Origin of the sequence: Streptomyces sp. NPDC091289, assembly GCF_044757365.1 — a bacterium.
Lineage (GTDB): Bacteria > Actinomycetota > Actinomycetes > Streptomycetales > Streptomycetaceae > Streptomyces.
Window position 1 is genome coordinate 139,334 of sequence record NZ_JBIVUT010000009.1, and the last position, 113,659, is coordinate 252,992.

At 71.0% G+C, this 113,659-nt stretch carries 100 protein-coding genes, 3 tRNA genes and 1 riboswitch (1 of these 104 only partly in view); of the genes, 53 read left to right on the forward strand and 50 right to left on the reverse strand.

Features of this window, described 5'->3' with window-relative positions; all coding sequences use genetic code 11:
• Both ACIQPT_RS14025 and ACIQPT_RS14030 read right to left on the reverse strand, forming a co-directional pair.
• On the reverse strand, positions 1–281 hold the beginning of the coding sequence (locus tag ACIQPT_RS14025) for a DUF2797 domain-containing protein (RefSeq protein WP_401155763.1). It extends 631 nt beyond the left edge of the window; 281 of the gene's 912 nt are visible here — the first part of the coding sequence; its start codon is at positions 279–281; its stop codon lies off the left edge, out of view.
• Positions 282–338: 57 nt separating this feature from the next.
• The gene (locus ACIQPT_RS14030; protein WP_401155765.1) at positions 339–983 is read right to left on the reverse strand and encodes a signal protein; all 645 of its coding nucleotides are present in this window, start codon (positions 981–983) and stop codon (positions 339–341) included.
• Positions 984–1,161: 178 nt separating this feature from the next.
• Here ACIQPT_RS14030 and sigJ point away from each other — a divergent pair, with 178 nt between their 5' ends.
• Entirely contained in the window at positions 1,162–2,106 is a 945-nt protein-coding gene (gene sigJ / locus ACIQPT_RS14035) for an RNA polymerase sigma factor SigJ (protein ID WP_401155767.1), read from the forward strand.
• Between the two features lie 93 nt (positions 2,107–2,199).
• Positions 2,200–3,420 (forward strand): NAD(P)/FAD-dependent oxidoreductase, encoded by a 1,221-nt coding sequence (locus ACIQPT_RS14040; protein WP_401155768.1) that lies wholly within the window; start codon positions 2,200–2,202, stop codon positions 3,418–3,420.
• A 155-nt stretch (positions 3,421–3,575) separates the two neighbouring features.
• On the opposite strand, the gene ACIQPT_RS14045 is transcribed toward ACIQPT_RS14040, so the two are convergent.
• Positions 3,576–4,310 carry a hypothetical protein gene (locus tag ACIQPT_RS14045; RefSeq protein WP_401155770.1) on the reverse strand — a complete coding sequence of 245 codons (735 nt, stop codon included), beginning with the start codon at positions 4,308–4,310 and terminating at the stop codon, positions 3,576–3,578.
• 77 nt (positions 4,311–4,387) lie between these two features.
• Here ACIQPT_RS14045 and ACIQPT_RS14050 point away from each other — a divergent pair, with 77 nt between their 5' ends.
• Positions 4,388–4,960, forward strand: a complete 573-nt coding sequence (locus ACIQPT_RS14050) for an ArsR/SmtB family transcription factor (protein WP_401155772.1) — start codon at positions 4,388–4,390, stop codon at positions 4,958–4,960.
• A gap of 95 nt (positions 4,961–5,055) precedes the next feature.
• On the opposite strand, the gene ACIQPT_RS14055 is transcribed toward ACIQPT_RS14050, so the two are convergent.
• Together ACIQPT_RS14055 and ACIQPT_RS14060 are read right to left on the reverse strand one after the other, a co-directional pair.
• Positions 5,056–5,128: transfer RNA gene (locus ACIQPT_RS14055), tRNA-Arg, on the reverse strand.
• 258 nt (positions 5,129–5,386) lie between these two features.
• Positions 5,387–5,477 (reverse strand) — tRNA-Ser (locus ACIQPT_RS14060).
• Positions 5,478–5,768: 291 nt separating this feature from the next.
• Here ACIQPT_RS14060 and ACIQPT_RS14065 point away from each other — a divergent pair.
• On the forward strand, positions 5,769–6,344 hold the full coding sequence (locus tag ACIQPT_RS14065; RefSeq protein ID WP_401155774.1) for an SSI family serine proteinase inhibitor: 576 nt from the start codon (positions 5,769–5,771) through the stop codon (positions 6,342–6,344).
• Between the two features lie 293 nt (positions 6,345–6,637).
• Positions 6,638–10,822 carry a PAS domain-containing protein gene (locus ACIQPT_RS14070; protein ID WP_401155775.1) on the forward strand — a complete coding sequence of 1,395 codons (4,185 nt, stop codon included), beginning with the start codon at positions 6,638–6,640 and terminating at the stop codon, positions 10,820–10,822.
• A 93-nt stretch (positions 10,823–10,915) separates the two neighbouring features.
• Here the strand turns inward: ACIQPT_RS14070 and ACIQPT_RS14075 are convergent, their stop codons facing one another.
• The 8 genes from ACIQPT_RS14075 to ACIQPT_RS14110 all read right to left on the reverse strand — a co-directional run bounded on the left by ACIQPT_RS14075 (position 10,916) and on the right by ACIQPT_RS14110 (position 18,906).
• On the reverse strand, positions 10,916–12,568 hold the full coding sequence (locus ACIQPT_RS14075) for a long-chain fatty acid--CoA ligase (protein WP_401155776.1): 1,653 nt from the start codon (positions 12,566–12,568) through the stop codon (positions 10,916–10,918).
• Between the two features lie 180 nt (positions 12,569–12,748).
• Entirely contained in the window at positions 12,749–13,312 is a 564-nt protein-coding gene (locus ACIQPT_RS14080; RefSeq protein ID WP_401155778.1) for a SigE family RNA polymerase sigma factor, read from the reverse strand.
• A gap of 180 nt (positions 13,313–13,492) precedes the next feature.
• Positions 13,493–14,659, reverse strand: coding sequence for a lipid-transfer protein (locus ACIQPT_RS14085; protein WP_401155779.1), 1,167 nt, complete (start codon positions 14,657–14,659; stop codon positions 13,493–13,495).
• Entirely contained in the window at positions 14,656–15,105 is a 450-nt protein-coding gene (locus tag ACIQPT_RS14090; RefSeq protein WP_401155781.1) for a MaoC family dehydratase, read from the reverse strand. The genes ACIQPT_RS14085 and ACIQPT_RS14090 overlap by 4 nt, the downstream gene beginning before the upstream one ends.
• Entirely contained in the window at positions 15,102–16,172 is a 1,071-nt protein-coding gene (locus ACIQPT_RS14095; RefSeq protein ID WP_401155782.1) for an acyl-CoA dehydrogenase family protein, read from the reverse strand. Before ACIQPT_RS14095 ends, ACIQPT_RS14090 begins: the two co-directional genes overlap by 4 nt.
• 1 nt (position 16,173) lies before the next feature.
• Positions 16,174–17,163: a bifunctional MaoC family dehydratase N-terminal/OB-fold nucleic acid binding domain-containing protein gene (locus ACIQPT_RS14100; protein WP_401155784.1), complete on the reverse strand. Its 990-nt coding sequence runs from the start codon at positions 17,161–17,163 to the stop codon at positions 16,174–16,176.
• On the reverse strand, positions 17,160–18,323 hold the full coding sequence (locus tag ACIQPT_RS14105; protein ID WP_401155786.1) for an acyl-CoA dehydrogenase family protein: 1,164 nt from the start codon (positions 18,321–18,323) through the stop codon (positions 17,160–17,162). Before ACIQPT_RS14105 ends, ACIQPT_RS14100 begins: the two co-directional genes overlap by 4 nt.
• A gap of 268 nt (positions 18,324–18,591) precedes the next feature.
• Positions 18,592–18,906 (reverse strand): hypothetical protein, encoded by a 315-nt coding sequence (locus ACIQPT_RS14110; protein WP_401155787.1) that lies wholly within the window; start codon positions 18,904–18,906, stop codon positions 18,592–18,594.
• A 335-nt stretch (positions 18,907–19,241) separates the two neighbouring features.
• Here ACIQPT_RS14110 and ACIQPT_RS14115 point away from each other — a divergent pair, with 335 nt between their 5' ends.
• Both ACIQPT_RS14115 and ACIQPT_RS14120 read left to right on the forward strand, forming a co-directional pair.
• A complete protein-coding gene (locus ACIQPT_RS14115) occupies positions 19,242–20,150 on the forward strand; it encodes a bifunctional DNA primase/polymerase (RefSeq protein WP_401155789.1) in 909 nt (302 codons plus the stop codon).
• A 126-nt stretch (positions 20,151–20,276) separates the two neighbouring features.
• Positions 20,277–21,356, forward strand: coding sequence for a hypothetical protein (locus ACIQPT_RS14120; RefSeq protein ID WP_401155791.1), 1,080 nt, complete (start codon positions 20,277–20,279; stop codon positions 21,354–21,356).
• Between the two features lie 228 nt (positions 21,357–21,584).
• Here ACIQPT_RS14120 and ACIQPT_RS14125 read toward each other — a convergent pair.
• Both ACIQPT_RS14125 and ACIQPT_RS14130 read right to left on the reverse strand, forming a co-directional pair.
• A tRNA-Ser gene (locus tag ACIQPT_RS14125) sits at positions 21,585–21,674 on the reverse strand.
• An 86-nt stretch (positions 21,675–21,760) separates the two neighbouring features.
• Positions 21,761–23,485 (reverse strand): trypsin-like peptidase domain-containing protein, encoded by a 1,725-nt coding sequence (locus ACIQPT_RS14130; RefSeq protein ID WP_401155793.1) that lies wholly within the window; start codon positions 23,483–23,485, stop codon positions 21,761–21,763.
• Positions 23,486–23,686: 201 nt separating this feature from the next.
• Here ACIQPT_RS14130 and ACIQPT_RS14135 point away from each other — a divergent pair, with 201 nt between their 5' ends.
• From ACIQPT_RS14135 to ACIQPT_RS14145, 3 genes are all read left to right on the forward strand, one after another.
• Complete coding sequence (locus tag ACIQPT_RS14135) at positions 23,687–24,523, forward strand: glycerophosphodiester phosphodiesterase (RefSeq protein ID WP_401155953.1); 837 nt, start codon at positions 23,687–23,689, stop codon at positions 24,521–24,523.
• 84 nt (positions 24,524–24,607) lie between these two features.
• On the forward strand, positions 24,608–25,273 hold the full coding sequence (locus ACIQPT_RS14140) for an ATP-binding protein (protein ID WP_401155795.1): 666 nt from the start codon (positions 24,608–24,610) through the stop codon (positions 25,271–25,273).
• 127 nt (positions 25,274–25,400) lie between these two features.
• Entirely contained in the window at positions 25,401–26,366 is a 966-nt protein-coding gene (locus ACIQPT_RS14145; protein WP_401155796.1) for a DUF5926 family protein, read from the forward strand.
• Between the two features lie 278 nt (positions 26,367–26,644).
• On the opposite strand, the gene ACIQPT_RS14150 is transcribed toward ACIQPT_RS14145, so the two are convergent.
• Together ACIQPT_RS14150 and ACIQPT_RS14155 are read right to left on the reverse strand one after the other, a co-directional pair.
• Positions 26,645–27,043 carry a hypothetical protein gene (locus ACIQPT_RS14150; RefSeq protein WP_401155798.1) on the reverse strand — a complete coding sequence of 133 codons (399 nt, stop codon included), beginning with the start codon at positions 27,041–27,043 and terminating at the stop codon, positions 26,645–26,647.
• A 419-nt stretch (positions 27,044–27,462) separates the two neighbouring features.
• Positions 27,463–28,272, reverse strand: a complete 810-nt coding sequence (locus ACIQPT_RS14155; RefSeq protein WP_401155800.1) for a bifunctional DNA primase/polymerase — start codon at positions 28,270–28,272, stop codon at positions 27,463–27,465.
• Positions 28,273–28,890: 618 nt separating this feature from the next.
• Between ACIQPT_RS14155 and ACIQPT_RS14160 the strand changes: the two genes are divergently transcribed.
• On the forward strand, positions 28,891–30,402 hold the full coding sequence (locus ACIQPT_RS14160) for a PP2C family protein-serine/threonine phosphatase (protein WP_401155802.1): 1,512 nt from the start codon (positions 28,891–28,893) through the stop codon (positions 30,400–30,402).
• Between the two features lie 120 nt (positions 30,403–30,522).
• Positions 30,523–32,004 (forward strand): aminopeptidase P family protein, encoded by a 1,482-nt coding sequence (locus ACIQPT_RS14165; RefSeq protein WP_401155804.1) that lies wholly within the window; start codon positions 30,523–30,525, stop codon positions 32,002–32,004.
• A 31-nt stretch (positions 32,005–32,035) separates the two neighbouring features.
• Here ACIQPT_RS14165 and ACIQPT_RS14170 read toward each other — a convergent pair whose 3' ends face one another.
• The gene (locus ACIQPT_RS14170; protein ID WP_401155805.1) at positions 32,036–32,536 is read right to left on the reverse strand and encodes an ATP-binding protein; all 501 of its coding nucleotides are present in this window, start codon (positions 32,534–32,536) and stop codon (positions 32,036–32,038) included.
• Between the two features lie 293 nt (positions 32,537–32,829).
• Between ACIQPT_RS14170 and ACIQPT_RS14175 the strand changes: the two genes are divergently transcribed.
• The 9 genes from ACIQPT_RS14175 (at position 32,830) to ACIQPT_RS14215 (ending at position 42,764) form a co-directional block, all read left to right on the forward strand.
• Positions 32,830–33,696 carry a hypothetical protein gene (locus tag ACIQPT_RS14175; RefSeq protein ID WP_401155807.1) on the forward strand — a complete coding sequence of 289 codons (867 nt, stop codon included), beginning with the start codon at positions 32,830–32,832 and terminating at the stop codon, positions 33,694–33,696.
• A gap of 151 nt (positions 33,697–33,847) precedes the next feature.
• Positions 33,848–34,594: a YcnI family protein gene (locus ACIQPT_RS14180; RefSeq protein ID WP_401155809.1), complete on the forward strand. Its 747-nt coding sequence runs from the start codon at positions 33,848–33,850 to the stop codon at positions 34,592–34,594.
• Positions 34,595–34,638: 44 nt separating this feature from the next.
• Positions 34,639–35,298 carry an SCO family protein gene (locus ACIQPT_RS14185; protein ID WP_401155811.1) on the forward strand — a complete coding sequence of 220 codons (660 nt, stop codon included), beginning with the start codon at positions 34,639–34,641 and terminating at the stop codon, positions 35,296–35,298.
• A complete protein-coding gene (locus ACIQPT_RS14190; RefSeq protein WP_401155812.1) occupies positions 35,295–35,741 on the forward strand; it encodes a copper chaperone PCu(A)C in 447 nt (148 codons plus the stop codon). Before ACIQPT_RS14185 ends, ACIQPT_RS14190 begins: the two co-directional genes overlap by 4 nt.
• Before the next feature lie 11 nt (positions 35,742–35,752).
• Complete coding sequence (locus ACIQPT_RS14195; protein WP_401155814.1) at positions 35,753–37,714, forward strand: copper resistance CopC/CopD family protein; 1,962 nt, start codon at positions 35,753–35,755, stop codon at positions 37,712–37,714.
• 5 nt (positions 37,715–37,719) lie between these two features.
• Positions 37,720–39,030 (forward strand): iron uptake transporter deferrochelatase/peroxidase subunit, encoded by a 1,311-nt coding sequence (gene efeB, locus ACIQPT_RS14200; protein ID WP_401155816.1) that lies wholly within the window; start codon positions 37,720–37,722, stop codon positions 39,028–39,030.
• A 73-nt stretch (positions 39,031–39,103) separates the two neighbouring features.
• On the forward strand, positions 39,104–40,039 hold the full coding sequence (pheA, locus tag ACIQPT_RS14205) for a prephenate dehydratase (protein WP_401155818.1): 936 nt from the start codon (positions 39,104–39,106) through the stop codon (positions 40,037–40,039).
• 635 nt (positions 40,040–40,674) lie between these two features.
• Positions 40,675–41,952 carry a serine--tRNA ligase gene (gene serS / locus ACIQPT_RS14210; RefSeq protein WP_401155820.1) on the forward strand — a complete coding sequence of 426 codons (1,278 nt, stop codon included), beginning with the start codon at positions 40,675–40,677 and terminating at the stop codon, positions 41,950–41,952.
• Positions 41,949–42,764: an HAD family hydrolase gene (locus ACIQPT_RS14215; RefSeq protein WP_401155822.1), complete on the forward strand. Its 816-nt coding sequence runs from the start codon at positions 41,949–41,951 to the stop codon at positions 42,762–42,764. The genes serS and ACIQPT_RS14215 overlap by 4 nt, the downstream gene beginning before the upstream one ends.
• Before the next feature lie 65 nt (positions 42,765–42,829).
• On the opposite strand, the gene ACIQPT_RS14220 is transcribed toward ACIQPT_RS14215, so the two are convergent.
• From ACIQPT_RS14220 to ACIQPT_RS14240, 5 genes are all read right to left on the reverse strand, one after another.
• The gene (locus ACIQPT_RS14220) at positions 42,830–43,534 is read right to left on the reverse strand and encodes a hypothetical protein (protein ID WP_401155824.1); all 705 of its coding nucleotides are present in this window, start codon (positions 43,532–43,534) and stop codon (positions 42,830–42,832) included.
• 318 nt (positions 43,535–43,852) lie between these two features.
• Positions 43,853–44,572, reverse strand: coding sequence for an ABC transporter permease (locus ACIQPT_RS14225; protein ID WP_401155826.1), 720 nt, complete (start codon positions 44,570–44,572; stop codon positions 43,853–43,855).
• A 30-nt stretch (positions 44,573–44,602) separates the two neighbouring features.
• Positions 44,603–45,514 carry an ABC transporter ATP-binding protein gene (locus ACIQPT_RS14230; protein ID WP_401155827.1) on the reverse strand — a complete coding sequence of 304 codons (912 nt, stop codon included), beginning with the start codon at positions 45,512–45,514 and terminating at the stop codon, positions 44,603–44,605.
• Entirely contained in the window at positions 45,511–46,419 is a 909-nt protein-coding gene (locus ACIQPT_RS14235) for an ABC transporter permease (RefSeq protein ID WP_401155829.1), read from the reverse strand. Before ACIQPT_RS14235 ends, ACIQPT_RS14230 begins: the two co-directional genes overlap by 4 nt.
• Positions 46,409–47,452, reverse strand: coding sequence for an ABC transporter ATP-binding protein (locus ACIQPT_RS14240; protein ID WP_401155954.1), 1,044 nt, complete (start codon positions 47,450–47,452; stop codon positions 46,409–46,411). Before ACIQPT_RS14240 ends, ACIQPT_RS14235 begins: the two co-directional genes overlap by 11 nt.
• Positions 47,453–47,744: 292 nt before the next feature.
• Between ACIQPT_RS14240 and ACIQPT_RS14245 the strand changes: the two genes are divergently transcribed.
• The 4 genes from ACIQPT_RS14245 to ACIQPT_RS14260 all read left to right on the forward strand — a co-directional run bounded on the left by ACIQPT_RS14245 (position 47,745) and on the right by ACIQPT_RS14260 (position 52,085).
• Positions 47,745–48,614, forward strand: coding sequence for a M24 family metallopeptidase (locus tag ACIQPT_RS14245; protein WP_401155956.1), 870 nt, complete (start codon positions 47,745–47,747; stop codon positions 48,612–48,614).
• A complete protein-coding gene (locus tag ACIQPT_RS14250) occupies positions 48,611–50,383 on the forward strand; it encodes an SDR family oxidoreductase (RefSeq protein WP_401155830.1) in 1,773 nt (590 codons plus the stop codon). Before ACIQPT_RS14245 ends, ACIQPT_RS14250 begins: the two co-directional genes overlap by 4 nt.
• Positions 50,380–51,327, forward strand: a complete 948-nt coding sequence (locus tag ACIQPT_RS14255) for a MerR family transcriptional regulator (protein WP_401155832.1) — start codon at positions 50,380–50,382, stop codon at positions 51,325–51,327. Before ACIQPT_RS14250 ends, ACIQPT_RS14255 begins: the two co-directional genes overlap by 4 nt.
• 191 nt (positions 51,328–51,518) lie before the next feature.
• Positions 51,519–52,085, forward strand: coding sequence for an RNA 2'-phosphotransferase (locus ACIQPT_RS14260; protein WP_401155834.1), 567 nt, complete (start codon positions 51,519–51,521; stop codon positions 52,083–52,085).
• Positions 52,086–52,125: 40 nt separating this feature from the next.
• Here the strand turns inward: ACIQPT_RS14260 and ACIQPT_RS14265 are convergent, their stop codons facing one another.
• Positions 52,126–53,019 (reverse strand): LLM class flavin-dependent oxidoreductase, encoded by an 894-nt coding sequence (locus ACIQPT_RS14265; protein WP_401155836.1) that lies wholly within the window; start codon positions 53,017–53,019, stop codon positions 52,126–52,128.
• Between the two features lie 132 nt (positions 53,020–53,151).
• Here ACIQPT_RS14265 and ACIQPT_RS14270 point away from each other — a divergent pair, with 132 nt between their 5' ends.
• The 3 genes from ACIQPT_RS14270 (at position 53,152) to ACIQPT_RS14280 (ending at position 56,483) form a co-directional block, all read left to right on the forward strand.
• On the forward strand, positions 53,152–54,345 hold the full coding sequence (locus ACIQPT_RS14270; RefSeq protein WP_401155837.1) for a hypothetical protein: 1,194 nt from the start codon (positions 53,152–53,154) through the stop codon (positions 54,343–54,345).
• On the forward strand, positions 54,345–55,505 hold the full coding sequence (locus tag ACIQPT_RS14275) for a hypothetical protein (protein WP_401155839.1): 1,161 nt from the start codon (positions 54,345–54,347) through the stop codon (positions 55,503–55,505). Before ACIQPT_RS14270 ends, ACIQPT_RS14275 begins: the two co-directional genes overlap by 1 nt.
• Positions 55,506–55,625: 120 nt before the next feature.
• Positions 55,626–56,483, forward strand: coding sequence for an HAD hydrolase family protein (locus tag ACIQPT_RS14280; protein WP_401155841.1), 858 nt, complete (start codon positions 55,626–55,628; stop codon positions 56,481–56,483).
• Positions 56,484–56,552: 69 nt separating this feature from the next.
• On the opposite strand, the gene ACIQPT_RS14285 is transcribed toward ACIQPT_RS14280, so the two are convergent.
• From ACIQPT_RS14285 to hisC, 5 genes are all read right to left on the reverse strand, one after another.
• Positions 56,553–58,259 (reverse strand): GAF domain-containing sensor histidine kinase, encoded by a 1,707-nt coding sequence (locus tag ACIQPT_RS14285; RefSeq protein ID WP_401155843.1) that lies wholly within the window; start codon positions 58,257–58,259, stop codon positions 56,553–56,555.
• Between the two features lie 107 nt (positions 58,260–58,366).
• Complete coding sequence (gene cydD, locus ACIQPT_RS14290) at positions 58,367–61,882, reverse strand: thiol reductant ABC exporter subunit CydD (RefSeq protein ID WP_401155845.1); 3,516 nt, start codon at positions 61,880–61,882, stop codon at positions 58,367–58,369.
• Between the two features lie 86 nt (positions 61,883–61,968).
• Positions 61,969–62,970: a cytochrome d ubiquinol oxidase subunit II gene (gene cydB, locus ACIQPT_RS14295; RefSeq protein WP_401155847.1), complete on the reverse strand. Its 1,002-nt coding sequence runs from the start codon at positions 62,968–62,970 to the stop codon at positions 61,969–61,971.
• A 16-nt stretch (positions 62,971–62,986) separates the two neighbouring features.
• A complete protein-coding gene (locus tag ACIQPT_RS14300; RefSeq protein ID WP_401155848.1) occupies positions 62,987–64,498 on the reverse strand; it encodes a cytochrome ubiquinol oxidase subunit I in 1,512 nt (503 codons plus the stop codon).
• A gap of 278 nt (positions 64,499–64,776) precedes the next feature.
• Positions 64,777–65,856 (reverse strand): histidinol-phosphate transaminase, encoded by a 1,080-nt coding sequence (hisC, locus tag ACIQPT_RS14305; RefSeq protein WP_401155850.1) that lies wholly within the window; start codon positions 65,854–65,856, stop codon positions 64,777–64,779.
• A gap of 405 nt (positions 65,857–66,261) precedes the next feature.
• Here hisC and ACIQPT_RS14310 point away from each other — a divergent pair, with 405 nt between their 5' ends.
• The 3 genes from ACIQPT_RS14310 to ACIQPT_RS14320 all read left to right on the forward strand — a co-directional run bounded on the left by ACIQPT_RS14310 (position 66,262) and on the right by ACIQPT_RS14320 (position 69,770).
• Positions 66,262–67,374 (forward strand): LacI family DNA-binding transcriptional regulator, encoded by a 1,113-nt coding sequence (locus ACIQPT_RS14310; RefSeq protein WP_006126041.1) that lies wholly within the window; start codon positions 66,262–66,264, stop codon positions 67,372–67,374.
• Positions 67,375–67,533: 159 nt separating this feature from the next.
• Positions 67,534–68,733, forward strand: coding sequence for a metallophosphoesterase (locus ACIQPT_RS14315; RefSeq protein WP_401155957.1), 1,200 nt, complete (start codon positions 67,534–67,536; stop codon positions 68,731–68,733).
• Positions 68,734–68,936: 203 nt separating this feature from the next.
• A complete protein-coding gene (locus tag ACIQPT_RS14320; RefSeq protein WP_401155852.1) occupies positions 68,937–69,770 on the forward strand; it encodes a hypothetical protein in 834 nt (277 codons plus the stop codon).
• Positions 69,771–69,884: 114 nt separating this feature from the next.
• On the opposite strand, the gene ACIQPT_RS14325 is transcribed toward ACIQPT_RS14320, so the two are convergent.
• Positions 69,885–70,241, reverse strand: coding sequence for a DUF805 domain-containing protein (locus ACIQPT_RS14325; protein WP_401155853.1), 357 nt, complete (start codon positions 70,239–70,241; stop codon positions 69,885–69,887).
• 263 nt (positions 70,242–70,504) lie between these two features.
• Entirely contained in the window at positions 70,505–70,951 is a 447-nt protein-coding gene (locus ACIQPT_RS14330; RefSeq protein ID WP_401155855.1) for a winged helix-turn-helix transcriptional regulator, read from the reverse strand.
• Here ACIQPT_RS14330 and ACIQPT_RS14335 point away from each other — a divergent pair.
• Positions 70,943–71,437, forward strand: a complete 495-nt coding sequence (locus ACIQPT_RS14335; protein ID WP_401155856.1) for a YybH family protein — start codon at positions 70,943–70,945, stop codon at positions 71,435–71,437. The two genes, ACIQPT_RS14330 and ACIQPT_RS14335, sit on opposite strands and share 9 nt — an antisense overlap.
• Here ACIQPT_RS14335 and thiC read toward each other — a convergent pair.
• Positions 71,416–73,221 (reverse strand): phosphomethylpyrimidine synthase ThiC, encoded by a 1,806-nt coding sequence (gene thiC, locus ACIQPT_RS14340; RefSeq protein WP_401155858.1) that lies wholly within the window; start codon positions 73,219–73,221, stop codon positions 71,416–71,418. The two genes, ACIQPT_RS14335 and thiC, sit on opposite strands and share 22 nt — an antisense overlap.
• A riboswitch (TPP riboswitch) is annotated at positions 73,214–73,347 on the reverse strand. It overlaps the preceding gene by 8 nt.
• 70 nt (positions 73,348–73,417) lie before the next feature.
• On the opposite strand from thiC, the gene ACIQPT_RS14345 reads away from it, so the two are divergent.
• Positions 73,418–74,767: a YibE/F family protein gene (locus tag ACIQPT_RS14345; RefSeq protein ID WP_401155860.1), complete on the forward strand. Its 1,350-nt coding sequence runs from the start codon at positions 73,418–73,420 to the stop codon at positions 74,765–74,767.
• Between the two features lie 27 nt (positions 74,768–74,794).
• Here the strand turns inward: ACIQPT_RS14345 and ACIQPT_RS14350 are convergent, their stop codons facing one another.
• The 4 genes from ACIQPT_RS14350 to ACIQPT_RS14365 all read right to left on the reverse strand — a co-directional run bounded on the left by ACIQPT_RS14350 (position 74,795) and on the right by ACIQPT_RS14365 (position 77,178).
• Positions 74,795–75,232, reverse strand: coding sequence for an SsgA family sporulation/cell division regulator (locus ACIQPT_RS14350; RefSeq protein ID WP_401155862.1), 438 nt, complete (start codon positions 75,230–75,232; stop codon positions 74,795–74,797).
• A 101-nt stretch (positions 75,233–75,333) separates the two neighbouring features.
• Positions 75,334–76,110, reverse strand: a complete 777-nt coding sequence (locus ACIQPT_RS14355) for an IclR family transcriptional regulator (protein ID WP_401155863.1) — start codon at positions 76,108–76,110, stop codon at positions 75,334–75,336.
• 384 nt (positions 76,111–76,494) lie between these two features.
• Positions 76,495–76,707 (reverse strand): DUF5326 family protein, encoded by a 213-nt coding sequence (locus tag ACIQPT_RS14360; protein WP_401155959.1) that lies wholly within the window; start codon positions 76,705–76,707, stop codon positions 76,495–76,497.
• A 153-nt stretch (positions 76,708–76,860) separates the two neighbouring features.
• The gene (locus ACIQPT_RS14365) at positions 76,861–77,178 is read right to left on the reverse strand and encodes a cupin domain-containing protein (RefSeq protein ID WP_401155864.1); all 318 of its coding nucleotides are present in this window, start codon (positions 77,176–77,178) and stop codon (positions 76,861–76,863) included.
• Positions 77,179–77,265: 87 nt separating this feature from the next.
• Here ACIQPT_RS14365 and ACIQPT_RS14370 point away from each other — a divergent pair, with 87 nt between their 5' ends.
• From ACIQPT_RS14370 to ACIQPT_RS14390, 5 genes are all read left to right on the forward strand, one after another.
• Positions 77,266–77,643, forward strand: a complete 378-nt coding sequence (locus tag ACIQPT_RS14370) for a phage holin family protein (protein WP_401155865.1) — start codon at positions 77,266–77,268, stop codon at positions 77,641–77,643.
• Between the two features lie 102 nt (positions 77,644–77,745).
• Entirely contained in the window at positions 77,746–78,870 is a 1,125-nt protein-coding gene (locus ACIQPT_RS14375; RefSeq protein ID WP_401155867.1) for a cystathionine gamma-lyase, read from the forward strand.
• Between the two features lie 44 nt (positions 78,871–78,914).
• On the forward strand, positions 78,915–79,394 hold the full coding sequence (locus ACIQPT_RS14380; protein ID WP_401155868.1) for an NUDIX domain-containing protein: 480 nt from the start codon (positions 78,915–78,917) through the stop codon (positions 79,392–79,394).
• A 118-nt stretch (positions 79,395–79,512) separates the two neighbouring features.
• Complete coding sequence (locus tag ACIQPT_RS14385) at positions 79,513–80,040, forward strand: DUF2269 domain-containing protein (protein ID WP_401155870.1); 528 nt, start codon at positions 79,513–79,515, stop codon at positions 80,038–80,040.
• 4 nt (positions 80,041–80,044) lie between these two features.
• The gene (locus ACIQPT_RS14390; protein WP_401155872.1) at positions 80,045–80,944 is read left to right on the forward strand and encodes a GNAT family N-acetyltransferase; all 900 of its coding nucleotides are present in this window, start codon (positions 80,045–80,047) and stop codon (positions 80,942–80,944) included.
• A gap of 45 nt (positions 80,945–80,989) precedes the next feature.
• On the opposite strand, the gene ACIQPT_RS14395 is transcribed toward ACIQPT_RS14390, so the two are convergent.
• On the reverse strand, positions 80,990–82,201 hold the full coding sequence (locus ACIQPT_RS14395) for an MFS transporter (protein ID WP_401155873.1): 1,212 nt from the start codon (positions 82,199–82,201) through the stop codon (positions 80,990–80,992).
• Positions 82,202–82,341: 140 nt separating this feature from the next.
• Here ACIQPT_RS14395 and ACIQPT_RS14400 point away from each other — a divergent pair, with 140 nt between their 5' ends.
• Together ACIQPT_RS14400 and ACIQPT_RS14405 are read left to right on the forward strand one after the other, a co-directional pair.
• Positions 82,342–82,800 (forward strand): MarR family winged helix-turn-helix transcriptional regulator, encoded by a 459-nt coding sequence (locus ACIQPT_RS14400; RefSeq protein ID WP_401155875.1) that lies wholly within the window; start codon positions 82,342–82,344, stop codon positions 82,798–82,800.
• Positions 82,801–82,852: 52 nt separating this feature from the next.
• Positions 82,853–83,305 (forward strand): GNAT family N-acetyltransferase, encoded by a 453-nt coding sequence (locus tag ACIQPT_RS14405; protein ID WP_401155876.1) that lies wholly within the window; start codon positions 82,853–82,855, stop codon positions 83,303–83,305.
• Positions 83,306–83,399: 94 nt separating this feature from the next.
• Here the strand turns inward: ACIQPT_RS14405 and ACIQPT_RS14410 are convergent, their stop codons facing one another.
• A complete protein-coding gene (locus tag ACIQPT_RS14410; protein ID WP_401155878.1) occupies positions 83,400–84,776 on the reverse strand; it encodes a serine hydrolase domain-containing protein in 1,377 nt (458 codons plus the stop codon).
• Between the two features lie 97 nt (positions 84,777–84,873).
• The gene (locus ACIQPT_RS14415) at positions 84,874–85,458 is read right to left on the reverse strand and encodes a dihydrofolate reductase family protein (RefSeq protein ID WP_401155880.1); all 585 of its coding nucleotides are present in this window, start codon (positions 85,456–85,458) and stop codon (positions 84,874–84,876) included.
• Between the two features lie 159 nt (positions 85,459–85,617).
• On the opposite strand from ACIQPT_RS14415, the gene ACIQPT_RS14420 reads away from it, so the two are divergent.
• On the forward strand, positions 85,618–86,193 hold the full coding sequence (locus ACIQPT_RS14420; RefSeq protein WP_401155882.1) for a TetR/AcrR family transcriptional regulator: 576 nt from the start codon (positions 85,618–85,620) through the stop codon (positions 86,191–86,193).
• Between the two features lie 34 nt (positions 86,194–86,227).
• Here ACIQPT_RS14420 and argG read toward each other — a convergent pair whose 3' ends face one another.
• Both argG and ACIQPT_RS14430 read right to left on the reverse strand, forming a co-directional pair.
• Entirely contained in the window at positions 86,228–87,676 is a 1,449-nt protein-coding gene (argG, locus tag ACIQPT_RS14425) for an argininosuccinate synthase (protein ID WP_401155884.1), read from the reverse strand.
• A gap of 120 nt (positions 87,677–87,796) precedes the next feature.
• A complete protein-coding gene (locus tag ACIQPT_RS14430) occupies positions 87,797–88,582 on the reverse strand; it encodes an alpha/beta fold hydrolase (protein WP_401155886.1) in 786 nt (261 codons plus the stop codon).
• A 55-nt stretch (positions 88,583–88,637) separates the two neighbouring features.
• Here ACIQPT_RS14430 and ACIQPT_RS14435 point away from each other — a divergent pair, with 55 nt between their 5' ends.
• Positions 88,638–88,793 carry a hypothetical protein gene (locus ACIQPT_RS14435; RefSeq protein WP_401155888.1) on the forward strand — a complete coding sequence of 52 codons (156 nt, stop codon included), beginning with the start codon at positions 88,638–88,640 and terminating at the stop codon, positions 88,791–88,793.
• A gap of 59 nt (positions 88,794–88,852) precedes the next feature.
• Entirely contained in the window at positions 88,853–89,587 is a 735-nt protein-coding gene (locus tag ACIQPT_RS14440; protein ID WP_401155960.1) for a dienelactone hydrolase family protein, read from the forward strand.
• A gap of 42 nt (positions 89,588–89,629) precedes the next feature.
• Here the strand turns inward: ACIQPT_RS14440 and ACIQPT_RS14445 are convergent, their stop codons facing one another.
• Positions 89,630–90,217 (reverse strand): winged helix-turn-helix transcriptional regulator, encoded by a 588-nt coding sequence (locus ACIQPT_RS14445; RefSeq protein ID WP_401155889.1) that lies wholly within the window; start codon positions 90,215–90,217, stop codon positions 89,630–89,632.
• A 111-nt stretch (positions 90,218–90,328) separates the two neighbouring features.
• Here ACIQPT_RS14445 and def point away from each other — a divergent pair, with 111 nt between their 5' ends.
• Entirely contained in the window at positions 90,329–91,027 is a 699-nt protein-coding gene (def, locus tag ACIQPT_RS14450; protein WP_401155891.1) for a peptide deformylase, read from the forward strand.
• A gap of 41 nt (positions 91,028–91,068) precedes the next feature.
• Here def and dnaB read toward each other — a convergent pair whose 3' ends face one another.
• Positions 91,069–92,544 (reverse strand): replicative DNA helicase, encoded by a 1,476-nt coding sequence (gene dnaB, locus ACIQPT_RS14455; RefSeq protein WP_026290418.1) that lies wholly within the window; start codon positions 92,542–92,544, stop codon positions 91,069–91,071.
• 458 nt (positions 92,545–93,002) lie between these two features.
• Between dnaB and ACIQPT_RS14460 the strand changes: the two genes are divergently transcribed.
• The gene (locus tag ACIQPT_RS14460; protein ID WP_401155894.1) at positions 93,003–94,340 is read left to right on the forward strand and encodes an MATE family efflux transporter; all 1,338 of its coding nucleotides are present in this window, start codon (positions 93,003–93,005) and stop codon (positions 94,338–94,340) included.
• Between the two features lie 117 nt (positions 94,341–94,457).
• Here ACIQPT_RS14460 and rplI read toward each other — a convergent pair whose 3' ends face one another.
• The 4 genes from rplI to rpsF all read right to left on the reverse strand — a co-directional run bounded on the left by rplI (position 94,458) and on the right by rpsF (position 96,194).
• Positions 94,458–94,904, reverse strand: a complete 447-nt coding sequence (gene rplI / locus ACIQPT_RS14465) for a 50S ribosomal protein L9 (RefSeq protein ID WP_018513854.1) — start codon at positions 94,902–94,904, stop codon at positions 94,458–94,460.
• A gap of 18 nt (positions 94,905–94,922) precedes the next feature.
• The gene (gene rpsR / locus ACIQPT_RS14470; RefSeq protein ID WP_003967857.1) at positions 94,923–95,159 is read right to left on the reverse strand and encodes a 30S ribosomal protein S18; all 237 of its coding nucleotides are present in this window, start codon (positions 95,157–95,159) and stop codon (positions 94,923–94,925) included.
• A 43-nt stretch (positions 95,160–95,202) separates the two neighbouring features.
• Positions 95,203–95,829, reverse strand: coding sequence for a single-stranded DNA-binding protein (locus ACIQPT_RS14475; protein ID WP_018957346.1), 627 nt, complete (start codon positions 95,827–95,829; stop codon positions 95,203–95,205).
• A 74-nt stretch (positions 95,830–95,903) separates the two neighbouring features.
• A complete protein-coding gene (gene rpsF / locus ACIQPT_RS14480) occupies positions 95,904–96,194 on the reverse strand; it encodes a 30S ribosomal protein S6 (RefSeq protein ID WP_018957345.1) in 291 nt (96 codons plus the stop codon).
• A 349-nt stretch (positions 96,195–96,543) separates the two neighbouring features.
• Here rpsF and ACIQPT_RS14485 point away from each other — a divergent pair, with 349 nt between their 5' ends.
• From ACIQPT_RS14485 to ACIQPT_RS14495, 3 genes are all read left to right on the forward strand, one after another.
• The gene (locus tag ACIQPT_RS14485; RefSeq protein ID WP_401155895.1) at positions 96,544–96,855 is read left to right on the forward strand and encodes a hypothetical protein; all 312 of its coding nucleotides are present in this window, start codon (positions 96,544–96,546) and stop codon (positions 96,853–96,855) included.
• A 184-nt stretch (positions 96,856–97,039) separates the two neighbouring features.
• Positions 97,040–98,158, forward strand: a complete 1,119-nt coding sequence (locus ACIQPT_RS14490) for a peptidoglycan bridge formation glycyltransferase FemA/FemB family protein (RefSeq protein ID WP_030077277.1) — start codon at positions 97,040–97,042, stop codon at positions 98,156–98,158.
• A gap of 90 nt (positions 98,159–98,248) precedes the next feature.
• Positions 98,249–99,280, forward strand: coding sequence for an alanine racemase (locus tag ACIQPT_RS14495; RefSeq protein ID WP_401155897.1), 1,032 nt, complete (start codon positions 98,249–98,251; stop codon positions 99,278–99,280).
• Between the two features lie 42 nt (positions 99,281–99,322).
• Here the strand turns inward: ACIQPT_RS14495 and ACIQPT_RS14500 are convergent, their stop codons facing one another.
• Positions 99,323–100,840 (reverse strand): glycosyltransferase family 87 protein, encoded by a 1,518-nt coding sequence (locus tag ACIQPT_RS14500; protein WP_401155898.1) that lies wholly within the window; start codon positions 100,838–100,840, stop codon positions 99,323–99,325.
• Positions 100,841–101,011: 171 nt separating this feature from the next.
• Complete coding sequence (locus ACIQPT_RS14505) at positions 101,012–103,786, reverse strand: transglycosylase domain-containing protein (RefSeq protein ID WP_401155900.1); 2,775 nt, start codon at positions 103,784–103,786, stop codon at positions 101,012–101,014.
• Between the two features lie 400 nt (positions 103,787–104,186).
• Between ACIQPT_RS14505 and ACIQPT_RS14510 the strand changes: the two genes are divergently transcribed.
• The 3 genes from ACIQPT_RS14510 to ACIQPT_RS14520 all read left to right on the forward strand — a co-directional run bounded on the left by ACIQPT_RS14510 (position 104,187) and on the right by ACIQPT_RS14520 (position 107,430).
• Positions 104,187–104,894, forward strand: a complete 708-nt coding sequence (locus tag ACIQPT_RS14510) for a PadR family transcriptional regulator (protein WP_401155902.1) — start codon at positions 104,187–104,189, stop codon at positions 104,892–104,894.
• Positions 104,895–104,953: 59 nt separating this feature from the next.
• Positions 104,954–106,036: an inositol-3-phosphate synthase gene (locus ACIQPT_RS14515; protein ID WP_026290415.1), complete on the forward strand. Its 1,083-nt coding sequence runs from the start codon at positions 104,954–104,956 to the stop codon at positions 106,034–106,036.
• Positions 106,037–106,161: 125 nt separating this feature from the next.
• Positions 106,162–107,430: an MFS transporter gene (locus ACIQPT_RS14520; RefSeq protein ID WP_401155904.1), complete on the forward strand. Its 1,269-nt coding sequence runs from the start codon at positions 106,162–106,164 to the stop codon at positions 107,428–107,430.
• Positions 107,431–107,528: 98 nt separating this feature from the next.
• Here ACIQPT_RS14520 and ACIQPT_RS14525 read toward each other — a convergent pair whose 3' ends face one another.
• Positions 107,529–108,971 carry a CCA tRNA nucleotidyltransferase gene (locus ACIQPT_RS14525; protein ID WP_401155906.1) on the reverse strand — a complete coding sequence of 481 codons (1,443 nt, stop codon included), beginning with the start codon at positions 108,969–108,971 and terminating at the stop codon, positions 107,529–107,531.
• Between the two features lie 180 nt (positions 108,972–109,151).
• On the opposite strand from ACIQPT_RS14525, the gene ACIQPT_RS14530 reads away from it, so the two are divergent.
• Positions 109,152–111,446 carry a DUF6049 family protein gene (locus ACIQPT_RS14530; protein ID WP_401155908.1) on the forward strand — a complete coding sequence of 765 codons (2,295 nt, stop codon included), beginning with the start codon at positions 109,152–109,154 and terminating at the stop codon, positions 111,444–111,446.
• A 50-nt stretch (positions 111,447–111,496) separates the two neighbouring features.
• On the forward strand, positions 111,497–113,659 hold the full coding sequence (gene murJ, locus ACIQPT_RS14535; RefSeq protein ID WP_401155909.1) for a murein biosynthesis integral membrane protein MurJ: 2,163 nt from the start codon (positions 111,497–111,499) through the stop codon (positions 113,657–113,659).

Below are 113,659 nucleotides of genomic sequence, written 5' to 3' on the forward strand. Positions count from 1 at the left end.
CGGGGGTCGTCCATCATCGTGTCGGCGGCCACCGAATGCACCCGGTCCAGCCGCGCGCACTCGGCGCACCGCCCGCCGGTCGAACGCCCCGGCACCAGGGCCCCCAGCGGGCACACGTTCCCCCGGGCCCCCACGCAGTGCCGCTCCCCGACGACCCGGAACCCGAGGCCGGCCCCGTACGCGAGCACACTCACCCGCCGGTCACGGCCCCGGACCCACCCCAGCTCGGGCACGTCCCCGGGCCACCGCACCCCGGCGCACCACCACTCACCACCGGCCACCCGGACTCCGTTCCCTCTCCGTCACGCTCTCCGCCGCGCTCTGCGTCACGCTCTCCGTCAGGCCCCGCGGCCCGTCGGCTCCTCTGTCGGCTCCTCGATGGTCAGCGTGTACTGCACGCCGACCGCGAAGTCGCCCGACCGGCCACTGATCTTCAGAATGTGCTGCCCCGGCCCCGGTGCGGGCAGCTGGACCCACAGGCCGCATCCGGTGGTGGTGAAGCGCTCCGCCTCTCCCGTGACCGCGTTTCCCTCCCGCCCCCGCACGGTGATCGATTCGCCTGTGTACACCTCCGGTTCGACCGGCCGGCCGTCCAGGAGAGCGGTCCCCTCCGCGTCGCGCATGAAGGCCGCGCAGTCCTGCCCCTCCCCGAAGGTGTTCACGAGCGGGAAGGCGATCGGACGCCCTTCCGGGACCGTGCACCTCCGCTCGACCTCGCCGCCGAAGGTGCCCGCCAGGAACCAGACGTCCTCCGGCTGATTCCGGTCGCACGCGCTTCCGTCGTCGTCGGCGACGGGGTTGGTCGCCACGGGCTCGGACGCGGCCCATGTCCACCACGCGCCCTGCAACGCGGCGGAAGCGGAAGGGGACGCGGACGCCGGTTCCGCCGCCGTCGACCGGCCCTGGTCCGGGCCGCAGCCCACCACCGAGACCGACACCAGCGCGAGGGCGGCAAGCCCGACGGTTCCCCACCTGAATCTCATACGTCCCCCTGGTCACCGCACGATTACCGGAGCTCCCCGGCCCGGCGCGACATCGAGCGCACACCCTACCCACGCGGCTCCCGGCCCCTCCCGGCCCTTCCGGCCCCTCCCGGCCCTTCCGGCCCCTCCCGGTGGCGGTTCATTCACCGCGCGCGCCCCGCCAGCTAGGATCCGGCCCATGGCGCTGACCGGGAACCAGACGGACGTGTTCGAGGCCTCCATGCCCCGGCTGAAGGCCATCGCCTACCGCCTCCTCGGCTCCGCGAGCGATGCCGAGGACGCCGTGCAGGACACGTACCTGCGCTGGCAGGCCGCCGACATCGACCGCATCGAGGTCCCCGAGGCCTGGCTGACGAAGGTCCTCACCAACCTCTGCCTCAACCAGCTCACCTCGGCGCGCGCCCGGCGCGAGACCTATGTGGGCCAGTGGCTGCCCGAGCCGCTGCTCGCCGGGGACCCGATGCTCGGCCCCGCCGAGACCGTCGAGCAGCGCGAATCCGTCTCGTTCGCGGTCCTCGCCCTCATGGAGCGCCTGTCCCCCAACGAGCGGGTGGTGTACGTGCTGCGGGAGGCCTTCGGCTATCCGCACCGGAGGATCGCGGAGATCCTCGACATCACCGAGGCCGCCGGCCAGCAGATCTTCCACCGCGCCAAGAAGCACATCGCCGAGGGCCGGGCCCGTACCGAGATCGACGAGGCCGCCACCCGGCGGATCGTCGAGGAGTTCCTCACGGCCGCCACCAGCGGCCGAACCGAACCGCTCGTCGAGCTGCTCACCGCGGACGCCGTCGCGATCGGCGACGGCGGCGGAAAGGTCCCGGCCCGTGCGAAGGCGTTCGAGGGGGCCGTGGCCGTCGCGAAGTTCATGCGGAGCCTGTTCACCCCCAACCAGGCCGCCCGCAACCTCCTCGGTGGCACCGCGGAGATCCACGTCTCGTACGCCAACGGGCTGCCCGCGCTCGTGGTCACCGTCGACGGCCGGGTCATCGGCATCATGTGCCTGGAGATCACGGCGGACGGCATCGCCGCCTTCCGCAACCAGGCCAACCCCGACAAGCTCGAACGCGCGACGCGTCAGTGGGCGGCGACGGACCACGGAGAACCAGCCCTCCGCATCAACTAACACTCTGTGACGCACGTCACATTCTCCACCTGTCAGGAATCGACGGGCTGCCCGGTTCAAGGGGCGTAACCGCGCGAGACAGGGAGCCAGGACATGCAGCAGCACCGCATCATCGTCATCGGAGCCGGATACACCGGAGCGAGTGCCGCCGGACGCCTCGCCAGGCGGCTGCGCGGCGAGGACGTCTCCATCACCCTCGTCAACGCCGAACCGGACTTCGTCGAGCGCGTCCGGATGCACCAGCTGGCGGTGGGCCAGGACCTCCGCCCCCGCCCCTTCCGCGAGATGTTCGCCGGCACAGGCGTCCAGCTGAAGCTCGCGAAGGTCTCGGGCATCGACGTCGACCACCGGACGGTGTCCGTCACCGCCCCGGACGGAACCGGCGAGCCGGAGACCTTGTCGTACGACACCCTCGTCTACGCCCTCGGCAGCGCCTGGAACACCCAGGGCGTCCCCGGCACCGCCGAGCACGCCCACGAGATCGCCGGCCGCCCCGGGGCCCAGCGCCTGCGCGACCGCCTGGCCGCGCTCGCCCCCGGCGAACCCGTGGTCGTCGTCGGCGGCGGCCTCACCGGCGTCGAGGCCGCGACGGAGATCGCCGAGACCCGCCCGGACCTGGCCGTGGCCCTGGTCGCCCGGGGCGGACTGGGCGACTGGCTCTCCCCCAAGGGCGCCCGCCACCTGCGGAAGGTCTTCACCAACCTCCGGATCACCGCCCACGAGAACACCGCCGTCACCGCCGTGGAGGCCGACCGCGTCACGACCGCCGAGGGCAACATCCCGGCCGCGGTCACGGTCTGGACGACGGGCTTCGCCGTCCACCCCGTCGCCCGGGCCACGACGCTGGAGACCGGCGACAACGGCCAGATCGTGGTCGACGCCACCATGCGCTCGGCCTCGCACCCGGACGTGTACGCCATCGGCGACGCGGCCCTGGTGGCAGGCCCCGGCGACAAGCCGCTGCGCATGTCGTGCGCCTCGGGCGTCCCCACCGCCTGGCAGGCCGCCGACGCCATCGCGGCCCGCCTCACCGACGGCAAGCTCCCGACCATTTCGGCCCGCTACTTCAACCAATGCATCTCCCTCGGCCGCAAGGAGGGCCTGATCCAGTACGTCACCGCCGACGACCGGGCCATCGGCGCAGCCCTCACCGGCCGCCTGGCCGCCTTCTACAAGGAACTGGTCTGCAAGGGCGCGGCCTGGGGCGTGGCCAACCCGACGATGGGCCTGCCGACCCGCCGCCGCCGGACCACGGGGCAGCCGGCCCGGAGCGCGGGCGTGCCCGCCGACGCCGCTGCCGCTGAAGCGGCTTGAGGTTCCGGTCCAGGATCCCCTGAGGCACTCCACGTCCTCAGGGGCCTGGGCGCGCCTCCTCGGCAGTTCGGGAGAAGCCGACCACAGGCGTCGCGAGCCCGCCCCCGGGCCTGCTGGTCCGCCGCCAGGTACTGACGATTGCTCAGCGAGCAGGTCTACGGGTACGACCGGATGGCCACCGTGACATCCATGTCGAAGACGTTCGCCCCCGCCACGGACGGCAGGCCCAGGGCCCGGTCGAGCACACGGCCCAGAGGGCCGCAGCCACTGGTGCGCGGCGCGGCGAACTCCGCGTCCCGGGCACCGAAGGCGACGACCAGCGGGTCGTCGGATATCACCCGGGTGGGAGCGGTGTCCTTGAGCACCAGGTGAACCGCCTCCTCATCGCTGCCCACCGAGCATCCCGACAACGGCCGGCCCACCAGCCCGTGCGCCGAGCCCAGGGCGAACGTGAGGTCGAACTCGCCGCGCCGGGTGTCGTCGGACAGGAAGTCCGCGTACCCGCCGTACTGCGGAGTCAGGGTCAGCGGGGTGCCGCCCACCCGGATCGGCGCGGCGGCCATCTCACCGAAGACCTGGCGGAACTCACCGTCCACACGGCCTTCCGCGAAGGTGATCTTCATGGGTTCGGCGAGCGGCTCGTCGACGGCGCCCATGCGCAGATGCCCCGTGGCGTGCATGACCTCGCAGCGCCAGGTCCCGGGGTCCGCCCCTGCGGGCAGTTCATCGGCGGTCGGGCAGGCGGAAAAGTCGAACGCGGGCAGATCCGCGGCCCGTTCAGCTCCGTGTGCCGGTACGGCACCCAGGGCGAGTCCGGCAATCAGGACTCCCGCGGCAGCACGTGCGAAGCGGCGGACAGCCCGGTTCAAGGTCACTCGGTTCGGCGTCATGCACACCAGTATTGCAGAGCTTTCTCTGCAGAGGAAGCTCTGCAGAGAATTAGCTGCTATCTGGCTAGACTGCCGCCATGACGAAAGAGCGGAGACCGGAAGCCGTGGAGCGACACACGGTCGAGAGCCCCGAGGTACTCAAGGCCCTCTCGCACCCCCTGCGCCTGCGCATCCTGCGCCACCTCGGCACAGCGGGCCCTGCCACCTCGACCACGCTGGCCGCCGCCCTCGGCGAGAACACCGGGACGCTCAGCTACCACCTGCGCATGCTGGAGCGCAGCGGCCTCATCGAGGACATCCCCGAACGCTCCACCGGGCGGGAGCGCTGGTGGCGCGGAGTGCGGGGGCTCGACATCCGCAGACCACCACAGGGGGAACTGACGGAGGCCGAGCGCGCCATGTCGGCCGAGCTGGACCGGATGCGGATGGAGGAGGACGTCGAGCTCGCCCGACAGTTCACCGCCGGACAGGCGAAGTCGGAAGGCTGGATGCGGGGTTCCCGCAGCCTCGCCCACCTCACCAAGGATGAGCTGGACGCGTTCCACGACGACTATCTGACCCTGCTCGCGCGCTACGCCCGTGGCCCCGAAGACGCCCCCGCCGGCGCACGACCCGTACTCCTCCGCTGGTTCGGCCTCCCCGCCGACTGACCGGCAGCCGCTCCGCACACGAGCGGCACGGGCGGCACGAGCACAGGCAACGCGAAAGGCCCCCAGGATTTCTCCTGGGGGCCTTTCGACTGCTGTGCACTCGGCAGGATTCGAACCTGCAACCTTCTGATCCGTAGTCAGATGCTCTATCCGTTAAGCTACGAGTGCTTGGCGTTCCGGGCTTTTTCTCCCCGGTCGGCGTTGCGAGAACAACATTACATGACCTGCGCCGTGACGCGAAATCCATTAGCCGCACCGGTGCCGACCTGCGGAAACAGCTTCCTGAGACGCTTCTCGGCCACCCTCCCGAACCCGCACCGAAGCCCCGCCGAACCGGCTCCTGTGCGCCCTCCACACCCCCGACACCCGCGCGCGCCCCGGAACGACCGAAGCCCCGTGCCAGGGGCACGGGGCTTCGGGATGGAGCGGAGGCGGAGGGATTTGAACCCTCGATGGGCTTTAAGACCCAAACCGCATTAGCAGTGCGGCGCCATAGACCGGACTAGGCGACGCCTCCTCCACACTCCTCGCGCGGACGCGAGTGGTGCGTGCAGATGATGACACAGTCGAGCGTCGTGCCACCAATCGCCGTTCACGTTACTAGGCCTCCGGGGGCCAGGGCAAAGCAGTTCGGCGTGGTGGCGCAACGTCCGGGCGCGGCACGCGTTAGAGAGGGGTGGGGGCCCCGGGTCTCCGTCAGTCGTCGTCGCCCGTCAGCCGTCCGTCAGCCGTGGTGCCGGGGCGGGTCCGTGATCGTGCGTGACCGCCGCCCGTGGCCGACCGTGCTGCAGAGATCCTGGAGCTCCGCATGCTGCGCCGTCTCGCCCTCACCGCCGTCGTCTCGCTCGCCGCGCTCGCCACCGCCGTGCCGGCGTCCACCGCCACCGCCTCCGGGCCCGCGTCCTCCGGTCCGGTGCCCTCCGCCGTGCCCACCACCGGCCCGTTCGCCGCCGCCCGGCCCGCCCTCGGGCCGCTGCCCATGCCCCTCCCGCTGCCCGGGTTCCTGGACGGCGGGGAGGGGACAGGGGTCGGTGAGGCCGACAACGTACGTACACGGCTCACCGTGAGCGTCGAGAACACCGGGGTCGCCGGGGCCGACGGCACCTTCGAGCTGGAGTGCGGGCCCACCGGGGGCAGCCACCCGCGGGGGCAGGCCGCCTGTGACCGGCTGGCGGAGGCCGGCGCCACCCGGGCGGGGCGGCAGGAGCTGTTCCGGCCGACCCCCGAGGGCACGATGTGCACGATGATCCACGGCGGCGACGCCACCGCGCGCATCGTGGGCACCTGGGAGGGCCGGGCCGTGGACACCACCGCCAGCCGCCGCGACGGCTGCGAGATCGCCCGCTGGAACAGCCTCGTGCCGGTGCTCCCGGATGTTCGATAGTCCCTCGGTCAGGACGTAAAGGCGTTCGCTCCGGCGAAGGGCCACGGGGCTTTTCCGGTGGCCGGGGCGGAGCGTCGCGCCGCGCGTCCGCGCACGTCACGGAGTGCGCGGACGCTCACGCCATCGGCTCGCGGCGTACACCGCACGCACAGAACCTTGGTGAGAGCTCCCCCTCATCCGCCGCCCCCGGGGCCTCCCCTGCCCTTAGACTCCTCCAGTGACAGTCTGCGGCCCGAGGGGCAAGATGGGGCCCGCTGTCGGCAAGGTGCGGTAATCAGGGAGGAAGCGTCGTCGTGAGCAGCAGGCCATCCCGAGGCACTGCTCGCCTCGCAGCCATACTCGATGCCCTTCCTGACGGGCTTCTGCTCGTCAATTGCAATGGCACGGTCGTCAACGCCAACGCCATCGCCCTCGAAATGTTCGAGACCCCGGGCACCGCGCTCGTCGGTCGCGGACTGCTCGATCTGCTGCCGGAGTTCGACTCCAAGCTGATCCCGGGTTCGATGCGCCGGCCCGAGGCTGCGGACGAGCAGGGCAGGACCAAGCCGACGCGGATGACCGCGCGGCGCACCGACGGGCACGAGTACCCCGTCGAGGTCACCAGCGCGAGCCTCGACAGCGGGCAGGCCGCGTACAACGACATCCACTCCAGCTACACCGGCGACGAGCTGCTCATGCTCGTCGTGCGGGACCTCTCCGGCACCGTCGACACCGAGGCCGAGCTGGCCCGTTCGCAGCGCCAGACCGAGATGATCCTGCGCGCCGCATCCGAGGGCGTCGTCGGCACGGACACCGACGGGCGCGTCGTCCTCGTCAACCCCGCCGCCGCACAGATCCTCGGCTTCCGGGCCAGCGACCTCGGCGGCCAGGAGCTGCACCCGCTGATCCTGCACTCGCGGGCGGAGGGCGAGCCGTTCCCGTACGAGGACTCCCCGCTCGCCGACACCCTCAAGTCGGGGCGCAAGCACCGGGTGCGCGGGCAGGTGCTGTGGTCCAAGAGCGGCGCTCAGGTGCCGGTGGACCTGACGACCGCGCCGGTACGGGACGGGGACCAGCTCGTCGGCGCGGTGATGACGTTCACCGACCGTCGCCCGTACGAGGAGCTGTCGGCGCAGCACAAGAGCGTCGTCGCCGAGCTGACCTCGAGCCACTCCGCCGAGGTCACCGCCCTCAAGGAGGCGCACGCCGCCGAACTGGAGGCGCTGAACGAGGCCCACGCCACCGAGACCGCCGACCGGACCGAGCGGTACGCCGCCGAGGTCGAGGGACAGGCCGAGCTGCTCGCCTCCCTGGGCGCCCAGCACTCCCAGCTCACCGCCGTCCTCGGCGGTTCGCTGCGCGGGCCCCTGGAGGAGCTGCGCGGCGAGCTGTCCACCCTCGCCGCCGACCCGGCCGGTCAGCTGTGGCCGGAGGCCAACCAGATCCTGCACCACCTCGCCGCCGGGTACGCCAGGATGACCACCCTCGTCGACAACGTGCTGGGCTACCAGCGCCTCGACACGGGTACGGAAGGGCTGCTCAAGGCCCCCGCCATGATCGAGGGGATCGTGACCGGCGGGATCGACGGGGCGGTCGAGCTGATCGGCCCCGGGCGCGCGCAGTTCGCCGTGCACGCCCCGCCGATCGAGGCCGAGGTCGACGCGCGTCGGCTGGCGACCGCCATCGCCCATCTCGTCGCCGACGTCTGCGGTGTCGACTCGACCGGCAAGACCCGGGCCGTGCCCGGGGGCGGCTATGTCGACTCCACCGTGGTCGTGGCCGCCGCCCAGCGCGGTGACGTCGTACGGATCGAGGTGCGCGGGCCGTTCGCCGGGGGCGACCCGGTGCACGAGCCGATCGTGCGCGGCATCGTCCGGGCGCACGGCGGGGTCCTCCAGACGCACGAGATGCCGGGGATGAGCGGCAGCGCGTACGTCCTCGACCTGCCCATCGGCGCCGCGGCCGGCACGATCGCGCCCCCCGAGGCGGACACCAACGCCCTGCTGCCGGAGCCCGCACCCGCCGCGTCCTCCTCGTCGCCCGAGGGGCTCGGAGCGCCGGGCGTCACCAGCGGCGGTCGGCGCCGGGCGCGCAGGTCCTCCACCGACGCGTTCCTCGACAGCCCCGGCGGCAGCCCCGGCGGCAGTCCCGGCAGTGCACCCGGTACGCCGGAGAGCACGGGCGGCGGCGAGGCCGGTGCCGTGGCTGCCGCTGCCGCTACCGCTGTCGATCCCGCTCCCGCTGTCGCTCCTGACGGCCGTCCGGCTGTCGAGCCGACCGGGCGGCGGCGGGCGCGCCGGGGAGCGGCCGCGCCCGAGGAGCAGCAGGCCCCCGAGCTGATCCCCGCCCAGCAGGGCGAGGGGTCCGGGCGTCGGCGTGGCCGTCCCAGCCCGGCCGAGACGGCCCCGGCCCCGGACGCGGTTCCGGAGGACGCCGGGACCGCCGTACAGGAGCAGCAGCAGCCTCAGCCACCGCAGCGGCAGGCACTGGCCCTGACCTCCGCCCCGTCCTCGGCTCCCGCCGCGCCTTCCGAGGGGTCGGTCGTCACCGCGGCCGAGAACGCCCAGGGCGGCGGTCGTCCGCAGCTCGGGCAGACCGTGCCGCCCCAGGGCGTCCCGGTGGACCCGCAGCAGCCCGTTCCGCCCACCGGACGGCGGGCCCGGCGGGAGGGCGAGAATCTGGCCCTCCCCGCCCTTGCCTCCGGAAACGGCGCAGGCGGCGGAAACGGCGGTCCCTCGGGCGCGGAGCCGTCCCAGGAGCCCGGAAGCCGGCAGAGCGGAAGCCAGCAGCCCGGGGGGCGGCGGGCCCGGCGCGCGCTGGCCGCCGCCCAGGAGCGCACCGCCGCCGAGGCCGGTCCGCGGACCGCCTTCGCGCTGCCGCCGGCCGACGCGGACCGGGCGCCGATCGCCCCCGACGCGCCTGCGGGGCCCGGCGACGAGGCGAGCGGGCACCACACGCGTACCGCACCGGAGGCCGGTCACACGCCTCCGCAGGCGCACCCCGTCGCCCCGCCGCACCCCGGCCCGCAGCCCGACGGAACCTCCGGGCAGGGCTTCCCGGCCGCGCCCGGCGCATACGACGGTGGCCTCCCGCAGGCTCCGGGTCCGGCGCCGGAGAGCGCCTCCTGGGGCGACACCGGGCAGACCGCCCACACCACCGGCGTCGCCGCCGTCGCGCACCCGGCCGACGGTGACGCGGGCGTCCCGGCCCCGGACGCGCGGCGGCAGCCGCTGCCCGCCGAGGAGCCGATGCCGGACGGCAGCAACCCCGACTCGACGCAGGGCAGGGCGTTCAGCGTGCGGACGCTGGGCCAGGGCGTGCCGTTCGCCCAGCACCTCGCGCACCAGCAGAACCAGCCGCACCAGAGCCTCGGCGGTGCGGGCCGGCGCCGCAAGCTCGCCGCCCCGCCGGAGGCCGACCGCGCCCCGGCCCGGACCGCCGACGGCCGGCAGGCCCCGCCCCCGCAGGACCGGCCGGGCACTCCCGGTACTCCCGCGCCCGCACCCGCGCCTGTTCCCGTGCCCGGGTCTCCGCAGAACCCGGCCCCGCCCCAGGGCCCGGTACAGGAGACCGGACACCCCGGTCAGCCGGCGCAGGGCGGGCCCGGCGCCTCCTACGGCGAGGGTCAGCTGCTCGCGCCGCCCGTCGCGGAGGGGCGCGCGTACGCCATAGGGGCGCCCGACGAGGGCGCCGAGGGGCCCGAGCCGCTGGACGGACCCGGGGGCGCGGTCGAGGTCGCCAACCGGCCGCACCCGCACCCGGTCGACGACGAGCTGCCGCCCGAGCCGCTGGACAACCCGCGCCGGCTGCTGGTCTGGCCCGCTCCCGACGTCCCGACCCAGCAGGCGCTCAGCGACCGGGGCTACCGTCCGGTGATCGTGAACTCCCGCGAGGAGGTCGACGCCCAGATCGCCGCGTTCCCCGCCGCGCTCTTCGTCGACCCGCTGACCGGGCCCATCACCCGTACCGCGTTGCAGTCGCTGCGCCAGGCGGCCGTCGCGGCCGAGGTCCCGGTGCTGGTCACCGCCGGTCTGGGGCAGGCGACCCGGGAAGCGGCGTACGGAGCCGACCCGGCCGTCCTGCTCAAGGCGCTGGCCCCGCGCGACAGCGAGCAGCATCCCTCGCGGGTGCTCCTGATCGAGGAGCACGAGGAGATCGCGGTGGCGCTGACGCAGACCCTGGAGCGGCGCGGCATGCAGGTGGCGCGCGCCGCGACGGACAGCGAGGCCGTCGACCTGGCGGGCCGGATGCGGCCGAACCTCGTGGTGATGGATCTGATGCAGGTACGTCGCCGACGCGCCGGGATCATCGACTGGCTGCGGGCCAACGGACAGCTGAACCGCACCCCGCTGGTCGTCTACACCTCGGCCGGGATGGATCATGCGGAGCTGCCGCGGCTCGCATCGGGCGAAACCGTTCTCTTCCTGGCAGAACGGTCGACCAGCGACGAGGTCCAGTCGCGGATCGTCGACCTGCTGGCGAAGATCGGCACCAATTAGCCGCACGCAAAGCCAAAGCAGAACAGGGCGGGGGCGGTACGGGATTCCCGTACCGCCCCCGCCCTGTTTCACGTGAAACCAGCGGACCGGATCTCAGAGCTGGGTGACGTCCAGCTCGCCCTCCGCGTACTGCTTGCGGATCACCTTCTTGTCGAACTTGCCGACGCTCGTCTTCGGCACGGCGTCGATCACCGACCAGCGCTCCGGCAGCTGCCACTTGGCGATGCCCGACTCGGCGAGGAACGCCTTCAGCGCCTCGTAGTCGGTTCCCGTGGCGCCCTCCTTGAGCACGACGGTCGCGAGCGGCCGCTCGCCCCACTTCTCGTCCGGCACGGCGACGACGGCCGCCTCCGCGACGTCCGGGTGGGCCATCAGCGCGTTCTCCAGCTCCACGCTGGAGATCCACTCGCCGCCCGACTTGATGACGTCCTTGGCCCGGTCGGTGAGGGTGAGGAAGCCGTCGGTGCTGATCACACCGACGTCGCCGGTCTTCAGCCAGCCGTCCTCGCTGAACTTGTCCTCGGGGCGCAGGTGCTCGCCGTCGGCGCCTCCGTAGTAGGCGGCGGCGATCCAGGGACCCCGGACCTCCAGCTCACCGGCCGACTCGCCGTCCCACGGCAGGTGCTCGCCCGCCGGGCCGACCAGCCGCGCCTCGACCCCGGCGGGGAAGCGGCCCTGGGTGACCCGGTAGGGCCACTGCTCCTCGGCGCTCAGCCCGGCGGGCGGGTGGGCCATGGTGCCCAGCGGCGAGGTCTCCGTCATGCCCCAGGCGTGGCAGAGCCGGACGCCGAGCTTGTCGTACGCCTCCATCAGCGAGGGCGGACAGGCCGCGCCGCCGATGGTCACGTTGGCCATGGAGGTGAGGTCGCGCGGGTTGGCGGTGACCTCGGCGAGCAGGCCCTGCCAGATGGTGGGGACCGCGGCCGCGTGCGTCGGGCGCTCGCGCTCGATCATGTCGGCGAGCGGGGCGGGCTGCAGGAAGCGGTCCGGCATGAGCATGTTGACGCCGCTCATGAACGTGGCGTGCGGCAGGCCCCAGGCGTTCACATGGAACTGGGGCACGACGACGAGGGTGGTGTCCTTGTCGGTCAGCCCCATCGACTCGGTCATGTTGACCTGCATCGAGTGCAGGTAGATCGAGCGGTGCGAGTAGACGACGCCCTTGGGGTCGCCCGTGGTGCCGGAGGTGTAGCACATCGCCGCGGCCTGGCGTTCGTCCAGCTCCGGCCAGTCGTACGTGGTGGGGCGGTCCGCGATCAGTTCCTCGTACTCGTGCACGCGCGGCGCGACCCCGGCGAGACCCGAACGGTCCCCCGGCCCGGACACGACGATGTGCTCGATGCTCGGCAGGTGGGGCAGCAGCGGCACGAGGAGCGGCAGCAGCGAGCCGTTGACGATCACCACCTTGTCGTCCGCGTGGTTGACGATCCAGGCGAGCTGTTCGGGCGGCAACCGGAGGTTGAGGGTGTGGAGCACGGCCCCCATGGAGGGAATGGCGAGGTAGGCCTCGACATGGGCCGCGTTGTTCCACATGAGCGTGGCGACCCGCTGGTCGCCGTCGACGCCCAGCTCGTCGCGCAGCGCGTTGGCCAGCCGGGTGGCGCGTGCGCCGATCTCGGCGAAAGTGACACGGTGCGGCTCGGGTTCGCCGGTCCAGGTCGTGACCTGCGACTTCCCATGGATCGTCATCCCGTGGTGCAGGATGCGGGTGACAGTCAGCGGTACGTCCTGCATGGTGCTCAGCACGGCGTCCTCCCGGTAGGCGCTACGCGGCAGTAAGGTTCCGCTGATTCTGCGCACATACCACGCGGTATGTCACTACTCACGGGAGAAAATTCCTGTCCGGGACCCCTGTGGCGGAGCGTGCCCGATGATCCTGATCAGCGGACCGAGCCGTCTCCGATCAGCGGACCGGGCCGTCTCCGATCAGCGGACCGGCGTCAGTTCCGGGTCCTCGCGGAGCTTGCCGAGGGCGCGGGAGACGGCGCTCTTGACCGTGCCGATCGATACGCCGAGCACCTCGGCCGTCTGGGCCTCGCTCAGGTCCTCGTAGTAGCGCAGCACGACCATCGCGCGCTGGCGGTCCGGGAGCTTGAGCACCGCACGCCACATCGCGTCGTGCAGCGACTGCTGCTCGGCCGGGTCCGGCGCCGGGAAGGTCTCCCGCTCGGGCAGCTCCTCGCAGGCGAACTCGTCGACCTTGCGCTTGCGCCACTGCGAGGTGCGGGTGTTCAGCAGGGCCCGGCGCACATAGCCGTCCAGCGCCCGATGGTCCTCGATCCGCTCCCACGCGACGTACGTCTTGGCGAGCGCGGTCTGCAGCAGATCCTCCGCGTCGCACGGGTTCGCGGTGAGCGAGCGCGCGGTACGCAGCAGGACCGGTCCCCGGGCCCGTACGTACGAGGAGAACGACGCGTAGGGCGTGTGGGGGTGGCCGGCGGCGGTGGCAGAGGCCGCCCTGGAGGCGCCCGTGCAGACTGGCGTGGTCATGTACTCAACGCTAGGAGCGAGCGTCGCCGAGGGGATCGCCCCCAAGTCCCGAAGCGCCGTCCGCCTCAGGTTGTAGGGGGCGTACACCCTGCACCTCCTGAAGGTGGACGGACCTCGGCGCGACCGTCAGGGTCCAGCCCCGAGAGCCCCCGGACGCCCCCGGGTACCGGGCACCGCCGTTCAGCCGTCCGCACCGAGCACCAGGCCGGACGTCGGGACGCCCGTACCGGCCGTGACCAGCGACCTCGCCGCCCCCGCCACCTGGTTCACCGAGGTGCCCCGGATCTGCCGGACGGCCTCCGCGATGCCGTTCATCCCATGGAGGTACGCCTCCCCCAGCTGACCCCCATGGGTGTTCAGGGGCAGGGCGTCCGCCGCGACGAAGTCACCCGCCTCCCCCGGGCCGCAGAAGCCGAACTCCTCCAGCTGCATCAGGACGAACGGGGTGAAGTGGTCGTAGAGGATGCCCACGTCGATGTCGGCCGGGGTCAGCCCGGAACTGCGCCAGAGCTGCCGGGCGACCACGGCGGTCTCCGGCAGGCCCGTCAGCCCGTCCCGGTAGAAGCTCGTCATCTGCTCCTGCGACCGGCCCGCGCCCTGCGCCGCCGCGACGACGACGGCGGGCGGCCGGGGCAGGTCGCGGGCGCGTTCCACGCTGGTGACGACGAGGGCCTGACCGCCGTCCGTCTCCTGGCAGCAGTCGAGCAGCCGCAGCGGCTCCACGATCCAGCGGGATGCGGCGTGGTCGGCGAGTGTGATCGGCTTCCCGTGGAAGTACGCCGCCGGGTTCCGCGCCGCGTGGCGCCGGTCGACCACGGCCACGTGCCCGAAGACCTCCGGGCCGAGGCCGTACGCGTGCAGGTAGCGCTGGGCCGCCATCGCCACCCAGGAGGCCGGGGTGAGCAGCCCGTACGGCAGATTCCAGCCGAGCGCCGTGCCCTCCGCGGTGGGTTCGCGCCGCTGGACGCCGGAGCCGAAGCGGCGGCCGGAGCGTTCGTTGAAGGCCCGGTAGCAGACGACGACGTCCGCGATCCCGCTCGCCACCGCGAGGGCGGCCTGCTGCACGGTGGCGCAGGCCGCGCCGCCGCCGTAGTGGATCCGGGAGAAGAACGACAGCTCGCCGATGCCGGCCGCCTGCGCGACGGTGATCTCGGGGCTGGTGTCCATGGTGAAGGTGACGAGCCCGTCGACGTCGGCGGGGGTGAGACCGGCGTCATCGAGGGCGGCGCGGACGGCCTCGACGGCCAGCTTCAGTTCGCTGCGGCCGGAGTCCTTGGAGAACTCGGTGGCCCCGATGCCGACGATCGCCGCCTTCCCGCCGAGCGAGTCGGCTCTGCGGATGCTCATGTTCCACTACCGCTCTTCCGGGGGAGGGCCACGGTGACCGTGCCAGTGACGTGGCGGCCGATGCCGTTGTCGCCGATGACCTGGACGGTCGCTACGGCGGGTTCTCCAGCTGCTGCGTCGGTTACGTCGATTACTTCGGTTACTTCGGTGATGCGTCCGGTCAACCGCATGACGTCACCCGGGTAGTTGGGGGCTCCGAGGCGGATCGCGACCTTGCGGAGGACGGCGGTGGGGCCGAAGTGGTCGGTGATGTAGCGGCCGACGAGCCCGTTGGTGGTGAGGATGTTCATGAAGATGTCGGGGGAGCCCTTCTCCCGGGCCAGGTCCGCGTCGTGGTGCACGTCCTGGTAGTCGCGGGAGGCGATGGCCCCGGCGACGATGAGGGTCCGGGTCAGCGGGATGTCCAGGGGCGGCAGCTCGTCGCCGACACGATGGGTGTGCGTCATGACGCGTCCTCCTGACGGCCGTCACGGCCGTCCGCGAGCAACAGGCCCAGCTCCTCCAGGACTTCGCCTCCGCAGCCGAGGTACGCGTCGAGCTGGCGGCCCCAGAGGAAGTGCCGGTGGACCGGGTGGTCGAGGTCGGCGCCGGTGCCGCCGTGCAGGTGCTGGCCCGCGTGGACGACCCGCTTGCCCGCCTCCGATGCCCACCAGGCGGCGGTCAACGCCTGTGCCTCGCACGCCTGTTGTTCGTCGTGCCGCCAGGCCGCCTCGTACACGGTGACCCGGATCGCCTCGGTGTCCATGTGGGCGTCGGCGGCGCGGAGCAGGACGCCCTGGTTGGTGGAGAGCGGACGCCCGAACTGCTCACGGGTGACGGTGTGGTGGACCGCGCGGGCGAGCGAGCCGGCGCACACCCCGGCCTGGAGCCCCGCGAAAGCGGTACGGGCGGTGGCGAGGACCGCCGCGTACGCCCCCTCCGCCCCCTCCGCCCCTTGCCCGTCGCCGAGCCGCTCCCCGCGTACGCCGTCGAGAACGAGGCGCCCCGCCGCCCAGGGCGCGGTCGTCTCCACCGGCACCACGGCGACGCCCGGATCGCCGGTCCGGATCATCCATAGACCGCGCTCGGCGTCCGCCACCAGCACCTGGGTGGCGTCGCGCAGCCAGGGCACCCAGGGCACGGCCCCGCGCAGCGCACCGTCCGCGAGGTGTACGCCGCCCCGCGCCGGAAAGGCGCCCGTCGCCACCTCCGTACCGTCGCGCAGACCGGGCAGCAGACGCTCGCGCTGCTCCGCCGTACCGTGCTCGGCGACGGCGAGCAGCCCGTACACACAGGTCGCGGCGAACGGGACCTGGGCGGTGGTCCGGCCCTGTTCCTCCAGGAGCAGGACGAGGCCGAGCAGCCCGACGTCCTCGACCGCACCGGGCAGCCCCGCCGCGCACAGCTCCTTCCACAGCTCCGCGTCCGTGCCCGTACCGGCTGCCACCAGCCGCTCGTGCGTGGACAGGTCGCCGAAGATCCGCGCGGCAAGACCCTGTGCGGCGGACTGCTCCTCGCTCGGGGTGAAGTCCATCTCAACCGCCTTCGCTCGCCCGGAACACCGGCAGTTCCAGTTCGGGGTCCGTGACGAGGAACTCCAGCTGTACGGGCATGCCGACGCGGACCTTGTCGTACGGCACACCGATCACGTTGCTGACGATGCGGACGCCCTCGGCCAGTTCGACCAGCGCGACGGCGTACGGTCCGCCCTCGCCAGAGGGGCTGAAGGCGGGGAACGGCGGGTGGTGCATCACGACATGGCTGAAGACCGTGCCTTCGCCGGATGCCTCGACCGTGTCCCACTCCGCGCCTCCGCAGGCGTTGCAGCCGGGCAGCCAGGGCAGGCGCAGGGTCGCGCAGTCGGTGCAGCGCTGGATGAGGAGCCGGTGTTCGGCGACGCCGGCCCAGAAGCCGGCGTTGTCGCGGTTGATCACGGGGCGTGGGCGGAGAGGCGGGTCCTTCTTCCGCCGCGCGGGCCGGTACTTGAGGATCCGGAAGCGGTGCGTCCCGGCGGGTTCGCCGTCGGCGCGAACGTCCGTGCGGGTCGTGACGAAGTAGCCGGTGCCGAGTTTGGTCGTCTTGCGCGGGGAGACGGACTCGATGACGGTGTCGAAGGTGATCCGGTCGCCGGGACGCAGCGGCCGCAGATACTCCTGCTCGCAGTCGGTGGCGACGACGGAGGTGTAGCCGGCGCCGTCGAGCAGGTCGAACATCTCGTCGTACGCGGCCGAGCGGCCCGTGCCCTCCGTGTGCCCGGACAGCCCGCCCATCGTCCACGCCTGGAGCATGGTCGGCGGAGCGACGGCGTCCGGGCCCCGGTAGGCGGCCGAGGTGTCGCCCATCGCCTCGCACCAGTGCCGGATCATCGGCGCGTTGACCGGGTCCCTGCCCCGCCCCGCGGTGGCGGCGGCGCGGCCGGCGAAGGCGCTGAGCCGCTCGTACAGCTCGTCGTTCTCCTGCCCCTGCCCCTGCCCCTGCCCCGGTCCCGGACCCGGCCCCAGTCCCTCGTCCTCCCGCCCGCTCATCGCTTGCCCCGGGTCATCCCGAGCCGGGCGGTCGCGACGATCTCGCGCTGCACCTCGCCGACGCCACCCCCGAAGGTGTTGATCTGCGCGGCGCGGTTCATCCGCTCCAGCTCACCGCCGGGCCCGAAGCAGCCGGGAGAACCGGCCCGGAGCAGAGCAGCGTCCCCGACGGCCTCCTGGCACATCCGGTAGACCTCGACCGCGCTCTCGGTGCCCGCGAACTTCACCCCGCTGGCCTCTCCGGGGGCCGGTGCACCGGCGCCGACGGCGTCGACCAGCCGCCAGTTCAGCAGGCGCGTCGCCGCGAGCCGGGCGTACGCCTCCGCGAGCCGGGCGCGCACCCATGGTTCGTCGATCCGGCGGCGCCCGGTCAGGGGATCGGGGGTACGGGCATGGGCGAGGGCCTCCTCGTAGAAGTCCTCGGCCTGCATGCCGATGGCGGCCAGGGCGACGCGTTCGTGATTGAGCTGGCTGGTGATGAGCTTCCAGCCCTCGTTCTCGGTGCCGACGAGGTTGGTGGCGGGGACGCGTACGCCGTCGTAGTAGGTGGCCGTCGTGGTCAGCCCGCCCACGGTCCCGATCGGCGTCCAGGAGAAGCCGGGGTCGTCGGTGGGCACCAGGATGATCGAGATGCCCCGGTGCTTGGGGGCCTCGGAGTCCGTACGGCAGGCGAGCCAGATCCAGTCCGCCTGCTGGGCGTTGCTGGTGAAGATCTTCTGGCCGTCGATGACCCAGTCGTCGCCGTCCCGCACGGCACGGGTCCGCAGCGCCGCCAGGTCCGTACCGGCCTCGGGCTCGCTGTAGCCGATCGCGAAGACGAGGTCGCCGCCGAGGATGCGGGGCAGGAAGTACGCCTTCTGCTCCTCGGTCCCGTACGCCATCAGGGTCGGGCCGACGGTGTTGAGCGTGACCATGGAGACGGGGGCGCCGGCCCGGTACGCCTCGTCGAAGAAGACGAACTGCTCGTCGGGGCCCCGGCCCTGGCCGCCGTACTCCTCGGGCCAGCCGAGACCGAGCAGTCCGTCGGCGCCGATGCGGCGGAGCAGCCGCCGCTGCTCGCCGTCCTTCCGGCGGTCCGCCGCTTCGGACATCAGCGCACGGAAATACGAACGGAGTTCGGCCCGGAGCCGCTGCTGGCGTTCGGTCGGAGCGAGATGCACGGGAGGGGCCTCCAGAGCTGTGGACGCAGAGCGCCGAAGCGCTCCGGCCTGCGTTCCGGCGACCGACGACGACCCACGCTCCGACGTTTCTGACTGTCCGTCAGATGTGGGGCCCCTGTCAAGACGGCGGCAGCCCGCGCGAGGACACCGAAGTGCCGTCACGCGGGCTGCCGTTCAGTCCGCCGGAACCCACCCCCCGGGAGGTCCCGACGACCGTGTCACCTGGGGTGCATCACCAGGGCCACCACCAGGGGCATCACCAGAGGCATCACCAGAAGAAGGGCGTGAAGTTCACCGCGACACTGTGGTCCGACTGGTCGATCGGCACGAAGGCCGAGTTGCTCACCTGGGCGGACGTGTTCTGGTTCGAGGCGCCGGTGCCGACGGCCTGCTGCTGGGTCGTGGCCGAGTTGCCGGAGTTGTTGCCGCCGACACCGCTGCCGCCGACCGTCGCCACCGCCGCGTTCGATCCGTCGTTCGCGAAGGAACCGTTGTCCGCCATGGCGACCCCGCCGCAGAGCGCGATGGTCAGGGGCAGAGCGGCGACAGCGGCGAGGGCACGAGCGGTACGGATGCTTGCCATGTCATTTCCTCCAGGAAACGGAATTGCGGCTTCATATTCGGCTGGTTCCGGGGGAGTTGGCCGACCACCCCGGTGCTGTTCACAACGTCGCGAGACCAGAATTGCCCAGCACATCCCCGACGAACCCCTCATCACCTCCCGATTCCCTCTCACGCATGACGAAGAGCGGATAAACCTCCTATGCCACACGAAAGTCCAGGTCAGCGAGGCGGACCCGACGACCCCTTGGGGCGCCCGGGGAGAAGCGTTACGCCACCCGGCACTTCCCGGGCACCTCAGCCCGGCCCCACCTCGCCCCTCTTCCTTTCCTCGAACACTTGTACGAAAATGGCTGCATGGCCACCACCGACCGGCAGACCCCCGCCCTGGCCCTCGCCCACGCCCTGGCCGCCGCCGAGCGCGGCCTCCCCGTCATCCCTCTCTCCGCCACCAAGCTCCCCGCACTGCGCTCGCCGCACCGGGGCGACCGGCCGCCCGCGCACTGCCGGGGCGAATGCGGGCTGCCGGGACACGGGGTGCACGACGCCACCACCGACCCCGCGGCCGTCCGCGCCCTCTTCGCCGCCGCACCCCGGGCCACCGGCTACGGCATCGCCTGCGGACGCGCCCCGCACCACCTGATCGGCATCGACCTGGACGTGGACCCCGCGTACGGCAGCGATGCGGCGGGGGCGCTCCGGCAGCTGGCCCTCCAGCACCTGTTCACCATCCCGCCGACGGTCACGGTGCTCACCCCGAGCGGCGGCCGCCACCTCTGGCTGACCGGCCCCGCCGACGCGACGGTCCCCAACTCCGCCGGCCGCCTCGCCCCGGGCATCGACATCCGCGGCAGCGGCGGCTACCTGGTCGGCCCCGGCTCGGTCACCGCCCACGGCCGCTACCGCCTGGCCCCCGGCACCGCCCACCTCACCCCGGCCCCGTGCCCCCGCGCCCTGCTCCGCCTCCTGGCCCAGCCGCGCCGCGCGCCCGCGCCCGCGACCGCCGGGGGCGCGGGCACCACCCCGGCCCGCCGGGGCGAGGGCCTGATCCAGTTCGTGCTCGCCGCCCACGAGGGCCAGCGCAACACCCGCCTGTTCTGGGCGGCCTGCCGCGCCTACGAACACGGCTTCGGCGACGCGTTGGCGGACGCGCTCACCGCCGCCGCCGTCCGCACCGGACTGCCGGAACCCGAGGCCCGCGCCGCGATCGCCTCGGCGGCACGACTGACGTCGGGGCGGGGCGGGGAAAGGGACGGCGCGGCCTGACGGAACCGGTCCTCCGGCCGTCGCCGTCCTGCGGCTCCTTGCTGCCGCTTCCCGGCAACAGGAAGGGGCTGGTCATGCAGGAATCGCCCATGTCGTTTCCGCTCCCACAGCGGCAGAATGCGCAAAGTGACCCCGAGACCGAGCAACAACCCCAGCGCGAGGCGCCGTTCGGGAGTGCGGCCCGGCCTGATCCTGGGCACCGCATTCGCGCTGGTGGCGGCCTGGCTGCTCCTCGTCACCACGCCGGGCTCCCGCGACAGGGAGCGCGCCTTCACCGCGGCGGCCGACTGCCCCGCCCCGGTCCGCGGCGACGCCGACTGCCTGCGCACGGTCACGGCGGTGATCGACCGCACCGAGAGGGTGACGAGGAGCAAGTCACCGTCGTACTGGCTGTACATCACCGAGGCCGACGGAACGTCCACCCGCACCCGGATCGACGGCAGCCCGAGGCAGTACCCGGTCGCCCGGCCGGGAGAGGGGGTCGAGGTCACCTACTGGCAGGGGCAGATCCGGTACGTCGACTTCGCGTCCGAGCGCCGCCCCACGAACGCGGACCCGCGCGGCGCCTACCGGATACCCCTCACCCTCGGTCTGGGCCTGGGCATCTACGGGTCGGCGTTCCTGGCGGGCGCGGCCGCGATGGCCTGGACCATGCGGCGCTCGGTCAGGGCCTACTCCTGGCAGGTCGGCCTCACGATCACCGGCGGCACGTTCCTCGCCGCGTTCGGCGCGCTGGCTCCCTGGCTGACCGACGGCATCGGCGAGGCGCTGCAACTCACCGGCCTGGCCGCCGTGGTGGTGCTGGCGGTCTGCGCCCTGGCCGTACCGTTCCTGCGCCGGCGCAACCGCGGCGACGACACGATCGCGCTGAAGCCGTCCGTGCTGACCGGGGAGGTGTGCTTCCCCGGCGTGATCATGGGCGAGGTCCCGTACGCGGGCAGCGCCGGCTACCTGGCCGCGGCCCCCGGCGTCCTGGCCACGACCCCCGACCCCACCGGCGTCTTCCACCGCAAGGCCGCCCCGCGCACCCTGACCCCGCTCCGCGTCCGCCCGCCCTACCTGACGGACCCCCCGGGCCGCCCCGACTACGACGGCCGGGCGGTGGTCCTGGAATGCGAGGACAACGGCGTACCGGTCCTCGTCGTCACGCGGAGGAAGGACGCCCCCGCCGTCCTGGGCGCACTCGGGCCGGTCCCGGCGGAGTAGCCCGGAGGGCCACACCCTCCCGAACAGCCCGGCTCCCCGGCTCCACCCGGCTCCACCCGCCGAGCCTCGCCGGTGGCCCACGCTACGGCCGAGAGCCCAGGGGAAACCACGCCGGTCAGCCCCTGTCCGCCGGGCGCCACGGCGGCCTCGACGGCAGCGCCCCTCCCCGGCGGACGACGCACACGCGGACGGCCCCCGACCGAATCTCCCGGTCGGGGGCCGCACACCTGGCGGTGGGTGTGGGATTTGAACCCACGGTGACATCGCTGCCACGACGGTTTTCAAGACCGTTCCCTTAGGCCGCTCGGGCAACCCACCCCGCGTCGGCGGCCCCGTCGCTGTGCAAGCCGATGGGCCGTCAGGCCCGCGTGGGGCCCGTTCGACGCGTGGGACAGCCTAGCCGGTCAGCTGTCGCCCTCGCGCTGGCCCAGGGTGACTTCGGCCGTGGCCGTCTTGCCGTCGCGCTCGTACGTCAGGGTCACCTTCTCGCCCGGCTTGCGGGTCCAGATCTCGCCGATCAGGGTCGGGCCGCTGTCGATCACGGTGTCGTTGAACTTCGTGATCACATCGCCCGCCTTCAGGCCCGCCTTGGCCGCCGGGCCGTTCGGGGTGACGGCGGGGGTGCCGCCCGCGCCCTCGGCGGAGATGGCCGCGCCGCCCGTCTTCTCCTCCATCGTCACCGTCGCGCCGATCACCGGGTAGACCGGCTCGCCGGTCTTGATCAGCTGCTCGGCGACGTTCTTGGCCTGGTTGATCGGGATCGCGAAGCCGAGACCGATGGAGCCGGCCTGAGACTGGCCGAGGCCGCCGCCGGTCGACTGGATCGCGGAGTTGATGCCGATGACCGCGCCCGTCGCGTCCAGCAGCGGGCCGCCGGAGTTGCCCGGGTTGATCGAGGCGTCGGTCTGCAGGGCGCTCATGTAGGAGTTCTTGTTGCTCTGGCCGTCCCCGGACGCCACCGGGCGGTTCTTCGCGCTGATGATGCCCGTGGTGACCGTGTTGGACAGGCCGAAGGGCGCGCCGATCGCGATCGTCGAGTCGCCGACCGCCACGCTCTCCGAGTTGCCGAGCGGGAGGGGCGTCAGGCCCGCGGGCGGGTTCTTCAGCTTCAGTACGGCCACGTCGTAGCCCTGGGCCCGGCCGACCACCTCGGCGGCGTACTTCTTGCCGTCGGAGAAGGTCGCCGACAGCTCGCCGGACTCCGCGGCGGAGGCCACCACGTGGTTGTTGGTGAGGATGTGGCCTTCCTTGTCGTACACGAAGCCGGTGCCCGTGCCGCCCTCGCCGTCGCCGCCCTGCGCGTCGATGGTGACCACGCTGGGGAGCGCCTTCGCCGCGACTCCGGCCACCGTGCCCGCCGGGCGCTTCAGGTCCCTCGGGGTGTCCGACGCCGAGATGGTCGTCGAGCCGCCGGAGTTCCCGTTGTCATTGCGGTCCGCCGCCCAGTAGCCGAGGGCTCCGCCGATGCCGCCCGCGACGAGCGCCGCTACGGCCACGGCCGCCACCAGACCGCTGCCCCGGCCCCTGCCGCTCTTCTTGCCCGGGGACTCGGAGCCGGGCGGGACCGGAGCGCCCCAGACCGGGCCGTGACCGCTGCCGCCGCCGATACCGCCGGACGCGTGACCGGACCCGTGACCGGCGTCCCCGCCGGCGTACGACGGGACGGCGGGCGGGGGCGGCGGCCAGGAGACCGCGCCCGGGGGAAGCCCGGGCTCCGCTCCGTAACCGGGCGTCGCACCGTACGGGGAGTGCTGGGGCTGCTGCGGCGGCTGCGACGGCGTCGGGTGCGCGCCCTGGGCGTACGCGGGCGTGGCCGGAGCTCCCGGCGAGGCCGGGGAGGCCGGCGAGCCCTGGTGCGTCGGGTCGTGGCGCGGCGCATCGGCGTGCGCCGGGGCGCCCGGTGCGGTCTCCGGCGCGCCGGTGTCGTGCAGGGGAAGGCGCGCGGTGTCCTGCGCGGGGTCGTGCGTCGCCTCCTGCGCGGTGTCCCCGGCCGGGGCCGCCGCCGCCGGCGGAGTCGGGGCCTCGCCGGTCGCCGGTTCAGGAGTGTCGGCCGGCACGGGAGGTGCGGACGGAACGGACGGCACGGCCGGTACCGCGTGGTCCTCGTTGCCCTCGTTCTCGGTGCTCACAGCTCTTTACTCCTCGGTTCCACTCGGCATCCAGTCGGCGTTCGGCAAGAAATCCGCTGTGCACGTGTCTACGGTCAGCTTTTCCCACAACACGTCGGGCCACTGTAAGCAGGACCTGTGCATCCGCACACCAATCTTTACATCCGACAAAACAGACCTCCAGGGTGACATGTGCTCAGCCACCCCCGCGGCGGTGACACCATGGCCCGGGTGACCCACGCACGGCAGCGCAGCGCGCACACCTCCATCCAGGTCGTCGCCCATCGCGGGGCATCCGACGATGCCCCCGAGCACACCCTGGCCGCCTATCGCAAGGCGATCGAGGACGGTGCCGACGCCTTGGAATGCGATGTCCGGCTCACCGCCGACGGCCAGCTCGTCTGCGTCCACGACCGGCGGGTGAACCGTACGTCCAACGGGCGCGGCGCCGTGTCGGCGCTGGAGCTCGCCGACCTCGCCGCCCTCGACTTCGGCTCCTGGAAGGACCGCGAGGAGTCGCCCGACTGGGATCCGGTGCCGGGCGAGCTCACCTCCGTACTCACCCTGGAACGGCTCCTGGAGCTCTTCACCGAGGTACGGGCCACCGGGCGGCCGCTGCAGCTGGCCATCGAGACGAAGCACCCCACCCGCTGGGCCGGGCAGGTCGAGGAGCGGCTCCTGCATCTGCTGAAGCGCTTCGGGCTGGCCGATCCGCCCGCCGAAGGGCCCTCGCCCATCCGCGTCATGAGCTTCTCCGCCCGCTCCCTCCACCGCGTCCAAGCGGCCGCTCCCACGCTGCCCACGGTCTACCTGATGCAGTTCGTCTCGCCCCGGATGCGTGACGGGCGGCTGCCCGCCGGGTCCCGGATCGCCGGACCCGGCATGCGGATCGTGCGCAGCCACCCCGGATACATCGAACGGCTGCACCGTGCGGGGCACCGGGTGCACGTGTGGACCGTGAACGAACCGGCCGACGTCGAACTCTGCGCCGAACTCGGCGTCGAGGCGATCATCACCAACCGTCCGAAGCAGGTTCTGTCCCAACTGGGCCGCATTTAGTACGGATAAGGCCCCGTCAGGCCTCCGACCTCGGTCGTTACGGGGTGTGCACCGGCGCATTCGCTGCGCGTTCGATCGTTACGAGTGCGTCACCGGCAGTGCATCGGCCGGTTTCCGGTCCAGCTCAGTGGGGCATCCAACCCGTGGCGTGGGGCAAAGGAGGTCTCGGGGGTGGCGTTGGTGGTGGCACAAGAAGTGCCCGCGTCGTCGAGCATGGCCATTCCTCATGGCCCTGCCGGCGTGGGGCAGGCTCGACACCGGATGCGTGAGCAGTTGCGCGGCAACGGGGTGTCGGACGCGGTCGTCGACGACGCCGTTCTGATCCTTTCCGAACTTCTCAGCAACGCCTGCCGACACGGCAGGCCCCTGGGACGGCACACCGACGTCGGCGACGGGGACATCCGCGCCGCCTGGCGGGTGGACACCGGCGGCGCGCTCACCGTGGAGGTCACGGACGGCGGCGGCCCGACCCGCCCGGTTCCGGCCACCCCTTCGGTGACGGCACGCGGCGGCCGGGGCCTCAACATCATCAGCGCCCTGGCCCAGGAGTGGGGTGTACGGGACGACTCGTCCGGCGAGGTCACCGTCTGGGCCCTGGTCTCCTCGAAGAAGCCGCCCGGCGTCGGCGGCAACGGCAGTCGTGGCAGCAACGGCTCCCACAGCTCCAACGGCTCCGATGCGAACGGAGTCGGTGGGCTCACCGGGTTCGAGGGCCTGGACTTCTCCGAGGCCTTCGACGACGTCGGCTGAGCGCACGCACCACGTCGACTGAGCGCGCGGACGGCACGGGCCGGGCGCGCACGTGGGACGGGCGAGGCTCCCCGGGCGGCTAGGCTCGCGCCGAGTCCGCACTGTCGCAATCGGGAGAATGCCCACCATGGCCAAGAAGCGCCCTCAGTCCAAGGCCGGGAAGCAGCAGCTCAAGGACGGTGAGATCCCGGTCGTCGGGGCCCGTGAGCCCTGCCCGTGCGGATCGGGCCGCCGTTACAAGGCGTGTCACGGACGCGCCGCCGCCCATGCCGTGACCGAGCTCGTGCACCGCCCCTTCGAGGGACTCGCGGGCGAGTGCGACTGGGTCGCGCTGCGCGAGCTGGTGCCCGCCGCCACCGTCGAACTGACCCTCAAGGACGGGCTGCCCGAGGGAGTTCCGTCGGTGACGCTCGCCACGGTCCTGCCGATGGCCTGGCCGGCGCTGCGCCGCGACGACGGTTCCGTCCTGCTCGCCCTGCAGAACGACACCTCCTCCGGCGACCTCAGCCGCGACCTCGCGGACACCCTCCAGCGCGCCCTGGAGGCCGAGCCCGGCTCCCCGGTCACCGCCCGCCGCGTACCGGCCGACGGTCCGCGCCTCCAGGACCTCCTCGCCCCGGACGCCGTCTTCGAGCCGGACGTGCACTCCGGGTTCGAGTTCTGGGTGCCGGACGCGGAGAACGCCACACCGGAGGTGTCCGCATCGCTGGAGCGCGCGAACGCCGCCGCGATCCCGACGACGCTGCTGTCCGGCGTCGACGCCGCGTACTGGTGCGAGACCCCGGAGAAGAACCACCTGCGCTGGGTCATGCCGCACCCCGAGGAGAAGCTCCTCGACGCGCTCGCCCGGCTGCACGCCGCGGGCACCTCCTCGCTGGGCGACGACACCCGCCTGGTCGGCTCGTTCCGGGCGCACGGGCTCGTGGTCCCCGTCTGGGACCTGCCGAGCTCGATGGGCGCCGAGGCGTGCGAGAAGCCCGCCGTCGCGTTCGCCGAGCGACTGGCGACGGCGCTCGCGTCCGACGCCCCGCTCACCGCCGAGGAACGCCGCGCCCGGGGTGGTCTCACCAACCGCCAGGTGACCCTCAGCTGACGGTGACGACCGGGCGCCACAGGCGGTGACCCGCGTCACAACTCGCCGTACTCGCAAGTAAATCGGCGTCCCTACAGGCGAGATCGAATTTGCGAACGGCAGATCTCTTGTTACGGTTCTAGAAGCCCGGTCGCTGGTGCATCCCCCGTCGCCAGCGACCGGGCGTCCTCGTTTCCGGCTGCGGCCCGCCCTGTGACACCCCCGGGCGCGGCGACCGTACGCCCCCCTCGCCCCCCCTTTCTTTGGCTCTCCGGCCTTGGCCCTTCGGCCCGCCTCGGTCAGTCCTCGGCTCCCGGCGCCCGTTCGGATCCGGCGCGGAGCAGCAGCGGCGCCTCGTCCACCGGCCCCGCGCCCACGAACTCCGCCACCGCCGTGGCGGACCGTGGCCCACCCGAGGAGGGGACGCGCGGCGTCTCGCAGGTGCCCGGCTCGTCGTGCGCGGCCGGCGCGCAGTGCAGCTCCACGGTCCGCCCGCCCGGCCCCAGCAGCGTGAGTACGGGCCGGAGTTCCTCACCCGTCGCGTTCCGGTAATAGGTGCGCGCCCAGGTCTCGTCGCCCTCGGTCATGACGCAGGTCTGCGCCTCGACGCCCTCCGGTGCGACCAGCTCGGGGCCGCACCGCGCCGCCGCCACGTCCGTACGATCAGACTCGGGCAGGGAACCTGCCTCTTCGCTCATTCTCGATGGCGATTTCGGCACGGCCGAAGAAAAGACGTCGGCATCGGCGTCATCATCTTCGGATAGACCCTCAGAAATCTTTGGGCTACTGCTTTCTGGCGATCCGCCAGAAGATTTCCCGTCGGCGGGATCACCCGATACGGCATCCGGAGCAACGGCGGGATCCGCGGAAGCGACCAGGGGAACGAGACACCCGAACACCACGGCTGCCGTGAGACCGATCATGCGGAGATTCATGGTGGCCCCACCTGGCGACTTCGCGGAATTCCTGAGGACGGGGCGACGATATCGGCGGAATGCGCGCCGCCGGGCCGCCCGGCACCCGTTTACCGCGGATCGGGTCCGGCTCACACCCGTTCGAGTGAGCCGGACGTCCGGCTTGCCTGCCCCGAGGCGTCAGTACGTGCCTGCCCCGGGCGTCAGTAGGCGAGCCGGCTACCGCCGCCCGGAGCGCCGGTGCTCGCCTCGACCAGGGCGTCCAGGACCGCTTCGATGTCCGGGAGCCAGGGCGCCGCGACCGCGGGAGGCCCGGACGCGACAGCCCCGCCCTTCGTCCGCCCCCGGGACACGGGAGCGGAGGGGGAGGTGGCGGAGGGGGAGGTGGCGGAGGGGGAGGTGGCGGAGGGGGAGGCGGGGGTCCCGAGCGGCGCGGGGGGGCGCTCCCAGCGGACCTGGCCCGCGCCGGTCCGGGACGGTGGCAGGACGAGATAGCCGCCCTCACCGTGGAACCGGAGCGAGCTGGGCACCCAGTCCTTCGCGTACAGCAGTTCGCCGAGCCGTTCCAGGGTGTACGGGGCCACCAGCAGCGACCACCGGGTGGGCGTCGCCACGACCGGGCCGAGCCGCATGCCGAGGACGTCGAGCGCGCTCAGCGCTCTGGCGCCGGCCACGGCGGGCAGGCTCACCGCGCAGGGCGCGCGGCCGCCGGTCGCCAGCATCACGGGGGCCGTGGGGCGGCCGGCCCACCACCAGCGCACCATGCGCTCGTCCGTGGTGGCCGCCAGCAGGCCGGGTTCGAAGGGGTGTGCGCCCGGTACGGCGCAGTCGGGTTCGGGGCAGGCGCAGCCGAGGCCGCCGCTCTCGCCGTCCGGGGTGGCCCGCGCCGTCCCCACTCCGGGGACCACGGGCCATTGCCATACGGTGGCGCAGGTCAGGGCCGCGTCGAGCCGGGCGGTCCCCTCCTTGCGCCGGAGCCGGAGCCTGCGTCGCCTTCCGAGGATCTCGCGCATGAGCGCTCGTTCCTTTCCGTTGAACGCCGAGTCCACATGACAGCACGCGTGGGTGACACCACGTGCGTATCTCTTCGCTGTGCGTTCGCGCTCATCACTTCTGCGGTACGGGCGTGCCGCCGATACCGAGCGTGAGCCGAGCCGAGCCGAGTGGAACCGATCCGAATAGAACCGATCAAGTACCGATCTGGGGTGGAACAGAGCCGAACCGAGCAGAGTCGAGCGGAGTCGAACTGACCGAGCGGGTCGTGCTGCCCTGGCGGAGTCGTGCGGGTCGAACCGAGCGGGTCGAGCCGGGCCGGCGATCACTGGGCGAGGGTGGCATGCGCCTCGCCTGCCGTCCCTGGTGCGAACCCCGCCGTCCGGGGCGGGGGCGTCGCCTTCACGGGTAAGGACGCCCGAACCCGCTGCCGGGTTCCTGGGCTATCACCACCGCACCCGCGCATCACCGTTTACGTACCCAGCATGCACGGAATGACGCTCCTCCGGCGACCTGACCCCGGAGGTACCTCTGTCGAGCGGCCCCCAGTCGACCGCAAATAGCGTCCATAGGGTGCATTTTTTGGCCAAGTTAACCGACACTGGGAGAGCACGAATCGCCCGGACCCCGAAGGGACAATGCTGGACATCGGGTTACTTGTGCGTGTACATGTGGATGCATTGATAGTGGCGCAGAATCACATGGGGGTTTGCGATGCTATTCGACGAATCGCACCGGTCGGAAAGCTGGCTGCCATGAGCGCCCCACACCTGCCGAAAGTGGCTGGAATCGATCCCGAGGTTCCGGTTTCAACTCACACTTCCGCTCCCCTGACGGAGGTCCCGGGACCGCCCGGAGCCTTCATCCAGGACCGGCTGGCGGGCTGGGTCTCGGACCTCACCACCCTGCACGAACTCACCGAGCGGCTGGCCGGGACGAGCACCCTCGACGACGCCCTCAACGAGCTGCTGCGCGCCGGAGCCGCTCTCGTCGGCGCCCGCCGCGGACTACTCGTACTGGAGCCGGCGCACGAACAGGCGCACGAACCGGCGCGCGGCGAAGGCCCCTCCGCCACCCTCGGCCTCGGACTCTCCCACGCCGAGCTGGGACTCCTGGAGACCGTGCCCCGCGCGGCCACCGCCCTCGGCCGCGTCCTCGACGGGCTCCCGGGCACCGCCGACGGGGTCGCCAGCCCCGATCTGCTCGGCGAGCAGGACCTCGACCCCCGGCACCGTGAGGCCGCCACCCGGCTCGGCTACGCCGCGAGCTACGCCCTCCCGCTCGCCTCCGAGGCGGCCGGCCGCCTCGGCGCGGCGCTCTGGCTCTACGACGAACCGGCCGAGCCCGCACAGAAACAGCGCCACCTCGCCGGCCTCTACGCCCGCTACGCCACCGAGCACCTGGCCCGCCTGATCGAGCTGGAGCGCGCCCGCGCGGACGTCGCCGCCGTCGCCGAGGAGCTGCTGCCCAGCCGACTGCCCCGGATCTCCGGCGTCCAGCTCGCCGCCCGGCACCGCACCGGCCCCCGGGGCGGCGGCGACTGGTACGACGCGCTGCCGCTGCCCGACCGCACGCTCGGCCTCGCCGTCGGCTCCGTGGGCGGGTCCGGACCTAGCGCCATGGCCGCCATGGGCCGGCTGCGCGCCAGCCTGCGGGCGTACGCCGTGATGGAGGGCGAGGACCCCGTCGCCGTACTCTCCGACCTCGAACTGCTGCTGCGGCTCACCGAACCGGCACGGACCGCGACCGCCCTGTTCGCCTACTGCGAGCCCGCCGCCCGCAAGGTCGTGCTGGCCGGGGCCGGGCACACCCCGCCGCTGGTGCTCGGCGAGCGGCGCTGCGAGTTCGTCGAGACCACGCTCTCCGCGCCGCTGGGGATGCTCGCCTGCTGGGAGGCGCCGAGCGTCGAGTTCAGCCCCGCGCCCGGCGAAACGGTGCTGCTCTACACGGACGGGCTGCTGCGCCGCACCGGGGACCCGATGGACCGCGCCTTCGCCCGGCTGCACTCCGCCGCCGCTTCCGTACCGAAGGCGGGCCGGCACGATCCGGCGGCCGTCGCCGACCACGTCCTGCGCACGATGCTTCCCGACGGCCTCGACCGGAGCGATTCCGCCGAGGACGTCGTGATCCTCGCCGCCCACTTCGACTGACCGCCCGCGTCGACCGACGCCGACGGCTCTCTCCGGTAACAGGTCCTTCGACCCTGGGCCCCCTTCCGTACGCCCGTACGATGGGTGATGGTCCAGTGTCGTATCAAGGAGAGACAAATCGTGTCTGAGGAGCTCATTCCGGAGACCCCGGAGCAGGAGACCGAAGAGAACGAAGCGGCGGAACCGGTCAAGCAGCGGAAGAACGGCCTGTACCCGGCCGTCTCCGACGAGCTCGCCGACAACATGAAGTCGGGCTGGGCCGACACGGAACTGCACGACCTCTCGCCGATCGCCCAGGCCGAGCACACCGCCGCCCGGCGCGCCGCGCTCTCCGCCCGCTTCCCCGGCGAGCGCCTGGTCATTCCCGCGGGCAACCTGAAGACCCGCTCCAACGACACCGAGTACGCCTTCCGCGCCTCCACCGAGTACGCGTACCTCACCGGTGACCAGACCCAGGACGGCGTGCTCGTCCTGGAGCCGACCGGCGACAGCGGCCACGAGGCCACCATCTACCTGCTGCCGCGCTCCGACCGGGAGAACGGCGAGTTCTGGCTCGACGGCCAGGGCGAGCTGTGGGTCGGCCGCCGGCACTCCCTCACCGAGGCCGAGCAGCTGCTGGGCATCCCCGCGAAGGACGTCCGCGAGCTGGCCGCCGCGCTGACCGAGGCCACCGGCCCGGTCCGCAATGTGCGCGGCCACGACGCGTCCATCGAGGCCGCCCTCACGGACAAGGTCACCGCGGAGCGCGACGAGGAGCTGCGCGTCCACCTCTCCGAGGCCCGCCTGGTGAAGGACGCCTTCGAGATCGCCGAGCTGCAGAAGGCGTGCGACGCCACCGCGCGCGGCTTCGAGGACGTCGTGAAGAGCCTGGACAAGGCCGAGGCGACCAGCGAGCGCTTCATCGAGGGCACGTTCTTCCTGCGCGCCCGCATCGAGGGCAACGACATCGGCTACGGCTCGATCTGCGCCGCCGGTCCGCACGCCACCACCCTGCACTGGGTCCGCAACGACGGCGCCGTCCGCGCCGGCGAGCTGCTGCTCCTGGACGCCGGGGTCGAGACCAACGACCTCTACACCGCCGATGTGACGCGCACGCTTCCCATCAACGGCACCTTCAACCCGCTCCAGCGCAAGATCTACGACGCGGTGTACGAGGCCCAGGAGGCGGGCATCGCCGCCGTGAAGCCCGGCGCCGACTACCGCGACTTCCACGACGCCGCGCAGCGCGTGCTCGCCGAGAAGCTCGTCGAGTGGGGCCTGCTCGGCGACCTGTCCGTGGACAAGGTCCTGGAGCTGGGCCTCCAGCGCCGCTGGACCCTCCACGGCACGGGCCACATGCTCGGCATGGACGTCCACGACTGCGCCGCCGCGCGCACCGAGGCGTACGTCAACGGCACGCTGGAGCCGGGCGTCTGCCTGACGGTCGAGCCCGGCCTCTACTTCCAGGCCGACGACCTGACCGTGCCCGAGGAGTACCGGGGCATCGGCGTCCGGATCGAGGACGACATCCTCGTCACCGAGGACGGCAACCGGAACCTCTCCGACAAGCTGCCCCGCCGGTCGGACGAGGTCGAGGCCTGGATGGCGCGGCTGAAGGGCTGACCGGACGGTCCCTGCGGGGGCGCGCCGCTCACTACACCGTGAGCAGCGCGCCCTCGCGCCATTTCAGGACCTTGTCGAAGCGGACCACCGCGCCGTGGCCCGGCCGGTTGCCGAACTGGACGTGGTCGGAGAGCTGCTGGATGAGGTCGAGACCCCGGCCGCTCTCGGCTTCGGGCCGGGGGGAATGCGCGGCTGGGCGAAGCGCGCGCCGGGCGGGAAAGCCCGGCCCCGAGTCGCTGACCTCGATACGGCATTTCTCGCCGTCCAGATAGGCCGTGACCCGGTACTGCCCGGAGTCCGCGGCAGGGCGTCCGTATCCGGATACGGATCCGGAATCCCCGGGCCCCTCGAGAGCCGTCCGGTCGCCGCCGTGTTCGACGGCGTTCGCACAGGCCTCGCTGAGCGCGACCGACAGGTCGAAGGAGATGTCCGGATCCACCCCTGCGGTTTCCATGGTGCCGAGCAGAAAACGACGGGCGAGCGGCACGCTCGCGGCTTCGCGCCGCAAATGGAGAGACCACCAGATGCTCATCTTTCAGCCTCCTGGCTGCGGCTCGACGTATCGATACGTATTGCCGCCCTCGGCACTTCGTAAGCACGGATCGGGTGGGAGAGCCCTCATTCGGCGGATGTGGATATTCGGCCGCCCGGTGTATGGGTCCGCCCGACGGCAGGTCACCGGGGGTCCGTCCGGCGGCCCGGTGGGTGCGCCCCCGGTCCGTACATCCCCCGCGAACAGGCGCAACAAGCGCGGTTGGGGACGGAGCCTGATCTTCCGGACCTGCCGTACGGCACAGGGGGGTGCAGTGCGATGATGTCCCGGCCATGTCCACGCCTCTCGCACGCGCCGGAGCCGGTCTGCGGCTCATGAGGGCCGCGGTGTTCACCGCGGTCTGCGTCGTGCTGTCCGCGGCCGGACACGCGTTCGCCGCCGGAACGGCCGTACCCGCGTGGACGCTGGTCGCCGGATTCCTCGGCGTCCTCGCCGTCGCCACCGTTCTCGCCGGACGGGAACGCTCTCTTCCGGGAATCGTGGGCGCGCTGGCCGGCGGACAGATCCTCCTGCACGTGCTCTTCGCGTACGGCGGCCACGGCAGCGCCCCGGCCGCCGCCGCGTCCACGGGCGGCGACAACCCGCTCATCCGGTTCGCCGCCGGACTCGTGTGCGGCGAAGCGTCGGCGGGGCTGAACGCGGCCGACGCCCACCGCATCGTCTCCTCCGCCGGCATCGACCCGTCGACGCTCGCGGCGAACCACGACCATCTCGCGGCGGGCGGCGGTGCCGGAGCGGCCCAGGCCGCCGCGTCGGCGGGGCCGGACGGCGCCTCCGGCATCGCGCAGGTCTGCGCCGCGGTGTCCGCGATGCTGCCGAGCCTGCCGATGTTCCTGGCCCACGTCCTCGTCGCGCTCGCCACCGGCTGGCTGCTGCGGCGCGGCGAGATCGCCCTCTTCGCGCTGGCCCGGCTCTCCGCCCACAGCGCCCAGGCACTGGCGGCCGGGGCCCGGCTGCGGTCGCTGCGGGCCGCGCTCGCACTCGTCCGCGCGCTGCGGGCCGGGGCACGCGAGCAGGTCGTGGCCGGGCCGCGCGTTCCGCGCTACTCCGACGACGTACCGGTACCGGCCGTCGGGGACCCTCTGCAGCACCTGGTGATCAGGCGCGGGCCGCCGGCCCCGTACGCCCTCGCAGCCTGACGCGACGCCTCCCACCGGGCCTTGCGGGCCGTCCGTGTACGTCCCTGTGCACGCACTCCCCCGCGCGGAACCGCACCACGAGGTGTCGTGATGCCGCCGCGCATCCGCGCGCCGGACCACCGTGTTCCGTTTCCCTGTGGAGATTCCTGCCATGAAGCTTTCCCGTATCGCCCTCGCCGGCGGCGTCGCCGCGTCCACCGTTCTGCTGATCGCCGGCCCGGCCGCCGCCCACGTCAGCGTCCAGCCGGTGGGCGAGGCCGCCAAGGGCGGATACGCCACGCTCAACTTCAAGGTGCCCAACGAGCGCGACCAGGCCTCGACGGTGAAGCTCGAAGTCAACTTCCCGGCCGACCACCCGCTCTCCTCCGTCACCCCGCAGGCCGTGCCCGGCTGGAAGATCGAGATCGACAAGAGCAAGCTCGACAAGCCGCTCGAGGTGCACGGCAAGAAGATCACCGAGGCCGTCTCCAAGGTGACCTGGACCGCCGACGGCAGCGAGATCGCCCCCGGCTACTTCCAGCAGTTCCCGGTCTCCGTCGGCGCCCTTCCCGAGGACGCCGACCAGCTCGTCTTCAAGGCGATCCAGACGTACGACAACAAGGAAGTCGTCCGCTGGATCGAGGAGCCCACGGCGGGCGGCGACGAGCCCGACAGCCCGGCCCCGGTCCTGAAGCTGGCCGCCGCCTCCGACGACCACCACGGCGGCGCGGCCGACGACGCCAAGGAGGCCGACGACCACAAGGCCGCCGACGCCGAGGCGTCGTCCAAGGAGACCAGCACCGCCGCGTCCTCCTCCTCCAGCGACACCACCGCCCGCACGCTGGGCATCATCGGCATCGTCATCGGCATCGGGGGCATCGCGTTCGGTGTGCTCGCCGGACGTCGCCGCTCGGCCTGACCGGCCGGTTCCCTCACCCGCACCACGTTCAGGACACCTCTTTCATGCGCAACAGAAAAGCAGTGACGGCCGCGGCGTTCGCCGCCGCGGCCGCACTGGCCCTCTCCGCCTGCGGCACCGGTGACGACAAGGCGGACTCCTCGTCCGTCGCCGACGTCAGCACCGTGCCGAAGGACAAGGCCGCGACCGTCCTCGACCAGCCGTTCACCAAGCCGAACCTCGTCCTCACCGACACCCGCGGCAAGGAGTACGACCTCCGCGAGGCGACCCAGGGCAAGCCGACGCTCATCTACTTCGGCTACACCCACTGCCCCGACGTCTGCCCGCTGACCATGAGCAACATCTCCCTCGCCAAGCGGGAGCTGCCCAAGGCCGACCAGGACAAGCTCCAGGTCGTCTTCGTCACCACCGACCCCGAGCGCGACACCCCCGCCTCGCTCGGCAAGTGGCTCTCCGCCCAGGACCCCACCTTCACCGGTCTCACCGGCGACTTCCCGACCATCCAGGCCGGGGCGCGACAGATCGGCATCGGCATCGACGCGCCGAAGGAGGACAAGAACGGGAACGTCGTCTCGATGCACGGCGCCCAGGTCATCGCCTTCTCCCCGAAGACGGACAAGGGGTATGTGCTCTACGGCGAGGACACCACCGCCGACGAGTACGCGAAGGACCTCCCCAAGCTGATCAAGGGAGAGGCCCCGTGAACCGCCGGGCAGCCCTCGCCGGTGTCCTCGCCCTCACCACGGGGCTGACGCTGGCCGGGTGCTCGACGGACAGCGCGCCCGAACTGAAGGTCGTCGACGCCTTCATGCCGCAGCCCGTGAGCGACATGGCCGCCGGGTTCCTCGTCGTACAGAACAGCGGCGGCACCGACGACCGGCTCACCTCGGTGACCAGTCCGCTCTCCGACGACGTCACGATCCACGAGACGAAGAACCAGAAGATGCGCGAGGTCTCCTCCTTCGAGGTGCCCGCGGGCGGCGAGCTCGATCTCGAACGCGGTGGCAACCACATCATGTTCATGAAGCTCAAGCAGAAGCCCAAGCAGGGCGAGAAGGTCTCCGTCGAGCTGCACTTCGAGAAGGCCGACCCCATCACGGTCGACCTGCCGGTGAAGGAAACCACCCACAACCCGAAGAAGCAGTGAGGGACTGACCGATGTCTGCCACCGCCCCGTACGCCGGACCGTCCCCGATACGACGGCCCGTCGCCGCCGCCGCACTCCTCGCCGCGCTGGTCAGCCTGGTGTTCGGGCTGCTGCTGGCCGGCGCGGGCCCGGCGTCCGCGCACGCCGCCCTCACCGGGAGCGACCCGCAGGACGGGGCGGTGGTGGACACCGCGCCCAAGGAGGTCACCCTCAGCTTCTCCGAGGCCATCGCCGTGGGCGACGACTCCATCCGGGTCCTCGACCCCAGCGGCAAGCGCGCCGACACCGACGCCGAGCCGCGCGATCTCTCCGAGGGCGGCACCGTCCGGTACGGCGTCGCGCTCCACTCCGGTCTGCCGGACGGCACCTATACGGTGGCCTGGCAGGCGATCTCCGCCGACAGCCATCCGATCTCCGGCGCCTTCACGTTCTCCATCGGCGCCCCGTCCGAGACCACGGTGGCCCTGCCCAGCCAGGAAGCGGGCGGCGGCCCGGTCGGCGTCGTCTACGACATCGCGCGCTACGCCGCGTACGGCGGCTTCGTCCTGCTCGTCGGCGGCAGCGCGTTCGTCCTGATCTGCTGGCAGCGCGGCGCGGCCGCCCTGCCGATGCAGCGGCTCGTGGTCCGCGGCTGGCTCACGCTGACCGCGGCGACCCTGGCCATGCTGCTGCTGCGTTACCCGTACACCGGCAGCGGGAAGTTCGCCGACGCCTTCGACCTCGCCGGACTCCAGTCCGTCCTGGACACCAAGCCCGGCGCCGCCCTCGTCTCCCGGCTGCTGCTGCTCGGGGCCGCCGCGCTGTTCATCGCCGTGCTGTTCGGCACGTACGCCCGGCGCGAGGACGAGCGGGAGAAGAAGGACCTCACCTTCGGCCTCGCCGTCGGGGGCGGGGTGGTCGCGGCGGGCATCGCCGCCACCTGGGCGATGTCCGAGCACGCCTCGACCGGCATCCAGACGTCCATCGCCATGCCGGTGGACGTCCTGCACCTGCTGGCCGTCGCCGCGTGGCTCGGCGGGCTCGCCTCGCTGCTGGTGGCGCTGTACCGGACGCCGGACATCACCAGTACGGCGGTACGGCGCTTCTCCGCGGTCGCGTTCAGCAGTGTCGTGGTCCTGGCGGCGACCGGGATCTACCAGTCCTGGCGGCAGGTCGGCTCCTGGTCGGCGCTGACCGGGACGCGCTACGGGCAACTGCTGATCCTCAAGGTGGCGCTGATCGGCGTCCTGCTCGCGGTCGCCTGGTTCTCGCGGCGGTGGACGGGGCGGCTGACGGACACCGCTGCCGCCTCCGCGTCGGCCTCGGCCTCGGCCTCCGGAGCCGAGGCCGAGGAAGCGGACCCGGTGACGGAGGTGACCGAGGGCACCGAGTCGGAGGACGCCCCTGCCGACGTCGACCCCGAGCGCGCCGCGCAACTGGCCCGTCAGCGGGCCGTCCTGACCGCGACGAAGAAGAAGCGGATACGGGACGCCGACCCGGAGCGCTCCGGGCTGCGCCGCTCGGTCCTGGCCGAGGCCGCCGTCGCCGTCGTCCTGCTGGCCGTCACCACCATGCTGACGTCCACCGAACCGGGCCGTACGGAGGAGGAGGCCGCGGGCGGCGCCACCTCGGCCTCCGCTCCCGCCGCCGGGGGGCCGGTCAACCTGAGCATGCCGTTCGACACCGGCGGCCGGAACGGCAAGGGCACCGTCCGCATCGACATCGACCCCGGCCGCACCGGCTCCAACGACCTGCATGTGTGGATCGACGGCAGCGACGGCAAGCCGATGGACGTCCCCGAGCTGAAGCTGGCCCTGACCCTGGAGTCGAAGGACATCGGCCCGCTGCCGGTCGTCCCGGACCGGCTGGCCGAGGGGCACTGGTCGGCGAGCGGTGTGCAGATCCCGATGGCCGGGGACTGGAAGGTCGACGTGACGGTACGGACGTCGGACATCGACCAGGTCACCATCGACGAGAACGCGAAGATCGGCTGAGCACGGTGAGCAAGACCGAGAAGCAGACCCCGGACGGGGCCATCATCGACTCCCCGAGCGGTGGCAGCACCGGCGTATCGCGGCGTCGGCTGCTGAGCACGGCGGGCGCGGCGGGCGCCACGGGGCTGGTGCTGGGGGCCGGGGGCGGGGCCGCCGGGTACGCCGCCACCCGCCCCGAGGAGCCGGCCGCGCTGACGACCGTCGGGGCGACCGAGGCGATGTTTCACGGGAAACATCAACCGGGGATCACCACTCCGCTTCAGGCCCGGGGCCATCTCGTCGCCTTCGACCTGGCGGCGGGCGCGGGGCGCAAGGAGGCGGCGGCGCTGCTGCGGCGCTGGTCCACCGTGGCGAAGGAGCTGATGGCGGGCCGCCCCGCGGCGGGCGGGCCGGACGGCCCCGGGCACGACACCGGGATCGCCCTGGACGCGGGGCCGTCCTCCCTGACCGTCACCTTCGGCTTCGGCCGTACGTTCTTCGCGCGCACGGGTCTGGCCGACCGGCTGCCCGCCGCGCTCGACCCGCTGCCCGCGTTCTCCGCCGACGCCCTCGACGCCGAGCGGTCCAACGGCGACCTGTGGGTGCAGATCGGCGCGGACGACGCACTGGTCGCCTTCCACGCGTTGCGGGCCCTCCAGAAGGAGGCCGCGGGCACGGCACGGGTGCGGTGGCAGATGAACGGCTTCAACCGCACCCCCGGCGCGACCGCCCGGCCGATGACCGCCCGCAACCTGATGGGCCAGATCGACGGGACCGGCAACCCGAAGCCGGCCGACGAGGACTTCGACCGGCGTGTGTTCGTCCCCGCCTCCCCCGGGAAGCCGCAGGAGTGGATGGAGGGCGGTTCGTACGCCGTCGTCCGCCGGATCAGGATGCTGCTGGACGACTGGGAGAAGCTTCCGGTGGAGCGCCAGGAGCGGGTCATCGGGCGGCGCAAGGCGGATGGAGCACCGCTGAGCGGGGGCACCGAGACCACGGAGATGGACCTCGACAAGGCGGGCCCGGACGGCCGGCTCGTGATCCCCGACAACGCGCACGCCCGGATCTCCTCGCCCGAGAAGAACGGCGGGGCCGCCATGCTGCGCCGCCCGTTCTCGTACCACGACGGCATCGCGGAGGACGGTACTCCGGACGCCGGGCTCCTTTTCGTCTGCTGGCAGGCGGACCCGTTCCGGGGCTTCGTGCCGGTGCAGCGCAAGCTCGACCGGGGGGACGCGCTGTCGCCGTTCCTCCGGCACGAGGCGAGCGGTGTGTTCGCGGTCCCGGGCGGGGCGGCGGAGGGCGAGTACGTCGGACAGCGGCTGCTGGAGTCGTAGGGCACTCCGGGAGGTGCGGGCCCGCATTCTGAGACAGCGCGGCGGGCCTCGCGGGGCGCACTAGGGTGACCGTATGTCAGCCACGCGCTACGCCTATCTCGGCCCCGAAGGCACCTTCACCGAGGTCGCCCTCCGTACGCTCCCGGAAGCCGCCACCCGGGAACTCGTCCCGATGGTCTCCGTGCCGACCGCCCTGGACGCCGTACGCAACGGCGAGGCGGCGGCGGCGCTCGTGCCGATCGAGAACTCCGTCGAGGGCGGCATCACCGCGACGCTGGACGAGCTGGCCGGCGGGGAACCGCTGATGATCTACCGCGAGGTGCTGCTCTCCATCACCTTCGCGCTGCTGGTACGGCCCGGGACCAAGCTGTCGGACGTCAAGACGGTCACCGCGCACCCGGCCGCCCAGCCGCAGGTGCGCAACTGGATGGCGGCCCATCTCCCGGGAGCCCTGTGGGAGTCGGCGGCGTCCAACGCGGACGGGGCCCGGCTGGTCCAGGAGGGACGGTACGACGCCGCGTTCGCCGGGGAGTTCGCCGCCGCCACCTACGGCCTGGAGCCGCTGGTGACCGAGATCCACGACGCGGAGAACGCCCAGACCCGCTTCGTCCTGGTGGGCCGTCCCGCCCGGCCCTCCGCCCCGACCGGCGCGGACAAGACCTCCGTGGTGATCCGGCTCGGCGACGACCACCCCGGCGCGCTGCTGGAGCTGCTCCAGGAGTTCGCGGTGCGCGGCGTCAACCTGATGCTGATCCAGTCCCGCCCGACCGGCGAGGGCATCGGCAACTACTGCTTCGCCGTGGACGCGGAGGGACACATCGCGGACCGGCGGGTCGGGGAGGCCCTGATGGGGCTGAAGCGGATCAGCCCGAACGTGCGGTTCCTCGGCTCGTACCCGCGGGCGGGCGTCTCCCCGGACGAAGTGCGGCCGCTGCGGGCGGGCACGTCGGACGCGGCGTTCACGGAAGCCTCCGACTGGCTGGCGCGCAGCCAGGACGGCCGGATCTGACGGAAGCCCTCCGGGAGCCGGGCTCCGGGGCGGCCTTCTTGCGCGCTCCGCAGCGGTGCGATCTACGGATAGTCACGCACTCCGGAGAGTTATCCACAGGGAGGGTGTCCACCCTGGGGACAAGTCGACACCGCAATGCGACATCGTCGACAAATCAATCCAGTCACCCCAGAGCCGTCCACAGAACCGCGAGACGGCGCGAGTCGTCGCGTGTCACCTCAATTACCTTGATCAACTCTTTGAAGTGGCGAATTCCCACCCGAACGAGCACACGGAACGGGTTTGAGCGGAGATTCCGTGGGCCTTCGTCCGGCTTCCGGAACAATGCCCTCCGGCATCCACAGAACTTCCACACAGCCTGTGGATAACTATTCCGGCACCGAACTCCCTGTGGACAACAGCGGCCGACACGCCCCCAACTCCCGCTCCACCCAAGGCCGGTACGTCAAGGCGGACCGCACCTTCTGCCCCGTTCAGGGGAGTTAACCGCCATTATTGACATCCCCTCGCCCCCTCCGACGCCGCCGCCGTTCGCGATTCCCCCTCAGAAATATCAATTCCGGCAATTCGGTCATAGTGACACGCTCGGCAATATCGGTTCGAGTGCGAGAAGCGCGCACCGGTAGCCTGGAGGGGTGATTGACCTTCGCCTGCTCCGTGAGGACCCCGACCGTGTTCGCGCCTCCCAGCGCGCCCGTGGAGAGGACGTCGACCTCGTCGACGCCCTGCTCTCCGCCGACGAGCTGCGCAGGTCGTCCGGCGTCCGCTTCGACGAACTCCGCGCCGAGCAGAAGTCGCTCGGCAAGCTGATCCCCAAGGCCACCCCCGAGGAGCGCACCGAGCTCCTCAAGAAGGCCGAACAGCTCAAGGCCGACGTCAGGGCGGCCGACGCCGCCCAGGACGAGGCCGACGCGGACGCCAAGCGGCTGCTGCTCCAGCTCGGCAACATCGTCCACGAGGACGTACCGGTCGGCGGCGAGGAGGACTTCGTCGTCCTGGAGACGCACGGCACCATCCGCGACTTCGGCGCCGAGGGCTTCGAGCCCAAGGACCACCTGGAGCTCGGCGAGTCGCTCGGCGCCATCGACATGGAGCGCGGGGCCAAGGTCTCCGGCTCGCGGTTCTACTACCTCACGGGCGTCGGCGCGCTCCTGGAGCTCGCCCTCGTCAACGCGGCGATCGCCCAGGCCACCGAGGCCGGCTTCATCCCGATGCTGACCCCCGCGCTGGTCCGCCCGCGCGCCATGGAGGGCACCGGCTTCCTCGGCCAGGCCTCGGAGAACGTGTACCACCTGGAGAAGGACGACTACTACCTGGTCGGCACCTCCGAGGTACCCCTCGCCGCGTACCACATGGACGAGATCATCGACGCCGACAAGCTGCCCCTGCGGTACGCCGGGTTCTCCCCGTGCTTCCGCCGCGAGGCCGGCACGTACGGCAAGGACACCCGCGGCATCTTCCGCGTCCACCAGTTCGACAAGGTCGAGATGTTCTCGTACGTCGACCCGGCGGACGCCGAGGCCGAGCACCGCAGGCTCCTGGAGTGGGAGAAGCAGTGGCTCACCGCCCTCGAACTGCCCTTCCAGGTGATCGACGTCGCCACCGGTGACCTCGGCGCATCCGCCTCGCGGAAGTTCGACTGCGAGGCATGGATCCCGACCCAGGGCAAGTACCGCGAGCTGACCTCCGCGTCGAACTGCAACGGCTTCCAGGCCCGCCGCCTGTCCGTCCGGATGCGCGAGGGCAAGAAGGTCCAGCCGCTGGCCACGCTGAACGGCACGCTCTGCGCCGTACCGCGCACGATCGTGGCGATCCTGGAGAACCACCAGCTCCCCGACGGTTCGGTCCGGGTTCCCGAGATGCTCCGTCCGTACCTGGGCGGGCGCGAGGTCCTGGAACCGGTCGCCAAGTGACCTTCCCCTACAAGCTCGTCGCGACCGACCTCGACGGCACGCTGCTGCGCGGGGACGACACGGTCTCCGAGCGCACCCGCGAGGCACTGGCCGCCGCCACGGCGGCCGGCGCCGCGCACATCATCGTCACCGGACGCGCGGTCCCCTGGACCCGGCACATCCTGGACGACCTCGGTTACGAGGGGCTCGCGGTCTGCGGCCAGGGCGCGCAGGTCTACCACGCGGGCGAGCACAAGCTGCTGACCTCGCTGACCCTGGACCGGCAGCTCGCCGGCCTCGCACTGTCCAAGATCGAGGCGGAGGTCGGCCCGCTGCACCTGGCGGCCAGCCGCGACGGGCTGGACGGCGAGGTGCTGGTGGGGCCCGGCTACCGGGTGCAGGAGGGGCCGCTGCCGTACCTCTTCGTGGACGATGCCTCCGAGATGTGGACCGCCCCGCTCAACAAGGTCTACATACAGCATCCGGAGCTGGACGACGACGCGCTGGCCTTCGCCGCGCGGGCGGCCGTCGGCAGCCTGGTCGACGTGGTCATGGCCGGGCCCGGCGTGGTCGAGATCCTGCCGCTGGGCCTGAGCAAGGCGACCGGCCTCTCGCTGGCCGCCCGCCGACTCGGGGTGAAGGCGGCCGACACGATCGCCTTCGGCGACATGCCGAACGACATCCCGATGTTCGGCTGGGCCCACCACGGCGTGGCCATGGCCAACGCCCACGACGACCTGAAGGCCGTCGCCCACGAGATCACAGCGTCCAACGACAACGACGGCATCGCGGTGGTGCTGGAGGAGCTGCTCCGCACGGCGCCCGTGCGGTAGGACCCACAGCACCCGACAGCACGACAGCGGCCCGGCACCGTACCCACGGTGCCGGGCCGCTTCTCTCAGCTCTGCCCGCGCTGCCCGCTACGGCGGCGCAGATCCTTCAACTGCCCGGCGAAGGAGTCCATCCGCCCGTCCAGCCGCACGACGCCCTGCTGCACATCCGTCAGCCGCAGACTCATCGCGCCGACCACCTGATGCGTCATCTCCACCTTCCGGTCGAGGCTGTCGAGCCGCTCCGACATCCGCATCAGCACCGGCCCGAGCTCCTGCAGCGCACTGCCGACGCCGGTGAGGCAGCTCTCGATGCGCGTGACGCGGTGGTCGAGGGAGGCGTACTGCGTACGGAGCGACTCCTCGGCGTCGAGGAGGTACGTGCGCACGCAGCGGGCGATGTCGCTGTCGCGAAGAAGCATGGCGACGTTGAGGACGGTTCGGCGGGTGTAGAGGGTCAGCTGCGTGGCAGCCTGTGGATAACTTTCCCCCACCTCCCCCTCCCATAGGGACAACATGTCCCTATGGAAGATTCGCAGCTCAGAGCCGCGCAGAACGGTGAGGCCGTTCTCCTCAACCTCCGCGCGGTGCCGCTGGATCACCTTTTTCACGGTCTCTGTGGATACTTCGAAGTAACGAGCCACGTCCTCTGTGCGAACGTGAATTCCGTCGGGGAGCATGACAAGGCTCTTCACCTTGTCGAGGACATCGACGCGCCCCATCTGCTCCCCGCGCAGCGCGCGCGATTCGAGCAGGGCGACTTCCGTGGGCATGGGTATGCCTTTCGTACGAGGGAATGACGAGGACGGCCCATACCCCGGGCTTCAGGGGTGGAGGACGCTCACGGTTGCCACTCACTCGATGACCGGTCCGGTGGGCTGAGCCTCACCCGGTGCCGGCACTCCCCAATTTCACGATCGCTACGACGCCACGGATTCCAGTTGCCTCCACGCACCCTGCCCAACGACCCGATAAACGTACGGTCACGCGCACGTCTGTCCGCCTGTCCACCTGTCCGGTCATACGACGACCCCCACCCTTCGGAAGGGCGGGGGTCGTCGAGGCGCACGGGGGCGCTCAGGCCGGAAGCCTCACTCCTCGCCCGCCAGCTTCAGCGCCCGCAGCTTCTGCCCCGCGTACCAGGTGGCGACGACCGTGACCGCGACCAGCAGCACCGTGGCGAGCGGCAGGCCGACCTCCGAGGTCACCGCGCCCTCGCCCGCGACCTTCTGGGCGACCGCGAGCGACCACTGCTGGACGCTGAGCGTCCGCGCACCGGCCACCAGGCTGCCGAAGAGGGCCTCCCAGACCAGGGCGTAGACCAGGCCGAGGACGACCGCGTGCCGGCTGACCGTGCCGAGCAGCAGGAACAGGGCGCTGTACGCGATCGAGGCGACCAGGGCCGCGATCGTGTAGGCGACGGCGATCTGCTGGCCGTTGCCGTTGAGGATCAGGCCCGCGAGCAGCGTCGGCAGGGCGGAGAACACCATGGTCACCGCGATGGCCACGATCAGCTTGGTGAAGATGATCGTGGGCCGCTTCACCGGCTTGGCGAGCAGGTAGACGATCGAGCCGTCGTCGATCTCGGGGCCGATCGCGCCGGTCCCGGCGATCACGCCGATCAGCGGGACCATCGTGGCGATGGCGAACCCTCCGAGGACATTGGCCGCGACCTGGTCATCGGCCCCGGCGAACATGCGCACGGCCGCGGCGATGACCAGCAGCAGCGCGGGCAGGACGAACAGGATGGCGGCCCGGCGCCGGCCGAGCAGGGCCCGGTAGGTGAGCCGGGCGACTGTGGGGTCGTACATGACGGTGCACAGCTCCTTTCAGGCCACTACTCAGGCCGCTACGAGGTAGGAAAAAACCGATTCGAGGGACTCGTCGGACGGTGAGACGGTGAGCAGCCGAATGCCCTGCTCACGGGCCACCTTCGGCAGCAGTTCGGTGAACCGCCCGAAGTCGACGGCCTGGATGCGCAGCGCCTTCTCGGTCAGGTCGACCTCGATGCCGGCCGTGGACGGGTCGGCGATGAGCGCGGCCGCCAGGGCCCGGTCGTCGCTGGAGCGCACCAGATAGCGGTGCGGCCGGTCCGTCATCAGCCGGCGGATCTTCCGGAAGTCGCCGGAGGCCGCGTGCCGGCCCGCCACGATCACCTCGATGTGCGAGGCCAGCTGCTCGACCTCTTCGAGGATGTGCGAGGAGAACAGGACCGTGCGTCCCTCGTCCCCCATGCGCCGCAGCAGTTCCATCAGCTGCATCCGCTGGCGCGGGTCCATCCCGTTGAACGGTTCGTCCAGGAGCAGCACCGAGGGCTCGTGGACCAGCGCGGACGCCATCTTCACGCGCTGGCGCATGCCCTTGCTGTACGTGGAGATCTTGCGGTCCTGCGCGTACTCCATCTGCACCGTGGCGAGCGCCTTCTGCGCCTCGGCCCCGCCCAGACCCTGGAGTTCGGCGTTGGCGACGACGAATTCCTTGCCGGTGAGGAAGTCGTACATCCCCTCCCGCTCCGGGACGATGCCGATCTCCTTGTAGACGGCCTCGTTGCGCCAGATCGGCCGTCCGTCGAGCGTGACCTTCCCCGTCGAGGGGGCGAGGAATCCGCCCATCATGTTGATGAGGGTGGACTTTCCGGCACCGTTCGGGCCGAGGAGTCCGGTGACGCCGGGCCCCACGGTCATGGAGACGTCGTTGACGGCGACCACATTGCCGAACCAGCGGGAGGTGTGGTCGATCTCGATGGTGGTCACAGCCCGGCCCTCCGGTAACGGCGCATCAGGACGGCGTACGAGCCGGCGACGAGCGCGAGAACAACGAACAGGTAGACCACACCGGATCCGGCCCCCGGGCCTTCCCCTCCGGGGAAGGCGGAGGTCGCGCCGAGGAACGCGGTCTGGACGCCGTCGATCAGCGTGATCGGCGAGAACAGGCCGAGCCACTGCACGGCCCCTTCCGACCCGGTCTCCCAGGCGATGGCCTGGACCGTGGAGACGGCGCCGTAGGTGATGGTCAGGAGGGCGATTACCGCGGCGACGCCGAAGCCGCGCCGCGGGGTCAGGGCGGCCATCACGAGGCCGAGCCCGGCGAACAGCACGGACAGCAGCGCCACCGACACCAGTCCCTGGCCGAACCACATGGTCTGGTCGGCGAAGTCGAACTTCGCGAGCAGCGAGCCCACATAGAGGATGAGCAGCGGTGCGCCAGTGAGGATGAAGAGCGCGGTCGCGGTGGCGGCGAACTTCGCGAGCACGTAGTCGGCGCGTTCGATGGGCCGCGAGAAGTACAGCGGGACGGTCTTGAAGCGGAGGTCCCTGGAGACCGCCTGCGGCGCCTGGGCGGCGATGAACAGACCGATGACGGCCTGGAGGTAGATCGCGTACGAGGTGTACTTGACCACCAGCTTGCTGGCGTCCGGCGCGGCCATGGAGACCGCCACCAGGATCGCCGCGACCAGCGCCATCACGCCGAACAGCAGCATGGGCAGCACCTTGGACTTGGCGGAACGGCCCAGTCCGAAGGAGCCCCGCAGCGTCTGCGAGAACAGGGAGCGGCGGGCGTAGGCCCGGCCGAGCCGCGGTCCGTCGTAGGAGCGGTAGCCGATGTTGTGGATCCGGGAGGCGTCGCGCCCGGCCGTGGTCCCGGTCTCAGTGCTCATCGCGACCGTTTCCCTTCTGCTGGACGACCTGCTGCGGGGCCTGCTGGGCAACCTGCTGCGGGGCCTGTTGTACGGCGTCGGCGGCGGTCGGGGCGGCGGCGGTGTGCGCCCCGCCCTGTTCGGTACGGAAGACCTCGGCGATGTGGTGGCGGCGCTGTTCCATGCGGACCAGGCCGAGCCCGAGCCCGGCGACGCTGTCGCGGACCAGGTCGTACGTCTCCTCGCCGGCCGCCTCGATCAGCAGGATGTGGCCCGCGCCCGGCAGCCCCTCCGTGTCGATCCCGTCGAGGCCGATGAGGGTCACGCCGGCGTCGGTGAGGACCTTGCGCAGCGCGCCGGTGCCGTCGGGGTGGGTGTCGCTGTCGGTCACCTCGACCGCGAGGGTCGCGGTGGTCTGGGTGAAGTCGCTGGTGGAGCTGGAGCGCAGGAGCGTTCCGCCGTCGATGACGACGACGTGGTCGCAGGTGCGTTCCAGCTCGCCCAGCAGGTGCGAGGTCACCAGCACGGAGATGCCGAAGTCGGTGTGGATCCGGCGGATCAGGCCGAGCATCTCGTCCCGGCCGACCGGGTCCAGGCCGTTGGTCGGCTCGTCGAGCAGGACCAGCTGGGGGTCGTGGACGAGGGCCTGGGCCAGCTTCACCCGCTGCTTCATGCCGGTCGAATAGCCGCCGATCGGGCGGTAGCGCTCCTCGTAGAGGCCGACGTGGCGCAGGGTGTCGGCCGTGCGTTCGCGGGCCGCCGTGGGCGGCAGCCCCGACATGCGGGCCATGTGCACGACAAACTCGGTCGCCGAGACGTCGGGCGGCAGGCAGTCGTGCTCGGGCATGTATCCCACCCGTTCCCGGATGGCGGCGCCGCTGGTCGCGACGTCGAGCCCGAGCACCGCGGCCCGGCCTTCGGTGGCGGGGGAGAGACCCAGCAGGATCTTGATCAGTGTGGACTTGCCGGCTCCGTTGGAACCCACCAGACCGGTCACACCCGGTCCGATGTCCAACGTGAGCCGGTCAAGCGCGGTTACCCGGGGGAACCGCATGCTCAGGGCTTCGGTAGCGATTACGGCTGTCACGGAAACGACGTTAGTGGCGCGGACCACAGGGGTCGTCAGCCCTGACGGCTGGATCCACGTCAGACTCCAGGCGTACGCGCCCGTAGGGGGAGGCGCCGTGGACCCGCTGCGGAGACGGCGTTGTCCACAGGCCGTTGTCCACAGGCCGTGCACACCCCTTGACGCAGCCGCCGGACATTGTCACATTCATCAGTGTCACGTTACGGGCACGTACCGCACACGGCAGGGAACGGACGGTGGCATGACGGGAACGACTGGCATGGCAGGCCTGACCGGCACGACCTCGGCGGTGCGGGGCGACCTCGCCCGGGAACTGCGGGGGTTCAGAGAAGTCCAGCGGCTGGCCTACGCCTGCGCGGAGGCGGTCGCCGGTCAGCTGCGGTCGGGGGTGACCGAGCGCGAGGCGGCCCGGATGCAGCGCGTGTGGCTGCGCGAGCGCGGTGTGCGCGACTGGTTCCACCTGCCGTTCGCCTGGTTCGGGGACCGCACGGCGTTCGCCGGGTTCAAGGTGCCGCTGCAGTTCTTCCCGACCGACCGGAAGCTGGAGCCGGGGATGCCGTTCATCCTCGACATGGCCCCGGTGTACAAGGGGTTCACCGCCGATGTGGGGTATTCGGGGTGCCTCGGCCTCAATCCGCTGCACGACAAGCTGCTGGCCGACCTGGAGGCCCACCGCGGGCTGATCCTGCGGGAGGTGCGCGAGCGCCGCTCCTTGCGCGAGATCTACGAGGACGTCGAACGCCTCATGACCGCCCAGGGATACGCGAACAGGCACCGGGCCTACCCCTTCGGCGTGATCGCCCACAAGATCGACCGCGTCGCCGAACGCCGGTGGTCGCCGCAGGTGTTCGGATTCGGCACCCAGGCCCTCAAAGGGCTGCTGAGTGACGCCCTGCACGGACACCGGGACGGCTGGTCGCCGCTGTGGAGCCCCTACCGCTTCTCCGACCACCCGCCGCAGCCGGGTCTGTGGGCGGTCGAACCCCACCTCGGATTCCGGGGTACGGGCGCGAAGTTCGAGGAGATCCTGGTCGTCACCGACTCCAAGGACCCCGAGCAGAGCGCTTTCTGGCTGGACGACGATCTGCCGCATGTGCGGCGCTGGGCCGAGGAGAAGGTGGCGGCGTGAATCTGTCCCAAGCACGTGAGCGACGCGTGGACACCGGGGGCGTCGAGCTGTGCGTGGCCGAGTTGGGCGACGCCGGCCGGCCGACCGTGGTGCTGGTCCACGGCTATCCGGACAGCAAGGAGGTCTGGTCGGACGTCGCCGTGCGGCTGGCCGACCAGTGGCACGTCGTGCTGTACGACGTGCGGGGGCACGGCAGGTCCACCGCCCCGAAACCCCTGCGCGGCGGCTTCACCCTGGAGAAGCTGACCGACGACTTCCTGGCCGTGATCGACACGGTCAGCCCGGACCGGCCGGTGCACGTGGTCGGTCACGACTGGGGGTCCGTGCAGGCCTGGGAGTTCGTCACGGTCGGCCGGACCGAGGGCAGGATCGCCTCCTTCACCTCGATGTCCGGGCCGTCCCTGGACCACTTCGGGCACTGGATCAAGCGCCGGATGTCCCGCCCGACCCCGCGCAAGGTCGGCCAACTGCTCGGCCAGGGCGCCAAGTCCTGGTATGTCTACATGCTCCATACGCCGGTCCTGCCGGAGCTCGCCTGGCGCGGGCCGCTCGGCAAGCGCTGGCCCCGGATCCTGGAGCGGCTGGAGAAGGTGCCCGCGGGCGACTACCCCACCGCCTCCCTGCCGAACGACGCGGCGCACGGGGCCTGGCTCTACCGCGACAACGTCCGCGCCCGGCTGAGCAGGCCCCGCGCCGACGCCTACGCCCACGCACCGGTCCAGCTGATCACGCCGACCGGGGACTCCTTCCTCTCGGAGCGGCTCTACGACGGGCTTGAGGACTGGGTCCCCACGCTGGTACGCCGCTCGATCCCGGCCAAGCACTGGGTACCCCGCACCCGCCCGGACCAGCTGGCCTCCTGGATCGACGAGTTCGTCACCGCCAACGAGTCCGCCGGGCGGGACGGCGCACCCGTGCCGCAGTCGGCGGCCAAGAGCCCCTACGCACAGCGCTTCGGCGGTCAGCTGGTCCTGGTGACGGGCGCGGCCTCCGGGATCGGGCGGGCCACCGCGTTCGCGTTCGCCGAGGCGGGCGCCCGGGTCGTGGCCGTGGACCGCGATGCGGAGGGGGCCGCCCGGACCGCGGAGATGGCGCGGCTGATCGGGGCGCCGGCGGCCTGGGGCGAGGCCGTCGACGTCAGCGACGAGGCCGCGATGGAGAAGCTCGCCGCCCGGGTCGCCGCCGAGTACGGCATCGTCGACGTCCTGGTCAACAACGCCGGGATCGGGCTCTCCGGCTCCTTCCTGGAGACCACGAGCGAGGAGTGGAAGAAGGTCCTCGACGTCAATCTGTGGGGGGTCATCCACGGCTGCCGGATCTTCGGCAAGCAGATGGCGGACCGCGGCCAGGGCGGCCACATCGTCAACACGGCGTCGGCCGCGGCCTTCCAGCCCTCCCGGGCGCTGCCCGCGTACAGCACGTCGAAGGCGGCCGTGCTGATGCTCAGCGAGTGCCTGCGGGCCGAGCTGGCGGAGAAGTCGATCGGGGTGAGCGCGATATGCCCCGGCATCGTCAACACCAACATCACCGCCACCACACGCTTCGCCGGAGCGGACGCGGCGGAGGAGGAGCGGCTGCAGAAGCGGACGAGCCGGCTCTACGGGCGGCGCAACTACCCGCCGGAGAAGGTCGCCGACGCGATCCTGCGCGCGGTCGTGCGCAACCAGGCGGTGGTTCCGGTGACCCCTGAGGCGCGCGGCGCCCGGCTGCTGTCCCGGCTGAGCCCCGGGGCCCTGCGCTCCGTCGCCCGGCTGAAGCCTCCGCTGTGACCGGGGCAGGGGCGAAGGCCGCCGAATACCGGATCGAGGACCTGGCCCATGCCAGCGGGGCCACGGTGCGTACGATCCGCGCCTACCAGGACCGGGGGCTGCTCCCGACGCCCGAGCGGCGCGGACGGGCCAATGTGTACCGGGAGACCCATCTGGCCCGGCTGCGGCAGATCGCGGACCTGCTCGACCGGGGCTACACCCTGGCCAGCATCAAGGAGTTGCTGGAGGCATGGGACGCGGGGCGGGGGCTCGGCGGGGTGCTCGGGCTCGTCGCGGAGGTGCACGGCCCGTGGACGGACGAGGAGGCCGACCGGATCAGCCGCCGCGAGCTGGACGCCAGGTTCGGCGGCCGGCAGGACGACGAGGCCATCGCCGAGGCGGTGGAGCTCGGCGTACTGGAGCGCGTGCCCGGGCGGGACGACGAGTTCCTCGTCCCCAGTCCGCAGGAGCTCGCGGTGGCCGTCGAGTTGTACGGGGCGGGCGTCCCGCTGTCGGCGATATCGGGTCACCTGCGGGAGCTTCGCGGCCAGGTGGAGCACATAGCCTCCCGTTTCCTGGAGTTCACCACCGAGCACGTCTTCGCCCGCTATCTCGGCCACCGGCCGCCCACCGACTCCGACGCGGCCGAGGCGGCCGCCCTGGTACGCCGCCTGAGGCCCCTGGCGCAGCAGACGGTGGACGCCGAACTGGCCCGCGCGATGAGGACGTTCGCCACCCGTCACCTGCATCACCACCTCGGCGCGGAGGAGAGCGCGATCACCGAGGACGCGACCCGTGCGGTGCTGCTTCCGGCTCGGACAACACAGGCCGTCGAGGAGCTGGTTGGCGCGGAGGGAGTCGCGGCGTTCGTCGCGGCGGCGACGGAACGGGAAGTACAGGCCCGCACATTGGACCACCTCATGACAACTCACATCAAAGAGGGTGGAATTGACCAAACCACCTAAATCTCAAGCGGGTTGTCCACAGAATCGCCAAATAGCCTGTGGATAACCCGAGTTGACTGTGGATCAAACCTGTTGGAGGAGAAGAACCGAAGAATCACAGAAGAACGAAAAGCCGAAAAGCCGACGGTCCGACCAGGCGACGAGGCGAAATGCGGATGCGCCGACGAGCTCGCCACGGGCACTCTGACGCCATGGACGAACGTCGCACCGTCAAGGTGTCCAAGTACCTCTCGAAGCATCTGCGGCACCAGCCGGAGCACATCGGCCTCACCCTCGACGAGAACGGCTGGGTGGCGGTCGAGGAGCTGCTGCGCGCCGCGGCCCGGCACGGGTTCGCCTTCTCCCGCGCCGAGCTCGACCACGTCGTCGCCGCCAACGACAAGCGCCGCTTCACCGTCGAAAGCGGCGGCGCGGGAGGCGTCGGGGGCGACCGCATCCGCGCCAATCAGGGCCACACCGTCACCGTCGACCTGGACCTGCCGCCGGCCGAGCCGCCCGCGTACCTCTACCACGGCACGGTGGCCCGGGTGATGGACGCGATCCGGGCCGAGGGCCTGCGCCCCATGGCCCGCCACCATGTCCACCTGTCGCCCGACCGGGAGACGGCCACCCGGGTCGGCGCCCGCCGCGGCCGCCCCCTCGTCCTCACCGTGGACGCGGGCGCGATGCACCGCGCCGGCCATGTCTTCCGGGTCAGCGCCAACGGGGTCTGGCTCACCGACGCCGTACCCCCGCGGTTCCTGCTCCTGCGCGACTGAGCGGGACGTATCTCAGGGGCTGCCGGGGGCGCCCGAGGACTTACGCCAGTTGCGCGGGCGCCTCGGTCGCGATGCGCTCGAAGACCTTCGGGTCGACGTCGAAGACCGAGTCCGGCACGGGGGCGTGGACGACGATCTCGGTGAAGCCCAGCTCCGCGTGGCGCCCCGCGAAGTCGACGAAGGCGTCCACGGACTCCAGCGGAGCGGTGCGGTCCGGCGTGAAGCCGGTCAGCAGGATCCGGTCCAGCTCGGCGGCGTCCCGGCCGATCTCCGCGCACGCGGCCGTGAGCTTCTCGCCCTGCGCCCGCAGCGCGGCCCGCGACTCCTCCGGGGTGCCGTTCTCGTACAGCTTGGGGTCGCCGGTGGTGACCCAGGCCTGCCCGTGGCGGGCGGCGAGCCGCAGGCCGCGCGGCCCGGTCGCGGCGACCGCGAAGGGCAGCCGGGGGCGCTGGACGCAGCCGGGGATGTTGCGGGCCTCCTCCGCGGCGTAGTGCGTGCCGCGCTCGGTCACCGCGTCCTCGGTGAGCAGCCGGTCCAGGAGAGGCACGAACTCCGCGAAGCGGTCGGCGCGTTCGCGCGGGGTCCACGCCTCCTGGCCCAGCGCGGTGGCGTCGAACCCGTTGCCCCCGGCGCCGATGCCGAGGGTGATCCGGCCGCCCGAGATGTCGTCCAGGGAGATCAGCTCCTTGGCGAGCGTCACCGGGTGGCGGAAGTTCGGCGAGGTCACGAGGGTGCCCAGCCGCAGGCGTTCGGTGGCCGTCGCCGCGGCCGTCAGCGTCGGGACCGCCCCGAACCATGGCCCGTCCCGGAAGGTCCGCCAGGAGAGATGGTCGTACGTGTACGCGGCGTGGAAACCGAGCTCTTCGGCCCGCTGCCAGATCTTCTGCCCTTCGGCCCACCGGTGGATGGGGAGGATCACCGTGCTCAGACGCATGCCCCCGACGATACGCGGGCTTCCCACCACCACGGTTACGCCGCTGTGCCGCCGGAACGGTCACCGAAGCGGAGTCGTACCATCGGTGGGTTTGTTCGAACAGCTGAAGTCCGTTCGCGAGGGGGAATGTTCATGACCGGCGACACCAGCCGGACGCGAACCGACGGCTGCGACGACCAGGCCGGCGACCGCGACCAGTCCGACAGCTGCGTCCAGGACAACGACCGCGACCCGGCCGACGACCGTGCCCGGGCCGACCGGCGGGGCCGGATACTGGTCTGGTCCGTGGTCGCGATCGTGCTCGCGACCGGTGCCGGGCTGTGGGCCACGGACGGCTGGCCGTTCCGGGCCCGCTACTGCTGGGGGGCGTGGTACGAGAACAGCGGCCCGTTCTTCCTGAGCGAGGGCGCGGTGGCCGAGCCGGAAGCCCGGCGCGAAAGCACCCGGTCGGGGTCTCCCTCGGCCGGTGCGACGGAACAGGCGACCTGTGATGTGACCGTCACGTCGCCCCTCGCGCCGCGGGGAGAAGCGGTCGAGATCAAGGAGCGCGTCTCGCTGGCGATCGGCCCCGTTCCGGCCGGGGCCAAGGCCCGCCGTGCGTGGATGGCCCCCTATTTCGACCGTTCCGCCTCGCCGTTGCCCGACGGCCTGGAGGGTTTCGTGGGGCAGGACAGAGCGCTGCTGGTCCTCCCCGAGACGTGTGACGTCGGCGGAAGGCCCTCGGCGGTGACGATCCGCGGCGCGCGGTGGCAGCAGGACGACGGCGAGGAGTCGGCCGATCCCTTTCCGATCGGTTCGCCGGACCAGGTCACCGATCTGTTGGTGAAGGCCGCCGACGCCGGCATGGAGGAAGCGGACTGCGCGCCGGACGAGCCGTTGCGTGCGACATCGCCGCTCGTGCCGGTGGACGGCCCCCCGGAGTCGGCCCGCGAGCACATGGACGTATGCCGTGTCTCCGGGATGCGCTTCGCTTTCGCCCGCGACCATTTCCCCGAATGGCATGCGGGCGCGGTCGCGGGGAAACTCCGGACGTGTTCCGTGACGACCGGCCCGGCTGACGCCGCTCAGATGCCGATGGCGCAGTACGCGATGGTCTCGTCCCCACGGCTGGCCGCCCTGTTCGACGGGCTGCCGGAAGGGGTGGACCAGGGGGTGCTGCGGGCCGTGTGCAAGGGCAGGCCCACGGTGTTCTACGGCAACGTCGACGCGTCGGTCGCCGGCGAGGCGGTGCCGGACGCCACAACGGTATTCACCCACTTCATGAAGGCCGCGGCCGCACGCAGCGAATGCCCCGACGCGGGCAGGGCGAACAGAGGAAACACGTGATGGCCGGTATCGACGAGAACGAGAACGAGAACGACGTCGAGAACGACAACGCCCCGGCGCGACGCTCCCGGTTGGGGAGACTCCTGCGCAACCGCACAGCCCGCACCGCCACCGTCGCCGGCCTGATCGGCGCACTGCTCGGCGCCGGCATCGTGGCCTGGCAGACGGACACCCTGCCGCTCGTCGGACCCCGGCCCTGCTGGGACTCCCTCGACGACTCCGCCATGACGGCTCTCTTCGCCGACCGCAGGACCGAGGTCGAGGAACAGATCCTGCGGCCCGACCCGCAGGGCGACAGGCTCATGTACGGGAGCTGCCGGATCACGAGCTACCGCACGGACGACGGCGACGAGAGGGCCGCCCGGCAGGTGACCGTGCACGTCCGCAGGCTGGACTCGCTCTTCGGCACCGACAGCCACAAGTGGCCCGCGGAATTCCTCGCCGCGAACATGGCGCCGCTGGGGGACGACCTGCCCGGCATGGCTTCGGGCGCACGCGCCTGGATAGCCCTGCCGCAGAGCTGCACCGGAGGCGGGGACAGCGGCCCGGCCGTGATCGACGCGGGACAGGGCCAGGCGGGTCTGGATCTCGACTCGGCGTACGACCCGGGCGAGCGGGCCGCGCTCGCCCGCACGGTGGTGGCGGTGGCGAACGGCGTCATGCGTGACTTCGACTGCTCCGGCTCCTACCCCGCTCCCGGAGAACTGGCCGAACCCGTCGACTGGGAAGACGCCGATCCCCGGGCGTTCTGCGGGATCAAGGGGTTCGCCCTGCCCGCCCACCGCAAGGTGCTGACCACCACGCGCACGGTGGCCGGTGACGGCGGACCCGCCCGGGTCTGCGAGGCCTCCTACGACCGTGGCCGGGCGTCCGCACGGTTCACGACCGTGGTCGAACCGCTCACCGCGAACATCTTCTCGGGCGACCTGCTCCACGGCGGCCCCCGGATCAAGGGCACCAAGGGGTACGGAACGTTCAACGCCACCCGCGCCGTCTACCGGGCCTCCTGCCAGAGCGGGCCCGTGGTGTTCATGGTGGAGCGGCTGAAGAACACAGGACCCGTCTCCTCCCTCACCCGTGACCTCCTGCCCGCCTATGTCGCCGCCGAGGCCCGGCGGATCGGCTGCGGCCCCGAGAAGGTCACCCTGCCGAAGGGGTGACTCACCCGCCCCGAAAACCCTTGGCATATGCCACAGGCCCTTTCTGCTGATCAGGGGCGTACGCACTCACATGTGCGCCCCTCCGCACGCCCGTGCACCTTCGTGGGCGAGAATGGGCCGGTGACCTCAGCGACCGATGCGCCTCTTCCCGCCGTGACCCGGCTGATCGCCACCGACCTCGACGGCACCCTGCTGCGTGACGACAAGACACTGTCCGCGCGCACGGTCGCGGCCCTCGCGGCGGCCGAGGAGGCCGGGATCGAGGTCTTCTTCGTCACCGGCAGGCCGGCCCGCTGGATGGACGTCGTCCGGGACCACGTCCAGAGCCATGGAACGGCGATCTGCGCCAACGGCGCCGTGGTCACCGATCTACGGACGGACGGCGATCTGCTCTCCGTACGGGCGCTGGAGCGGGACGCAGCCCTGTACGTCGTGCGCACCCTGCGCGAGGCGGCTCCCGGCACCTCCTTCGCCGTCGAGATGACCACCGGCATCAATTACGAACCGGCCTACCCGCCCTTCCACCTGGACCCGGGAGCCACGGTGGCCGTCGCCGAGAAGCTGCTGCACGAGGACGCCCCAGGCGTCGGCGCGCCGGTCCTCAAGCTGCTGGCCCACCACGGCGAACTGGCCCCCGACGCTTTCCTCGCCCTGGCCCGTACGGCGGCCGGCGACCGGGCCGCCTTCACCCGCTCCAGCCCCTCCGCGCTCCTGGAGGTCAGCGGGCTCGGCGTCTCCAAGGCCACCACGCTCGCCGCCTGTTGTGCCGAGCGCGGCATCGCACCCGCCGAGGTGGTCGCCTTCGGCGACATGCCCAACGACATCGAGATGCTCGGCTGGGCCGGGGCCTCCTTCGCGATGGGCAACGCCCACCCGGACGCGGTCGCCGCCGCCTCGGGCCAAACCGCCACCAACGAGGAGGACGGGGTCGCGGTCGTCATCGAGCGGATCCTCGCCGCCCGGGCGGAGACCCGCTGAAACGCCTCTGCTGAACGACTCTGCTGAAACCTTTCGGCAGACCTGACCGGAGAGCCCGCTCCGCCGTCCTCACAGCGGGGCCTCCCACACCACCGTCGTACCGCCGCCGTCCTCCCCGATCCCCGGTTCGATCCGGCTCGACCCGCCCAGGGACTCGGCGCGGCGGGCCAGGTTGCGCAGTCCGCTGCGGCGGCCGCCCTCCGGGATGCCCACCCCGTCGTCGGCGACCGAGAGACGCACCGCCCCCCGCCCGTCCGGCAGGGTCACCGTCGCGTCGACGACCACATCGATCAGCGAAGCCCCCGCGTGCCGGAACGCGTTGGAGAGGGCCTCGCGCAGCGCGGCGACCAGGTTCTTGCCGGTCAGCTCGCCGACGAGCGCGTCCACCGGGCCCAGAAAGCGGTGCGCGGGCTTGAAGCCGAGCGGGACGGCCGCCATGTTGATCTCCCGCAGGACCCGGGTGCGCAGCCCCGAGGGGGCTTCGGCCGGTTCCTGCTGGAGCGCGAAGATGGCCGTACGGATCTCCTGGATCGTCACGTCCAGCTCGTCGACCGCCCGGCCGACACCGGTCCGCACCTCGGGCACCACCGACCGGCGCTGGGCGCTCTCCAGCATCATCCCGGTCGCGAACAGCCGCTGGATGACCAGGTCGTGGAGGTCGCGGGCGATCCGGTCGCGGTCCTCGTACACCGCGAGCCGCTCCCGGTCCCGCTGCGCCTCGGCCATCATCAGCGCCAGCGCCGCCTGGGAGGCGAACTGGGTGGCGAGCGTCCGCTCGCTCTCCGTGAACGGGCGCGCGCCCCGGGACCGGGGAGTGGCCAGCGCGCCGAGCACCCGGCCACCGCTGTGGAGCGGCAGCATCATGCTGGGTCCGAACCGGCCGGCCAGTCTGGTCATCATCCGGCTGTCGGTGGCCGAGTCGTCGATGAACACCGCCTCGCCCGCGAGCAGTTTCGCCACCACCGGGCTCCGGGCCGGGATGATCACCCCGAGCGAGGAGGAGGGGTCGTCGGACGATACGGCGACGATCTCCAGACCGCCCTCCTCGGCGGGCAGCAGCACGATCCCGGCGGCGGAGTCGGCGAGCCTGCGGGCCTGTTCGGCGACCACGGACAGCGCCTCGTCGGCGTCCCCGCCCGACAGGAGCGCCGTGGTGACCGCGACCGAACCGTCGATCCAGTGCTCCCGCTGCCGCGCCGCCTCGTACAGCCGGGCGTTGCCGATGGCGATCCCGGCCTCCGTGGCGAGCACCCGGACCATATGGAGGTCGTAGTCGCTGAATTCCGCGCCGTTCTGTTTCTCGGTCAGATAGAGGTTGCCGAAGATCTCCCCCTGGACCCGGATGGGCACCCCCAGGAAGGTCCGCATCCGGGGATGTCCCGCCGGGAATCCCGCGGAGCGGGGATCGGTGGACAGATCGGCCAGCCGGACCGGGGCGGGGTCGTGGATCAGCGCGCCGAGCAGCCCCCGGTGGCCGTCGGGCCGCCGCCCGATCTCCTCGGCCACCTCCTGCGGAACGCCGTACGTGACGAAGTCCGAGAGGCCCTCGCCCAGCTCGTCGACGACACCGATGGCGGCGTACCGGGCGTGGGCGAGCTCGGCGGCCGTCTCGCAGATCCGGTCCAGGGTGGAGTGCAGTTCCAGCCCCGCGCCGACGGAACGCATCGCCTCCAGGAGCTGCGGCACCCGCGCGGTCAGCTCGGTGGACAGCCCCTGGAGGCTGCGGGTGGCCCGGGTGGCGGCGTCGAGGGAGTCCTTCGGGTCGGGCTCTGCCATGGCCCGAGCCTAGTTAGTGCCGATAGGGGGCGAAAGTCGAGAATGTGCTCGATGGCCGGAAGACGGTCGGTCCGTCGGCCGGCGGGGGCCCGGGGCCGCTGTGGTCCTCACACCCCCACCGTCTCCCGTTCGCGCTCCAGCATCCGGCGCAGCGGCCCGTCCTCGGCGGCGAGTTCGGCGTACGGTCCGCGCTGCACGACCCGGCCCGCGTCCAGCACCAGCACCTCGTCGACCGCCTCCAGGCCGGTCAGCCGGTGGGTGATCAGGACCGTCGCGCGGCCCCGGGTCACGTCCAGCAGATCGGCGGTGAGGGCGTCGGCGGTCGGCAGGTCGAGGTGTTCGGCCGGCTCGTCCAGGACGAGTACCGGGAAGCCCGCGAGCAGTGCGCGGGCCAGGGCGAGCCGCTGGCGCTGGCCGCCGGAGAGCCGCGCGCCGTGCTCGCCCACCGGGGTGTCGAGCGCCTGCGGCAGGGCCAGCACCCAGTCCAGGAGCCGGGCCCGGGAGAGCGCGTCGCGCAGTTCGGCGTCGGTCGCCCCGGGCCGGGCGAGGCGCAGGTTCTCGCGGATCGTGCTGTCGAAGACGTGCGCGTCCTGGGCGCACAGCCCCACCGAGCGCCGGACCGTGTCCGACTCCAGGGCCGCCGCCTCGACACCGCCGAGCCGGTACGTCCCCGACGAGGCGTCCAGGAAGCGCAGGAGGACCTGGGCCAGCGTCGTCTTGCCCGAGCCGGAGGGGCCCACGACCGCGATACGCCGTCCGGGCGTCAGCGTCAGGTCGAGCGAGGACAGGGCGTCCCGCGCCGCGCCCGGGTAGCGGGCGCTCAGCCCCCGTACCTCCAGCGGGAAGGGGGAGGCGGGCGCCTCGGCGGGGGCCAGGGGCTCCTGTACGGGCACGGGGGCGTCCAGCACCTCGAACACCCGCTCCGCGCTCCGGGCGACGCGCTGGCGGTACTGCACGGCGAGCGGCAGCCCGGTGACGGCCTCGAAGGCGGCGAGCGGGGTCAGCACCACCACGGCGAGCGCGACCCCGGACAGCCGGCCGTCGTGCACGGCCGGGACGGCGACGAGCGCGGCGGCCACCACGGTGAGCCCGCAGACCAGGGCGGACAGACCGCCGCCCAGTGCCGTCGCGGCGGCCGCGCGGGAGGCGATCCGGGTCAGCAGCGTGTCGGCCGTGCGCAGCCGCGCCTGCCGGGCGGGCAGCGCTCCCGCGACGGTCAGTTCGGCGGTGGAGCCGAGGAGGTCGGCGACCCGGGTGGCCAGGGCGGCGCGGGCCGGGGCGAGCTGACGTTCCGTACGGCGGGCGCAGGCCCCGCTGACGAGCGGCACGCCGACCCCGGCGACCAGCAGCCCGACCGCCAGGATCGCGCCCGCCTCCGGGAGCAGCCAGCCGGTGAACCCGGCGGCCGCGGTGCCCACCGCGAGGGCGGTCCCGGCGGGCAGCAGCCAGCGCAGCCAGTAGTCCTGGAGCGCGTCCACATCGGCGACGAGCCGGGACAGCAGATCGCCGCGTCGCGTGGTGCGCAGTCCGGCGGGAGCGATGCGTTCGAGGCCCCGGTAGACGGAGACGCGCAGATCGGCGAGGAGCTTCAGGACGGCGTCGTGGGAGACGAGCCGCTCGGCGTAGCGGAAGACCGCCCGGCCGATGCCGAAGGCGCGGGTCGCGGTGACCGCCATCATCAAGTACATGACCGGCGGCTCTTCGGAGGCGCGGGAGATCAGCCAGCCGGAGACCGCCATGAGCCCCACGGCCGACCCGACGGCCAGGCTGCCCAGCAGCAGGGCCAGGGTCAGCCGGCCGCGCTGCGCCCCGGCGGACGCGCGGACCCGGGCGAGCACCCGTCCGGAGCGGCTGCCGGTCGTCCCAAGGGTGGCGAGTGCCTCCGCCCGGCGGGCGTCCAGGAGTTCACCCCCGGCGAGCGGCTGCGGGACGGCCGGTCCGGCGGCTCCCGGGCCGGGGGCCGCCGCCGCGGGCCCCGTGGGAACGCCGGTACGCGGCTCCAGCGTCACCACCCGGTCGGCGACCGCCAGCAGGGCCGGGCGGTGGACGACCAGCAGCACGGTCCGTCCGGCGGCCAGCCGCCGTACGGCGTCGACGATGCCCGCCTCGCTCTCGCCGTCCAGGCTCGCGGTCGGCTCGTCCAGCAGCAGGAGCGGCCGGTCGGCGAGGAACGCGCGGGCGAGGGCGAGGCGCTGGCGCTGGCCCGCGGAGAGCCCGGCGCCGTCCTCGCCCAGCGCTGTCCGCATCCCGTCGGGCAGCGCCGCGACGAAGTCGTACGCGCCCGCGTCCCGCAACGCCGCGAGGACCGCCTCGTCATCGGCGACGGGCCGGGCGAGGCGGACGTTCTCGGCGATCGTGTCCGCGAAGAGGTGGGGTCGCTGGGGGACCCAGGCGATCCGGCTCCGCCAGCGGTCCGGGTCCAGCTCCGCGAGGTCCTGGCCCCCGACCCGTACGCGCCCCTCGTCGGGCCGGGCGAAGCCGAGGACCACGTTCAGCAGGGTGGACTTGCCGACCCCGCTCGGGCCGACCAGGGCGACGGTCTCCCCCGGCTCCACGGTGAGCGACGCGGCGTCCAACGAGGGTTCGGCGCGGCCCTCGTGGCGTACGGTCACGTCCGCCAGCTCCAGCCGCAGTTCGTCCGGGACGTCCCGGGTGCCCGGGGCCGGCGGTTCGGTCTCCAGGACCGCGAAGATCTCCTCGGCGGCCGAGAGGCCCTCGGCCGCCGCGTGGTACTGCGCCCCGACCTGGCGGATCGGCAGATACGCCTCCGGGGCCAGGATCAGGACCACCAGACCGGTGTAGAGGTCGAGTTCGCCGTGGACGAGCCGCATGCCGATGGTGACGGCGACGAGGGCCACCGACAGGGTCGCCAGCAGCTCCAGGGCGAAGGAGGACAGGAAGGCGATCCGCAGGGTGCGCAGGGTGGCCCGGCGATAGTCGGAGGTGATCGTGCGGATCGACGCGGCCTGGGCCTTGGCCCGCCCGAAGACCTTCAGGGTCGGCAGCCCGGCGACGACGTCCAGGAAGTGCCCGGAGAGCCGGGACAGCAGTTGCCACTGACGGTCCATCCGGGACTGGGTGGCCCAGCCGATCAGGATCATGAAGAGCGGGATGAGCGGCAGGGTGACGACGATGATCGCCGCCGACACCCAGTCCTCGGTGACGATCCGGGCGAGCACCGCCACCGGCACGACGACCGCGAGGCCGAGCTGCGGGAGATAGCGGGCGAAGTAGTCGTCGAGCGCGTCGATCCCCCGGGTCGCCAGGGCGACGAGCGAACCGGTGCGCTGTCCGTTCAGCCAGTCGGGGCCCAGCTGTGCGGCCCGCTCCAGGAGCCGGCCGCGCAGCTCGGACTTGACGGCCGCGCTGGCGCGATGGGCCGCCAGTTCGGTGAGCCAGGCGACCAGAGCCCGCCCGACGGCGACGGCGGCGAGCAGCAGCAGAGGGGTGCGCAGCGCGGTGACCGTGAGTCCGCCCTCGAAACCGCCCACCACGATCTCGGCGATGAGCATCGCCTGGGCGATCACCAGCAGGGCGCCGACCAGGCCGAGAGCGACCACGGCCGCCAGGAAGAGGCGGGTGGCCCGGGCGTGGTGGAGCAGACGCGGATCGATCGGTTTCACGTGAAACATCCCCCCGGCGGGGTCGGTGAGCTCTGCGGGATCGAGAGCTGCCGCGGGCCTCGCGGGCCCGCGGCAGCTCACCGGAGTCAGTGCGCGTCGGCGATGTGCTGGGTGCCGATGCGCTTGCGGAAGACCCAGTAGGTCCAGCTCTGGTAGAGCAGCACGATGGGCGTGGCGATGCCCGCGCACCAGGTCATGATCTTGAGCGTGTACGGGCTGGACGAGGCGTTGGTGACCGTGAGGTTCCAGGCGTCGTTCAGCGAGGACGGCATGACGTTCGGGAAGAGCGTCAGGAAGAGCATCGCGACCGCCGCCGCGATCGTCACGCCCGAGAACGCGAACGACCAGCCCTCGCGGCCCTTGGCGATGGCCCCGATGGCGGCCAGGAGCGCCACCACCGCCACGACCAGGGCGCCCAGGCTCCAGCCGTTCCCGTTGTCGGCCTGGGTCCAGAGCAGGAAGCCCAGCGCCAGCACCGCGGTGACCGGCCCCAGCTTCAGGGCCAGCGCGCGGGCCCGGACCCGGATGTCGCCCGCCGTCTTGAGGCCGGCGAACACCGCCCCGTGGAAGGTGAACAGGGTGAGGGTGACGAGGCCGCCGAGGATCGCGTACGGGTTGAGGAGATCCCAGAAATTGCCGACGTACTCCATGTCGGCGTCGATCTTCACGCCCCGCACGATGTTCCCGAACGCCACGCCCCACAGCACCGCCGGGATCAGCGAGGTCCAGAAGATCGCGGTCTCCCAGTTGGTCTGCCACCGCTCCTCGGACCGCTTGGCGCGGTACTCGAAGGCGACACCGCGCACGATCAGGCAGAACAGGATGATCAGCAGCGGCAGATAGAAGCCGGAGAAGAGGGTGGCGTACCACTCGGGGAAGGCGGCGAAGGTCGCGCCGCCCGCGGTGAGCAGCCAGACCTCGTTGCCGTCCCAGACGGGCCCGATGGTGTTGATCAGGACCCGGCGCTCCTTGCGGTCGCGGGCCAGCAGCTTGGTGAGGACCCCGATGCCGAAGTCGAATCCCTCCAGGAAGAAGTAGCCGGTCCAGAGGACGGCGATGAGCACGAACCAGACGTCGTGGAGTTCCATCTCTCAGCTCCTGTGCTCAGTACGAGAAGGCCATCGGCCGGTCGGCGTCGTCTTCGTCGTGCCCGCCGATCTTCGTGGGCGGGTTGAGGTCGTCCTCGGTGAGTTCCGGCGGCCCGGCCTTGATGTACTTCACGAGCAGCTTCACCTCGATCACGGCGAGCACCGCGTAGAGCAGGGTGAAGACGATCATCGAGGTGAGGACCTCGCCCTGCGAGACGCCGGGGGAGACCCCGGCGCGGGTCTGGAGCACGCCGTAGACGACCCACGGCTGGCGGCCCATCTCGGTGAAGATCCAGCCCCAGGAGTTGGCGATCAGCGGGAAGAGCAGCGTCCAGAGCGCGACGACCCAGTAGAGCTTGGTGAGTCTCGGGCTCAGCGCCTTGTTCCGGAACAGGACCAGATGCGGCACCTCGTCCTCACCGGTCCGCAGCGCCGGTGGCAGCAGGAACTTCTTCCGGGTCAGCCAGAGCCCCAGCAGGCCGAGTCCGAAGGAGGCCATCCCGAAGCCGATCATCCACCGGAAGCTCCAGAACGCGACCGGGATGTTGGGGCGGTAGTCGCCGGGCCCGTACTTCTCCTGCGAGTCCTTGTTGATGTCGTTGATGCCGGGGACATACGAGTTCGGGTCGTTGTTGGCGAGGAAGGACAGTATTCCGGGTAGCGAGATCTCCACGGAGTTGTGGCCCTCGCTGACGTCCCCGTACGCGAAGATCGAGAACGGCGCCCGCTCCTGACCGTCCCACAGGGCCTCGGCGGCGGCCATCTTCATCGGCTGCTGCCGGAACATGACCTTGGCCAGGCTGTCGCCGCTGACGGCGGTGAGCAGTCCGGCGACCACGACGGTGATCAGGCCCAGCCGCAACGAGGTCCGCATCACCGGGATGTGCTTCTTGCGCGCCAGGTGGAACGCGGCGATGCCGACCATGAAGGCCCCGCCGACCAGGAACGCCGCCGTGATGGTGTGGAAGAACTGGGTGACCGCGGTGTCCTGGGTGAGCACCCGCCAGAAGTCGGTGAGCTCGGCGCGGCCGCGCTCCTCGTTGATCCGGTAGCCGACCGGGTGCTGCATCCAGGAGTTGGCCGCCAGGATGAAGTAGGCGGAGAGGATGGTGCCGATCGAGACCATCCACATGCAGGCGAGGTGGATCTTCTTCGGGAGCTTGTCCCAGCCGAAGATCCACAGCCCGATGAAGGTGGACTCGAAGAAGAAGGCGATCAGCGCCTCGAAGGCGAGCGGTGCGCCGAAGATGTCGCCGACGAAGCGCGAGTAGTCGGACCAGTTCATGCCGAACTGGAACTCCTGGACGATGCCCGTGACGACGCCCATGGCGATGTTGATCAGGAACAGCTTGCCCCAGAACTTGGTCGCCCTGAGGTACTTCTCGTTCTCCGTCCGCACCCAGGCGGTCTGCAGGCCGGCGGTGAGCGCGGCGAGCGAGATCGTCAGGGGGACGAAGAGGAAGTGGTAGACGGTGGTAATGCCGAACTGCCATCGCGCCAGGGTCTCCGGCGCCAGAGCTAGGTCCACGTCGTCAGTCTCCTTACATCGCCGTGGTCACACCGGCACTATGCCCCTTTGATCCCACCGATCACGGGAGGAAGCGGGGCACGCTTGTGAACGCGTTCACATTCACAAGCAATTATGGCGCACACACTTTCGGAGCCTTCGCCGGGGGTACCCCTTTTCGGCCCCGGACCGTGTGCACGGCCCCCGCCGCCCACGCAAAGGGCCCCGGACCTCGTCGATCGAGGTCCGGGGCCACCCGGTCGTACAGGCGCCACAGCGCCGCAGGGCCGGCGGAGGCTCTACAGCTCCGCGCGGAACGCCTCCGCCGCCTTCAGGAACAGATCGTTGCCCTCGTCCTCGCCGATCGAGACCCGCACGCCCTCGCCCGCGAACGGCCGCACGACCACACCGGCCCGCTCACAGGCCCGCGCGAAGTCGAGGGTCCGCTCGCCGAGCCGCAGCCAGACGAAGTTCGCGTGCGACTCCGGCACCGTCCAGCCCTGGCGCACCAGCTCCGCGCTCACCCGGGTGCGCTCGGCGACCAGTGAGCCGACCCGGCCCAGCAGTTCGTCCTCGGCACGGAGCGAGGCCACGGCCGCGTCCTGGGCGAGCTGGCTCACCCCGAAGGGGACGGCGGTCTTGCGCAGCGCGGCGGCCACCGGCTCGTGCGCCACCGCGAAGCCGACCCGCAGCCCGGCCAGACCGTACGCCTTGGAGAAGGTCCGCAGCACCGCCACATTGGGCCGGTCCCGGTAGATCTCGATGCCGTCCGGCACATCGGCGTCGCGGATGAACTCCTTGTACGCCTCGTCGAGCACCACCAGCACATCGCTCGGCACCCGGTCGAGGAACCGTTCCAGCTCGGCCCGGCGCACCACCGTGCCGGTGGGGTTGTTGGGGTTGCAGACGAAGATCAGCCGGGTCCGGTCGGTGATCGCGTCCGCCATCGCGTCGAGGTCGTGCACATCGCCGTCGGTCAGCGGGACCTTCACCGAGGTCGCACCGCTGACCTGGGTGATGATCGGGTACGCCTCGAAGGACCGCCAGGCGTAGATGACCTCGTCGCCGGGCCCGGAGGTGGCCTGGAGCAGCTGCTGGGCCACGCCCACGGAGCCCGTTCCGGTGGCGATGTGCGAGAGCGGCACACCGAAACGGTCGGCCAGCTCGTTCATCAGGCCGGTGCACGCCATGTCCGGGTAGCGGTTGAAGTTCCCCGCGGCGGCGAGCGCCGACTCCAGTACACCCGGCAGCGGCGGATAGGGGTTCTCGTTGGAGGACAGCTTGTACGCGACCGGTCCGCCGGCCGCCGCCGGCTTGCCCGGCACATAGGCGGGAACGCCGTCCAGCTCGGCGCGCAGCTTGGGGCTCTTCTCGCTCACCGCAGGTCCTCCTCGACCGTCCGTTCACAGCAATACTGCACACCTTATGAGGATTGGGCCCCGCTGCGAATGGCCCGAGCGGGAAATCGACCGCAGTGCCCGGGAATGGGACCTAGCGCGGGGCCGGTGCGAGGGCCCCGCCGGGGGGAGTGCTCCCCGTTCCGGCGCGCGCCGGTGGCTCGCGCCGTGGCGCGCGTCCCCCGAAGTGGTGAGTTGAGACCTCTTCGAGACATCGCACATTCGGCAGGCTGCCACCCTTCAGCACCTGAAACACGTATGCAATACCGCCCAACTCCCTTGCATTAAAAGGAATCTGATGGGTAGTGACCTTGCAGAAACGTGCCTGTCAACGTGCGCATATGCGACCGGACCGACCACCCCTCGGAGCCCTACTATCGGCTCGCCATGACAGCAGCAGGGAAGCACCAGGTGAGCCGGACGGAGACACCCCGGCGCAGCGGCCGGCCAGGACGGGCGGGGATCCGTGATGTGGCCGCCGCGGCCGGAGTCTCGATCACGACCGTCTCCGACGCGCTCAACGGCAAGGGCAGGCTCCCGGACGCCACCCGCCGCCATGTCCGCGAGGTCGCCGAGCGCCTGGGCTACCGCCCGTCCGCCGCGGCCCGAACCCTCCGTACGGGCAAGTCGGGTCTGATCGGCCTGACCGTGACCACGTACGGGAATGAACCTTTCACCTTCACCGAATTCGCGTACTTCGCGGAGATGGCGAGAGCCGCGACCTCCGCGGCGCTCGCCCGCGGCTACGCCCTCGTCATCCTCCCCGCCACCTCCCGGCACGACGTCTGGTCGAACGTCGCGCTCGACGGGACCGTCGTCATCGACCCCTCCGACCAGGACCCGGTCGTCACCGAACTCGTCCGCCAGGGGCTGCCCGTCGTCTCGGACGGCCGCCCGGCCGGGACGCTCCCCGTCACCGCCTGGGTCGACAACGACCACCGGGCCGCCGTGCTCGACCTCCTCGACCATCTCGCCGCCGCCGGAGCCCGCCGTATCGGCCTGCTGACCGGCAACACCACCGACACGTACACCCGGCTGTCCACCACCGCCTACCTCCACTGGTGCGAGCGGGTCGGCCAGGATCCCGTCTACGAGTCCTACCCGGCCCACGACCCCTGCGCGGGGGCGGTCGCCGCCGACCGGCTGCTCGCCCGCCCGGACCGCCCCGACGCGGTCTACGGGCTCTTCGACCCCAATGGGACCGATCTCCTCGCCGCGGCCCGCCGCTACGGGCTGCGGGTCCCCGAGGACCTGCTGCTGGTCTGCTGCAGCGAGTCCACCGTGTACGCGGCCACCGAGCCGCCCATCACGACGCTCTCGCTGAAGCCCCGCCGCATCGGCACGGCCGTCGTCCAGCTCCTCATCGACGCCATCGAAGGGGTCGAACACGACGGTCCCGTGGAGCAGGTCATACCGACGGAGCTCATCGTCCGGACCTCCTCGCAACGCCGTCCACCGCGCACCACGGTCAGCGCGCCGCGCTCCCCCAGCGGGGATTGATCGGCTCTTTTCGGACCAATCGGCCGGTGAACCGTACGTGCGCCCGGATTCACCACCCCTGGTGCGTCACACAGATCGATCCGCATTCCTATGATGGGCGCACGACACCGCGGACCACCTCTACCAGGCAGGGCCCGTCAGGTGTACGGCGGCGCGACGGTGGTGGAGGGGTCGATGACTCAGGGGGCCGGTCAGGAACCCGTGGTGCGGACGGCGACGTTGCGTGACTTCCGGGTTCCGCCGTATGCGCAGACACCCGTGCCACCGCAGGCACAGGTAGCACCTCCTTCCCCGGTGCCGCCGCGTGCGCCGGAACCGAACCCTCCGGCGCCGGGAGCCGCCGCACCACCGGCGCCGGGCGGCGCCGTGCCGCCGCGGGCTCCCGCGCCGCCCCGGCTGCCGCACCCCGGCAACGCCGTCGTGGGCGACGAGCAGCCGGACGGCTACACACCGACCGAGCGGGACCTCCCGGTCATCCGCCGCGGCGACACCGTCCAGGTGCAGACCGTTCCCGAGCCGGCCCCCGTCCCCGAGGACGGGCTGGGCCCGCTCTACGTCGTCGGCGACGTCCACGGCTATCTGAACGAACTGCTGGCCGCCCTCGGCGAGCAGGGCCTCATCGACGCCGACGGGAACTGGGCCGCGGGCAACGCCCGGCTGTGGTTCCTCGGCGACTTCACCGACCGCGGACCCGACGGCATCGGGGTCATCGACCTCGTCATGCGGCTCTCCGCCGAGGCGGCGGCGGCCGGCGGCTACTGCAAGGCCCTGATGGGCAACCACGAACTGCTGCTGCTCGGCGCCAAGCGGTTCGCCGACACCCCCGTCAACTCCGGGGCCGGTACCGCCACCTTCCAGGCCGCCTGGCTGCTCAACGGCGGCCAGAAGACCGATATGGAGCGCCTCCAGGACGTCCACCTCCAGTGGATGTCCCGGCTCGACGCGGTCGTCGAGGAGGACGGGCATCTGCTGATGCACTCCGACACGACGGCCTATCTCGACTACGGGTCCACCATCGAGGACGTCAACGACAGGATCACAGCCATTCTCACGCGTAACGACGCGGACGAGTGCTGGGACCTGTTCCGCAAGCTCACCAAGCGGTTCGCCTTCCGGGACGAGGGCGGCGCCGACGCGGTGCGCGAGCTGATGGCCACGTACGGCGGACAGCGCGTCGTCCATGGTCACAGCCCCATTCCGTACCTCCTGGGCGAGGTCGGCACGGAGGACGGCGAGGACAGCACGGGGCCCGTGATCAACGGCCCGCACGTGTACGCGGACGGCCTCGCCATCGCCATGGACGGCGGAGTGACCATGGCCGGAAAGCTGCTGGTGGTACAACTCCCGCTGCATGACTGACCGTCGGCGGGGAAGGCGCTTCAGGTTCCGCCCGCACCGACCTCGCCGATCATCGGGCCCGTCACCGGGCCCAATTCTGGAAACACCCTGTCACCCCGTGCCGTGAGCGCTCTACCATCGGCGTATCAGTGGCAGGCTCTCCTCCGTTTCCGTCCGATCGCCCGGTCCACGCGGGCAGCCGGGCACCGACGGAGCATCGGGGGATGCAGATGACAAGCGCTCCGCACCTGCTGGCCGAGGACGGACCCGAGTACGAGCGGATCCTGGGCGACGCACTGCGCCACGCTCATGAACGCCCGGACCTGGAGGGCGTCGGGGACCGGCTCAACACCGAACAGCTGCGCACGATGGCGCTCAGCGCCACGGCGCTGATCACCGCGGCCGCGGCCACCGAGTACGAGCACTACGTCAAGGCCCGGGCCGAACTGCGCCGGACGTCGGCGACCGCCGAAGGTCCCGACGGGATCCCGGCCGTGGACGGGCCGCAGAGCACAGCGGCCGGTTCAGGAGCCGGCATAGGAGCGGTCATCACGGTCCTGACCCCGCTGCTCGCCGGCACCGCGGCCGTCATCTTCCTGCTCGTCGGCTACCTGCTGAAGGCGGTCAGCCCCTCGGTGGCCTTCGGCAACTCGATGGTCGCGGCCGGGTGGTTCTTCGCCGCGGTCGCCGCCGCCGCGATCCTGGTCGCGGCCGTCGGGCTGCTCGTCACCGCGCTCCGCAACGGCACGACGTCCCTGGCCGCCGAGGACGAGGAGCAGGAGCTTCCGGAGGAGGTCGCGCGGGCCAGGGAGGCCTGGCGCCACGCCCTGCTGGAGCGCGGCATCCTCCCGTTCCTCCGGGACGCCCTGGCCGACCCGACCGCGGGACCCGCCGCGCGGACCCCGCACCGTTCGCCCAACCGCATCCCGAGGATGGGCTACAGCAGGCCGGACTTCTCCGGCCCGGACGAAGGCCCGGCGGCAGGCCCCCGGCCGACCTTCACCAGCCCCGATTTCACCAGCCCGGACTTCGGCGGCCCGGACCACCAGCCGGACTGACACCGGCACGGCCTCCGCTTCCGTTTTCAGCCACGGCCCCGGACACACCGCGGGCCGGGGCGGCAAGTGCCGCGCCCGGCCCGGGGGATGCTCCGGAATGACCGGAGCGGTGGATCAGATGCCCTGCGGAGCCAGCTTCGGGTTGACGCCGTACTGGTTCGTCTCCGGCTTGCCCTCCGAGGCGAGGAAGACGATCAGGATGATGAAGCCGACCAGCGGGACGAGCGCGATCAGCAGCCACCAGCCCGAGCGACCGGTGTCGTGCAGGCGGCGCACGCCGACCGCGAGCGCCGGAATGAGGATCGCGACGGCGTAGATGTAGGACAGGAAGTCCGTGCCGATCAGGCCACCGATGATCGAAAGCACCAGGCTGATGACGAAGCTGATGAGCGCGAACATCCAGTACTCCTTGCGGCGCGCACGTCCGCTGAAGCCTGCGTAGTTCTTGAGTACTGCCAGGTACCAGTCCATGGTGATTCCCTCCCCGGGCCCTTGTTCAAGGGCCGCCAATTTTCGGCCAAGCTAGCCGGAAAGTAAGCCACAGATAAGGAAAGGGTCAAGCGCAGGTGAGCTGGGGGCCAAACGTACATACAGCTGCCACACGACTGTGTCCATACTGTCGCTTAACAAGTCAGCAAACCATGTCAAACAACCGTTAATCGGCTGTAGTTACCCTGTAAGCCATGGAACGCCCCGAGGCTCCTGGCCGCCGCTCAGGCCTCGGTGCCGCGCGATCACGCCTGCGGACGGTCGGAGGCCGCGGCGGGCCCGGTGGCCAGGAGAGCCTCGCCCGTCGCGTACAGCTCGATCAGCAGCGGCCGGAGCGCCCGGCCGGCTCCGGTCAGGGTGTAGCGGGTACGGACGGGAAATCCGCGCCGGCGCTCCACCGACAGCAGGCCACGCTCGCGCAGTTCCCGGAGGCGCTGGCTGAGAACCTTCGCCGACAGATCCGGCAGCCGCTCCCTCAGCTCGGAGAACCCGAGCGGACCGCCCATGAGTTCACGCAGCACGAGGGTGGTCCAGCGGCCCGACACCGCGGCGAGGGCCACCTCGACCGGGCAGTCCGGCTCGGGACGGGACGTGCGGCCACGGGCGGTCGGCGCCAGTTCCCGGTCGCCGGCCGCGTGGGTATCCGTTGGGTGACTCTCGTGGACGGACGGTTCACTGACGGCATGACGCATTCCACCAGTGTGCAACTGACCACCGTCGCCACCGAACACCCGTACGTCCTGGAGCGGGCGTTCAACACCTTCGACCCCGAGAGCGTCGACCGGCTGTACGAGGCCGACGCGCTGTTCGTGCCCCGGCCCGGCCACCCCACGGCCGGCCCCGGCCGGCTGCCGGCCCACCGGGACTTCCTCGCGCTGCGCGTGCCGATCCGGGTGACTCCGCGCCACACCTACGTCTCCGGCGACCTGGCACTCCTGATCGTCGACTGGGTGGTGGAGGGCAGGGCGGCACACGGCGGCCAGGTCCGGATCGCGGGAACGGCGACGGACGTCGCCCGCCGGGGACCCGACGGATTCTGGCGCTACGTCATCGACAACCCGTTCGGCACGGCGGACGAGCCGGACCCGGCGGACACGCCCCCGGAGCAGCCCCGACAGGGATCCGGCCGCCGCGGACGGGCGGCGGCCGGGGCGGGTCAGTCGGCGATGGGCAGGTAGACCCGGTTGCCGGCGGCCGCGAACTCCTTCGACTTCTCGGCCATGCCCTCCTCGATCTCCTCCTGCGAGCCGCCGTGCTGACGCCGGATGTCCTGGGAGATCTTCATCGAGCAGAACTTCGGCCCGCACATCGAGCAGAAGTGCGCCGTCTTCGCCGGTTCGGCGGGCAGCGTCTCGTCGTGGAACTCCCGTGCCGTGTCCGGGTCGAGAGCCAGATTGAACTGGTCCTCCCACCGGAACTCGAACCGCGCGTCGGACAGCGCGTCGTCCCACTCCTGCGCGCCCGGGTGCCCCTTGGCCAGGTCGGCCGCGTGGGCGGCGATCTTGTAGGTGATCACGCCCGTCTTCACGTCGTCCCGGTTGGGCAGCCCCAGGTGCTCCTTGGGCGTGACGTAGCAGAGCATCGCCGTTCCCCACCAGGCGATCATCGCGGCGCCGATACCGGAGGTGATGTGGTCGTAGGCGGGTGCGACGTCCGTGGTCAGCGGGCCGAGCGTGTAGAACGGCGCCTCCTCGCAGATCTCCTGCTGGAGGTCGATGTTCTCCTTGATCTTGTGCATCGGGACATGCCCCGGGCCCTCGATCATGGTCTGGACGCCGAGCCGCTTGGCGATCGTGTTCAGCTCGCCCAGCGTGCGCAGCTCGGCGAACTGCGCCTCGTCGTTGGCGTCCGCGATCGAGCCGGGGCGCAGCCCGTCGCCGAGCGAGTAGGTGACGTCGTACGTCGCGAGGATCTCGCAGAGCTCCTCGAAGTGCTCGTAGAGGAACGACTCCTTGTGGTGCGCGAGACACCAGGCCGCCATGATCGAGCCGCCGCGCGAGACGATCCCGGTCTTGCGGCGGGCCGTCAGCGGGACGTACGGCAGGCGCACGCCGGCGTGCACCGTCATGTAGTCGACGCCCTGCTCGGCCTGCTCGATGACGGTGTCCTTGTAGATCTCCCAGGTCAGCTCCTCGGCCCGGCCGTCGACCTTCTCCAGGGCCTGGTAGAGCGGGACGGTGCCGATCGGCACGGGGGAGTTGCGCAGCACCCATTCACGGGTGGTGTGGATGTTGCGGCCGGTGGACAGGTCCATGACCGTGTCGGCGCCCCACTTCGTCGCCCAGGTCATCTTGTCCACCTCCTCCTCGATGGAGGAGGTGACGGCCGAGTTGCCGATGTTGGCGTTGACCTTCACCAGGAACCGCTTGCCGATGATCATCGGCTCGATCTCGGGGTGGTTGACGTTGGCGGGCAGCACGGCCCGGCCCGCCGCGATCTCCTCGCGGACGACCTCGGCCGCCACGTTCTCCCGGATCGCCACGTACTCCATCTCCGGGGTGATCTCCCCCCGCCGGGCGTACGCGAGCTGGGTGACGGGACGCCCGTCGCGGCTGCGGCGCGGCTGGCGCGGGCGGCCGGGGAACACGGCGTCGAGGTTGCGCAGTCCGCCGCGCGGCGAGGTGTGCTTGAGCCCGTCGTCCTCGGGGCGGACCGGGCGGCCCGCGTACTCGGCGGTGTCGCCGCGGGCGATGATCCAGTTCTCCCGCAGGGGCGCGAGGCCGCGGCGGACATCGGTGTCGATTCCGGGATCGGTGTACGGCCCCGACGTGTCGTACAGCGTCACGTCCTTGCCGTTGGTGAGGTGCACCTGTCGGACCGGCACCCGGAGGTCCGGGCGCGAGCCCTGGACGTACCCCTTGTGCCAGCCGATGGACTTCCCGGCCTCGTCGTTCGGCGTCCCGTCGGTGCCGGGCCCGTCGTTCTGTTTCGAGGCAGGCGTGCGTGCGTCCGCTGTGGTCATGAGACCTACTCCCTACGCCGGCATTACCCGGTAACAGGTTCGGCGGTCGGCGCAGCGTGTCCCGTACGGATGTACGGCGATCAGCGCCCTCTCAGCCCGGTGCTCCGAGCTCCCGCGTGTGCAAAGGTGCCTCCACGCTAGCGTCCTTTCCGGCGAGCTGACCAGAGGGCCCTCCTGTTCTTGCGATGATCGCCCCGTGACCTCCCCCCAAAACGACCCCGCACCCCAGCCGCCGGCCGCGGGCCACAGCCACGGCCACACGCACAGCCACGGGCCGGCCGCCCCGGTCTCCCGGCATCTGCGCAAGGTCATCGCCGCCGTGCTGATCCCGTTCGCGACGGCGGTCGTCGTCGGCCTGATCGCGTTCTGGCCGGGCGGCGTGCCCGACCATGAGCGCACCGGCGTCGGATTCGACCGGCAGACCCACGACGGCAAGGTCGTCCAGGTCGACAAGGTCGACTGCGCGGACGTCAACGCCGCGCAGGTGCCCCCGACCGGCGACACCTCCACGCCCTCGGGCCGGGAGGCGGTCAACGAGCAGGAGGGGGAGTGCGCGAAGGCCACCATCGAGGTGACCAGTGGCAACGACAAGGGCCGTAAGTTCGTCGAGGTGGTCCAGCCGGACGCGCCCCGGCAGCTGAAGGAGGGTCAGGGCGTGGTCGTGGCGTACGCCCCCGACGCGCCGCGCGATCTCCAGTACTCCGTGACCGACGTGGACCGGAAGATTCCGATGGCGCTGCTGGCCGCGATCTTCGCGCTGGCGGTGGTCGCGGTGGGCAGGCTCCGCGGGGTGATGGCGCTGGTGGCGCTGGTCGTGTCGTTCGCCGTGCTGACGCTGTTCATCCTGCCGGCGATCCTGCAGGGCTCGAACCCGCTGGTCGTGGCGGTGATCGGAGCCAGCGCGATCATGCTGGCGGCCCTCTATCTCTGCCACGGGGTGACGGCCCGTACGTCGGTCGCGGTCGTCGGCACACTGATCTCGCTGCTGCTGATCGGGCTGCTGGGCTCGCTGTTCATCGGCTGGGCGAGCCTCAGCGGCAACACCGACGACAACACCGGCCTCATCCACGGTCTCTACCCGGACATCGATATGAGCGGTCTGCTGCTGGCCGGCGTCATCATCGGTTCGCTCGGGGTGCTCGACGATGTGACGGTCACCCAGACCTCGGCCGTCTGGGAACTGCACCAGGCGGACCCGCAGATGGGTTGGAAGGGGCTGTACCGGGCAGGTATCCGGATCGGAAGGGACCATATCGCCTCGGTGGTCAACACCCTGGTGCTGGCGTACGCGGGCGCGGCGCTGCCGCTGCTGCTGCTCTTCTCCATCGCCCAGAGCAGTGTGGGGACGGTGGCCAACAGCGAGCTGGTCGCCGAGGAGATCGTCCGCACGCTGGTCGGGTCGATCGGCCTGGTCGCCTCGGTGCCGGTGACCACGGTGCTCGCCGCGCTGGTCGTCTCCGCGGACCGTCCGGGGCGCGGCGGCGCACAGGCGGCCACGGCCGCGCCCGCGCGGTCCGGCCGGGGCCGTCGTCGCAGGAAGGGATGACGGGCCGCCGGGGCCGGGTCCACCCGGTCAGCCGGCGTTCTGCTCCTCGGCGAGGATGCGGCCGAGCGCATCCTCCAGGTTCCCGTCGAAGTCACCCAGCGTGTGCTCCTGACCGAGCGGCACGAGCTTGTCCGTCCGGTCGAGAAACGCCACGAGCGGTGCCGTGCCCGCTCGGAACAGCGCACGGTCCTCGCCGACCTGGAGCCGGATGTGCACATCGCTGAGGCCCTCGGGTTCGGTCGGGCCGATGTGCACATCGCCGTCGCCGCTCGGGCTGTTGAGCCCGTCCAGCAGCAGTTCGCGGCCGAACGCCCAGGTCACAGGGGCATCGCCGGGCAGGTGGAACGTCATCCGGATGGCGTACGGATCGCCGACCTCGTACCGGAGCTCCACCGGAATACGGAACGAGAGCTCCTCGGAGACGAGGAAGCTCATCATGACCTCTGCTTGAACCGACTCGCGCATCGTTCAACCCCGCAGTAGATGAAACTGGCCAGGAATGATCCCCCATGGCCCTATTGACGCCATCGTGGTGCACGCGATAGCAGATCACAAGGAGTGATTTTTCAGATACTGATAGAGAACACGAACGAACGCAAGAGGCTGGCGACTTCGCCACGTAGCTGTTCGACTGCGGGCAGCAACCGTTCTTCCCGGTCCAGGGGTACGGAAATGGCCATCGCCGCAATGGTGGCACCGGCTGTGACGGGAATCGCGGCGCACACGGTCCCCAGTGCGTACTCCTGGCGTTCGATGACCGGTTCACCTCGTCGGAGGGTGCGCAGCCGTTCCAGAAGTGTGGCGCGATCTCGCACTGAGTAACGGGTGAGGGGGCGCACGGGGTGCCGGTCGAGGTGGTCCTCGCGGGCCCGCTCGTCGAGTTGGGCGAGCAGACACTGGCCGATGGCGTGCGCGTGGGCGGTCTCCCGGAACGAGGCCCACTCCTCCACCGCCGGGGTGTCGGGAGCGTCCGCGACGGCGATGAGCTCGATCTCGCCGTCGCAGTAGACGGCGCAGTACACCGGGGCTCCGATGACGTCCCGCCAGTGACCGAGGGAGTCGGCGACGGACGCGGGGCGCGGGCGGCTCCTGACGCCGGGGGCGGCGGTCAGGTTCTCGGCTGCCGCGCCGAAGAGGAAGACACCGTTCTCGCGGCGGAGATAGCCCTCGTGGGTGAGGGTCCGCAGCAAGTGGTAGGCGGTCGGCAGCGGTAGCCCCGCCTCACGGGCCAGCTGCTTGGCGGGAGCCCCGTCCCGATGGGTGCCCACAGCCTCCAGCAGCCTCAACGCCCGCTGAACCGAACCGATCAACGTCGGGACAGCGGTGCTCGATGCCGTGGTCAAAGGTCACCCCCAGGCATGGTGACGGGCCGTCGGCCCTCCCGTGGGGGCCGCCCCCACGAGCCTGCCGCGATCCCGAGGACCGGAGGGGACCGGAGATCCGGTGACCCGTGACCGGCGAGGACCGGTCCGGGCGCCGGCGATCGAAGGCCAACGACCGGACTGTCGTACCCAGGACCGATCAGGCGATCGATATGGTGACGGAAGGTCACATTCCGGATGGCGGCAGTGGTTTGCCACTGTATCGGCCGCCTACGGCAGACGGGTGGTTTCCTCCGGGACTTAGCTCTGCTGGGCTAATCCCCCCTGGCCGGGCCACGTCCCGCGGGCCGGCCGCCCGGGCCCGACGGAACAGGCCGGCCCCCGCGCCGGCCCGCGTTCCGGGTACTACCAGTCACCGCGAGAGGACGACGACGACGTGAACTTGCGGACGACGAAGATCAGCCCGCCGACCACGACCACGAAGACCAGCGCCTTGAAGAGCAGGCTGATCACGAAGCCGACCACGCTGGCGATCAGTCCGCCGAACACGAAGATCGCGATGACGGGCACCGCGATCCACTTCACCCACCAGGGCATTCCCGCGTATATCTCCCGCACGGCCATCGCCTCTACCTCGTCTCTCTGAGTCCTTGCCTCGATGCTAAAGGCGCGAAGCCCCCGGCGGGTGGCCGGTAGCCCTTGAACACCCCTGATCGAGCCCCTAGGGATCCCCGAGAAACCGCGCACCCGGCACCTCCGGGACCGGGCTCCTCAGCCCTCGGGCGGCGAGAAGACGACCATCACCCTCAGGTCCTCGGCGATGTGGTGGAACTTGTGGGCCACGCCCGCGGGCACATAGACGACGCTTCCCCTGCTGACCTGCGTCGTCTCCATCCCCACCGTGATCGCCGCTCGCCCGCTGACGACGAAGTAGACCTCGTCCTGCTGGTGCGGCTGCTGCGGGTCGAGCGCGCCCGCGTCCAGGGCGTAGAGGCCGACGGACATATTGCGTTCCCGCACGAACTGCAGGTAGGCGCCGTCGTTGGCGGCGCGCTCCGCTTCCAGCTCGTCCAGTCTGAATGCCTTCATGGCCCGTCCCGCCCCTTGTGCCCACGCTGTCGGCTGTACCTGTGCTGCCGGTGTCCACCACCGATCATGTCTGCCACGATCAGACACATGAAGAATTTCGTAGTCAAGACGATCGCCAACGCGGGTGCGCTGGCCGTTGCCATCTGGCTGATCGGCAACATCACGCTGGAGGGCGGCAGCACGGGCCGCAAGGTCCTCACCCTGATCCTCGTCGCACTGATCTTCGGCCTGGTGAACTGGCTGGTGAAGCCGGTGGTCCAGCTGCTGACGTTCCCCTTGTTCATCCTGACGCTGGGGTTGATCACCCTGGTGGTCAACGCCCTGATGCTGATGCTGACCTCCTGGCTGGCCGGTGTGTTCGACCTCAGCTTCCACGTCGACGGGTTCTGGACGGCGGTGCTCGGCGGACTGATCATCTCGGTCGTGTCCTGGGCGCTCAATGTCGTCCTGCCCGACGAGAAGTGATTCCAGGCCTCCGAAGCAGGCCCTTCCCGGGCCCTTGCCCGGCCTCTGAAAGAGTGCAGGGCACATCGGTCCACCGCCGGGGAGATCAGTGAAGGAGCAGCCATGAGCACCATGGGCGACGGGACGCGTGCGGTACGCGCCGGACTTCCCGCACCGGAGCAGTTCGAACCCACCCTGCCCGGCCCGGTCTTCGCCGCGCACTTCCACCTCTCCGGCGACCCGGTGGGCCCCTACACCTACGGCCGGGAGACCAACCCGACCTGGACCCACCTGGAGCGGGCCATCGGCGAGCTGGAGGCTCCCGGTGAGGAGGTGGGCACGACGGTGTTCGCCTCGGGCATGGCGGCGATCACCGCGGTGCTGCTCTCCCAGGTCCGCTCGGGCGACGCCGTGGTCCTGCCGGACGACGGCTACCAGGCGCTGCCGCTCGTACGGGAGCAACTGGCGGCGTACGGGGTCGAGGTCCGGACCGCGCCGACCGGCGGCGACGCCCAGCTGGCCCTGCTGGCAGGGGCGAAGCTGCTGTGGATCGAGAGCCCGTCCAACCCGGGCCTGGACGTCTGCGACATCCGGCGGCTGGTGGAGGCCGCGCACGCGGCGGGCGCGCTGGTCGCCGTCGACAACACCCTGGCCACCCCGATCGGCCAGCGCCCGCTGGAGCTGGGCGCCGATTTCTCGGTCGCCAGCGACACCAAGGGCATGACCGGGCACGGCGATATCCTCCTCGGCCATGTGACCTGCCGCGATCCCCGGCTGACGGCGGACGTACGGCGTTGGCGCAAGGTCGTCGGGGCGATTCCGGGACCGATGGAGGCCTGGCTCGCGCACCGCTCGCTGGCCACCCTCCAGCTGCGCATCGACCGGCAGTGCACCACCGCGCTCGCTCTGGCCGAGACCCTGGCCAAGCGGGCGGAGGTCACCGGGCTGCGGTATCCGGGGCTGCCCACCGACCCGTCCTACGCCGTCGCGGTAGGCCAGATGCGGCGCTTCGGCTCCGTGGTCTCCTTCGAGCTGGCCGACCGGGAGACCGCGGAGCGCTTCCTGTCCGCGCTGCGCCTGGTCGACGACGCGACGAGCTTCGGCGGCGTCCGGTCCACCGCGGAGCGCCGGGGCCGCTGGGGCGGCGACGCCGTGGCGGAGGGCTTCATCCGCTTCTCGGTCGGCGCGGAGGACCCCGAGGACCTGCTCGCGGACGTCGAACAGGCGCTGGACACCGCGGTCCGGTAGCCCGGGGGAGTTTCAGACGGTCCTCCACGGGCCACTCTCTTGCCATGACCGAACGTCCTGTGGTCAAGCGCACCGCACGCGCCATCCTGCTCGACGGCGACGATCTCGTCCTGATCAAGCGCACGAAGCCGGGAGTCGATCCGTACTGGCTCACGCCCGGCGGCGGGGTCGAGCCGGAGGACGCCACGGTCGTCGAAGCGCTGCACCGCGAGATCGACGAGGAGCTCGGCGCCAAGATCGTCGACGTGGTCCCGTGCTTCGTCGACACCGTGGAGCACATCGCGGACGGCGGCGTGACGGGCGTCAAGGTCCAGCACTTCTTCGTCTGCCGGCTGGTGTCGATGGATGTCTCCCTGCGGCACGGGCCGGAGATCGACGAGCCCACCGGGGAGTACGAGATCGTCCGGGTGCCCTTCAGCCGGGTCGGGATCGCGGCCGTGCACCTCGTACCGCTGTCCCTGCGGCACTACCTGGACGGCAACATCGAAGGCGTACGGGCGATGCACGCCCCCGACCTGGGCTGACGTCCCCCGGGCCGGGCAGCCGCCGCCGGCCTCGCCGGGCGCGTACTCCCCGGTCGGTACGCGTGGATACTCCCGCTGCCGGACGACCCGGGGCGTCCGGCTCGGCATCGTGTTTCACGTGAAACCACTCAAGCGCCCCGTACGCCGAGGGCTCCTCGTCGCCCATGTCGCCGTCTCCGTCAGCTGGCTCGGTCTGACCGTCGGCCTGCTGACGCTCGGCATCACCGCGTTCGTCTCCGGAGATCCGGCCACCGCCGGGGCCGCCACCCGCGCCATGAAGATCTTCGGCGACTGGCTGGTCATCCCCGTGGCGCTGCTCGCCCTGGTGAGCGGCCTGGTGCTGGCGCTGGGCACTCCCTGGGGTCTGGCCCGGCACCGCTGGGTGTGGACCAAGTTCTGGCTGACCCTGATCACCACGGGCCTGTCGATCTTCTCCCTGCGTCCCGGCATCAACGCGGCCGTCGCCGACGAGGTGGTGGACATCAACCTCGTGATCGCGCCGTCGGTGGCCACGGCCACCTATCTCTTCATCACCGCGATCTCGGTGCTCAAGCCCTGGGGGCTCACCCGGCGCGGCAGGCGGCTGCGGATCTCGGCCAGTTCCGCGAAATCGGTGGACGCGCGATCATCCCGTCAGACAGCCTGACCCCATGCACAGCCCATCACCCCGCTCCCTCGTCGACCTGCCGATCCGTCGCCTGAACCGGGGAGATCTGGTCCCCTGCGCCGATCTCTGCGAGGACCGCGGCTGGCCGCGCGACGAACACCGGTGGGGGCTGCTCCTCTCGGCCGGCACCGGTTACGGGATCGACGCCCCGGACGGCAAGGGCCTGGCGGGGACCTGCCTGACCACGCCGTACGGATCCGACCTCACCGCCGTCGGCATGCTGCTCGTCGCCGAACGCTACGCACGCCAGGGGCTCGCCCGGCGGCTCATGCGGCACGTGATGGAGGCGGTGGGAGACATTCCGCTCGCGTTGTTCGCCACCGCGCAGGGGCAGCCGCTCTACGAGGACCTCGGCTTCTCTTCCGTGGGCAGGGCCGAACGCGTCGGCGGCCGTTTCGGGGTTCCCGGCCCCGGCGGCTCCGCCCCGGCCGCGGCCACTCCCTCCCGCGCGTCCGTGACCACCCGCCCGGCCGCGGCGGACGACCTCCAGGCGATGGTCCGGCTCGACCTCCCGGTGTTCGGCACCGACCGGACGCACCTCCTCGCCCGGCTGCCCGCCTTCTCCGACCGGCTCCAGGTCGCCGAGGAGCACGGCGAGCTGGTCGGCTACGCGGCGCTCTGGCCGAGCGGGCACGCCGAGGTGGTCGGGCCGCTGGTCGCGCGGGACACGGCCACCGCGCAGGCTCTGGTCTCGGCCCTGGCCGCCACGACGGACCGGCCGCTGCGGACCGATGTCTACGCCCAGCACGAGGAGTTGCTCGGCTGGCTGGCGGAGCACGGTCTTGAGCCCCTCACCCGGACCACCGTGATGACGTACGGCGTCCCGGACCTGCCGGGGGACGCCACCCGCAGGTTCGCCCCGCTCACCGTCGCGACGGGCTGACGCGACGGGCTGACGCGCCGGCGGGCCGGCGGGCGCACCTCGGGTTCAGTGCCGGGCCGACGCCACGGTGACCGGTTCGGGGCTGTTCCCGGCGACGATCCGGCCCTTGTCGGTCCCCCGGCGCTCCAGCAGGCTGGAGATCACGGCGAGGACCAGGGCCGACGCCGCGAGCACGGCGCCGACCCAGTTGGGGGCGGTGTAGCCGAGACCTGCCGCGATCACGAGGCCGCCGAGCCAGGCGGAGAGGGCGTTGCCGAGGTTGAAGGCCCCGATGTTGACCGCGGAGGCCAGCGTCGGCGCACCCGCCGCCTGGTCGAGGACCCGCTTCTGCAGCGGCGGCACGGTCGCGAAGCCCAGGGCGCCGATCAGGACGATGGTGACGGCCGCGGCGACCTTGTTGTGGGCGGTCACGGTGAACAGGCCGAGGACAACGGCGAGCGCGCCGAGCGAGACGTACAGCAGGGGCATCAGGTGGCGGTCGGCGAACCTGCCGCCGATCAGGTTGCCGCCCACCATGCCGAGCCCGAAGAGGACGAGCAGCCAGGTGACGGACGAGGCCGAGTAGCCGGCGACCTCGGTCATCATCGGGGTGATGTAGGTGATCGCGGCGAAGACTCCGCCGAAGCCCAGAACGGTCATGGCCATCGCCAGCAGCACCTGGACGTTGCGGAACGCGGCCAGCTCGTGGCGGATGCGCACGCCTTCGGCCTTGGGCTGCTCCGGGACGAGCTTCGCGACGCCGAGCAGTCCCACGACGCCGAGAGCGGCGACGACGAGGAACGTGGTCCGCCAGCCCGCGGTCTGTCCGATGAACGTGCCGAGCGGAACGCCGACGACGTTGGCGACGGTGAGCCCGGTGAACATCATGGCGATGGCCCCGGCCTTCTTCTGCGGGGCGACCAGATCGGCCGCGACCACCGAGCCGATGCCGAAGAACGCGCCGTGGGCGAGGGAGGCGATCACGCGTCCGGCGAGCATGACGCCGAAGACGGGCGCGAGCGCGGACACCACGTTGCCCACGATGAACAGCCCCATGAGAAGCATCAGCATGCGCTTCCGGGTGACGCGGGTGCCCAGCAGCGTCATCAGCGGGGCGCCGATCACCACACCGAGCGCGTAGCCGGTCACCAGAAAGCCCGCGGTCGGGATCGAGACCTGGAAGTCGCCGGCGACCTCGGGGAGCAACCCCATGATCACGAACTCGGTCGTTCCGATCCCGAATGCCCCGATGGCGAGGGCGAGGAGCGCGAGCGGCATGGGTTTCACCTTCCCTGAAGATTGCGTATGCGCCTTACGAGCGTCGACAATAATTGCAGACGCTGGTTAATTGCAAGCGCGGGCTATTGCAGACGTCCCCTATCCTGGAGTCACGCAGCTCCCGTACGGAGGAGAGAGACATGACAGCGACCGACCCCGCCCTGACCGCCATCGCCCAGAGCTGGTGCGCGCTCTCGCTGCTCCACGGGAAGATCGAGGCCCGTATCGAGCGGGCGCTCCAGGCGGGCCACGGCCTCAGCGCACGCGAGTACTCCCTGCTCGACGTGTTGAGCCGACAGCACAACGGCCCGGGCGGACATCTCCAGATGAAGCAGGTCGCCGACGCCGTCGTCCTCAGCCAGAGCGCCACCACCCGGCTCGTCACCCGGCTCGAGGACCGTGGGCTGCTGACGCGCTACCTGTGCGACACCGACCGTCGGGGCATCTACACCGACGTCACCGAGGCCGGGCTGACGCTGCTGGAGGCCGCCCGGCCGACGAACGACAGCGCGCTGCGGGCGGCCCTGGACGAGGCGGCGGAGAACCCGGAGCTCGCCTCCCTGGTCAGGGCGGTCGAGGAGCTGAAGGTTCCGGTCTGACCGGCCTGAACGGCGAGGCCCCCTCCGGGACGGCCGCCCTAGGATGCCGATCATGAGTGATCTCGAAATACGTCCCGTCGCCCCGGACGACCTGGCCGCGGTGGTCGCGATGCTCGCCGACGACCCCCTGGGCGCACAACGCGAGTCCCCGGACGACCTCACCCCGTACTGGCAGGCCTTCCAGCGGCTGGCCGACGACCCGAACCAGCACGTGGTCGTCGCTGTTCGCGAGGACCGGGTGGTCGGCACCCTTCAGCTGACCATCGTCCCGGGGCTGTCCCGCCGCGGCGCGACCCGCTCGATCATCGAGGGCGTCCGCATCCATGGCGACGAGCGCGGGAGCGGCCTGGGCACCCAGCTCATCCAGTGGGCGGTGGACGAATCCCGCCGCCAGGACTGCCAGTTGGTGCAGCTGACCTCGGACGTCACCCGCGAAGACGCGCACCGCTTCTACGAGCGGCTCGGCTTCACGGCCAGCCATGTGGGCTTCAAGCTGGCGCTCTGACGAGGGAGGCGGGTGGGTGTTTCACGTGAAACACCCACCCGCCTCCACGGGACGCATCGTCAGTCAGGGCCGCGCGGACGCCCCTGGCCGGACCTCAGCCGCCGAGACCGCGCCAGCCCTCCGCGTCCACACCGCCGGGTACGGCCGCCCCCGCCTCATAGGGCTCCCGGGTGAAGACGAACGAGCCGAGGTCGAGGTGGTCCACCGAGCCGTCGTCCTTGCGTACGACGCGCAGGGTCTCCCCCGCGTAGTAGTCGCTCTGGCCCGTCCAGGTGCCGTCCGATCGATACGTGAAGGCCGCACCGCGCCCCTTGCCGCCCAGCGGCGTGAGCTGCAGGCCCCGGTCCCCCATGAGCCTCAACGTGAACGTGCTGGTGCCCCAGTGCCAGATCCCGGTCAGCGCGAGCAGCTCGTCATCCACCTCGGGCAGCGGGCACCAGGGGTCCGGGATCCGCGGCTCGGCTTCGACGACGATCCCCAGGAGTTCGGCGGCCACCATCCCCGCGGGCAGTCCGGAGGTGGCGTTGGCGAGGACGACCGCCGCCACGTCCTCCTCCTCGCTGAACCAGAGGCCTGCGACGAACCCGGGAAGCGATCCCCCATGGCCGAAGAGCACGCGCCCTTCGCCGCCGACGATCTGGAGACCGAGACCGTAACCACTGGCCCCCGTCTCGGCCGGCGCGGCGGGCGTACGCATCTCCCGCACGGAGGAGGCCGACAGGACCCGGTCATCGCCCTCGGCCAGGAAGGCGGCGAACCGCAGCAGGTCCGCCGCTGTGGACCAGAGCTGCCCGGCGGGCGCCATGATCCCGAGGTCCTCGGCGGGCTCGCTCAGCATGACGTCGGCCCAGGGGTGGACGGCCCAGCCACCCGCATGCGGCGCCACGGGCCCGGCCGTCGTCCGGTGCATCCCCAGCGGCTCCAGGATCTCGCGGCGCAGCGCCTCCTCCCAGGAGATGCCGCGTACCGCTTCGACCAGCGAACCGAGCAGGGTGTAGCCGGGGTTGGAGTAGTGATGGCGATGACCGGCCGGGTGGGCCTGCGGCCGGTCGCCCAGCACATCGGCGATCTCGGGCCGCAGACTGCCGGGCGTCCGCTCCCACCAGGGGGCGGGTGCTTCTGCGCCCAGCCCCGCGCTGTGGCCCAGCAACTGGAAGACGGTCGCCCCGCCCGCTCCCGTACCGGGAAGGTGCTTCTCCAGCGGATCGTCCAGGTCGATCAGCCCCTCGTCCCGCAGCCGCAGAACCAGAACGGCCGTGAACGTCTTGGTGATCGAGCCGATCCGGTACTGCGTATCGGCGTCGGGAGCATGCCCCTCGACGCACGTACGCGCCCCGCTCCAGGCCGTACGCCCCTGTCGCCCCACCGCGGCCACGACGGACGGCGCACGGCCGTCCCGCTGCGCGACGGCGATGCGGTGCAACAGGGCGCGTCGGGTACTGGGAAGCAGGTCTTCGCCGATAGAGGTCATGGTCCAACCCCTACCCGACGAGCGGCTCCCTGACGAACCCTTTTCCGCGAAGTCAGGGAGTCACGGAGTCACGGAACCGCGGCGTCCCGGCCCGGGCTCAGCGCTTACGGCGGTACGTCCGGACCAGTGAGCCGTTCTCGAAGGTCCGCACTCCCCCGAGGGTGAACTCGAAGACCGTGGAGCCGGACCCGAACATCGGCATACCGGCTCCGTACACCACTGGGTAGGTCTTGATCACGAGCTCGTCGATCTCGTCGAGCAGCTCGCCCGCCAGCCGAGATCCGCCGCACAGCCAGATGCCCAGCCCGCTGTCCTCGGCCTTGAGCTCCCTGATCCGGGCGACCGGGTCCTCCGCGATCAGTTCGACGTTCGGGTGCGGGGACTCCGTGAGCGTCCGGGAGGCGACGATCTCCCGGAGGTGGCCGTAAGGGCTGGTGATGCCCGCGTCCAGAGCCAGCTGATAGCTCTTCCGGCCCTGGACCACCGTGTCGAAGCGCTGGTTCTCGGCGTCATGGAACCCGAGCAACTCGCGGCCCTCGGCCGAGATGGTCTCCGGGTACTCCGACTTCAGGAAGCCGAGGAACTCCTCGCTGACGAAAGGCATCATCGCCGAGGCATCGCCATCGGCATCCCCGATGAAGCCGTCGATCGAACAGGCGATGAAGTAGGTGAGGTTGCGCACGCGTTCCCCGTTCCGTCGTCGGGTGCGGGCCGGACGGCCCGGGGTGGAGCAGCAGGTGTGCCGGTGCGGCACCCGCCCCAACCACGTCACTTATAGTGCTTCACATGTAGTGGTCGTGCAATCGACTTTCCGAGGCCGACCCGGGCAGGGAGACAGGTCATGGCGAAGAACCCCGAACGCAGGGTCACCCTCACGGACGCGGCGATCGACGTCCTCGCACACGAAGGCGCCCGCGGGCTCACCTTCCGCGCCGTGGACGCCCGGGCGGGCGTGCCGGTGGGCACCGCGTCGAACTACTTCAGCAGCCGCGACGACCTCCTGATGCAGACCGGCGCCCGCATCAACAGCCGGATGACACCGGACCCGGCCCAGGTCGAACGGGCCATGCTGCCCGCCCCCTCCCGGGAGCTGGTCACCGAGCTGATGCACTGGCTGATCCGCCGCATGACCGACGACAGGACCGGCTATCTGGCCATGCTGGAACTCCGTCTGGAGGCGACCCGCCGCCCCGAACTGCGCACCCAGCTGACCCGAACCGTGCGCGCCGGCTACGAGGAAAGCCTCTCCTTCCACCGCGACCGGGACCTCCCGGGCGACCACGACGCCTTCCTGGTCCTCTACCTGGCCATGACCGGAGTACTCCTGGAGCACTTCACGCTCCCCGACATGTTCGGCGACACCGGCCTCGACCGCCTGGTCGAGGCCGTCGTCACGCGGATCATCCCGGCCCCCTAGCGCGCTCGCGGAGCCGCCGATCACCCTGCTGAAATCAGTCGGTGCCGAACTCCATCGCGGCGTGGTCGAGCATCTCGTCGCCACCGGACACCCTGCCGCGTGAGGCGATGACCTCGGCGCCGCCCTGCGGCATCGCACCGATCAGTCCGGTCGAGGCCGCCTGCGCGGCGCCGATGAGCGCGGGATGGGTCGATCCGACCATGCCGAGGCCGGCGTACTGCTCGAGCTTGGCGCGCGAGTCGGCGATGTCGAGGTTGCGCATCGTGAGCTGGCCGATCCGGTCCACCGGGCCGAACGCCGAGTCCTCGGTGCGCTCCATCGACAGCTTGTCCGGGTGGTAGCTGAACGCCGGGCCGTCGGTGTCCAGGATCGAGTAGTCGTCACCACGCCGCAGCCGCAGCGTCACCTCCCCGGTGACCGCCGTGCCCACCCAGCGCTGCAGCGACTCGCGGATCATCAGCGCCTGCGGGTCGAGCCAGCGGCCCTCGTACATCAGCCGGCCGAGCCGCCGCCCCTCGTTGTAGTAGTTGTCCAGGGTGTCCTCGTTGTGGATCGCGTTGACCAGCCGCTCGTACACCACGTGCAGCAGCGCCATCCCGGGCGCCTCGTAGATGCCGCGGCTCTTGGCCTCGATCACCCGGTTCTCGATCTGGTCCGACATGCCCATGCCGTGGCGTCCGCCGATCGCGTTCGCCTCCATCACCAGGTCGACCGGGGTGGCGAACTCCTTGCCGTTGATCGTCACCGGGCGGCCCTGATCGAAGCCGATCGTCACGGTCTCGGCAGCGATCTCCACCGCGGGATCCCAGAACCGCACGCCCATGATCGGCTCCACGGTCTCGATGCCGGCGTCGAGGTGCTCCAGAGTCTTGGCCTCATGGGTGGCGCCCCAGATGTTGGCATCGGTCGAGTACGCCTTCTCGCTGCTGTCGCGGTAGGGCAGCTCGTGGGCGACCAGCCACTCCGACATCTCCTTGCGGCCGCCGAGCTCGGAGACGAAGTCCGCGTCCAGCCACGGCTTGTAGATCCGCAGGTGCGGGTTGGCGAGCAGCCCGTAGCGGTAGAACCGCTCGATGTCGTTGCCCTTGAACGTCGACCCGTCGCCCCAGATCTGTACGTCGTCCTCCAGCATCGCCCGGACCAGCAGGGTCCCCGTGACGGCACGGCCGAGCGGCGTGGTGTTGAAGTAGGCACGTCCACCCGACCGGATATGGAACGCGCCGCAGGTGAGCGCGGCCAGCCCCTCCTCGACCAGCGCCGCACGGCAGTCGACCAGGCGCGCGATCTCGGCGCCGTACGCCGACGCGCGCCCCGGCACCGAGGCGATGTCGGGCTCGTCGTACTGGCCGATGTCGGCGGTGTAGGTGCACGGGACGGCACCCTTGTCGCGCATCCACGCGACGGCGACCGAGGTGTCGAGACCGCCGGAGAAGGCGATGCCGACACGCTCGCCGATGGGCAGGGAGGTGAGAACCTTAGACATAGGAAGAGTATGCATCCCAACGCATGATCATTCAACGTGGCGCGTCCAGGGACCTCCCGTACCGTCCGAGAGAACGCCCCGCCGTCGGTGCCCGGGATGAGACGCCCCGGTCCGGCAAGCTCACAGCGCGCCGAGAAACTCCCTGGTGGCCGCCGCGAACTCCGCCGGAACGGTCTCGTGGACGGTGTGTCCGGCCGGCAGCTCGACCAGCCGCGTTCGGGGGCGCCGTGCCGCCATGTCCCTGGCCTGCTCGGCGCTGAGCACCGTACTGCGGCTGCCCCGGATGAGCAGGGCCGGGCAGTCGCCGGCGAGCCAGTCGTCCCAGTGGTCGCCGTTGAGCTGCCGCTGCGAGGCGTTCATGTCCTCCGGGTCGAAGGCGAGCCCCCATCCGTCGGCGTACTCACGGACGGCATCCGTGAGGTGGCTCGCCGACGGGCCCAGCGCATCCAGGAGCGCGGCCCGGGTCGGTGCCCGGCGCGGCCAGGACAGGCTGAAGGAGAGGTCCCCATCGACCTCGGCTCCTATGTCCTCGACGATCAGCGCGTCCACCAGCCCCGGGCGCCGGGCCGCGAGCTGGTAGGCGTTGACACCCCCGAGGGAGTGGCCGAGCACGACCGCGCCGCCGATCCCCAGGTGCTCCAGCAGGGCCGCGGCGTCCTCGGCGTAGCCGGTGCGGGAGTAGTCGGCCGAGCGGTCGGAATGGCCGTGCCCCCGCTGGTCGAGGGCGACGATCCGCCAGGCATCGCCCAGTTCACCGGCGAGGCGCGTGAACGTGCGCCCCTCCGCGAAGTGCCCGTGCAGGGCCAGCAGAGGACGCCCCGGACCACCGAAGTCGAGGAAGGACAGCCGCCGCCCGGACACACGCAGGGCGCCGCGTTCCGGCCCGGGCGAAGTCCTCGGCGTCATGCCCGCCAGTATGAGGGCTCCCTGACACGAGGTCAGGAGGGGCCGGTGTGCCGGTGTGGTGGTCCAGCAGGCGGGAAGGCAACCGGACGAGCTGGTCGCGTTCGGACGGGCCCAGCGACGCGAGCAGTTCGCCGTCCTGGCCGTCCAGGGTCGCGTCCAGGAGGCTCGGGCGCCGACCGACGCCGTACGTTCGCTCGCGCCCAAACGTTAGTGTCACGAACGTCAACGCCACGAACGTCAACGGCGAACCTCCAGGAAGGAAGATCCACCATTCCCACCAAGACCGTGCAGATCCCCACCGCGGACGGCCTGGCCGACGCCTTCGTCGCCCACCCCGAAGACGCCGAGCGGCACCCTGGGGTGCTGATGTACGCGGACGCCTTCGGCATCCGTCCCGTACTGCGGGAGATGGCCCGCGAACTGGCCGGGCACGGCTACTACGTGCTCGTCCCCAACTTCTTCTACCGGAACGGCCCGACACCGGTCGTCGACCTCCCCGAGCACATCGGAGAAGAGCACCGGCCCGCGCTCATCGGCCGGTTGATGCCCCTGATCGAGGCGCACACCGCCGAACGCGTCGTGCGCGACGCCGACGCCTACCTCACGTATCTCTCGGCCCAGCCCGAGGTGGACGCCGGACCGGTCGCGGTGACCGGCTACTGCATCGGCGGCCTCCTGGCGACCCGTACCGCCGCGGCCCACCCCGGACAGGTGGCCGCCGTCGCCGCGTTCCACGCCCCCGTCGCCGCCGACGGGCCCGACGGCTTGCGCCGTCTCACCGCCGAGGTCCACTTCGGCCACGCGGCGACGGACATCACGCCGGAAGCGCTCGGCGAGCTCAACGGGTCCCTGGACGCCGCGGGCGTCGGCTACACCTCCGAGATCTACCCCGGCACCGTCCACGGCTTCACCATGTCCGACACCGACGCCTTCGACCCGGCCGGACTCCAGCACCACTGGGACCGCCTGCTTCCCCTCCTCGCCCGCACCCTGACGAAGGCCTGAGGGCTCCCGCTCCCCCGGCGACGGGCTCCGGGACCACACGGCTCACGCCCCAGGGCCCTGGTCCGCGGCGCCCGTCGCGTGGGGAAGCAGAGGGAACAGCCGGGTGATCAGAGCCACCGGCAGAGCGCCGTCGGGCCGGGCCAGAGGGCGCTGTTCGCGGTCCTGGTAGGGCGCGAGCGCCTGCCGGACCACGCCCGCGACCCGGCGCATCTCCGCAGGTGTCAGATAGGCGACGGCGCTGAAGGCCTCGCCGTGACGCCAGTCGGCCGGCGCCTCGTCCCGCTGGGCCAGCCATCGCTGCCAGCTCTCGTCCTCCAGCCCCCGGGCCATGTCACCGAATCGAGCATCTGCGGACCCGCCGGCCGTGGCGGTGTGCCGCTTCAGCCGCCAGGGGCGGGCGCGGCCCCCGCGGTGGGGAGCCTCTTCGATGTACCCGTGGCGTGCGAGCTGACGCAGGTGAAAGGAACAGAGCCCGGAGCTGTGGCCCAGCCGGGCGGCTGCTTCGGTCGCCGTGACGGCTCCGACTTCGGCGAGCAGGTCCAGCAGTTGTGTACGGACCTCGTGCTCGCGCAGTTCTTCGCCCGCCCCACGCGTCCGGTCGTTCGGTGCGTCGACATCATCTTCAGTCACTTTGCAAAGTCTGCTACTTTGCAAAGAACTTGGCAAGCAGCACCAGTTCAAAGGCGTCGAGCCGCCACGCTGTCCCAGGCACCCGTGGTGTGCGCTGGAGGGGAGCAACTCATGCCTGTTCGTCACGAGCAGTCCCGGCCCGTCGACCGGCCCGTCGACCGGCCCGTCGACCGGCGCGTCGACCGGCGCGTCCGTCTGCAAGGTCGGCCCGTCGACTCGTATCCGGCTCTGCCTCCGGAGGCGGAGCGGGGTTCGGTCCGGCGGATCACGGTGGTGGGCGAGGAGATCCTGAACCGTTCGTGCCAGGACGTGACCGCGTTCGGCACCGGCGAGTTGTCGGCGCTGATCGACGACATGTTCCTGACGATGTATGTGGCCGACGGCGCCGGCCTGGCCGCCAACCAGGTGGGCGTCGCCCTGCGGCTGTTCGTGTACGACTGCCCGGACGACTACGGGGTCCGGCATATCGGCCACCTCATCAACCCGGTCCTGGATCTGCCCGAGCCGGGCGGTCGCCGACTCGTCGACGACTCCGAGGGCTGCCTGTCCGCGCCCGGTGCGACCATGACGGTTCCCCGCACCGATCGTTCCGTCGCTCGCGGGTTCGACAAGGACGGCAACGCGGTCGTCATCGAAGGAACGGGGTACTTCGCCCGGTGCCTGCAGCACGAGACCGATCACCTCTTGGGGCACACGTATCTCGACCGGCTCTCCGCCCGGGACCGCAAGGACGCGCTGCGGCAGACGGCGGACCGCCGTGAGGACGTGTTCGCCCGGCGTGCGCTCAAGGCCGCCGGTATGGGGCGGTGAGAGCTCGGTACGTCAACCGTCTCCGGCCGGGCGGGAGTCCGTCAGGTCTGCGCCATGTCCACGAAGCGGGAGTAGTGCCCCTGGAAGGCCACGGTGATGGTGGCCGTCGGGCCGTTACGGTGCTTGCCGACGATGATGTCCGCCTCGCCCGCGCGCGGTGACTCCTTCTCGTACGCGTCCTCGCGGTGGAGCAGGATGACCATGTCGGCGTCCTGCTCGATGGAGCCGGACTCACGCAGGTCGGACACCATCGGCTTCTTGTCCGTGCGCTGCTCGGGGCCACGGTTCAGCTGCGAGAGCGCGATCACCGGGACCTCCAGCTCCTTGGCCAGCAGCTTCAGGTTTCGGGACATGTCCGAGACCTCCTGCTGACGGCTCTCGGACCGCTTCGAGCCACCGGCCTGCATCAGCTGCAGATAGTCGATGATCACGAGCTTGATGTCGTTGCGCTGCTTGAGCCGGCGGCACTTCGCGCGGATCTCCATCATCGACAGGTTGGGGGAGTCGTCGATGTAGAGCGGGGCGGCCGAGACCTCGGGCATCCGGCGCGCGAGCCGCGTCCAGTCCTCGTCCGTCATCGTGCCGGACCGCATGTGGTGCAGGGCGACCCGCGCCTCGGCCGACAGCAGACGCATCGCGATCTCGTTGCGCCCCATCTCGAGGGAGAAGATGACGCTGGGCAGGTTGTTCTTGATCGACGCGGCGCGGGCGAAGTCCAGCGCCAGCGTGGACTTACCCATCGCGGGACGGGCCGCGATGACGATCATCTGGCCGGGGTGCATGCCGTTCGTCAGGGCGTCGAGGTCCGTGAAGCCCGTCGGCACTCCGGTCATCTCGCCGCTGCGTGAGCCGATGGCCTCGATCTCGTCGAGCGCGCCCTCCATGATGTCGCCGAGGGGGAGGTAGTCCTCGCTGGTGCGCTGCTCGGTGACGGCGTAGATCTCGGCCTGCGCGGAGTTGACGATCTCGTCGACGTCCCCGTCGGCCGCGTATCCCATCTGCGTGATCTTCGTGCCCGCCTCGACCAGGCGCCGGAGCACCGCCCGCTCATGGACGATCTCCGCGTAGTACGAGGCGTTGGCCGCGGTGGGGACGGACTGCACCAGGGTGTGCAGATACGGCGCTCCGCCGACCTTGGTGATCTCCCCGCGTTTGACCAGCTCGGCGGCGACCGTGATCGGGTCGGCCGGCTCGCCCTTGGCGTAGAGATCGAGGATCGCCGTGTAGACGGTCTCGTGGGCGGGGCGGTAGAAGTCGTGCCCCTTGATGATCTCCACGACGTCCGCGATGGCGTCCTTGGACAGCAGCATGCCGCCGAGGACCGACTGCTCCGCGTCGAGGTCCTGGGGCGGCACCCGCTCGAACCCGGGGGAACCGCCCTCCCAGGCCTCGTCCGAGCCGCGGTCGTGGCGGTCCTCACGCCCCTTGCGGTCCCCGCGGCGCTGGCGGGAGACAGGCAGACGGTCCCCGGGACCGGTCTCGGTCCAGGGGTCGTCCAAAGGCTCGGGAATGCTCACCGCGCCGCCTCCTCCCGTCCGCATCGCGGACCTAGCCGTGCCACTCTTTCTTACGGCACGGCACCGACAAACAGGTCGCCCGACTCCACTTCCGGCGCATCTGGTTCGGTGGATTCCGGTGCCGGAACGGAGTGCGGGCGCCGCACCACGGTAGGCCCCTCCGCACCGTCAGCCAATCTGGTTATCCACAGGGCATGTGGACGACGGACCAGATGCTGTGGAGAACCCCGCCGAACCTGTGCACGGACCGGGGGACAGCACTGTGGACAAACTCATAGCCACATCTGCGTGACCACTCTGACCTGCACGTTCCCCATCCACCGACTGTGGGGGAGAAAAACTTTCGCCCTCATTTCAAGATCACCGCAAACGGCGCGGGAAGGAAGGCCCCACCGGGACTCAAGTAAGGGCCAAAGACTGATTGCATCTCTTACCTGTGGAAGATTAGATTGACCCCCATGACCCAGGCCCCCGCGACCCCGAAGAACAGCCGCCGACGGCACGACCGCGAGATCATCGCCCTTGCCGTTCCGGCGTTCGGCGCGCTCGTCGCCGAGCCCCTGTTCGTGATGGTCGACAGCGCCGTCGTCGGCCACCTCGGCACCCCGCAGCTGGCCGGCCTCGGCATCGCCGCGGCCCTCCTGATGACCGCCGTGAGCATCTTCGTCTTCCTCGCCTACGCGACCACGGCGGCCGTCGCCCGCCGCGTGGGGGCGGGCGATCTGCCCGCCGCCATCCGCCAGGGCATGGACGGCATCTGGCTCGCCCTGCTGCTCGGTGCCGCCGTCGTCGCTCTCGCGATCCCGACAGCCCCCTGGCTCGTCGACATCTTCGGCGCGTCCGACACCGCCGCTCCGTACGCCATCACGTACCTGAGGATCTCCATCCTCGGCATCCCGGCCATGCTCGTCGTGCTCGCCGCCACCGGCGTACTGCGCGGTCTCCAGGACACCCGCACCCCGCTGTACGTCGCCGTCGGCGGTTTCACGGCGAATGCCGTCCTCAATGTGACCCTCGTCTACGGTGCCGGGCTCGGCATCGCCGGATCCGCGTGGGGAACGGTGATCGCCCAGGTCGGTATGGCCGTCGTCTATCTCGTCGTGGTGATCCGAGGGGCCCGGAAGCACGGCGCCTCCCTGCGCCCGGACGCGGCCGGCATCAGGGCGAGCGCACGGGCAGGCGTACCCCTGCTGGTCCGGACCCTGTCCCTGCGCGCTGTCCTGATGATCGCCACCGCCGTCGCCGCCCGGCTCGGGGACGTCGACATCGCCGCGCACCAGATCATCCTCTCCCTCTGGAGCCTGACCGCCTTCGCCCTCGACGCCATCGCCATCGCGGGGCAGGCGATCATCGGCCGCTATCTGGGGGCGAACGACGAGAAGGGCGCACGCGAGGCCTGCCGCCGCATGGTCGAGTGGGGCATCGGCTGCGGCATCGCGCTCGGCGTCCTGATCGTGCTCGCCCGGCCCCTCTTCATCCCGCTCTTCACCAGCGACCCCTCGGTGCAGGACACCCTGCTCCCCGCGCTCCTGGTCGTGGCGGTCTCCCAGCCGATCGCCGGCGTGGTCTTCGTCCTGGACGGCGTCCTGATGGGAGCGGGCGACGGACGCTATCTCGCCTGGGCGATGCTGGTGACACTCGCCGTCTTCGCTCCCGTCGCGCTCCTGGTGCCCTCCCTCGGCGGCGGGCTCACCGCGCTCTGGTGGGCGATGACGCTGATGATGGCCGTCCGCCTCGTCACGCTCTGGCTGCGCACCCGATCGGGCCGGTGGATCGTCACCGGGGCCACGCGCTGAGCGGCACACCGCACGAGCTGTTTCACGTGAAACGTCCCGGGGCTGTTTCACGTGAAACACAGTGAAGGGCCGCACCCAGTGGGTGCGGCCCTTCACTGGCTCAGCTGAGCTCTGCCCTTAGGCAGCAACGACCTCGACGGCCAGCTTCGCTGCGACCTCGGGGTGCAGACGGACGGACACCTGGTGTCCGCCGAGCGTCTTGATCGGCGAACCGAGCTCGACGCGACGCTTGTCGACGTCCGGACCACCGGCGGCCTTGATCGCCGAAGCGACGTCGGCCGGGGTGACCGAGCCGAAGAGACGGCCGGCGTCGCCGGAGCGAACAGCCAGACGGACCTTCACGCCCTCGAGCTTGGCCTTGATCTCGTTGGCCTGCTCGATCGTCGCGATCTCGTGGATCTTGCGGGCGCGGCGGATCTGCGCCACGTCCTTCTCGCCACCCTTGGTCCAGCGAATGGCGAAGCCACGCGGAACCAGGTAGTTGCGGGCGTACCCGTCCTTGACGTCGACGACGTCGCCGGCGGTGCCGAGGCCGGAGACCTCGTGGGTGAGGATGATCTTCATGCTGTTGTCACCCTTCCCTTATCGCGCGGTGGACGTGTAGGGCAGCAGCGCCATCTCACGGCTGTTCTTGACAGCCGTGGCGACGTCACGCTGGTGCTGCGTGCAGTTGCCGGTGACGCGGCGGGCACGGATCTTGCCGCGGTCGGAAATGAACTTCCGCAGCATGTTCGTGTCCTTGTAGTCCACGTACTGGGTCTTGTCCTTGCAGAACGCGCAGACCTTCTTCTTAGGCTTGCGCACAGGCGGCTTCGCCATGGTGTTTCTCCTGTGTGATCAAGAAGTGGGGGTACGAGCAGCCCTAGAAGGGAGGCTCGTCCGAGTAGCCGCCGCCAGAGGCACCGCCGGAGCCGCCGGAACCGCCGGAGCTTCCGCCCCAGCCGCCTCCGCCGCCCTGCTGTCCCCCGCCGCCCTGGCCGCCTGCCGGCGCGCCGGTCGCCCACGGGTCGTCGGCGGGTGCACCGCCGCCGCCCTGCTGGCCACCGCCACCGGGACCGCCGCCCCAGTTACCGCCGCCCTGCTGGCCGCCGCCGTATCCACCCTGGCCGCCCTGACCACCGCGACCGGTGGTCTTGGTGACCTTGGCCGTGGCGTTCTTGAGGCTGGGGCCGACTTCCTCGACGTCCAGCTCGTAGACCGTGCGCTTGACGCCCTCACGGTCCTCGTAGGACCGCTGCTTCAGCCGGCCCTGCACGACGACGCGCATGCCTCGCTGGAGCGACTCCGCGACGTTCTCCGCCGCCTGACGCCAGACCGAGCAGGTGAGGAACAGGCCTTCGCCGTCCTTCCACTCATTGGTCTGCCGGTCGAAGATGCGGGGAGTGGACGCGACACGGAACTTCGCGACCGCCGCACCGGACGGGGTGAAGCGCAGCTCGGGGTCGTCGACGAGATTGCCGACGACCGTGATGACGGTCTCGCCTGCCATGGGTGAACCTCTCGGCGGGGATTGCTTCTGGCTGCTTGCTGCTACTCGGACCCGAAAACCGCTGAGCTAGATGCTCAGTGGATCTCGGGACGGAGGACCTTGGTCCGGAGGACCGACTCGTTCAGGTTCATCTGGCGGTCGAGCTCCTTGACGACCGCAGGCTCGGCCTGCAGGTCGATGACCGAGTAGATGCCCTCGGGCTTCTTCTTGATCTCGTAGGCGAGCCGACGACGGCCCCAGGTGTCGACCTTCTCCACCTTTCCGTCGCCCTCACGGACGACGGAGAGGAAGTTCTCGATCAGCGGGGAGACTGCTCGCTCCTCGAGATCGGGGTCGAGGATGACCATCACCTCGTAGTGACGCATGTGGAACCCACCTCCTTTGGACTCAGCGGCCACGGTCGTTCCGTGGCAGGAGGGTCGTGATGCGTATTGCAACGGTGTTCCCGAGGAGAACACCCGGCACTGACAATCAGCTCCCCAACCATCCCGGAACGGGGGTTTGGGTAGAGGCTCGCCGTGCTGGCCTGGGCAGACACCGGTGCAGACCGTACAGACTACCCGTAGACCGGCTTCCGGTTGAAATCAGGAGCTCAGAGGGCACAATCGAGACAGATGCGGTGTGAGAGGCGCTACACCCGCAGCGGTGCGGGAGGCGCTGGATCCACCGCCCATCCGTCCGGTCCGTCCGGTCCGTCCGGCCAGGAGGTACTCCATGGCACAGACCATTCGCCCCGCCACCGGTTCGCTCTTCGCGACGGACGGCAAGCCGCACCCGCTCCAGGACACCCTGCTCGCCGTGACCCTCGTGCTGGGGGCTCTCGCCTTCGTGACGGCGATGTTCCATCACCTGCACCTGATCAGCTCGTGGGCCGGGCTGGTCGGCATCCTGACCGGTGGGTACGGGATGTACGTCTCCAAGACGACCGGCGAGCGGTTCGGCCTGGTCATCGGACTCGGCGCGGCCGCCGTCGGCTTCTTCCTCGGCATGGCCCACGGCGGCCTGTTCGGCGGCGTGATCACCTGACCGGAGCACCGGCCGGAGCACCGGCCGGAGCACGGACCGGCGCGGGTGCCCAGGCACCTGCGCCGGTCCGCCGTGCGTTCCCGCCCCCCGGGGCAAGGCCGGGCGCCCCTCGGTCACAGTAGGCTTCGGCGCGAGAGCCGGAGCCCCTGACCGATGGGGACACACCTGCCGAGGAGCGCCCCGCATGAGCCTGACCCTGAGGACCATCAGCCGAGAGCAGCATCTGGCGTACATCCAGAGCCTGCCCTCGGCCAGTCACTGCCAGGTCCCGGCGTGGGCTGATGTGAAGACCGAATGGCGCTCGGAGAACCTGGGCTGGTTCGACAAGAACGGCGAGATCGTCGGCGCCGGCCTCGTCCTGTACCGCCAGCTGCCCAAGATCAAGCGCTACCTGGCGTACCTCCCCGAGGGCCCGGTCATCAACTGGTACGCGCCGAATCTGGACGACTGGCTCCAGCCGATGCTCGCCCACCTGAAGCAGCAGGGCGCCTTCTCCGTGAAGATGGGCCCGCCGGTGGTCATCCGGCGCTGGGACTCGGCGGCCATCAAGTCCGGCATCCAGGACCCGGACGTGAAGCGCCTGCGCGACGTCGAGGCCACCCACATCGAGCCGCGCGCCTTCGAGGTCGCGGACCGGCTGCGGAAGATGGGCTGGCAGCAGGGCGAGGACGGCGGCGCCGGATTCGGTGACGTACAGCCCCGCTACGTCTTCCAGGTGCCGCTGGCCAACCGCTCGCTGGAGGACGTCCTCAAGGGCTTCAACCAGCTGTGGCGCCGCAACATCAAGAAGGCCGACAAGGCCGGCGTCGAGGTCGTCCAGGGCGGCTACGAGGACCTGGCCGAGTGGCAGCGGCTCTACGAGATCACCGCCGTGCGCGACCACTTCCGGCCGCGCCCGCTCTCGTACTTCCAGCGCATGTGGACCGTCCTCAACTCCGAGGACCCCAACCGGATGCGGCTCTACTTCGCCCGGCACAACGGCGTGAACCTCTCCGCGGCCACAATGCTCGTCGTCGGCGGACACGTCTGGTATTCCTACGGCGCCTCCGACAACATCGGGCGCGAGGTCCGGCCGTCGAACGCCATGCAGTGGCGCATGCTGCGCGACAGCTACGCGATGGGCGCGACCGTCTACGACCTGCGCGGGATCAGCGACTCGCTGGACGAGACCGACCACCTCTTCGGCCTGATCCAGTTCAAGGTCGGCACCGGCGGCGAGGCCGTCGAGTACGTCGGCGAGTGGGACTTCCCGCTCAACAAGCTGCTCCACAAGGCGCTCGACATCTATATGTCGCGCCGCTGATCCGCTTCACTGCATACCTGGGCCGGCACCTCTCGGCACCCACCGTTCGTTCCTGATCCACCGCAGCCACCAGAAAGGTTCCGGGCCGCCATGGCGCTCTCCCTCTACGTCGACACCGCGCGCTGGCGGGCGCACCAGAAGTCCGTGATCGACCAGTTCCCCGGTCTCGTACCCGTCTGCAAGGGCAACGGCTACGGCTTCGGCCACGAGCGCCTCGCCGACGAGACGATCCGCTTCGGGTCCGACACCCTCGCCGTCGGGACGACCTACGAGGCGGCCCGGATCAAGGACTGGTTCAGCGGCGATCTGCTCGTCCTGACCCCGTTCCGGCGCGGTGAGGAACCCGTACCGCTGCCGGACCGCGTCATCCGGTCCGTCTCCTCCGTCGACGGGGTGCACGCCCTGGTGGGCGCCCGGGTCGTCATCGAGTGCATGAGCTCGATGAAGCGCCACGGCGTCAAGGAGGAGGAGCTCGGGCAGCTGCACGCGGCGATCGAGGACGTACGGCTCGAAGGCTTCGCCCTGCACCTGCCGCTGGACCGCACCGACGGCTCCGACGCCGTCGAGGAGGTCATCGCCTGGATGGACCGGCTGCGCGCGGCCCGGCTGCCGCTGCACACCATGTTCGTCAGCCATCTGCGCGCCGAGGAGCTGGCCCGGCTCCAGCAGCAGTTCCCGCAGACCCGCTTCCGCGCCCGTATCGGCACCCGGCTCTGGCTCGGCGACCACGAGGCCACCGAGTACCGGGGGGCCGTCCTGGACGTCACCCCCGTCGTCAAGGGAGACCGGTTCGGCTACCGCCAGCAGAAGGCCGCGTCCGACGGCTGGCTGGTCGTCGTGGCCGGCGGTACGTCCCACGGGGTCGGCCTGGAGGCGCCCAAGGCGCTGCACGGCGTGATGCCGCGGGCCAAGGGCGTCGCCCGCGCGGGCCTGGCCACGGTCAACCGCAACCTGTCGCCGTTCGTCTGGGCGGGCAAGCAGCGCTGGTTCGCCGAGCCGCCGCACATGCAGGTCTCGATCCTGTTCGTGCCCTCGGACGCCCAGGAGCCCCGGGTCGGTGACGAGCTGGTCGCCCACCTGCGCCACACGACCACCCAGTACGACCGGCTCGTCGACCGCTGAGCGGCCCGGGCGCGGCCCTGGACGGCCGCGCCGGGTCCCGGCTCAGCCGCCGTCCCTGGTGGGTGTCACGCCCCACTCCACCTGAGGTCCTGTGGCCGTCGGGGCCGTGTGCCCGGACGGCCGGGCCTGGGGCGCCAGCACGAACGCGTCCGGAGCCCCGTCGAGGACACCGCCCGACGGGTCGTCCGACCCGTCCCTGCGCACCGGGTCCTTCTCCGGCAGGAGGATGTCCCGGACGATCAGCACGCACAGGTACAGCGTGCCCAGCAGATGCAGGGCGATCGCGACCTGGTAGCCCTCCTGCGGCAGTCCCTGGTGCTTGTCCCCGCCGCTGGTGTAGGCGAGGTAGAACCAGATCCCGAGGAAGTACATGACCTCGCAGGCCTGCCAGATGAGGAAGTCGCGCCAGCGCGGCCTGGCCAGGACGGCCAGCGGGATCAGCCAGAGCACGTACTGCGGTGAGTAGACCTTGTTCGTCAGGATGAACGCGGCCACCACCAGGAACGCCAGCTGGGCGAAGCGCGGCCGGCGGGCCGCGGACAGGGCCAGGCCCGCGATGCCCGCGCAGAACACGACCATCAGGACGACCGAGGCGGTGTTGACCGTCTCCACGTCGATGGGCTTGCCGGTGCGCTGGGTGATGATCAGCCAGAACGAGCCGAAGTCGATGGGCCGTTCCTGACTGAAGGTGTAGAACTTCCGCCATCCCTCGGGGGCGAGGAGCATCACCGGCAGGTTCACCACCAGCCAGGCCGCCCCCGCGCCCAGCAGGGCCGTCCCGAACTCGCGCCACCTGCCCGCCCGCCAGCAGAGCACCAGGAGCGGGCCGAGCAGCAGGACGGGGTAGAGCTTGGCGGCGGTGGCCAGGCCGATGAGGATGCCGAACGCGAGGACCCGGCCCCGGGACCACATGAGCATCGCCGCGGCCGTCAGGGCGACGGCCAGCAGGTCCCAGTTGATGGTCGCGGTGAGCACGAACGCGGGGGCCAGCGCGACCAGGAGACCGTCCCAGGGGCGGCGGCGATGCGTGCGGACGGTGCACACGGCGATGACGACCGCGCAGATCATCAGCATGCCCGCGTTGACCATCCAGTACATCTGCTCGCGCTGCTGGATGGGGTCGCTGTCGGGCGTCAGCGTCAGCCAGGCCGCCACCTGCATGAACACCCCGGTCAGCACGGGGTACTCCAGGTACTGCATATCGCCGCTCAGCCGGTCGAAGTACGGCACCAGGCCGTCGGCGAACCCGCGTCCCAGAAAGAGGTGCGGAATGTCGGAGTAGCAGGCGTGCGTGTACTGCGAGGTGGCCCCGCGGAACCAGGCCCATTCGTAGCAGGGGATCTTCTGCACCATGCCGAGGGCGAACATCCCGATCATGACCAGCGCGACGACGCGCACCGGCGTGAGCGGGCCGTCGCCGAGCCGCGCCCAGCGCCCCACCCGGCCACCGAACAGCTCGCTGCCGGCCGCCGCGACCTCGTCCTGATCGGTGGGCCGCACGACGGGCCGTTCCTCGTGCACGCTCGTGTCTTCTGCGCTGGGGCTTGGCATGCCGCACATCCTGCCGTACGGGGCTGTGCCCGGGGCAAGGACCGCCCGGGGGACACGGCAGGAGAGCCCAGGACGCCGTACGTCGCCGGGAACACGGCGAGGGCCGCCGCACCCGGATGGGTACGGCGGCCCTCGCCGCTGCGCTGAGCCGGACCCCGCGGGACCCGGCCTGCGGTCCGGCTATCCGGAGTTGCCCCAGATCGATCCGGTTCCACCCGGATTGCCGTTGGCTCCCTGGGCGCCGCCGTTGTCACCGCCGTCGGTCGCTCCGGAGTTGTCACCACCGCCGTCCGCGCCGCCGTTGTCACTGCCGTCGGTCGCTCCGCTGTTGTCACCGCCGCCGTCCGCGCCGGCGTTCGCCCCGGAGTTCGCTCCGCCGTTGGCCGTCTGGCAGTCCGGGTCGAAGAAGCCGCAGGTCCTGCTCGGCGTCGGCGACGGGCTCGGGGTGGTCTCGGTCGGATCCGGAGTCGGCGACGGCTCGTCGGAGGGCGTCGCCGAAGGCGTGGGGCTGGGCGTCGGGCTGGGGCTGACCGCGCCACCGCCCCAGACGACATCGCCCAGGTCCTGCGGCTCCGGGAAGGAGATGGCCTTCCTGCCCTTCATCGCCCCGGTCATGTAGTCGTGCCAGATGGAGGCAGGGAACGAGGCGCCGTGGATCTTCTCCTCGCCACCCGTGCCGAACATCTTCAAGAACTCGCGCTCTTTGTTCGTCTCGTCGTCGTCGAGCCGGAACATGCTGATGGCGGTCGAGACCTGCGGGGTGTAGCCGACGAACCAGGCGGACCGGTTGCCGTCCGTCGTACCGGTCTTGCCCGCGGCCTCACGGCCCTCCAGCCGGGCGGGCGTACCCGTTCCGTTCTCCACGACGTTCTTCAGCACGTCCGTGACGTTGTCGGCGATGACCGGGCTGAAGGCGCGCTTGGACTTCTTCTTGTGCTTGAAGACGGTCACGCCCTCGTGCTTCGCCTCGGTCACCGAGTACGTGTCGTTCTGCTGGCCGCTCGTGGCGAAGGTGGCGTAGGAGCCTGCCATGCGGATGGCGCTGGGCGACGAGGTGCCGATGGAGAACGACGGAACGGACGCGTCCGCCATGAATTCGTCGTCCTTCAGACCGGAGGCGACGGCGACGTCCCTGACCTTGTCCGTCCCGACGTCCATGCCGAGCTGCACGAACGGGGAGTTCGCGGACTTCTCCATGGCCGTCCGCAGGTCGATCTCACCGTAGTTCTCGTTGCCGTCGTTGGTCTGGCGCCATTCCTTGTCGTCCTCGTTCAGCCAGATCTCGCCCGTGTAGTCCCTGATCCGCAGACCGTCGTCACCGTTGTAGATGCTCTCCGGCGAGACCTGGGTGCGCTGGGACTCGCTCTGCTCCTTCTCGCCGGACGGGTCGCGCACGCCGTACTGCATGGCGGCGGCCAGCACGAAGGGCTTGAAGGTCGATCCGACCTGGGCGCCGGTGGCATCGGCGTTGTTCGTGAAGTGCGTGGTGGCGTCCTGGCCGCCGTACGTGGCGATGATGGCGCCGGTCTTCGCATCCACGGACGCGCCGCCGAACTCGACGTGCGTGTCCGTCTCGGGACGGTCCTTGGGCCTGATCTTGGCCTTGTAGACCTTGTTCACCGCTGCTTCGAGCTCCTGCACCCTCTCCTTCTGGAAGGTGGTGTGGATCTCGAAGCCGCCCATCTCGAGCTGCTTGGCGTCGATGCCCTGGTCGTTGTTGGCGAGGAAGTACTTTTTGGCGAGGTCCACCAGGTAGCCGGTCTGGCCGCCCAGCTTGGCGTCCTTCTTCTTCGGCAGCGGCATGGGGAACTTCGTGTACTTGGCGCGGTCCTCCGCGCTCATGCGCCCGTCCTTGACCTGCTCGTTGAGGATCCACTCCCAACGCTTCTTGGCCCGATCGGTGTTCTTCGCCTTGGTCGCGTTGGCCTTGTCGATGTCGGGAGCGCCGGCGGGGTCGTAGTAGCTCGCGCCCTTGAGCAAGGTGGCCAGGAAGGCGCACTCGCTCGCGTTCAGCTCGTCGGCGTCCTTGTTGTAGTAGGTCCGGGCGGCTGCCTGCAGTCCGGAAGCCCCACGCCCGTAGTACGAGACGTTGAGGTAGCCGGCCATCACTTCTTCCTTCGGCTTCTGGCCGGCGACCTTGAGCGTGATGAAGAGCTCCTGGAACTTCCGCTTGAACGTCTGGTCCTGGGTGAGCATGGAGTTCTTCACGTACTGCTGGGTGATGGTCGAGCCACCCTGGGTCTCACCGCCGGTCGCCATGTTGACCAGGGCCCGGCCCATGCCCTTGGGGTCGATGCCGCGGTCCGATTCGAAGCTCTTGTTCTCGGCCGAGATCACGGCGTTGCGCATCTCCACCGGGATCTGCTCGTACTTGAGCTCCTGACGGTTCGCTACACCGCCGGTCGCCACCATCTGCGTGCCGTCGGCCCAGTAGTAGACGTTGTTCTGCGCCTGGGCCGTTTTGTTGATGTCCGGTGGGACCACCCACGCGTAGGCGATGCCCCCGATGCCCATCAGCACGCCGAGGAACGCCAGGCAGAGCCCCGACACCAGCTTCCACGAGGGCACCCAGCGGCGGAACCCGTACTTGCCGTGGCGCGGGTAGTCGATGAAGCGCTTCTTGCCGGGACCGCCGTTGTCCCGTCCCCGGCCCCCCGGTCCGTCGGAACCGCCGCCGCCACCGCGTCGTCGGCCGCCCCCGCCGCCGGAGCCGTGGCCCCCTGCGTCGGCGCCGCGGCGTCGGCCGCCGCGCTGGGCCGCTCGGCGGGCCTCGGCGCGACTGCCGTACTGGCGCTCCTCGCCTCCGTGCGACTCGGACGGCGATTCGGAAGGTGATTCCGAAGTGGCTCTGCGTGACGGGACTGCTCGGCGTCCGGTCGGCTGCTGGGCGGCTCGTCTGGCCGCGGCACGCCCGCCACCCTGTGGCTGAGGCGTTTTGCGACGGTGCTCGCTCATGGAACGACTACTCCTCGGGCAGGCGAGAGCGCCTGGAAGCGGCAGTTGAGATCCGGTCCCCCCGAATTACGGACAAGCCACTGCGGAAGGCTCATCCGCAGTACATCCGGCAGTCCGCGATGACTGACGCGCGAAAGCGCCTCGCGGTTCCCGGTGGTCTGCATGCCGCACAGACTACGCACGGTCAAAACCCGCCTAGGGCCGAACTTCACCCCAAACAACGCAAGTCGAACCCTGGGAATCGCCGATGTGACGCCGTTCACGAAGGTCACCCTTGTCGAACAGGTCGGAGCGATCTATCGTGCTGATGTATCGAGTCGATACATCAGCACGGCATAAGTGCACCGGTGATTCCGGTGGACTGTGCCGACGGAAGCAGCGGGAGAAGGAGGAGGCACCGGTGAGCCGACGCTCCGGCATCCTCGAGTTCGCCGTTCTCGGCCTGCTCCGCGAATCGCCGATGCACGGCTATGAGCTGCGCAAACGCCTCAACACCTCGCTGGGGATCTTCCGTGCGTTCAGCTACGGAACCCTCTACCCCTGCCTCAAGACGCTGGTCGCCAGCGGCTGGTTGATCGAGGAGCCCGCCGGTGACCCGGCGGACACCGCGCCGGTCACCGGACGCCCGACCGCCGCCTCCTCGTCACTGACGGGACGCCGGGCGAAGATCGTCTACCGGTTGACGGCAGAAGGTAAGGAGCACTTCGAGGAGCTGCTGTCGCACACGGGTCCGGACGCCTGGGAGGACGAGCACTTCGCAGCGCGCTTCGCCTTCTTCGGCCAGACCGAGCGCGATGTGCGGATGCGGGTCCTCGAAGGCCGGCGCAGCCGGCTGGAGGAGCGTCTGGAGAAGATGCGCGCCTCTCTCGCCCGCACCCGTGAACGACTCGACGACTACACACTTGAGCTGCAGCGGCACGGCATGGAGTCCGTGGAGCGCGAAGTGCGCTGGCTGAACGAGCTCATCGAGAGCGAGCGGTCGGGACGGGATCGGCGACGATCCTCGCCCGACGGCTCCGCTCAGCAGGACACACCTGGAGAGACGGGCGGCCTGCCCCGGCATCGGGACAACGTCCCGCCGGATCCGTCCGACGACACCGCCAAGTGAAGTCATCGCACTCCGCGGCGACTTCATCGGAAACACCGATTACACAGGGAGCAACCGGAATGGGTTCGGTTCGCGTAGCCATCGTAGGCGTGGGCAACTGCGCCGCCTCGCTGGTGCAGGGCGTCGAGTACTACAAGGACGCCGATCCGGCCGGCAAGGTGCCCGGTCTGATGCACGTCCAGTTCGGCGAGTACCACGTCAGTGACGTCGAGTTCGTCGCCGCCTTCGACGTCGACGCGAAGAAGGTCGGCCTCGACCTCGCGGACGCCATCGGCGCCAGCGAGAACAACACCATCAAGATCGCGGACGTGCCGAACACGGGCGTGACCGTCCAGCGCGGCCACACCCACGACGGTCTCGGCAAGTACTACCGCGAGACGATCGAGGAGTCCGCGGACGCCCCGGTCGACGTCGTCCAGGTCCTCAAGGACAAGCAGGTCGACGTTCTCGTCTGCTACCTGCCCGTCGGTTCCGAGGTCGCTGCGAAGTTCTACGCGCAGTGCGCCATCGACGCCAAGGTCGCGTTCGTCAACGCTCTCCCGGTCTTCATCGCCGGCACCAAGGAGTGGGCGGACAAGTTCACCGAGGCCGGTGTCCCGATCGTCGGCGACGACATCAAGTCCCAGGTGGGCGCCACCATCACGCACCGCGTGATGGCGAAGCTCTTCGAGGACCGCGGTGTCATCCTGGACCGCACGATGCAGCTGAACGTCGGCGGCAACATGGACTTCAAGAACATGCTCGAGCGTGAGCGCCTGGAGTCCAAGAAGATCTCGAAGACGCAGGCCGTCACCTCGCAGATCCGTGACCGTGAGCTCGGTGCGGACAACGTCCACATCGGCCCCTCGGACTACGTGGCCTGGCTGGACGACCGCAAGTGGGCGTACGTGCGCCTCGAGGGCCGCGCGTTCGGCGACGTTCCGCTGAACCTGGAGTACAAGCTCGAGGTGTGGGACTCCCCGAACTCGGCCGGTGTCATCATCGACGCCGTCCGTGCGGCGAAGATCGCCAAGGACCGCGGCATCGGTGGCCCGATCCTCTCGGCTTCGAGCTACTTCATGAAGAGCCCGCCGGTGCAGTACTTCGACGACGAGGCCCGCGAGAACGTCGAGCGCTTCATCAACGGCGACACCGAGAGCTGAACCGGCCTTCTCGGCCGAGAGCCTCACCGGAGCGCTGAGCGGAGACGCTCACCTCTTCCTGCCGCACGTCGGGGGTCCCCGGGCAATCCGCCCGCGGACCCCCGACGTGTGTGACGCTTGCTCCCATGTCTGTCGCGCGTGATCTGCGCACCCTGCTGCGCCTGCGGAACTTCCGCCGCCTGCTCATGGTGCGGCTCCTGTCGCAGTCCGCCGACGGCGTCTACCAGGTCGCCCTCGCCGCCTACGTCGTCTTCTCCCCGGAAAAGCAGACGTCGGCCGCCGCGATCGCTTCCGCGATGGCCGTGCTCCTCCTGCCCTACTCCCTGATCGGGCCCTTCGCGGGGGTACTGCTGGACCGCTGGCCCCGACGTCAGGTCTTTCTCTACGGGAACCTCCTGCGGGCCGCCCTGGCCTGCTCCACGGCGCTGCTGATCCTCGCCTCGGTGCCCGACTGGCTCTTCTACGCCTCGGCCCTCTGCGTCACCGCCGTCAACCGCTTCGTGCTGGCCGGCCTCTCCGCCGCCCTGCCCCGGGTGGTCGACACCGATCGCCTCGTCGTCGCCAACTCCCTCTCCCCGACCGCCGGCACCCTGGCGGCGACCGCGGGCGGCGGCCTCGCCTTCCTCGTACGGCTGCTGGCCGACGAGTCCGACGCGGCGGTCGTACTGCTGGGGTCGATGCTCTATCTGCTGTCCGCGCTGGCGTCCCTGAGCCTGCCCCGCACCCTGCTGGGGCCGGACATCGACGGGAGCCCCCTGCGGCTGCGGGCCGCTCTGGCCGTCACAGCACGCGGGCTCGTCGCCGGGCTGCGGCATCTGGCACAGCGGGACCACGCGGCCCGGGCCCTGGCCGCGATGACCGTGATCCGCTTCTGTTACGGCGCCCTCACCGTGATGGTGCTCATGCTGTGCCGCTATGCCTGGTCGGACACCGAGTCCGACGGGCTGGCCCTGCTCGGCCTGGCGGTCGGGGTGTCCGGTGCGGGCTTCTTCGTCGCCGCCGTCCTCACCCCGTGGGGAGTGGGGCGGCTCGGCCGGTACGGGTGGATCGTGGCCTGTGCCGGGACGGCGGCGGTCCTGGTGCCCGCCCTGGGGCTCTCCTTCACCCTCGCCCCGATGCTGATCGCCGCGTTCGTGCTCGGCGTCGTGACACAGGGGTCGAAGATCGCGACCGACACAGTCGTGCAGACCTCGGTCGACGATTCCTTCCGCGGCCGCGTCTTCTCGCTCTACGACGTGCTCTTCAACGTCGCGTTCGTGAGCGCCGCGGGGGTAGCCGCCCTGATGCTCCCGCCGGACGGCAGATCGGTCTCCGTCGTGGTGGTCGTGTCGGCGCTGTACGCGGTGGTCGCGGTGACGATGTTCCGCTGGCGACGTACCGAAGCCCACCGATAGCCGCTCATGGACGTGCGGAGGGGCGTTGTTTCACGTGAAACAACGCCCCTCGGCACGTCCAGCGGGTGATGTTTCACGTGAAACATCACCGCGCCGGTTCAGTCCTGCCGCGCCCACCACTCCTTGAGCGCCGCCACAGCGGCGTCCCGCTCCATGGGCCCGTGCTCCAGGCGCAGCTCCAGCAGGAACCCGTACGCCTTGCCGATCACCGGTCCTGGGCCGACGTCGAGGATCTGCATGATCTCGTTGCCGTCCAGATCGGGGCGGATCGAGTCGAGCTCCTCCTGCTCCTGCAGCAGGGCGATGCGCTCCTCCAGCCCGTCGTAGGTGCGGGAGAGCGCGTTCGCCTTGCGCTTGTTCCGGGTCGTGCAGTCCGACCGGGTCAGCTTGTGGAGGCGCTCCAGCAGCGGCCCGGCGTCGCGCACGTACCGGCGCACCGCGGAGTCGGTCCACTCGCCGTCGCCGTACCCGTGGAAGCGCAGGTGGAGTTCCACCAGCTTCGACACGTCCTTGACGAGCTCGTTGGAGTACTTGAGCTCGGTCATGCGCTTCTTCGTCATCTTCGCGCCCACCACCTCGTGGTGGTGGAAGGAGACCCTGCCGTCCTTCTCGAAGCGGCGGGTCCTCGGCTTGCCGATGTCGTGGAGCAGCGCGGCCAGCCGCAGGACGAGATCGGGGCCGTCCTCCTCCAGGCCGATGGCCTGCTCCAGGACGGTCAGCGAGTGCTCGTAGACGTCCTTGTGACGGTGATGCTCGTCACTCTCCAGGCGCAGCGCGGGAAGCTCGGGCAGCACCTGCTCGGCCAGGCCCGTGTCGACCAGGAGCCCCAGGCCCTTGCGCGGGTTCTGGGAGAGCAGCAGCTTGTTGAGTTCGTCGCGGACCCGCTCGGCGGAGACGATCCCGATCCGCGCGGCCATCTCCGTCATGGCAGTGACGACGTCGGGGGCGACCTCGAAGTCGAGCTGTGCGGCGAAGCGGGCCGCGCGCAGCATGCGCAGCGGGTCGTCGGAGAAGGACGCCTCGGGCGTGCCCGGAGTGCGCAGCACCCGCTCCGCGAGGTCCTTCAGACCTCCGTACGGATCGACGAACTCCTTCTGCGGCAGGGCCACGGCCATCGCGTTGACCGTGAAGTCGCGGCGCACGAGGTCGTCCTCGATGGAGTCGCCGTAGGAGACCTCCGGCTTCCGCGAGGTCCGGTCGTACGCCTCGGACCGGTAGGTCGTGACCTCGATCTGGTAGCCGTCCTTCTGCGAGCCGACGGTGCCGAAGGCGATCCCGACCTCCCACACCGAGTCGGCCCAGGGCCGGACGATCTTGAGCACGTCCTCGGGGCGGGCATCGGTGGTGAAGTCCAAGTCGTTCCCGAGCCTGCCCAGCAGTGCGTCGCGGACCGAGCCGCCGACCAGCGCGAGACCGAATCCGGCCTCCTGGAATCGACGGGCGAGGTCGTCGGCGACCGGGGACACCCGCAGCAGCTCACTCACCGCGCGGTGCTGCACCTGGCTCAGTGCACTGGCGTTCTCTTCGTTGGCGTTCGGCACAACAGAAAAGGGTACGTGCACGGACCGGTCGCGGCGTCATCGTTTACGGGGACCCTGCGGGATACCCGCGATCATGTGCGACGGACCCCAGCACTTCGGCCCGCCGCACCTCGTTACCATGCGGGGACGCAGGACCGAACGATCGACAGCATCTGACGACGAAGAGGGACGGGTAGGCGCGTGGCCGAGGCGGCAGACTTCCAGGGGACGCGTCCGTCCCCTGCCCGCCGGTGGCTCCGGCGCACGGCCACCGCGGTGCTGGGAGCACCGCTGCTGGCCGGTCTCCTGGCCGTTCCGGCCGCCGGTTCCGCCCCGGCCGCCGAGCCCGCCAAGGCCCCCACGGGCTCCCGTACGGTCGATGTGTCCCTGGACACGCTCTCCCCGAGCGTTCCCACGGAGGACGACACCCTGACCGTCTCCGGAACGCTCACGAACAAGGGCAAGGAGACGATCAGCAGCGCCGAGGTCGATCTGCGGGTCGGCCCCCGGCTCACCGGCCGGGGAGAGGTCGACGACGCCGCCAAGCGCACCACGTACGTCCCCGGTGCCGACCCGGTCACCGTCGGCGACACGTACACGGTGAAGTTCCCCAAGCTCGCCAGGGGCATCAGCCAGGACTTCACGCTCACCGTGCCCGTCGACAAGCTGGGTCTGGACGACCCGGGCGTCTACCAGCTCGGCGTCTCGGTCTCCGGCCGGACGACCACCACCCCCTACGAGCAGGTGCTGGGCATCAAGCGCTCGTTCCTGCCCTGGCAGCCCGAGGCGAGCGAGAGCAGGACGAAGCTCACCTTTCTCTGGCCGCTGATCGCGTCCCCCCACGTCACGGCGGAAACCCGCTCGGACGAACAGCAGACCCCCGTGTTCACCGACGACGACCTGGCCAAGGAGCTGGCGCCCGGCGGCCGGCTGGAGCAGATGGTGGCCCTGGGCAGCCGGCTCCCCGTGACCTGGGTCATCGACCCGGACCTCCTGGCGAGCGTCGCGGCGATGGCCGGGAAGTACGAGGTCAAGTCGGGTGACACGACCGTTCCGGGCAAGAACCAGGCCGTCGCCAAGCAGTGGCTCACCGCTCTGGAGAAGGTGGTGGAGGACGGCAAGGTGATCGCGCTGCCGTTCGCCGACCCGGACCTGGCCTCCATCGCGCACCGCGGCAAGAACGTCTCCGGAACGCTCAGCCATCTGCAGAACGCCTCCACGGTGGCCGCGACCGCGGTGGAGACCCTCCTCCATGTGAAGCCGTCCACCGACTTCGCCTGGCCCGTGAACGGCGCCGTGGACTCCTCCATCGTCGATGTGGCGACCTCGGCGGGCGCCCACAACGTGATCGCCCGCAGCGACAGCTTCCGGGAGACCTCGGCGCTTCCGTACACGCCGACCGCGGCGCGGCCGATCGGCGGGGGGACCACCGCGGTCGTCGCGGACGCCCGGCTGTCGACCCTGTTCGACGGCGACATGTCGAGGGCGGGCGCCTCCACCCTCGCGGTCCAGAAGTTCCTCGCCCAGACCCTCGCACTGACCGAGCAGGCGCCCGACAACGAGCGCAGCATCGTCGTGGCCCCGCCGCGGATGCCCACCGTCGCGCAGGCCCAGACGATGGCCCGCGCCCTGGAGGGACTGTCGGGCAACCGCTGGACACAGCCCCTCGACCTCGCCGCCGCCGCCGAGGTGAAGCCCGACCCGATGGCCACCACCAAGGTCCCCCGGGCAGCCGCGTACCCGAAGAAGCTCCGCGCCCAGGAACTGCCCACACAGGCCTTCCAGGACATCCGCACCACCCAGGGCTCACTCGACAGCTTCGAGACGATCCTGACGCAGCCCGAGCGCGTGGTGACGCCCTTCGGCAACGCCGTCAACCGCTCGATGTCGACGTCCTGGCGCGGCCGGCCCCTGGAAGCGCAGCAGTACCGGGACGCGGTCCGCGACTACCTGCAGAGCCTCACCTCCGAGGTTCAGCTCATCGAGAAGTCCGACGTCACCCTCTCCGGGCGCAGCGCGACGATCCCGGTAACCGTGCAGAACCAGCTGGTGCAGGGTGTCGACCGGCTGACTCTCCGGCTCACCTCGGACAACATCCGGCTCAAGTTCAACGACGACGGGACCACCGCGGCACTGCCGATCAACATCGCGGGCGGGCACAGCCAGTCGGTGAAGTTCGACACGGCGACCAGCGCCAACGGCCGGGCCCAGGTGACCGCCCGGCTGTACACGGAGGACGGCAGGCAGTACGGCGAAGCGATGACCTTCACCGTGAAGGTCTCCGAGGTGACACCCACCGTGCTGCTCGTGATCGCCGGTGGACTGCTGCTCCTGGTGCTGGCAGGCATCAGGATGTACAGCCACCGCAAGCGCGCCGTGGCAAGCGACACGGCGGGCGGCAACGGCGACGGACCCGAGCAGCCGAGTGACCCGACTCCGGACACCGGTCCGGAAAGCGGGGCCCCGCCGGAAACGGGTGAGAAAGTGGACCGTTGAGCGATGTCTGTCGAGGCCGGTCGGCCGGGGACGATGAGGTAGGGGTTTCGATGAACGCGCCGTACGACGGTGACCGCGGGCAGGGCGCGGGCGGAGCAGCGTCTCCGGGCGGGCCTCCGGTTCCTCCGGGCGCGGGCCAGGACGGCTCCGTGCCGCCGGACCCGTACCTCCAGCACGCCTACGACGACGACCCCTACCGGGCGCAGGACCTGGCCGCCCAGGACCCGGTGGGCGAGGCGCTCTACGACCGCGCCGCGCACCCTCCGCCGCCTCCCGGCACCTACCAGGAGCCGGGGCCGCTCTACCAGCAGCCGCCCGCCGCTCCGTACGCCCCCGACCCGCGCATCTGGGCCCAGACCCCGCCCCCCGAACCGGCGGGGCCCTCCCGGCACCTGCCGTACGGGGACCGCCCGGCGACCACGCAGTTCGTCGGCGTCGACGACCTCGTCACCCAGGCGTCGGACGACCGGCAGGAGCCGGACGCCTTCGCCCATCTCTTCCGGGACCAGGAGGGATCGGGGAAGCCTCCGGTGCCGCCCCAGCCCGAACCGGCTCCCGCACCCGAGCCCGCCAAGGGTGGCGGCGGGAAGGTCTCCGGACTCCTCAAGTCCAGCGCGGTCATGGCCGCCGGCACGCTCGTCTCCCGGCTGACCGGATTCGTCCGGTCCCTGGTCATCACCGCCGCACTCGGCGCCGCGATGCTCGGCGACAGCTTCACCATCGCGTACACCCTGCCGACGATGATCTACATCCTCACCGTCGGCGGCGGCCTGAACTCGGTCTTCGTCCCCCAGCTCGTCCGTGCCATGAAGGACGACGAGGACGGCGGCGAGGCGTTCGCCAACCGGCTCCTGACCCTGGTGATGGTCGCGCTCGGCCTGATCGTCGCCGCGGCGGTCCTCGTCGCACCGGTACTGATCAAGCTGATGTCCAGCACGATCGCCGACGACGTGGCCGCCAACAGCGTGGCCGTCACCTTCGCCCGGTACTGCCTGCCCACCATCTTCTTCATGGGTGTGCACGTGGTGATGGGACAGATCCTCAACGCCCGTGGCAAGTTCGGCGCGATGATGTGGACCCCGGTCCTGAACAACATCGTCATGATCATCACGTTCGGGCTGTTCATCTGGGTCTACGGCACCTCCGCCGAATCGCAGATGGGTGTCGACACGATTCCGCCGGAGGGTGTCCGGCTGCTCGGCATCGGCACCCTGCTCGGCCTCATCGTCCAGTCCCTGGCGATGATCCCCTACCTGCGCGAGACGGGCTTCAGCTTCCGCCCCCGGTTCGACTGGAAGGGCCATGGGCTCGGCAAGACCGTCAAACTGGCCAAGTGGACCGTCCTGTTCGTCCTGGCCAACCAGGCGGGCGTCCTGGTCGTCACCCAGCTCGCCACTGCGGCCGGCGCGGCCTCGGGCCACGACGGCACCGGGTTCCTGGCCTACTCCAACGCCCAGCTGATCTGGGGCATGCCGCAGGCCATCATCACCGTCTCGGTCATGGCCGCGCTGCTGCCCCGCATCTCCCGGGCCGCCCATGACAACGACCCGGGTGCGGTCCGCGACGACATCTCCCAGGGACTGCGCAACTCGGCCGTCGCCATCGTGCCGGTGGCCTTCGCCTTCCTCGCGCTCGGCCTGCCGATGGCCACCCTGCTGTACGCCTCCAGCGGCACCGAGGCCGCCCGCTCCATGGGCTTCATCCTCATGGCCTTCGCGCTCGGCCTGATCCCGTACTCCGTGCAGTACGTCGTCCTCCGCGGGTTCTACGCCTACGAGGACACCCGCACGCCCTTCTACAACACGGTCATCGTGGCCGCCGTCAACGCCGCGGCCTCCGCGCTCTGTTACGTCGTCCTGCCCGCCCGCTGGGCCGTCGTCGGCATGGCCTTCTCCTACGGTCTGGCCTACGCGGTCGGCGTCGGCGTCGCCTGGCGCCGGCTGAGCACCCGGCTGGGCAGCGACCTGGACGGGGCGCACATCGTCCGGACCTACGCCCGCCTCTGCATGGCCGCGGTGCCCGCCGCGCTGGTCGGCGGCGCCGTCGGATTCGGGATCCTGGAAGTGGTCGGCACCGGTGCTCTCGGCTCCATGGCCGCGCTGATCTGCGGCGGCGTCCTCCTCCTGGGCATCTTCTTCGTCGCGGCGAAGAAGATGCGCATCGAAGAGGTCAACGGCCTGGTCGGCATGGTCCGTGGACGGCTCGGACGCTGA

What these genes read in the sequence shown, in the direction of transcription:
- ACIQPT_RS14395 (WP_401155873.1), bottom strand. Translation starts at nt 82,201, where the DNA reads ATGCCGCTCGCGCTCCTCGCCCTCGCCATCGGGGCATTCGGGATCGGA.
- ACIQPT_RS14500 (WP_401155898.1), bottom strand. Translation starts at nt 100,840, where the DNA reads ATGTGCGGCATGCCAAGCCCCAGCGCAGAAGACACGAGCGTGCACGAG.
- def (WP_401155891.1), top strand. Translation starts at nt 90,329, where the DNA reads ATGCCTGTTCGTCACGAGCAGTCCCGGCCCGTCGACCGGCCCGTCGAC.
- ACIQPT_RS14330 (WP_401155855.1), bottom strand. Translation starts at nt 70,951, where the DNA reads ATGCGTCATGCCGTCAGTGAACCGTCCGTCCACGAGAGTCACCCAACG.
- ACIQPT_RS14030 (WP_401155765.1), bottom strand. Translation starts at nt 983, where the DNA reads ATGAGATTCAGGTGGGGAACCGTCGGGCTTGCCGCCCTCGCGCTGGTG.
- ACIQPT_RS14175 (WP_401155807.1), top strand. Translation starts at nt 32,830, where the DNA reads ATGTCCACGCCTCTCGCACGCGCCGGAGCCGGTCTGCGGCTCATGAGG.
- ACIQPT_RS14400 (WP_401155875.1), top strand. Translation starts at nt 82,342, where the DNA reads ATGACAGCGACCGACCCCGCCCTGACCGCCATCGCCCAGAGCTGGTGC.
- ACIQPT_RS14365 (WP_401155864.1), bottom strand. Translation starts at nt 77,178, where the DNA reads ATGAAGGCATTCAGACTGGACGAGCTGGAAGCGGAGCGCGCCGCCAAC.
- ACIQPT_RS14380 (WP_401155868.1), top strand. Translation starts at nt 78,915, where the DNA reads ATGACCGAACGTCCTGTGGTCAAGCGCACCGCACGCGCCATCCTGCTC.
- ACIQPT_RS14485 (WP_401155895.1), top strand. Translation starts at nt 96,544, where the DNA reads ATGGCACAGACCATTCGCCCCGCCACCGGTTCGCTCTTCGCGACGGAC.
- ACIQPT_RS14160 (WP_401155802.1), top strand. Translation starts at nt 28,891, where the DNA reads ATGCTGGACATCGGGTTACTTGTGCGTGTACATGTGGATGCATTGATA.
- ACIQPT_RS14310 (WP_006126041.1), top strand. Translation starts at nt 66,262, where the DNA reads ATGACAGCAGCAGGGAAGCACCAGGTGAGCCGGACGGAGACACCCCGG.
- ACIQPT_RS14135 (WP_401155953.1), top strand. Translation starts at nt 23,687, where the DNA reads ATGGCCCGGGTGACCCACGCACGGCAGCGCAGCGCGCACACCTCCATC.
- ACIQPT_RS14240 (WP_401155954.1), bottom strand. Translation starts at nt 47,452, where the DNA reads ATGCGGTTCCCCCGGGTAACCGCGCTTGACCGGCTCACGTTGGACATC.
- ACIQPT_RS14335 (WP_401155856.1), top strand. Translation starts at nt 70,943, where the DNA reads ATGACGCATTCCACCAGTGTGCAACTGACCACCGTCGCCACCGAACAC.
- ACIQPT_RS14460 (WP_401155894.1), top strand. Translation starts at nt 93,003, where the DNA reads ATGACCCAGGCCCCCGCGACCCCGAAGAACAGCCGCCGACGGCACGAC.
- ACIQPT_RS14080 (WP_401155778.1), bottom strand. Translation starts at nt 13,312, where the DNA reads ATGACCACGCCAGTCTGCACGGGCGCCTCCAGGGCGGCCTCTGCCACC.
- ACIQPT_RS14350 (WP_401155862.1), bottom strand. Translation starts at nt 75,232, where the DNA reads ATGCGCGAGTCGGTTCAAGCAGAGGTCATGATGAGCTTCCTCGTCTCC.
- ACIQPT_RS14320 (WP_401155852.1), top strand. Translation starts at nt 68,937, where the DNA reads ATGCAGATGACAAGCGCTCCGCACCTGCTGGCCGAGGACGGACCCGAG.
- ACIQPT_RS14325 (WP_401155853.1), bottom strand. Translation starts at nt 70,241, where the DNA reads ATGGACTGGTACCTGGCAGTACTCAAGAACTACGCAGGCTTCAGCGGA.
- ACIQPT_RS14225 (WP_401155826.1), bottom strand. Translation starts at nt 44,572, where the DNA reads ATGTACGACCCCACAGTCGCCCGGCTCACCTACCGGGCCCTGCTCGGC.
- ACIQPT_RS14405 (WP_401155876.1), top strand. Translation starts at nt 82,853, where the DNA reads ATGAGTGATCTCGAAATACGTCCCGTCGCCCCGGACGACCTGGCCGCG.
- ACIQPT_RS14195 (WP_401155814.1), top strand. Translation starts at nt 35,753, where the DNA reads ATGTCTGCCACCGCCCCGTACGCCGGACCGTCCCCGATACGACGGCCC.
- ACIQPT_RS14265 (WP_401155836.1), bottom strand. Translation starts at nt 53,019, where the DNA reads ATGCGTCTGAGCACGGTGATCCTCCCCATCCACCGGTGGGCCGAAGGG.
- ACIQPT_RS14110 (WP_401155787.1), bottom strand. Translation starts at nt 18,906, where the DNA reads ATGGCAAGCATCCGTACCGCTCGTGCCCTCGCCGCTGTCGCCGCTCTG.
- ACIQPT_RS14375 (WP_401155867.1), top strand. Translation starts at nt 77,746, where the DNA reads ATGAGCACCATGGGCGACGGGACGCGTGCGGTACGCGCCGGACTTCCC.
- murJ (WP_401155909.1), top strand. Translation starts at nt 111,497, where the DNA reads ATGAACGCGCCGTACGACGGTGACCGCGGGCAGGGCGCGGGCGGAGCA.
- ACIQPT_RS14270 (WP_401155837.1), top strand. Translation starts at nt 53,152, where the DNA reads ATGACCGGCGACACCAGCCGGACGCGAACCGACGGCTGCGACGACCAG.
- ACIQPT_RS14095 (WP_401155782.1), bottom strand. Translation starts at nt 16,172, where the DNA reads ATGGACTTCACCCCGAGCGAGGAGCAGTCCGCCGCACAGGGTCTTGCC.
- ACIQPT_RS14245 (WP_401155956.1), top strand. Translation starts at nt 47,745, where the DNA reads ATGGCAGGCCTGACCGGCACGACCTCGGCGGTGCGGGGCGACCTCGCC.
- ACIQPT_RS14495 (WP_401155897.1), top strand. Translation starts at nt 98,249, where the DNA reads ATGGCGCTCTCCCTCTACGTCGACACCGCGCGCTGGCGGGCGCACCAG.
- ACIQPT_RS14145 (WP_401155796.1), top strand. Translation starts at nt 25,401, where the DNA reads ATGGCCAAGAAGCGCCCTCAGTCCAAGGCCGGGAAGCAGCAGCTCAAG.
- ACIQPT_RS14475 (WP_018957346.1), bottom strand. Translation starts at nt 95,829, where the DNA reads ATGGCAGGCGAGACCGTCATCACGGTCGTCGGCAATCTCGTCGACGAC.
- ACIQPT_RS14085 (WP_401155779.1), bottom strand. Translation starts at nt 14,659, where the DNA reads ATGAGCATCCGCAGAGCCGACTCGCTCGGCGGGAAGGCGGCGATCGTC.
- sigJ (WP_401155767.1), top strand. Translation starts at nt 1,162, where the DNA reads ATGGCGCTGACCGGGAACCAGACGGACGTGTTCGAGGCCTCCATGCCC.
- argG (WP_401155884.1), bottom strand. Translation starts at nt 87,676, where the DNA reads ATGTCTAAGGTTCTCACCTCCCTGCCCATCGGCGAGCGTGTCGGCATC.
- rpsF (WP_018957345.1), bottom strand. Translation starts at nt 96,194, where the DNA reads ATGCGTCACTACGAGGTGATGGTCATCCTCGACCCCGATCTCGAGGAG.
- ACIQPT_RS14430 (WP_401155886.1), bottom strand. Translation starts at nt 88,582, where the DNA reads ATGACGCCGAGGACTTCGCCCGGGCCGGAACGCGGCGCCCTGCGTGTG.
- ACIQPT_RS14285 (WP_401155843.1), bottom strand. Translation starts at nt 58,259, where the DNA reads ATGGCAGAGCCCGACCCGAAGGACTCCCTCGACGCCGCCACCCGGGCC.
- ACIQPT_RS14155 (WP_401155800.1), bottom strand. Translation starts at nt 28,272, where the DNA reads ATGCGCGAGATCCTCGGAAGGCGACGCAGGCTCCGGCTCCGGCGCAAG.
- ACIQPT_RS14040 (WP_401155768.1), top strand. Translation starts at nt 2,200, where the DNA reads ATGCAGCAGCACCGCATCATCGTCATCGGAGCCGGATACACCGGAGCG.
- ACIQPT_RS14410 (WP_401155878.1), bottom strand. Translation starts at nt 84,776, where the DNA reads ATGACCTCTATCGGCGAAGACCTGCTTCCCAGTACCCGACGCGCCCTG.
- ACIQPT_RS14170 (WP_401155805.1), bottom strand. Translation starts at nt 32,536, where the DNA reads ATGAGCATCTGGTGGTCTCTCCATTTGCGGCGCGAAGCCGCGAGCGTG.
- rplI (WP_018513854.1), bottom strand. Translation starts at nt 94,904, where the DNA reads ATGAAGATCATCCTCACCCACGAGGTCTCCGGCCTCGGCACCGCCGGC.
- ACIQPT_RS14275 (WP_401155839.1), top strand. Translation starts at nt 54,345, where the DNA reads ATGGCCGGTATCGACGAGAACGAGAACGAGAACGACGTCGAGAACGAC.
- pheA (WP_401155818.1), top strand. Translation starts at nt 39,104, where the DNA reads ATGTCAGCCACGCGCTACGCCTATCTCGGCCCCGAAGGCACCTTCACC.
- cydB (WP_401155847.1), bottom strand. Translation starts at nt 62,970, where the DNA reads ATGGAACTCCACGACGTCTGGTTCGTGCTCATCGCCGTCCTCTGGACC.
- ACIQPT_RS14090 (WP_401155781.1), bottom strand. Translation starts at nt 15,105, where the DNA reads ATGACGCACACCCATCGTGTCGGCGACGAGCTGCCGCCCCTGGACATC.
- ACIQPT_RS14520 (WP_401155904.1), top strand. Translation starts at nt 106,162, where the DNA reads ATGTCTGTCGCGCGTGATCTGCGCACCCTGCTGCGCCTGCGGAACTTC.
- ACIQPT_RS14260 (WP_401155834.1), top strand. Translation starts at nt 51,519, where the DNA reads ATGGACGAACGTCGCACCGTCAAGGTGTCCAAGTACCTCTCGAAGCAT.
- ACIQPT_RS14505 (WP_401155900.1), bottom strand. Translation starts at nt 103,786, where the DNA reads ATGAGCGAGCACCGTCGCAAAACGCCTCAGCCACAGGGTGGCGGGCGT.
- ACIQPT_RS14420 (WP_401155882.1), top strand. Translation starts at nt 85,618, where the DNA reads ATGGCGAAGAACCCCGAACGCAGGGTCACCCTCACGGACGCGGCGATC.
- ACIQPT_RS14150 (WP_401155798.1), bottom strand. Translation starts at nt 27,043, where the DNA reads ATGAGCGAAGAGGCAGGTTCCCTGCCCGAGTCTGATCGTACGGACGTG.
- ACIQPT_RS14185 (WP_401155811.1), top strand. Translation starts at nt 34,639, where the DNA reads ATGCGCAACAGAAAAGCAGTGACGGCCGCGGCGTTCGCCGCCGCGGCC.
- ACIQPT_RS14515 (WP_026290415.1), top strand. Translation starts at nt 104,954, where the DNA reads ATGGGTTCGGTTCGCGTAGCCATCGTAGGCGTGGGCAACTGCGCCGCC.
- ACIQPT_RS14115 (WP_401155789.1), top strand. Translation starts at nt 19,242, where the DNA reads ATGGCCACCACCGACCGGCAGACCCCCGCCCTGGCCCTCGCCCACGCC.
- ACIQPT_RS14050 (WP_401155772.1), top strand. Translation starts at nt 4,388, where the DNA reads ATGACGAAAGAGCGGAGACCGGAAGCCGTGGAGCGACACACGGTCGAG.
- ACIQPT_RS14100 (WP_401155784.1), bottom strand. Translation starts at nt 17,163, where the DNA reads ATGAGCGGGCGGGAGGACGAGGGACTGGGGCCGGGTCCGGGACCGGGG.
- ACIQPT_RS14045 (WP_401155770.1), bottom strand. Translation starts at nt 4,310, where the DNA reads ATGACGCCGAACCGAGTGACCTTGAACCGGGCTGTCCGCCGCTTCGCA.
- ACIQPT_RS14370 (WP_401155865.1), top strand. Translation starts at nt 77,266, where the DNA reads ATGAAGAATTTCGTAGTCAAGACGATCGCCAACGCGGGTGCGCTGGCC.
- thiC (WP_401155858.1), bottom strand. Translation starts at nt 73,221, where the DNA reads ATGACCACAGCGGACGCACGCACGCCTGCCTCGAAACAGAACGACGGG.
- ACIQPT_RS14180 (WP_401155809.1), top strand. Translation starts at nt 33,848, where the DNA reads ATGAAGCTTTCCCGTATCGCCCTCGCCGGCGGCGTCGCCGCGTCCACC.
- ACIQPT_RS14390 (WP_401155872.1), top strand. Translation starts at nt 80,045, where the DNA reads ATGCACAGCCCATCACCCCGCTCCCTCGTCGACCTGCCGATCCGTCGC.
- ACIQPT_RS14220 (WP_401155824.1), bottom strand. Translation starts at nt 43,534, where the DNA reads ATGCCCACGGAAGTCGCCCTGCTCGAATCGCGCGCGCTGCGCGGGGAG.
- rpsR (WP_003967857.1), bottom strand. Translation starts at nt 95,159, where the DNA reads ATGGCGAAGCCGCCTGTGCGCAAGCCTAAGAAGAAGGTCTGCGCGTTC.
- ACIQPT_RS14235 (WP_401155829.1), bottom strand. Translation starts at nt 46,419, where the DNA reads ATGAGCACTGAGACCGGGACCACGGCCGGGCGCGACGCCTCCCGGATC.
- ACIQPT_RS14490 (WP_030077277.1), top strand. Translation starts at nt 97,040, where the DNA reads ATGAGCCTGACCCTGAGGACCATCAGCCGAGAGCAGCATCTGGCGTAC.
- ACIQPT_RS14065 (WP_401155774.1), top strand. Translation starts at nt 5,769, where the DNA reads ATGCTGCGCCGTCTCGCCCTCACCGCCGTCGTCTCGCTCGCCGCGCTC.